This window comes from Candidatus Nitrosopelagicus brevis, assembly GCF_000812185.1.
In the GTDB taxonomy this organism is placed as follows: Archaea; Thermoproteota; Nitrososphaeria; order Nitrososphaerales; family Nitrosopumilaceae; genus Nitrosopelagicus; species Nitrosopelagicus brevis.
This window is the reverse complement of the sequence record NZ_CP007026.1, coordinates 976,119-1,091,461: the sequence shown is the minus strand read 5'-3', so window position 1 is coordinate 1,091,461 and position 115,343 is coordinate 976,119. Positions and strand designations below refer to the sequence as shown.

The following is a 115,343-nucleotide window of genomic DNA, read 5'->3' as shown; positions in this document are numbered from 1 at the left end:
ATTCCACTTCAAACTCTCCTCCCCAAGTTTTGTTCATTCTTTTAATCGTATTTTCAATCTCAGGATCTACTTCATTCATGTAAATTTTTGATGCTCCAAATGCCCTTGCTACTAGTGCAACGTGTGTTGTTACTCTATCATCACGTATAACTCGCTGTCCAATTCTTAAAACTTCAATTTTCATTTTACTCAGTTTTTCCATAAAATCTTTTTTGCAATATCTGTTTTAGATCTGTTAAATTTTTTCCAGTTAGAGCTGATACATCTAAACAGTTTTCAACTTCGTCAATTTTCAAATTATTCATTACATGTAAAAATTTCTTATCATCTATTGATTCTGATTTATTAAATAGAAAAATCATATTTTTTCTTTCAACACCTAACTCAACTAGTGTTTTATAACAAGTAGAAAATTTCTTTTTCATTAACTCATCGTCGTCTAGTGAATCTATTACTAATAAGATAATATCTGTAAAAATTAATTCTTCTAGTGTTGATTTGAATGCCTCTATCATGTATGCTGGTAATTTACTGATAAAACCTACTGTATCTGTAATTAGTGAAATCTCTCTTCCAAGCTTTAATCTTCTTGTTGTAGTTGTTAGTGTTGTAAATAATTCTGCACTCTTCTCTTTTGTCTCACCTGTTAAATTATTGAATAGAGTAGTTTTTCCTGCTGATGTATATCCTGCTAATGAAATTGTCTTGAATCCTAATCTGTCTCTTCCTTGTCTGTGTAACGCTCTTTGTTTTCCAGCTTTTTCTAATTTCTTTTTAATCACGGTACCTCTATTTTTAATATCATCATAGTATGCGTCAATGTCATACTTTCCAATTCCCATGAAACCAGGTTGTTCTCCACCTTTTGCTAATCTAACTCGTTCTTTGGCTCTTGCTCTTTCATATCTTAATTGTGCTAACTTTACCTGCAGTTTAGATTCTGCACTGCTTGCTCTATTTTCAAAAATTTCTAAAATTAAGGACTCTCTATCGACAATTTCTATCTTTAATTTTGCAGCAAGGCTGTAATTTTGATTTGGCTTCAAAAGTTCATCAAATACTATAACATCTGGCTTTAATTTCTCAAGTTTTTCTTCTAATTCTTCAACCTTTGATTCGGTAATTCCATATTTTCTTTTTTGTAAATCGTCGACTTTTATCGTGTAAAGTACATTGTATTGGGCTGCCTCACATAGTGATTTTGCCTCTAAACTGATATTTTCATTCACATTTGTGATTAAAATGCACGATTTCAAAATTATCTCTAGTTCTTTTTGGTAACTTTCTCAATATTCATGTTTACAACAATTTCGCCAATATCGCTTGCATATTCAGCAATTCTTCGTATATTTTCGGCAATTCTTCTAACTCTGAAAATCTCTGCAGAATTCTTTGATTGCTCTAAGGCTTTTAGAACATCATCTTCATATTTTTTGATATTGTTAGATTCTTTGATTGCATTTTCGGCCTCTAGATAGTCATTTTTGAACAATGCCAAACATGTATTGTCTATGGCTGTTAGTGCAAAATCATTCATTTTTTCAATGTTGGTCATTATCTTACCTTTGATTGGTTTTTTGATATCAATGGCATCTTGGGCTAGGGTAACTGCGTGATCTCCAATTCTTTCTATATTTTTTACAATGACTCGATATCCTAAACAATCTCTGGAATTTTTAAATCCCATCTCTTCAAGCATGTGTTGATTTTCAATGGCTATTGTTAATTGTCTAATAATGTAAAAACCAAATCTATCTACATCATCATCTGAATTGATTACTTCTTGTGCCAGTTCATCATTACCTTCTTTTAATGATAATAGAGCGTCTGTCTGCATGGATTTTGCCATGGATAGCATTCTTTTGAAAGCGCCATCAACTGACAATTCCACTAAATTGATCAATACCTGGACAGTAATTCCATCTGTAGAATCTGCTGTAATCTCAGTTCCCATCAGAACTTTTTTGACAGCATTTCTAATTGCAATTCTATGAGTTGGAGAAATTCGTGTACCTGTTTTTGGTTTTACATTGATTGTTTTTGAGTTCAAAAAGTATAGTGCTATTAGTTTTCTAACTATTGTAGATTTTTCATCCTCTGGAGAAATTATTAGATTTGAAGATTCGTCTACTGAAGTTTTTCCAAAACTAACAGGTTTGACTTCTAATATGGTACTTCCATTTCTTCCAACTGTAACCTGGTCTCCTTGTTTTAGACCTTGATCTTTAATCCAATCTTTTGGCAATGATACGATGTAAGATGATTTTCCTGTAAACTGGATTTTTCTAATTTGGTCTCTATCTGCCATAATCCGGCTTACTATATAGAATTAATAAATATATGGTTTTTTAGGCGATCTATGTGTTTTCCCAAAAATCTAATCTTTTGAGCATCAGAGAAAATAGTATCATTTTGAGTCATTTTTTGTGCCTAACTTCATACTTTTTGTATCATTTTTCACTCAGACTAATATTTACGAAATAATTTTCAAGAGCCATGGACCCATTTGAAAAAATTTCACATTCAGTTGATACATTATTTGGAACCGGAGTATCAAAGAATATTCCAAAGGATATTGATTTCAAAATGTCAAAAAAGACCGGCAGAATTAGAGCCGTTTACCATAACGGTTTGTTGTTATTTACTCCAAGGACAGATGGTGGAATTGCAATGTCGATTTATTGTGCAGAACTGTTTTCAAAAAATAAGAAATTCATCAATGACTATTGCATAGAAGTTGATGCTGATTCAAAGCCATTTGTAGAACAGGGAAAGTCAGTTTTCTGTCAACATGTGAAACGGTGTGGCTCTAAGATAGAAATTGGCTCAGACGTGCCTATATTTTTCAAAAAACAGATAATTGCTGTGGGAAAATCAATCCTTTCTTCAAATATGATTAAGACCCAATCTAGAGGTATGGCGATAAGAGTTCGAGATAGTTTAAAATCTCAGACTGATGGAGATCAATCATAATGATGGGTGGTGGCGGACGTGGCGGAAATCGTCAAATGCGAAGAATGATGGATAAGATGGGCATGGACATGGAAGAGGTCAATAATGTCCAAGAAGTCATAATTAAGACTGACAAAAAAGAGATCATAATTAGTAAACCAGCAGTTACTGAAATGAAGACAAAAGATTCAAGTATTTTTCAGGTAGTGGCTGATTCTTATGAAGAAAAGGAATTAGAGGTTCAAATTTTCAGCGACGAGGATATTTCACTGATATGTCAACAGGCTAATGTGGATGAGGAAGCGGCCAAAAACGCCCTCCAAGAATGTGATGGCGATCTAGCCAGAGCGATCTTACTGCTTACCACAAATTGAAGATTTTAATAATGGAGTGAGAGGTTTAAATCAAAATGAGTCAAAAAGTCGATGGAATAATCAATTCATTATCTGAACTAGAATCTGAAATTGATTCTGTAAATCTTAGTTTGGCTGATATGAAAAAATCACTAAATTCCATTGCCAATAAAGAGATTGAATCTCTTCTAGAACAGACACGAAAAATGGCTACTTCTGAGGCAGAATCCATGATTTCAGAGTCTAAATCTAAAGCAGAATCCGAATCTCAAAAAATCACTCAAGATGGTGAATCAAAAGTTGCCGAAATTCAGCAAAAAATTGATTCCACATTTGATTCTGCAGTAGATAATGCAGTTTCTACAATCCTAAAATCCTAAATTTCCAGTTTACTTAATCAAAGAGTTATCTGTTTTACAGTCATTTTTGACAATTTATGTAGCAATTTTACGCCCAAAAGTACTAAATTTGAAGAAACAGTACACAAGGTATCACTCGTATAGAAAATGCAAAAATTGGAATCGCCACCGAGTATGGAAAACCCTATTTCAAATTATCCAAAATTTTCAAGGAATTAGCAATTCCATTTGATTCCATATTGCCTAGTGAAATTGATGATTTTGACGGCGATCTAGTTGTTACTACTGAAAAAGAGGCTCCAAAACAAATCTCGATGCCAATGTTGTTTGACGAAATTATTAGCAAAGATCCAATTGTTGTAAAAGGGATTATAACAAAAATGCTCAATTCTACAACCAACTCCAGTAAGTTGGTATTAGGAATAGATCCTGGTCAAAGAATTGGTGTTTCTGTAACATATCTGGAAAATGAAATTGCAAGAGCATTTTTCGTTTCTCTTGACAAATTAATTCCTTATTTGATTTCTATTTTAGCAGAATTACCTGCTGCTAGAAAAATTGTAAAAATTGGAAATGGTGATATGAAAACAGCTAACAAAATTCTTCAAATGTTAAATTTACAATTTTGTTCAAAATTTGAAATTGAGTTTGTTGATGAATCAAGTACCACATTAAAAATTAAAAATCATAATCAACGTGGAAAAAGAGACATGTTATCTGCACAATTTATTTCACAAAGAACTGGAAACTCAAAATCTATTTTGCCACTTTCCATTACCGGTTAGTACAAAGTCCGAAAACACAAAGATATTTATATTTAATTTGGTTTTTTTTGAAATTGATCAGTTTTTAAATATAAATCAATAAAAATTTTACATAAAAAACACATTTTTTTGTAAAAAATCACTAGATCCGTTTTATATAGTTGTAATTTCTATAATATATGCAAACAAAATGACATGTAAAGGAATCTGTTCTAGATACAAAGCACAAAAACCAGTCGGAACTGGACGTTATGCATCTGGTCAAAGACGATGTCAGATCTGTGAAATCTTCATTAATTGGGAAGGACTTTGGTGCCCATGTTGCGGTTACCGTTTAAGAACTAAACCACGTAACTTGAAGTACAAGGCTAAACTCAGAGCAAGAGTAGAGGCCGACGCAGCATCTCTAAAAGCCCAAACTGTTGAAGCACCACTAGTTGCAGCAGGAACTGGGGCAGAAGCAGGAGTATCATCTGATTTTGTAAAAACAACATTAGAAACTGCTGTCTCTGAAGGATGGACAAAAACAAAGACCGTTGAAGAACTCAGAAAATCTGAAGAACGTATAACCATCAAAAAAGCAAGAGATCTAGTCAAAGAAGCATTTGAGGCAAAGTCTGAACCGATAGCAATAAAGGCATAATTGAAAAAGTCTTGTTGTGGAACCCGGTTGTAATACGAAGACAATTGCTTACGAGAATCGTACTTTCCTAGTGAACATGCTAAATTTTGAAAATGGTATGATAATTTCTATTTCTGAGAATTCTCTAAAAATTGGCCCAATGCTAATTTCTATTAGCTCTGGGCCTGTACCTTCTACATCTGTTATAATTCCTGCAAAATCCGAAGAACTTTTTCTCAAATTATTATCTGAAAAAATATCCTCTTTTTTAAAAGGAATATGCATTGTTACAGGAAATTTTGAAAAACCATTAGATAATGAAACCACAAAACAATTAATGCATGAAATAGTTGGAGAAATTAAACAATGACTGCAGACCTACGTGAATACATATCAAAATTAAAAAAATCTAAAGAAATTAAGATTATCAAAAAAAAGGTTTCAACAAAATTTGAGATTGCTGGAATTACAGCAAAAGCAGATGGCACCTCTGCTTTACTCTTTGAAAATATCAAACAAAATAATTTCAATCTAGTTAGTAATCTAGTTGGTACACGAAAGCGATTTGCATTAGCAGTAAACTCTAAAGAAAATAAAATTCATGAATCCATTTATTCCTCAATCAAAAAAGCAAAAAAACCAAAAATAACGCCCAAAGGTAAATTCTTTGAAAATACCTCAAAAAATCTATCTGAGCTTCCTATTGTAACACATTTTGAAAAAGAATCTGGACCATTCATTACGTCTGCCATAGTTTATTCACAAAACCATGAATTCAAAACACAGAATTCTGCATTTCACAGATTGATGCCTGTTGATAAAACACATTTCTCGATTAGAATGGTTGAAGGACGCCATTCCCATCGAAATTTCATGAATGCAAAAGAACATGGTGAAGATCTTAAGGTTGCAATTACTGTTGGGGTTCATCCTGCCATATCAATTGCAGGTGCTTATCAAGCTGATTGGGGAAAAGACGAATTACATATCGCCAATTCCTTATTGGGAAACAAATTGACATTAACGAAATGTCCATACACTGGAATGCATGTTCCTTCTGGAACAGAAATTGTTATGGAAGGTAAAATTCTCCAAGATAAGACTGACAAAGAATGGATGGTTGAAATGTTGCGTACATATGATCATCCTAGAGACCAACCACTCTTTGAATTAGAAAAAATGTATTATAGGAATAATCCAATTTTTCATGATATACTTTCTGGATATGGCGAACATCACTTGTTAATGGGAATGCCAATAGAGTCAAAACTTAATGGAATAATAAAGAAAAAATATCCTTCAACTAACCAAGTGGTACTATCTAATGGAGGTTCGCACTGGCTTCATGCTGTAGCACAAATTTCAAAAAAACCTTCAACTAATGTTAAAAAAATAATTAATGAAATTTTTGCATCTCACCGCTCTTTGAAAATGGTTACTATAGTGGATGATGATATTGAACCTTCAAACTCTGAACAGGTTGAATACGCAATGGCAACACGATTTCAGGCTGACAAAGATATGGTATTAATAAAAAATGTGCGTGGTTCTAGTTTGGATCCTTCCAGTAATCAGAAAAAACTCAAAACTGCTAAACTTGGAATTGATGCAACAAGACCCCTTGACAAGAGAAAAGAAGGATTTGAAATCGCAAAAATTCCAAAACTTGATAAAATCTCTCTAGACAATTACTAATAAAATGAAAGCTTTAGTTTATGAAAAATATGCAGAAAATAATGATTTTGAATCAATCTTACAACTAAAAGAAGTTCCTGACCCTGTTCCAAAATCAAATGAAGTATTATTTCGTGTGAAAGCTGCTGCATTAAACTATGATGACATATGGGGAATGCGAGGCAAACCTCTTGCAGTTCCTTTACCACATATCTCTGGCACTGATGCAGCTGGTGAAGTAATTGCAGTTGGTGAAGATGTAAAAAGTATCAAAGTTGGAGATAGAGTTGTTTCACATGGAAACATGTCTTGTCGTGTTTGTTCCAGATGTACTTCTGGAAGAGAATTTGATTGTAAAAAAAGAATAATTTGGGGATTTCAAACAGGACCTCTTTGGGGTGGATACTGTGAAATTGCACATCTACCTGAAATCAATGTCTTAAAAATTCCAGATTCAATTTCTTATGAAGAAGCAGCTGCTACTTCCATGACGCTTTTGACGTCATGGCATATGTTGGTTGGAAGAGCTAAGATCAAACCAGGACAAATTGTTCTTGTAATGGGAGGTAGTTCTGGTGTTGGTATTTTTGGTATTCAAATTGCAAAATTGTATGGTTGCACTGTAATTGCAACTGCAAGTCCAGAAAAACTAGACCAATTAAAGGAACTTGGTGCTGATTATGCAGTAGATCATAGAAAAGAAGACTGGCACAAAGAAGTTTTCAAAATATCAAAAGAACTCGCAAAGGAAAAAGGTGAAGCACCTGGAATTGATGTAATTTTCGAGCATATCGGTGGCTCACATTTTAACAAAGAATTGACACTTTTGAAATATGGCGCAACGATGGTAACGACTGGTGCTACGACTGGTTATGATGTTCCTGCTGATTTACGACAAATATTTTTCAAAGGAATCAACATTTTAGGTTCAACGCAAGGAACTCGTGCTGAATTAGAAGAGGGATTTTATTGGATGGGTCAAGGAAAAATCAAGGTCATAATTGACTCTATTTTCACATTTGAGAATGCTGTTGATGCTCACAATAAAATGCTTAATGGAAAAGGACTAGTTGGAAAGATAATTCTCAAACCTGAATAATCTTATTTTTTATTATATTTATTTTGGAAAATTTGTTTTAGTGATTCATCTGAATACCACAAACCATGCTCTTCATCTACATGTTTTCCAAATTCTCTCATGACATATTCACTATCCTCGCCTCTTGCAACAAAATCACAATCATACCCATAATCTCTGCAGGCTAGCTCAAAAGTCATAGTTTTTTCATAGATGTGGGCTAAAAAAGTGATTCGGTAATCCTTACAGTGCAGAATCAACCATTAATGCAATGAACAATACTGCAAGATATGGACTTGAAAATTTGAACAAAACCCATGATGCTTTTTCAGTTGGTTTTGATACAACCCATGCGCTAAGTGCTACCATCAAAACACCTGATGCTATTGCTGTGTATAGGTAGACTTCACTCATTACCGGTTCACCAGTATCTGTTGTCAAAAAGAATGGAACAATACTGAATACTACCATCATTACTGTAGTTGCAGCAATCACTCTTGCAGATGTTTTTTCAGATAATACTGCAGTCAACATTGGAACTTTTACTTTTTGATAATCATCTCTAAAGTGTAATGTTAATGCCCAAATATGCATTGGAATCCAAATGAATACTAGTCCTGCCATAATTAATCCAAAGTCCCATAATCCAGTTAGTGTTACTGCAGCATAACCAATCATTGCAGGTGCACCTCCCGAAAAACCTCCTAGTATGATGTTAAGCTGACTTTTTCTTTTCAATGCATGACTGTAAATCAAAATATTATCTGCTAAACCAAATACCATGAATATGCCACACCACATTCCATTCCAAAATGAAGTAGTAAATGCAATTCCAAATGCACACGCAATTGAAATTCCTGCCAAAACTAATCCAAAGTCTCTTGCTTTTTCAGCTGGAAAAATTCTTTTACTTGGAATTGGTCTTCCTTTTGTTCTTTCCATCACTTCGTCAATATCTCTATCATGATAATTTGTCAAGGTGTTTGCTGATGCAGAACCTGCTGCTACTCCAAAAAGCATCAAGGCCCAAGTTGCAATTGAGATCTCAATATTGTAGATATTTGATGCTGTGATAGCGGTACCAAATGCGGTAAAAACTAACAAATACCAAATTTTTGGTTTGGTTAGTTCATAGTATGTTTTTATTTTGATTTTGGTAGTAGTTTCTTGCATCTAATCACTCACATTCTCAGAAAAATAAATATCACTCGTTTACTCTGGCATGTAAGGCATTGGTTTTGTCCTTCTTTTCATCTCTATGAAGCTCTCAGAACCCAAAATTCCCTCTATTTTGCCAATTTTCTCTGAAACCACTTTATGCATATCGTTTAATGATTTTGCGTACATTGTAACCATAATATCAAATCTTCCAGTTACCTCTGAAATTTCTCTTACCCCATCAATCTCGAATAAATTATCAATTATGGCATCTCGTCTTTTAGAATCCATATTAATTCCGGTAACTGATTTGACTGAATAACCTAATTCTTTGTCATTAACATCTATTGTATATCTCTGAATTAATTTTTGTTTCAAAAGTCGTTTAATTCTACTATACACTACTGATGAATTGATGTTAATTTTTTCAGATAATTTTGGAACTGATATTGATGCATCATTACTCAATTCTGATAAAATTTTTAAATCAAGTTCATCTATTTTCGCCATTTAATTCACCGGCTCTATAGAAATTACTACCTTTAATAAAGATATTAATGGAAAATTTATAAAATTTTTAACTAAATCTTCTCTTTCTTGTGTAGCATTTCTGCTAATAAGACTGCACCTTTTGCAGAACCCATTTTTTTATTATGTGAGAATAGCATGTACTTTAATCCATTATCAAAAAGTTCTTCTTTTTCAACTCTCCCAATTGAAGTTGTCATACCATCTCCTACTTCTCTTTCCATTCTAGGTTGTGGTCTTGTTGGATCATCGTGGAATGCATAGTATTTTTCTGGTGCAGAAGGTAATCCTGTTACTGAAATATCTTTATTGTAATCGTTGAATGTATCTTTAGCTAGACTAGGATCAATTTCTTTTTCAGTCTCAACAAATACTGATTCTGTATGACCATCAATTACCGGAACTCTTGTACATGTACAACTAACTTTAATGTCTGCATCTTCAATTTTACCATCTTTTAGTTTTCCAAGAATTTTTTTTGTTTCAATTCTTACTTTACCTTCTTCTTTAGGAATATATGGTAAAATATTGTCAGTAATGCCCATTGCTGAAACTCCTGACTTTCCACCACCTGAAATTGCTTGCATTGAAGTCATCATAACTTTCTTAGCACCATATTTCTCAACTAATGGTTTTAATGTAATTACTAAACCTGTGGTTGTGCAGTTTGGTAGTGGTGCAACCCATCCTTTCCAATCTCTATTTTTCTTTTGAACTTCTAATAATTCTGCTTGTTCATCATTGATTCCTGGAATTAAAATTGGTACATCTTCTTCATATCTATAAGCTGAAGATGTAGAAATTACTGGTAAATCTTTTGCAAATTTTGTTTCTATATCTCTTGCAGCTTCAGATTCAACTGCTGAGAAAATCAAATCTAATTCTTGCACGTTAATTTCTTCTACCTTTAGAACTTTCATATTTTTGATATACTCTGGAATTTGTCCGCCAACATCCCATGCAATAATACCGCTGGCATCTCTGATTGCATCAAGATACATTTTTCCTGCTGAACGTTCTGATGCGGCAATTTGGGTTACTTCGAACCATGGATGGTTATCAAGTGATTGTACAAATTCTTGACCTACAGAACCTGTCACACCTATTATGGCAACTCTCTTTTTCATCGATCAAATTTGGTAATTTTCAGTTAATATTCCTTTAGACAAAACCAAAAGAATACTATACTGAATTACTTTATTTCAAATGTTGAAAATAACCCCGAATCCTAATACGGTCAAACATGTACCTGCCGCTCATGGAGGTATATTTTCGATTAAAAATCCAGATGAAAAAATTATTGATTTTAGTTCTAATGTTAATCCATTAGGTTGTCATCCCGGTGTAAAAAAATACCTAAAAAAACAACTAAATCAAATCCATGTTTATCCTGATTCTGAATCAACACGTTTACGTTCAAATCTAAAATGGTTTACCGGATTAAATACATCACAAATTCTTATTGGAAATGGAGCGACTGAATTAATTTATAATTTTTGTAGTGCATTTGTTAATAAAAAAACTAAAGTTTTGATTCCATGTCCAACATTTTCTGAATATGAAAAAGCAGTAGAATTTTCTGGTGGTAAGGTAATTTCATTCAAAACACTAAATCTCAATGTAGATTTTTCAAAGTTTTTAACAAAAATACCTACAAAAGGAGTTGTTTTCATCTGCAACCCAAATAATCCTACTGGTGAAATTTTATCAAAGAAAAATATGGAAAAAATTGTAAAAACTGCTGAAAAAAAATCTAGTCTAGTATTTGTTGATGAAACATTCATTGAACTTGTCCCAGATTCTAATCCATCATTAGTAAAGACTCTGAAATCATATGAAAATTTATTCATTTTACGTTCTTTTACAAAATCTTTTGGATTAGCTGGATTAAGAATTGGGTATGGACTTGGAAGTAAAAAAATAATTGAAGTTTTACAAAGAGTAAAAATTCCTTGGAATGTTAATTATATTGCACAAATGGCAGCAAGTGCTGCATTATGTTACTCTGATTTTCTAGAAAAATCTCAACAAAACATCAAAAAAGAATATTCATTTTTAATCAACGCTTTATCAAAAATTGATTGGTTATCATATTATCCTTCTTCTACAAATTTCATTTTAATTAAAACAAAAATTAATTCAAAAAAACTCCAAAAAAAATTACTTAAGAAAAATATTCTTGTTAGAGATTGTAGTACATTTTGTGGTCTTGATGAAAATTATATTCGAATCGCCGTAAAAAATAGAATTCAAAATAAATTACTACTAGAAGCACTTGGAGAAATAAAATGGCCAAATCATTAATGATACAGGGCACATCTTCTGGTGCTGGTAAAACAATTCTTGTTACTGCTCTTTGTAGAATTTTTTCAGATTTAGGATATACTGTATCCCCATTCAAGTCACAAAACATGTCTAATTTCTCATATATTGAGAAAAATTTTGAAATTTCTAGAGCACAGGCAATACAGGCAGTTGCTGCACGTACCGATATTACTCCTGATCAAAACCCAATATTGCTAAAACCGTTAGGAAATTATCGTAGTTCCATATTTGTGAATGGAAAATTCTTTAAAAAAATGCATGCTAGTGATTATTACGAAAATTTTGCTCTTAAGACAGGCCTAAAAACCTCAATGAATTCTTTTAACAAACTTTCAGAATCACATGAAATTGTTTTCCTTGAAGGCGCAGGTTCCCCTGCTGAAATTAATTTGCAGAAATTTGATATTACTAATATGAAAATTGCTCAAAAAACAAAATCACCTGTATTGTTAGTTACTGACATTGAAAGAGGTGGAGCATTTGCAAGTATCGTAGGAACAATGGAATTAATCGAAAAAAAATATCAAAAACTAGTTGAAGGATTTATCATAAACAAATTTCGAGGTGACATTGAAATTTTAAAACCTGGATATAGAAAATTAAAACAAAAAACGGGATTACCTGTTTTAGGTACAATACCTATGACTGATTTTACAATACCTGATGAAGATTCTATTGGAAATTCGCCCAAAAAATTGAACTGGAATTCTTCAAATTTGAAAAAATTAGACTCTGAAATTAATAAAATTTCCAAAGTTGTAAAGTCAAGTCTTAATATCCGTCAAGTGGAGAAACTTTTGAAATGATTCTCGAATCTATTCTTGTAATTGGATTTGCAATTTTACTAGACCTTCTTTTTGGTGATCCAAAAAATCGTTTTCACCCTACTGCTTGGATTGGTATTTTGATAGGAAATATTACAACTCGAATGAAAAATGAAAATCATAATCTAGAAAAACTTGGGGGAATTTTTATTGTTTTAATCCCTGTCTGCATATCTATTGTTGTTCTATCGGGTTTGGACTATAGTATTGATCTAATTAGTGTTGAATCTTTGTCTATTTTGATTTCTATCATCACTGGAATAGTGTTATTCAAAATGACCATCGCAATAAAAGGAATGGAAAGACATGCTTTAGCTGTATTAGATTCCATTCAAAAAAATGATCTAACTCAAGCAAGAACAAATCTTTCAATGATTGTGAAGAGAAATACAAAAAATTTAGATAAAAATCACATACTATCAGGAACATTAGAGAGTCTAAGTGAAAATATTGTTGATGGAATAACTGGTCCGATGTTTTACTTTGCAATATTTGGTCTACCTGGAGCATTTGTATACAGAATTGTAAATACCGTCGATTCTATGGTTGGTTACAAAACTCAAATGTTTAAGAATCTAGGTTGGTTTGGTGCAAACTGTGATAATGTCTTAAACTACATACCTTCAAGATTAACTGGTTTAACAATTGTACTTGGCTCTATGTTATTGGGTCATGATTGGAAAAATTGTTATGAAATTTTCAAACGTGATGGCAAAAAAACTGATAGTCCTAATGCGGGATACCCTATGGCTGCTTTTGCAGGTGCGCTAGGTACAAAATTTGAAAAACTTGAACACTATTCATTGGGAACTGGTGAATATGAAATCACTTCAAAAAAAGTCAAGGATGCAATTTCTTTAATGAAGGTTACATCACTGCTCTTCTTTGGAATTGTATCTATTCCTATTATCCTGTTAATTTCATTTGTGGAGTTGATTTTATTTGCTTAAACAAATCGGTTCTGTTTTTTCATTTTTGACAATCATACCAACGTCTAATTCTGATCTTAATTCAATTGCAAAAAACATGTATCTTTTTCCAATTGTTGGAATTGTAATTGGACTTGTCATTGGAAGTTTAGGTTATGGATTATCATTATACTTAGAACCACTTGTCGTATCTTTGGTTGTTGTTGCATCCCTTGCAGTAATTACTGGAATCCATCATACTGATGGTCTTGCTGATTTTGCAGACGGTTTAATGACTAAAGGAACAAAAGAAAAAAAACGCAAAGCAATGAAGGACCTTTCGGTAGGATCTGCTGGAATATTCTCAATAGTGTTGTATGCGATAGGCGTAATCATTGCATTATCACTTAGTAGCGGAATGGAGCTATTCAAAATCATATTACTTAGTGAAATAATGGCAAAATTTTCAATGGTTTTGATGGCCGGATTGGGAAATTCTGCATCAATAGGTTCAAACTCTCCATTCATGGATTCTATGAAAGACAAAAAACGGTTATTGGTAGCCGGTATTATCACGATTATCCCTTTCATCATACTTGGCGAAATGAATGGCTTCATAGTTTTTGCATCAGGAATTGTTCTTACAATGTTTCTAGTTGGATTATCTACGAAAAGTTTTGGTGGAATTACTGGTGATGTGATGGGTGCAAGTAATGAATTAACAAGACTATCATCATTACTAATTTTTGTTTCATTATGATTGGTCTTGTCATGGCTGGTGGAAAAGGAACCAGAATGCAAAGCGATAAAGAAAAATTATTACTAGAATACAAAAAACCACTTGTTTTACATGTTGTTGATGCATTGAAAAATTCAAATTGTTTTGAAAAAATTATTGCTGTTACTAGTCCAAATTCTCCTCAAACACAAAAAATTCTCATAGAGAATGATGTAAAAATTATTGAAACTTTGGGAGATAACTTTGTAACAGATCTCAATTCTATCTTGAAAAAATTAGATGATTATGTATTTGTCACATCTGGTGATTTGCCTCTTTTAGATGAAAATATAGTGAAACAGATAGTTTCTGCTTCAAATCCAAAGAAAATATGGACTAGTGTTGTTACCACAAAATCATTTCAATCATCTCTAAATCTGGAACCCGAATGTCTTATCTCACTAAATGAAGAAGAACATGTGCACACTGGTATTTCTGTTGTAAATGCAACTCAAATTAAAAATTTTGATTCTGTAGAAGAAGATTATCTAATAATTAATGATAAACGTGTATGTTTGAATATAAATACAAAAACTGATTTTGAATTACTCGGCAGCCTCTAAAACTTTACCATTTATCTGAGCAATTGAGCCTGTTGCTTTTGATAAGACATTTCCACATGAATTACAAATTACTTGCGTAGAACTATGTGAATAAACAATTTGTTCTGATTCACATTCATGACATTTTACTTTGTTAAATTTACTACTTGGTTCTGGAACCAAAACGTGATCTTTCTTCATGCTGCTATCAACTCGAACTTTCTAATTCTAATTCCTTTATTCATCATTTTCTTTTTACATGTTGTACATGTTTCAATTAGTGTAACTTTTTTAGTAGTTTTTGCAGGTTTTGCAAGTTTTGGGAATTTCTGTCCGCCATAACCTTTCTTTCTTAAAGCATGTCTTCTTTCACCTGCTGCTGAACCTCTTCTTTTTCCAGCTTTGTAAATAGAGACCTTCATTGTTTGATGACTTTTACATTTTGGACAATAGGATCTAGTCTCTTTTGGTAAATTCATAGTATTGTGCCTCGGTGACCGTAATTTAAACATCGCTTCAACGTATAATAATATCTGAGGCTAGCATTGAGATATGCACACAAAACTTTCTTCAACATTATCTGAAATTAATTCTGTGTCTGTGGGTGATGATTATGCAGATCTAATTTTGCAAAATTGCTCACTAATCAATGTCTATACAAATGAAATTCAGGAAAAAATTCAGATATCTATCAAAAACGATAGAATTGCATTTGTTGGTGAAGATGCATCTCACACACTTGGTCCAAAGACCAAAGTTCTAGATGTAAAAAATAAACATGTTTGTCCAAGTTTTGTAGATCCTCACATACACATTGATCATTTTGTAACTCCTGCAGAATTTGTAAAAAAATCATTACTACATGGCGTAACTTCACTTTTCCCAGATTCTATTGACATTGTGAGCGTCTGTGGATATCGTGGTTTTAAGGAATTTTTACGACAAACAGAAAATCTACCAATGAGATTTTTTCATACTATTCCTGGTGGCTTACCTGTTGACAGAAAATTCAGTCATGGAAAAACTCTCAGTATTAAAGAAGAAAAACAAGCAATTGATTTGCGGTCTGTTGTTGGATTAGGAGAAGTGTTTTCTTGGACAAAAGTTACAAAGCGAGATCCTAAAACAATCAAGTCATTAAAACAAATGCATGAAAATAATTGCATAATTAATGGTCATACCGCTGGTGCAAGTGGGAAAAAATTAAATTCGTACATTGCATCAGGAATTTTTTCGTGTCATGAACCAATAAACTATGATCAAGTGTTAGAACGACTACGTCTTGGAATGTGGGTAATGATTAGAGAAGGTTCAATTCGTAGAGACTTGAAAGAAATTGTTCCACTTGTATTATCTAAAAAAATATACAACAATAGATTGATGTTTTGTTCTGACGGTGTAGATCCTTTTGATATATCTAACATAGGTCATATTGATCATTGTGTTAGAGAATCTATAAAACTTGGAATGAATCCAATTGATGCTATTTCTATAGCATCAAGAAACTGTTTTGATTATTATAAAATGGGAAGTGATTTTGGTGGAATCGGTCCTGGAAAAGTTGCAGACATTTTAATTTTAGATGATTACAAAAAAATAAAAATTAACAAAGTAATTCTAGGTGGAAAAATTGTTGTTTCTAATGGAAAAATTGTTGCAAAAATTCATACACCTAAAGTACCAACTTGGATGAAAAAAACAGTCAAGATTCCAAAACTACAACCAAAAAGTTTCAATGTTACTTCGAAAAACAATGTTGAAACTGTGAATATAATTTTAATGAGAACTGAAATTGTTACAAAAAAAAGTTCAGCCGACTTGGATGTTACAAACTCGAATGTTACTGCTTCATATGACAAAGATATTTGGAAGGTTGCTGCATTGGATAGAACATTTGGAAGCAAAACTAAGACTGTTGGATTTTTAGAAAATTTTGGTGCTGATATTGGTGCATTTGCATCTACATGGAGTTTTCATGAAAATGATATGATAGTTATTGGTTCAAATGAAAGTGACATGGCTGATGCATGTAACAAGCTTACTAAATCACAAGGAGGTTTAATCGTTGTAAAAGATGGAAAAACATTAGCATCTCTGCCATTTCAATTAGGAGGAATACTCTCAACTGATCCGATTGATAAGGTGACAAAAAACTTTACAAAAATTAATGATGTTTTAGTTGATTCTGGTTGTAAATTCAAGAAACCTCACCTAATGCCATTATTCCTACCTTTCTTGGCATTACCAGATATCCGAATTCTGTACAGTGGCATAGTAGATGTAAAATCCAGACAATTCATCCCCACGATCCAAACTAAACTATAAAAAGGGAATTCAAGGAAAAATATCCGTGGCCTCAATACAACAAACACCAAATGGACCTGTTTTAGTCCTAAAAGAAAGCGCTTTACAGGAAAAAGGTAAAGACGCTCAGAAAAACAATATCATGGCTGCAAAAATGGTTGCAGATATTGTTAAATCAAGTTTAGGTCCTCGTGGACTTGACAAAATGCTTGTTGATTCTCTAGGTGACGTTACAATTACAAATGATGGTGCAACAATTCTAAAAGAAATTGATGCACAACATCCAGCTGCTAAAATGATGATTGAAATTTCAAAAACTATTGATACTGAAGTTGGTGATGGAACAACATCATCTGTTATTTTTGCTGGAACATTATTGGCAAAAGCAGAAGAATTACTAAAAAAAGATGTGCACTCTTCAGTTATCATTGAAGGATTTCAAGCTGCATCTGAAAAAGCATTAGAAGTTTTAGCAGAAATTTCTAAAAAAGTTACCGCAGATGATAGAGAGACATTATTAAAAATTGCAAGTACAAGTATGGAATCAAAATTAATTTCTGAAGATAGTGAACCTCTATCAAAAATTGTTGTTGATTCAATCATGAGCATAACTGAAACAAGAGATAACAAAGCATCTATTGATCTTGATAATCTTAAAGTTGAGAAAAAGGCTGGTGGTTCAATTCAAGATACTGCATTGATTAAAGGAATTGTTTTGGATAAAGAAGTTGTACACTCTGGCATGCCAACAAAAATTCAACAAGCAAAAATTGCTTTACTTAACACTGCAATGGAAGTTGAAAAAACAGAGATGAGTGCAGAAATTAGAATTAATGATCCAACACAAATGCAAATGTTTCTTGAAGAAGAAAATAGAATGATCAAAACAATGGTCGATAAAATTCATTCAATTGGTGCAAACGTTGTCATCTGCCAAAAAGGAATTGATGACATGGCACAACATTTCTTATCAAAACATGGAATCTTAGCTGTTAGACGTGTAAAAGAAAGTGACATGACAAAACTTGCAAAGGCAACAGGTGGACGTATTACTTCTAACATTGAAGATATTTCTGAAAAAGATTTAGGTGGTGCAAACTTGGTACAACAAAAGAAAGTTGAATCTGATAAATGGGTTTTCATTGAAGGATGTAAAAACCCACAGTCTGTAACATTACTAATTCGCGGTGGTTCTCAACGTGTAGTTGATGAAGTAGACCGCTCAATACATGACTCATTAATGGTTGTTAAAGATGTAATTGAAAAACCAGAAATTGTTGCAGGTGGTGGAGCACCAGAAGCATTACTTGCATCATTTTTGAAAGACTGGTCAGAACGATTTGAAGGAAGACAGCAGTTAGCAATTAACAAGTTTGCAGAAGCATTAGAAATTATTCCATTAACAATTGCAGAAAATGCAGGTATGGATCCAATTGATACTATGGTTAAGTTACGTGCAAGACAAAGTGAAGGGAAGAAATGGAGCGGAATTAATGCAAAAGAAGGAAGAGTAGCTGATATGCTAACTCAAAATATTGTTGAACCAGTTGTAGTTAAAGAACAAATTATCAAATCTGCGACAGAGGCTGCATCAATGATTCTCAGAATCGATGATGTAATTGCTATTTCAGGCGGCTCAGGCGGCGGTATGCCTCCTGGAATGCCTCCAATGGGATAGACTTTTGAAAAAGCGGTTCTAGCAATAAAAAATCCTACATACAAATGACATTTTCTTGTAAGGTTGGCTATGACGGCAAAAATTTTGTAGTTTGCTATTCGAACCGCTCTTCATGGTTAGTTTGAGTGATTTTTGGATATAAGATCCGCTGAGGACTTATCCATTGTCCATTTTTTCTTTGATTTTCTTGCATTTGATTTACCTGATAGTCACAAGAAACTATGTAGTTTTTAGTAAATTACATAGTTAAAAAATAAACTACATAATTTACATAGTTTTTTGTAATAATTAGTTCAATAAACTTAGAATATTCTATTTTTTTGAAGAAATAGATCAAAAATGTGTAATTCGTTCATTAAGGTTAAATACCAAAATTTTGACAAAATTGTAATAACATGAATAAAGAATTAGGACGAAAAATAACTAGTCTAACCTTAATGACTATTATGCTCACTTGGACAGCAGCCATGGGCTTCAGCATGACATTCATGCCAGAAGCTGAGGCAGCTAACCAATACTTGTGGGTATCAGTCGAAGACGCCGGTGGAAGTAAATTCTACGGCGGTCAGGTATTAGAAATCGTAGTTACTGATCCAGCTATTAACAGACTGGATGAGGCATACGGTATGCCTGACGTTACAATTGACGGTAAGAAAGTTATCATGGCACAAGGTGTTGACGGTTCTTGGTATGCATACATTGCTGATGGCAAGAAAGCAACCACAATCGACAAAAACTATGCAGAAGTAGAAGACGGAAGAGGCGCAGACTATGGTCGTGTTTGTAAGAACAATACTCCTCTAGAGTATGGTCCAAACAACAACGCTGTAGCATCATTGATTCCTTCAGAATCAAGAGGTGTTTTCCTTCCATTCCAATTAGGTAACGGTACATCAGCAGCAGCAAACACTGGTGAAGAATATGCAAATCATGCAGGTGTCTTCACAAATATTGGTGCTGCATCTCAAAGTAGTTACACCCAAGGAACTGGTATTACCACAGAATGTGGTAGTTCAATCAGTACAGGTGGTGTACCATTTGAGTATTTGAACGCAACCTCAAAGGTTCACGTTTCTGGTTTACCAACCATGAGTAATGCAACAGGATCTCAAGTACAAAGTGGTTCAGCAACAGGTGTAAACGCATCTGATCAAGCTATTAACAACGTTGTCAGAGAAGCCAGAGCATTATCAAACGGAACAACTACTGATTACTATGGTAACATTGCCTTAGGCCCAAATATGTGGCCTTTCATACAACTCTACGACTTTACTAGATATCAATCATATGACTTAGTTTACGAAAGAGGCGGAGCTCCGCCTCTTTCGTAAACTAAGTCATATGATTGATATCTAGTAAAGTCGTAGAGTTGTATGAAAGGCCACATATTTGGGCCTAAGGCAATGTTACCATAGTAATCAGTAGTTGTTCCGTTTGATAATGCTCTGGCTTCTCTGACAACGTTGTTAATAGCTTGATCAGATGCGTTTACACCTGTTGCTGAACCACTTTGTACTTGAGATCCTGTTGCATTACTCATGGTTGGTAAACCAGAAACGTGAACCTTTGAGGTTGCGTTCAAATACTCAAATGGTACACCGCCTGTACTGATTGAACTACCACATTCTGTGGTAATTCCTTCTCCTTGGGTGTAACTACTTTGAGATGCAGCACCAATATTTGTGAAGACACCTGCATGATTTGCATATTCTTCACCAGTGTTTGCTGCTGCTGATGTACCGTTACCTAATTGGAATGGAAGGAAAACACCTCTTGATTCTGAAGGAATCAATGTTGCTACAGCGTTGTTGTTTGGACCATACTCTAGAGGAGTATTGTTCTTACAAACACGACCATAGTCTGCGCCTTTTCCATCTTCAACTTCTGCATAGTTGCTGTCGATTGAGGTTGCAAAACTGCCATCAGCAATGTATGCATACCAAGAACCGTCAACACCTTGTGCCATGATAACTTTCTTACCGTCAATTGTAACGTCAGGCATACCGTATGCCTCATCCAGTCTGTTAATAGCTGGATCAGTAACTACGATTTCTAAGACCTGACCGCCGTAAAAGTTTCCTTGTCCGGCGTCTTCGACTGATACCCACAAGTATTGGTTAGCTGCCTCAGCTTCTGGCATAAATGAGCCAGAAAAGCCCATGGCTGCTGACCAAGTGAGCATAATAGTCATTAAGGTTAGACTAGTTATTTTTCGTCCTAATTCTTTATTCATGTTATTAGCATAATTTTTAAAATTAAGTATTTAACCTTAATGAACGAATTACACATTTTTGATCTATTTTCTCAAAAATATTCGTAAAAATAATAAATTTATTGTAATAATTAACTACATAGTCTATGTAATCTATGTAATATTGTAAAAAAAGTACAGAAAAATGTAATTATTACAAACGTTTAGAATGAAAATTTCTAATTTTGGTTATACACTAATAGATTTTGTGCCTAGAAGGCTCTTGAAAAGAGTGATTGCTTCTTCTTCATTATCAGGACCAACAACTACTGCAGAACCTTTCTTCATAAAATTGACAGAAAGATCATTTGTTCGCATAGATAATCCTAAGTCTCCCTGATTTTCAACTTTGAATCCCTTTTCTTGAGCCAATGCAGTGACATCGGCTACATCAAGATTGACTTCGTATGTTGGTGTAATTGAGAATGTTCTCTTTCCCATGTTACGTCCACATAATTCTTCTAAAATTAATTCCTGTTTTGGTGTTTCAATTTTTTTACCTGAACCACAAACAGAACATGCATCTTGTTTGAAGGTTCTTACAGATGAAAATTCTAAATTTTCTAAATCAATTGATATGAATTTTTCAGAAGACTTTGGTTTCTTACCAATTAAAACGTCAACAGCTTCATACACTTCTATTCCACCAACAATAGAAAGTATTGGAGGATGTACACCTTGAATACTACAAGTTGGCATTGCATCTTCATCCAATGTAGGAAACATACAATGATAACATGCAGTTTCTTTTGGTAAAACTGTAAAGACTTGTCCTGTAACACCAACTGCAGCACCAGTTACAAATGGAATATTTTTTTCTACACATGCTTTGTTTAATGCATAACGTGCATTAACGCTATCAAGAGCATCAATTACAACATCACATCCATCAATAACATCAGATGCATTATAATCATTAATAGAAATTGGTAAAGCTTCTATTTCTACTTCAGGATTTAATTTTTTTAGTTTCTTTTGTGCAACTTCTACTTTTACTTGACCGACATCATCTTCATCAAACATTGTTTGTCTATGTAAGTTTGATAATTCTATAACATCTCTATCAACAATTCGTAATTTACCAACTCCCATTGTTGCAAGTCTAGTTGTAATTGGATTTCCTAAACCACCAACACCAACAACACAAACTTTAGAATTTTTTAATTTTAATTGACCATCATACCCAATTTGTTCTAACATTACTTGACGTGAGAATCTATCCAATTCTTTTTCTGACAGATCAGAACCGCCTGCTACTGCAGGTAAAATGTATACTTCATCATTTTCATTCAACGGAGTATCAAGACCATTATCAAATGCAGCATTTTTTCCATTGATGTAAATGTTAATTAGAGAACGTGGTGAACCGTCTGCTTCTAGAACTTTTCTCTTAAAGTCATCACCCATAATTTCAGAGATTTTTTCAAATGATTCCTTAAGGGTTGAGGCTTCAAGTTCAGTTTTCTTTTCACCACCACCTGCATTCAAGACTGAAGGAATTGTAAAAGTAACTTTAGTCATTATATGATTCACCCTATCACTGCTGAGATTTTTGCAACATCAGCTTGCATTACTTGTGGTTTTTTGAGTACAGTCATAATTGATTCGGTAGCTTTCAAACCATTACCAGTTACATAACATACAGTAGGTTCATCTTTGTCAATTTTTCCTTCTTCAACCATTTTTTTCAAAACAGAAACAGAAACACCACCTGCAGGTTCAGTAAAGATTCCCTCTGTTTTTGCTAAGAGTAAGATTGCATCTAAAATTTCTTTATCATTTGTTTGTTTTGCAACTCCATTGTATTGTTTTAATCTTTTTAGAACATAACGACCGTCACCAGGATCACCAATTGCTAAACTTTTTGCAACAGTATTTGGTTGTTCAACAGCAGTTACTTTATCAACATTCTTATCAAATGCATCAACTATTGGAGCACATCCCTGTGGTTGTGCACAATGCATGTGCATTGATGATAGATCATCAAGTAAAGAGACAGATTGTAATTCTTCAAATCCTTTACATATTGCATTTAACATAGCACCACTTCCTGTAGGAACTATAAGATGATTTGGAACATTCCAGTCTAGTTGTTCTGCAACTTCATAAGCTAAAGTTTTGGATCCTTCAACATAGTAAGAACGCATATTGATATTTACCACACCAACTCCTTTTCTATCACCAATTTGTGCTGCAATTCTGTTTGCCTCATCATATGTACCGTCAACAGAGATGTATTCTGCACCATATGATAATGCTTGAGCAATTTTTGCAGTTTCAATATTACTTGGTGCAAAGATATAACATGGCATGTTTGCTTTTGCTGCATGTGCAGCAGTTGCAGATGCTAAATTACCAGTTGATGCACATCCAACAGATTCTAAACCAAATTCCTTAGCTTTAGAAATTGCAACACCTGCAGGTCTATCTTTGAATGAAAATGTTGGATTAACTGAATCATTTTTGATGTAAAGATTGTTTAGTCCTAATTCTTTACCAAGTTTTTCTGCCTTAACTAATGGAGTCATTCCTGCCTCTATGCTTACAATATTTTTTTTATCTATAATTGGTAATAATTCAAAATAACGCCAGTATGTCTTTTCTCTATCTCTAAAGGTATCTTTATTCACAGATGGAAAATCATACTTGACATCTAATGGACCAAAACATTCATCACAAATATACTTGAAAGTAGGTTCATACTCTTTTTTACATTCTCTACATTGAAGGTGATTTTTACCCATATTCAGATCAGATTCTAATTAGTTCATAAAATATCCTAATATTAGATTAAGTATTACTTAATTTTATTGTCTAAAATTAGAATGATATCTGATTATAAATTTCCAATTTTATTAAAAAAGAAGAAAAAAATTCATTTTTAGAGAGAGGATAAGATAATTTCTATAAAAAAATAAAAAAATCAGTAAAGATTTTTGATAAGAAAGTTTTATAGAATTAAAAAATTGGAGAGATTTATGAATCGAAATGTAGGTATTGCTACAGGAATAGGAATTGCAGTAATTCTTGGAGTAATAGTTTTTCAAGTAAACGAAACAATGTGGCAACAAGTTTCTGTTGAAGAGTATTATGAAAAAGGAGGAAAAGTGGCAAGTGTTGTTTATCCAGATAACCCACAAATTTTAGGTCCGTTACAAATTAACAAAGACAAATATCTTTTAGGCGAACATGTGTACGTGGTTATAAAAGATCTTAGACCACAAGACAAAGGACATGTTGATTTTTACACTCCAGAAGGAAAGTTATACGATACAATTGCATTTAATGGTGACGTTAGAGATTTTCATAAAAAATATTTTAAACCACAATTATTACTATCAAAAAATTTATGTGAAAAAGAACAACTAGTTGGAGAATGGACAGTTATGTTTAGAGGATATGAAATGTCTAAAATCTATTTTGAAATGCTTCCGGATATTTTACCTAACCATGAAAGCTATTTTGTAGAATGTTCAGTAGCATATGAACTTGATCCTACATTACCTGGTGAAATGCCAGCAAGTCAAAAGTTTCCAGGATCAACTCCAGGAACCGACCCTGATCCATAATTCAGTATCTAACATCAATTCCATTTTCTTTAATCATTTCTTTTACACGATTAACAGAATGTGTTTCATAGTGAAAAATTGATGCAGCTAATGCAGCATTAACTTCAGTATTTTTAAAAATGTCAATCATATCTTCAGGTTTCCCACATCCACCAGATGCAATAACAGGAATTCCAACTGCATGAACAATTTCATTTGTTAATAAAGTATCATATCCATCTTTTGTACCATCTCTATCAATACTTGTAAGTAGTATTTCACCTGCACCTAATTCTTCTATTTTTTTAGACCAATCAATAACATCTAATCCAGTACCCTTTTTTCCGCCATAAATGAATACTTCAAACCAAAATTGTTTTCCATTTTCTGAAAAAATATTTTTTCCTTTCTCTAAATTATAATTTCTTCTAGAATCTATTGCAACTACAACACATTGTTTGCCAAATAATTCCATTAGTTCAGTAATGACTTCAGGATTTTTTACAGCTCCAGTGTTAATTGCAACTTTATCAGCACCATTAAGCAAAATATCTCTTGCATGTTGTAATGATTTAACTCCACCGCCAACCGTAAATGGAATGTCAATTACTTCTGCAATTTTTTTAACTAGTGATTTTATGGTTTCACGTTGTTCAGATGAGGCAGTAATATCTAGAAAAACTAGTTCATCTGCGCCTTCATTAGAATATTTTTCAGCTAATTGTACAGGATCACCTGCATCTTTTATTGATTCAAAATTTAATCCTTTTACAACTCGTCCATTTGCAACATCCAAACACGGAATTATACGCTTAGTTAGAACCAATTTTCTTTGCCTCCTCTATTGAAACTAGCCCTTCATAAAGTGCCTTTCCTAGAATTACTCCAAATGGATCAATTTCATTAACATCTTGAATATCTTGCATTTTAGATATTCCACCACTGGCAATTGCATTACACTTTTTTATTTGGCATATTTTTTTTAGTGATTCAATATCAGGTCCTTCCAAGGTCCCATCCTTTGAAACATTTGTGGTTAAAAATTCGGTAAACCCATAGTTGACAAACTCATTTGTTGCATCATATAGATCAATACCAGTGTTATTTTGCCATCCATGAGTAACAATTTTTCCATCCACATGATCAATGGAAATTACAATTCGTTCAGAACCAAATGTTTGGATAAAATCACTTAGAATATTATCTTGCTCACTTTCTTTAAGTTGCATTGCAATTGTTCCAATTACGGCACGGGAAGCAAAATCTAGAACTTCAGAAATTTTTTCTTCAGTTCGTAGGCCACCTGCAACCTGCAACGGAATTGATGTGTTTTCAGAAATTTCTTTAATAATTTTAGAATTCTCACCACTGCCTAAGGTTGCATCTAAATCAACAATATGTAAGATATCACCTCCAAGTGATTCCCATTTTTTTGCAATTTCTACAGGATTGTTACTGTAAATTATTTTGTTTTTAGGATCACCTTTATACAAGCGGACAACTTTACCGTCCATCAAATCAATTGCAGGGATTATTTTCATTTACTGCACACTCTAAGAAAGTTTTGAATCATTAATGATCCAATTTTACCTGATTTTTCAGGATGAAATTGAGTTCCGAAAAATAAATTATCTTCTACAACAGCAGGAACTTTTATTCCATAATCTGCATTAGCCACAATAATATCTGAATTATCAGGCTTGGCCCTATAGGAATGAACGAAGTAAACCCATGAATTATTCTCTACTCCTTCAAGAATTTTACTATCTTTTGTAATTTCTAAACTATTCCAACCCATATGTGGAATTTTCATATCATTTGGAAGTAATACAACTTCGCCATTCATTACATCTAGACCTTTTTCCTTTCCTTCTTGACTTTGCTTGAAAAACATCTCCATTCCTAGACATATTCCAAGAACTGGAATTTTTTCTTTTACAAAATCATGGAATCCCAATGCAGAATAATCTCTAATGCTTCTAATTGCAGGATCAAAATTTCCTACACCAGGCAACAATAAACCATCATATTTTTTTGATTGATCAAAACTGGTAATAATATCAACACTGGCACCATTTTTTTCAAGTGAAGTCTTTAGACTAAAGATATTTCCTGCTCCATAATCAAATATTGCTACACTTACCATTACATTGCGCCTTTAGTACTTGGTATACCTTTTTGTTTAGGATCATTTGATGCTGCATTACGTATTGCTACTGCCATTGATTTTATGGCAGCTTCAACTTTGTGGTGATCATTATCTCCATACTTTACAGTAACATGAATACAACAATTCAGATTTTGCGCAAGAGAGAAGAAAAAGTGTTCTAGATCTTCTTTGGATATACCCTCAATCTTTGTTCTTTTGGTTGAGAGAGTTATTTTGTGATATTGTCTTTTTACTAAATCAAGTGATGTTTCAGCTAGAGCTTCATCCATAGGTACAGATGAGAAACTGAATCTTGTAATTCCACTTCTATTTCCTAACGCCTTATCAATTGCACTTCCAATAGTTATGCCTGTATCTTCAATCAAGTGGTGTTCAATTCCATCTCTTGATTTTGCCTTAACAACCAAATCCATCATCGAGTGCTTACCAAAAGAACCAATCAAGTGATCTAGGAATTTTATACCTGTATTGATTGTGGTTTTGCCAGTTCCATCCAGATTAATGGTTATTGAAACACTGGTTTCTTTGGTTTCTCGTTTGATGCTTGTTTTTCTAGGTTTCATAATACTTGTTTAGTTTCCATCATACCAGATTTAATGCCTTCGGAAGTTCTTGTATTGATTCAAGAATAAATGGTGCGTCATTCTTTTGAAATAATTCATATTTTAATTTCGGTTCATCACTAGAACCATAAATACCACAAAATGATACATCATAACCTTGTTCCTGACATTTTTGAACCATCAAAAGATCCTCCATTGAATCGCCAATGTATAGAGAACATTTCGAATTAATTTTAGAAATTGATTCTATTAGAGATTCGGGATTTGGTTTTGCCAGGTTCAATGGACGATCTTCTAGAAATACTGAGTTTTCCATATCAAAATTATCTAAAAATTTTTTCATTGAATATGAAAACGCAAATTTTCCTCTTCCAGTTACAGTAGAGATTTTAGTACCAAATCTATTTTTTAATTTAAGCATAAGATTGTCATCTAAGACTATATCATCTAGATCAATTAAGGGTTCATCATAGAATTGAGATTTTTCATTAGAAATTTCTTCATATAATTTTGGTCCATAAAACAATTGATTGAAAATTTTGTGTATATAACTCACTTTACGAGAATTTTCATAATCTAATTTTGATTTAATTTCTATAAGATCTATATTTCGGTCTTTGAAATAATCATCAATAGAATTAATGCCAGATTCATTAGCGTTACTAATTACATCAACAATTAATTTTTCAAATTCAATTTCAGACTTTTTGGAAGCAGCCAATGTCATGACTATAGCATACACTACTGCAACTTCATCATTAAATCCTCCAACAGATTTTAAACCAAAGTGAATTTTTGATGTTACGACATCACCTATTTCATCATTAAACAATTCTTTCATTATTGCAGAAATTGTTTTATTGATTGCATGATCATATGAATTTCTAATATCAACTAAGACTCCATCACAATCAAATATTATTGAATCAAATTTCTGGATTTTCTGAGATATATCATTAGAAATGAAAATTTCTTTGGTCATTCTATAAGATCACGTATTGCAAGTAAAAATTTAGAGTTCATATCAGGAGTACCAATTGTTACACGCAAACATCCTTTGTGTGAAGCCAATTTTCCAAGTTTTCTAATAGAAATTCCTTGTTCAATTAATGCATTGTATACTCGTGTATCAGCACCTTTTGCATCAAATAATACAAAATTTGCATTAGAATCAAAAACATCAAAAGCATCATATTTTTTTAAATTTTTTATTATTCTCGCTCTCTGTTTTTTGATGATTTCAAAAATAGATATAATTTGTTTTGATTTTTCTATAGCCAAAATTCCACATTCAATAGCGAGTGTATTTAGTGGATATGGATATTGAATAACATTTGAGAAAACTTCAGTAAATTTTTTGTCGGCAATCATATACCCTATACGTAATCCAGCCAATCCGAATGCTTTAGACAAAGTTTTTACTAAAATCACGTTGGGGTATTTTTTAACTAGACTAAGAACAGAAGAATTTGAGAATTCGCCATATGCTTCATCAATTATTATAGGTCCAGAGAAAGATTTGATTAATTTTTCCAAGTCTTTATTAGAAAATTGGAATCCAGTTGGATTGTTTGGAGAATCAAGATAAATCATATCTACAGATTTTGCTTTTTTAATAAAATCTTCAATGCGTAAATCCATATTTTTTGAAAATGGAATTGTAACTTGTTTTATAGAGTAAAGTTTGCATCTTTCTTCAAAGAATCCAAATGTAGGATCAGATGTTAGGATTTTTGTTAATTTTGTACAAAAATTTGCTAGAATTAAATCAAGTATTTGATCAGAACCATTTCCAACTGAAATCATATTTTTTGGTACTTTCAAATATTTTGCAAGAGAACTGATTAAATTTTCAACTCCGCCAAGGGGATATGTTCTAATGTCTGAACGTTTTTGAGCTTCACGAATTAATTCAGTTTGGAATTCTTTTTTAATTGCAAGATTTTCGTTTGAGTCTAGTTTTAGTACATCATCAACTTTAGTTGGTTTTTGATATCCAGAAAGATTTCCTAATTCATTTAATCTTTTTTGGAATTTCTTATTCATTTTAATCTCTTCTCCACAGCTTTGTAGTGATTTGGTAATCCTTCTGCATCAGTAAGTATTTTTAATTTATCAGAAATTTTACTAAGTTCTGACTTCTTTGTTTCCAGTGTAGTTTGTAATTTTAAGAAATCCAATACAGATAATCCTCCTCTAGTTCTACCAAATCCATTAGTTGGAAGTATGTGATTAGTACCTAAAAGATAATCACTTGCAGAAGATGGAGTATTTTTTCCAATTAAGACTAAACCAGGACCAGTGATTTTTTTGGATAGTACTTTAGCACCTTTCACCATTAATTCCATGTGTTCTGGTGCAATTTTATTTGCTAATTCAATTACATCTTTTTGATTTTTACAAACTGCAATGAATCCATTCTTTGAGATACTCTGTTTTACGATAGAACTTCTCTCTATATTTGGAATTATTTTTTTGAGTGATTTTTGAATTTGAGTTGCCTTTGATTTTGATGTCGTAATAACAAAACACATTGTATCATTGCTGTGCTCTGCTTGAGAAATAAGATCATATGCAACCAATTCAGGATCGGCAGTTGAATCAACTATAATTCCAAGTTCAGTGGGTCCTGCAATCATATCAATTGAGGTTTCTTCACTTACAATTGATTTAGCAATACTAACGAACTTTCCTCCAGGCCCAACAATTTTATCGACTTTTGGTATAGATTTTGTTCCATATGCAAGTGCAGCTATTGCTTGTGCACCACCTACTTTGTAGATTTCTGCACCACAATTTTGAGCAACAGTAATTGTCATAGGATCTATTTTTCCATCAGAATTTGGAGGAGAAACAACTACAATTTTCTTTACCCCAGCCTCAGCAGCAGTAATTACAGACATAATTGCTGAACTTGGATATCGGGCTTGACCTCCAGGTATGTAACAACCAACACTTGGAACAGGAACAAATGAAATATCAGAGATTTTCTTGACAGATTGAATCAAACTTTTGTTTAGAATTCTTTGTGATTTAGATAGTCGTATTGCGGATAACTGTAATGCAGTAAATTCTGCATCAGTAATCTTTGCATTTTTTGCTTCTTGTTTACTTACACGTAATTGAGTTGTTTTTCTTCCATTGAATTTTTGTTCGTATTTTTTGACAGCAGAATCACCATTCTTTCTTACATCATCTAAGATTGATTGTACAATTTTTCTATCTTTTTGTGAGGTTTTTTGACGTCTGGCTTCTACAAAACTGTCAACATTACTAACCTGTAATATCTTGATCAATTTTCTTCGTCACGCTTTATCTCCTCTAACTGAAGAATTTGTCGTGGTTCATGTACAACTATTCCTTGAGCAATCTTTCGAAGTTTAGGTATTAGTTTGTGGAAATCAGTTTTTAAGATTACAGTGTTTACACCTACCCAACCTTTTTCACTTAATGGGCTAACAGTTGGTTTCTTTAATGAAGGAAGTTCTTTGAGAAGCTTTTTCAAATTATTTTCTTTGATGTTAAGATACAAGTGTAAGTATTTTTTTCCTTGAACTGCACCACTCATTAAAGTTACAATATCAAATATTTTTTCACGTTTGTTCTTATCTTTTAGAGATTGTTTATTTGCAATTAGATGTGCACTGGATTTCATTACAGTATCTATAATTTTCAGTCCATTTTGTTTTAAAGTTGTTCCAGTTTCTGTAACATCCATTATTGCATCAACATCTTCTGGAGGCTTTGCTTCAGTTGCACCAAATGATAAGTGAATTTGAACATTCTTGTTTGTTCCAACTCTCATCCAAGGAGTAATAATCATTGGATCCTTATTTCCAAATGCTTTTTTGTATGATTTACAACTTTTGATAAACTTTGAAGCATTTGTGAGATATTCTGAAGATAGGCGGAGAATCTTTTTCTTTTTAGCATATTCTGCAATCATTTGATCAAAATTTTTGAATTTTAATGTGTCAGGAATTGCAATTACTAATTTTATTTTTCCATATTCTAAATCAAGTAAAGGATCAACATCAGATTTGGTTTCATTAATCCAATCTTTTCCTGTAATTCCAACATCATACAATCCATCTGAAACCAGATTAGGAATTTCCTGAGGTCTTAACATTTTTACCATAATTTCAGGATCATCTAAAAAAACACGATACGTTCTACTTTTTCTACTAACTCTAGTCCATGAGCTTTCAAGAAGCTTGAATGTAGCCTCTTCTAGACTGCCTTTTGGGATTGCAAATTTTACTTTGGACATTTCTATACGAACAACTATACGTAATATAATGGATGGTTAAAACAAGTAGAAAATTTTCTTTAGGTATTTTGTTAGGAATTACTTGCCTCTTTTCGAGCGTGTAATTTCATGTGACCTTTCTGAATTCCTTCTGTTGCTAAGGCACGCATAGCAGCAAAATTTTGTGCCAATCCGGTTGAAGCAATAATACATGATAATTCTTGGACATTTTTTAGATTAAGTATTTTAGTACAAAGTTTTGCAATTGGGTGATTATTAGTAACTCCTCCAACAATTCCAACTGAAAGAGGAATTTCAAATTTTCCAACAAGATGTCCGTCATTATCTTTTGACCATTGCGTTAACGAGCGATATCGTCCAGTGTGAGATGCATATGCATGTGCAGCTGCTTCAATTGCACGACTGTCTTGTCCTGTAGCATTTGCAACAGAAATTGCACCGTTCATGACACCTTTGTTATGAGTAACTGCACGATAAACATCATTATCAGCAAAATCAAATGCAGAGATCATGTCATTAACGACTTGTTCTCCACCAACTGCATCTTTATCAAATGTTGCAGTTGCTGTTACCATTCGTTTGGTAGAATAATTTGAAAGTATTCTCAATAATGTTTTTCCACCTGTTAATTTTTCAATTAATGGTGCAACAGTTTCACACATAGTATTAGTTACATTTGCACCCATAGCATCACCTACATCAATCATCAATTCTACAATTAACATAGATGATGAGGGAGTTTTGATTTCTTTACATTTTACTTCTTTTGCACCCTTACCTAATTTTGGTAATGTTTTACTTGAAGAATTTGCTAGTTCAATTATCTGATCAGAATTTGAATTTATAGTAGAAATTGATTCTTGAATATCTACATCTAAAACTTGGATTTGTCCAATACTGATATTTCCATCAACTTTTGCAGTAAAACCACCATGAAGTTTAGCAATTTTTGCAGCCTTTGATGCAGCAGCAATTACTGATGGTTCTTCAATTACCATAGGAACAAGATAATCCACATTGTTAATTTTAAAATTAGTAGCAATCCCAAGAGGAAGCGAAAATGTACCAATTGCATTTTCAATCATTTTGTTTGCATATTCAAAATCCAATCCACCAGTTGCATTTTTGAGATGATTTAATTCATCATCATTAAGATCTGAGAAATTACAAATAATATCCAATTTCTCCTCATGAGTTTTCTCAAAAAATTTTGGAATCGATGAATCAGCCATTTTATTTCAATATCCTCAATAATTTGTCATCATCTGGTGCTGGAAATGCTTTTCCATCGGTATTTGTGGTAATGATGTAGACATATCCATCAGGACCCTGTGCTACATCTCTAATTCTACCTAAACCACTCAATATACGTTCAAGATTTACATCATTTTCGCTAATTTGAACTTTGAATAGATTTGTTGCTTTTTGTGAAGCTAGAATCATTTCATCATTAATGTCAAGTTTATCTCCAGAATAGAATATTATTCCACCAGGTTCCAATCCAGGATCAAAACATTCCAAAGGGTTTACAAAATTATCATTGTTTGAGAAACATTGAACTTCTGGCCAACCATAGTTAGAACCTGCAGTTATCAAATTGATTTCATCATTTTTTGTTGGACCAGATTCAGTTGCAAACATTGTTCCTAGATTATTCCATGCAAAACCTGTTGGATTCCTATGTCCAAGTGTAAATACATAAGATTCTTCATATGGATTATCAGATGGTATGGTTCCATCATCGTTTAATCTAAGAATTTTTCCTGCTAGAGAATTGAGGTTTTGTGATTCATTTAAAAAATCACTAACAGAACCAGTTCCTACGTATAATTTTCCATCAGGACCAAATTTTATAACTCCACCATTACTAAATGCAGAACCAGGTATTTTATCTAGAATAGTAATAATTTCAGTAGATTTGTTATCTTTTTCTGTAATTCTAATTACTTTATTCCATAACTTTTCATTTTCTTCATATGTATGATATGCATAAAGAAAATGATTATTTGTAAAATCTGGATGTGTTGTTATTCCAAGTAATCCACCACCAAAAATTTCAGGAGTACGTAATGTAATTAGAGGCGAATCAAGTACGCCAGAAGATGTTACTATTTGGATTTTCCCAGATTTTTCTGAAACAAATATCCTATCATCATCAAACGCAATTGACCATGGTTTATCAAAATTTGTTGCCACAATTTCTACAGATTCAGTTGAAACATTTTGAATTATAGGTTCAGGAAGTGGTGGTGAATTTGAAGGTAATGTATCAGTCAAAACTACAGCAGAGAATAGTAGAGCTCCTGCGATACCAACGATTTGGAATTTTCTATACCTTGGAAGCATAATAAAAAATTAATTAGAATCCTTTTATTCATTTCCGAATTTGAAACGCGTATATACCTCATAAGGGATTTTTGTTCAGCGGGGTGGGGAAGTCAGGTCATCCCGTCGGGCTCATAACCCGAAAATCAGTAGTTCAAATCTACTCCCCGCTATTATGATTTTAAAAATTATTGATCCATAATGAATTTGGATCGAATTTTTCATGTTTAGATATTTGTTTCATGCGTTGAACAGGTTTTGTGAGATGACGATGGGCCGAAGTATCTGGCACATAGATTTGTTCTTTAATAGAACGTGTAAAAAATTGGCGAATCTTATGAGGAGATGACTTTTTACATTTGACACATTGAAATCCTTGATTTTTCCCCTTTGATTTCATACTTTTTTTGCATTTTTTACAAAATGGATTTGTTAATTTTGATTTCTTTTCAAGTTTTAGAACCTGAATAAATTCAATATTTAAAATTCTAGGATGTGTTTTTGATGCTTTTCTAATTCCACCCCCCACTTTAATCATATCTCCAATGATCAATTCTTTTGCAATATTAGTAATTCGTGTTGGTTTATAGACTGCGCAATGAATTTTCACATTGTTTACAATCATTGAAAAAAATACATGCCCACCTTTGGTTACAATAGGTTTTGTAGATACAATACCATGTAAAGTTCCAGATGTATAGGGTAAAAAATTATTTACATCGATTTCATTTTTTAAATGATCACCAGTTCCTTGATTTGATTTAAAAATAAGATAACCAGCAAGTTTCTCTTTTGGTTTAATCATTTTTGATGCAGAAATTAATGTTGACGAGTCTTCTCCACGAACTCCATAAAAAACAGGATCAGGACCATGAGGCATTAACAATACTTTATTTTTCTTGGAATCAAAACTATTAAACGTATTAGGATATGTTTTTTCTTGCATTTCTTTGACTTTGGATTTATCAATTGAACGTTTTTTTCCAAATTGAGATGATTTACGATAAGAAAGTAATTCGTATGTTTGATCTTTAAAATTATAGCCTATGACACTAGTGGCTCCAACTAATCCTTGACCATTACCAAGATAAAAAAAATCAAAATTGTATTTCGAAAGAATTTTTTTTGCTTCATTTCTATGAATTAATTTCCACATTGCATCTGAACTAATTTTCAAAAATTCATCTGGAATGTTTTCAACTTGACAAAAAACCAGACCAGGATTTGCTCCATTTTTAACATCGGAATATTGTTTAACAAATTTTTTTACTAAATTTTTGATTTTTTCAGGATTGGAAGTAGAAATTTTAATTCCAACAGCACCGTTACCTCTAGTTTTCCATGGAATATTAGGATTGAATCTGACTAAATTTGGAAAATCAAGAAAATCTACATTTTCTTTTTTCAATCTGTTAATAATTTTGTAAGCTAAAAATGTAGTACACATGCCTTTAGGAGAATCTGTATCATCAATACCAATATGGAGTATTTGTTTAGACATACATTTACTACAAAATATAGGAATTTTAGTGATTTGCCAAAGAGTTTGGTTTAAATTCAAAATGACACTTTTCAGAACAAATGATAGTAATTGATGAAAAGAGGATTTTTGAGATAATTTCTCAAAGGAAGCCAGTTACAGTTGCTTTAAATGCACCAGATGGAATGTTACCACAAGTTCAAGAAACAGCAGTAAATATTACAAAAAAATTTGATATCCCTGCATTTGTTTTAGCAGATACTACATGGGGTACATGTGATCTTAATTCAAATGGTGCCAAAGTTTTAGGTGCAGAAATTTTATTCAATATTGGTCACACAAATAAATTAGAAACATTTCCAGGAGAACAAGATAATGTCATCATGATTGATGCTTTTGATAACGTACCTTTTGATGCGGTAATACCAAAAGCATTAGAAATTTTGAATGGAAAAACAATTTCATTAATTACAGATAGTCAACATCTTCATCAAGTTGAATCAGTTAAAAAACAACTAGAAGACGGAGGTGTTTTTGTAAAAATCGGTAAAGGAAAAGGTCAATTAAACGATGGGCAAGTTTTTGGATGTGAATTTTATCCTGCAATGGAAACAAAAGAAGAAGTAGATGCAAATTTATTTTTAGGACAAAGTAATTTTCATGCTGCAGGAGTTGCAATATCAACTAAAGTGAAAACCTACATTTTAGATCCTTATTTCAATGAAGTAAGAGATGTGACGAACTTTGCAGAAAAATTAGAAAAAAAGGCTACGCTGAAGATTTACAAAGCAATGGAAGCAAAAGTTTTTGGAGTAATTGTAGGTCTAAAAGAAGGTCAATTTGCAAAAGTTACAGCATTAAAATTCAAAAAAGAGCTTGAAGAGCGTGGAAAAGAAGTTCAATTGTTAGCATTAACAGACATTACTAGTGATAGACTGAAAAATTTCACAGGAATTGATGCATTTATTCAAGTTGCGTGCCCAAGAATTTCAACTGATAATGAATTTGACAAACCTATGCTATCAACACCACAAGCAAATGCATTATTAAAAATGCTCAATAATGAGAAATTAGATAATTATTTAGAGATACCACACTGGTTATAATATATGAAAAAAACAATACTTCTAATAATAATTGGATTATCATTTGTTTCAATTTTTTCAGTAAATATTGCTGCAGAGCCGTTAACATGGAATACGGATGAATTAATTAAAATCAAAGATTCAGAATACAAAGTTCAGGCATATAATATTCTAAGAAATTTGGATGGTGAATTAATTAGTGTCACAAAAACTGTTGCAACAAGTTATTTAGAAAAAGATGTTACGCATAATTTTGTGGATACGCTACCAATTGTGAAAACAGGAATTGTGAATGGAAAAAATGTTGAAATGCGTGAAATAACTGTCGAGTATAACTATGAGAAATGTTTGACACAAGTTTTTGAAGTTCCAGGGTATGATGAAGAATGTGCTTGGTATCATAGGGCATTTATTACTAGTTTGGGGGTACGTGATAATCTTGGAGAGAGATATGAAATTTTTAGAGGTTTACACCATTCGTATATAGTAAAACCATCAGATTCTGTTATAACTTATTGGACAATAATTCGTAGCGACTAATCTTCTTTTGAAAGAAAAACTCCAATTCCAATTGCCATTGCTACAATAAATGGAATGTATCGATAAGGCAATATGAAATAGAAATCGGTAACAAAAGAGATCAATGGTGCAGCAAGAATTGTGCCCATAATCAAAATTAAGACAGAATCAGCTTGTTTAACTCCCTTCAGAGATTTTATGAATAATCCAACTGTTAAAGGAACTACACACAAAATTGCAAGAGGATCAAGTTGCATATTATTTCCCCATCCAGTAAATCCATCATAAAATGCATTTACATCTAATTTAACAATATCATCATAGATTATACTTTTTCCACTTTCAAAAATCCAATATACTATTCCAATAACTGCACCGTAAGTTAAAAATAAGAAATATTTTGTTTTTCTAGGAATTTCTGCACGATAAATGAAAAATATATTCATCCAAAAATATGTTATGATAAATGCTTTTGTGAAAATAGCTAAAACAAAAGATACTGGTGAAGCAGACCACCATCTTTTTTGAATTGAATACAATGAAATGAGATAAAATAATACCCAAAAATTCTCATAAACAGCAATAGTATCGAAATCAGTAAAGGTGATACTTTGTAATAGAATAATCATTGACACCAAGCCAGCAAATCTTTTTTTTGCTATTTGTGTAGTTATTAATGCAGTGAATACTACAACAAGAATACTTCCAACAAAAGGTAATAATTTTATATTTTGAAGAAATTCCTGTGAAAAATCCAGAAGAATAATTCTAACATATCTAGTATTTTGTTCTGAAACGTAGATACTCCAATGATCAGTAGATGGCCAGATATCTAATGCCTGTTGTAATACTTTATAATCTGGCCACTGACGCATCTCATCGATAAATAATTCTTCAGAAGAGAATCCAATGTAGATAACTAAAATTATAATTGCAGTTATTATTGAAACTCGTTTTGAGGTTTCAAAATTTAAAATAAAATGTATTCCAGATTGAAAAAAAGATGGAAGTTTCTTTTTTTGATAAAGAAAGCCTATAATCAAAAAAGATGAAATAGATATGATAATTGATGGTAACCAAGAATTACTTTCAAATGGATCTAAATCGTTAGAAAATTCATATGTATTTGAAATGATCAAGGCTGGAAACATCACAGATAGGATACTTACTCCAATAACTCCGAGCGTGACTAGAAATACTGCATAAGATATCAATTTGCTAGATATTTGCTCACTCATATCACTGGTAAATTATAACTGGTTAATCAATTATGTGAGTCTAAAAACAAATAATAGTTAAAATTCTTGAGTATATCTATGAATGAAAATCAAAAAATTCCAGGCGAAAAAATTGCACAAATTGAAGAATATTTGCCAGGAGAAAATACATTTGAGGATAACGATTCTATTAGAGCAACAACAATTGGAGAAATTAATCTAGATTCTTCTGAAAGATTAGCATCAATAAATCGACAAAAACAGATTACAGTACCAAACGTAGGGGATGTAATCATAGGAGTTGTGGAGGCAAATTTACCATCAATGATTGCGATAATGATAAAATTTGTTAATGGAAAAAAAATGAATTCAGATTTGGAATGTATTTGTGTTACGAGACATATTAGGAAAAAAAATATCGCTTTAGCACAAGATGTTGTAAAAGCAAAGATAATCAGTCACATAAATGGAACAATACATGCAACTATAGATTCACCAGAATTAGGAGTATTATTCACAAAATGTAGAAAATGTTTTGGTACTGTTGTAAAAATGAGAGATGCAGTAAAGTGTAAGGATTGTGGATGGATTGATGATAGAAAATTATCTACCGAGTTTGGTAAAAGTGAATTTTTAATTTAAAATTAAGATGAAGAAAGTATCATATCAAGGCGTACAAGGAGCATATAGTCAAAGTGCAGCAAAAAAATTTTTTGGAGAAGAAATTGATACAATTGGAACAAGTTCATTTGAAGATGCATTAAAATCTGCTCAAAACGATAAAACATCATCTGATGTAAGTTATTCCATTTTACCTGTTGAGAATTCTATTGAAGGTACAGTTGGACAGAGCATTGATGAAATTGTTAAAACAAATCTACATGCAATAGGTGAAGTGTATCTTAAAGTGGAACATTGTTTAATTGGTAGAGGTGAATTGGACGATATAACAAAAGTGTATTCACACCCACAAGCATTAGGACAATGTAGTGATTTTATTGAAAATCATGGTTTGAAAACTGTTCCAACATATGACACAGCAGGAAGTGTTGAAATCATTAAAGACCTTGAAAATAATTGTGCAGCAATAGCAAGTAGTCTTGCTAGTAATTTGTATGATGTTCCTATAATCAAAGAAGGAATTGCAAATAATTCAAATAATTTCACGCGCTTTTTGATATTTTCAAAAGAGAAGACGAATGAAAGTAAAAATGATAAGACTTCAATTATTTTTTCAGTAAAACATGAACCAGGTGCATTATATCAAATATTGAAAGAATTTAATGATAATGATATTAATCTAACAAAAATTGAATCTAGACCAAATAAGAATACAAATTGGGAATACAATTTCTTTGTGGATTTTCTAGGTCATTCTTCAAATTCTAAAATAAAATCTGTACTAGACAATATTAGAAAAAATACAATATTTCTTAAAATAATTGGTTCATATCCAATTGCAGAATTAGATTAGAATCCTTTTGGTTTTCGGGCACTAAATCCTGCACTAAATCCAATTATTACAACTCCAGCAATAATTACTAAAATTGAATAAGTGAAGAATAACGGATCACGTTCTAGTTCAAATTTATAACTTTCAGTAAACTCTGAATCTCCAGTATTTTGGATTGTTATTATTGTTTGACCTGCAGTGATCGAAGTCCAAGAAAGGTTCGCTTTATTTTTAAAACTTGCATTAACATCATTACTTGAATCAGGAGTTGTAATTTTTACATCAAATGAATCTCCGGTTATAATCAATGATTGTGATGAGTTTGCAGGAGCATTGAAGTTAATTTTATCAAAATCGCCAATTCCAAATGTTGCAGTATCCTCTTGAATTTCATTTGGTGAATTTAATGAAGTGACCATTGAAGAAGCGCCTAAAATAGAAATTGCACTTCCAATTATAATTCCAATAATTGTGAATTTATTCAACATGAAAAAACTGGATTTTAAATCAATAAAAGATTAGCTATAGTACGTCAACATCATGAGGTTGGCTTTCTGCAAATCCAGCACGTGACATTTTTATAAATTCAGCATTAGTTTGCATTTGTTTAATATCATGACCACCACAATAACTCAAGCCAGAACGTATTCCACCAGTAATTTGAACGAGAATATCAATAACAGTTCCTTTGTATGGAACCATCGCCTCTACTCCTTCAGCAACATAGTCATTTAGATCATCCTCAGTATCGGCTTGCGTAACTTCCTTTGATTTTCTTCTTCGTGCTGCTCCTAGAGATGCCATTCCACTGTAAAACTTGTATCTTTTTCCATTCTTTGTGATTGTTGAACCAGGACTTTCATCAGTTCCGCCTAACATACTTCCTAACATAACAGATGATGCGCCAGCAGCTAATGCTTTAGTTGCATCACCTGATGTTCTTGTTCCACCGTCAGAAATAATTGGTATATCATATTTTTTACCAATTTCAGCACAATCCATTACAGCTGTTAATTGAGGCACACCAGAGCCGGTAATAACTCGTGTAATACAGATAGAACCAGAACCAACACCAACTTTAACTGCATCAACCCCAGCTTTAATCAAATCTTCAGTACCTTGAGCAGTTGCTACATTTCCAGCAATGAGTTCACAGTCAGGAAATGCTTTTTTAATATTTTTTACTGTACTGATTGCATTTTCACTGTGACCATGTGCAATATCAACTACAATTGCATCTGCACCAGCACCAAGTAACGCTTCAGTTCTATCTAAAAAGTCACCTTTTACTCCAACTGCAGCTCCAACAAGTGGTCGTCCTTTCTTATCCTTTGATGCATTTGGAAAATTTTCGATATTTAGAATATCCTGAGTAGTGTAAAGACCAACAATGTGATTTTTATCATTTACAAGAGGTAGTTTTTCAATTCTATGACTTTTTAGAATATCTTTTGCTTCATCTAAGGTTGTATTTTCATTTGAAGAGATTACATCTTTAGTCATTAATTCAGATACAGATTTTTTTGAATTGATTGATTCAAAAAGTACATCACGTTCAGTTAAGACACCAACAAGTTTAGAATCAGGATCGACTACTAGTAATCCAGATACTTCTTTTTCATTCATTAAATCAATAGCTTCTTCAATAGATTTTTCAGAAGATATTTGATACGGATTATCAATCATTACACTTCCAGAACGTTTGACTTTGAGAACTTGTTCAGCTTCTTCTTCTATTGTTAAAAATCTATGAATTATTCCAATTCCTCCTTGTCTAGCCATTGTTGTTGCCATAGTAGACTCTGTGACGGTATCCATGTTTGCACTAACTAAAGGAATATTGAGTTTAATATTTCGAGAAAGGTTTGTTGATAAATTGGTTTGTGAACGACTAGTTATATCTGAAAATTTGGGTACAAGGAGAACATCATCAAAAGTGAATCCTTCTCTTATTACCAAATGAACCTTTTACCAGAGAGAAAAAATCTGTTATAAGCCTTTCCTGGATTTTTGTGCGAAAGATTTTGTCATTTTGATAACATCTGAGGTGATTTTTGGATTATGAGTTCTAATTATAGATGCACCATTAATTATTGATAACATTTCAGCAATTGCGGTCCCAGTATTTCGTTCAGATGGATCTTCTTTTCCAAGTAATTTACCTAAAAAGGATTTATTGGAAATAGAAAGCAAAATAGGAAAAGTACTTTTTAGAAGTTTTAATTTTTTAATAATTTCAATATCTCTTTGAGCCCAATCAGATGTGATTTTTGTGTATGGAAGATTATTTTTAACATCTGAAGAACGTCTAAAAAATCCAATAGCTGGATCAACGACAATTTTATCTTTAGATATTTGAGCTTTTTTGGCAATCTTTATGCTTTGATTCAAAAGTTGTTTTGTTACAGATATTGGATTTCCTTTTACAAGTTTTTTACTGTATGAACATAAAATTAAAGATGGATTATATTTTTCTACAATTTTTGGCATATTCTTATCATACTTTAAACCAGAGATATCGTTAATCACATCAATACCCAATTCAAGTGCATCTTTTGCAACTGATGCCCTACAAGTATCAACAGAAATTGGAATGTTAGATAAATTTTGAATAATTTTGATTGTTTTTGTTATTCTTTCAGATTCGATTTTTTCAGATACAATTGTTTTTAGATATGGAGCGGTAGACATCCCTCCAATGTCAATAATATTAGCTCCATTTTCTTCCATATCACACAAATACTTTGATATTTCTGATTTTGTAGATTTTATAGATTTTTTATAAAATGATTCAGGACTAATGTTTAAGATTCCCATAATAGTAATTTGATTTTTTTTACCAACTACAATACTGCCTAATTTTGTCATATCATTTATGATAAGGTAATCTATTTGAGTCATATGACAATACGTGGATGGAAAACTCAATTCAAGGAAATTAGAAAGGAATTTGGGTATTTGGAAAAAGATGATTTGATTTCTGTGAAGAAATTAAATTCACTGTTAAAAGGAAAAAATTCAAAGAATCAATTTCAAAATATGATCCAAGGTAAAACAGTATTCATTATAGGTGCAGGGCCATCATTGACTAGATCATTAAAGTATATCAAAAAATCGAAAGATGTTACAAAGATTGTAGCTGATGGCGCAGTTAGAGCACTATTAGAAAAAAACATCAAACCAGATATTTTAGTGACTGATCTTGATGGTGACTTGAAAAGTATTGAAAAAATTGGTAAAACAAGAATTCCAATCATAGTTCATGCACACGGAGATAATTATGAAAAATTAGAAATTGTGAAAAAATTGAAAAATGTGATAGGAAGTACACAAACAAGTAAAATAGGGAAAAGTGAAAATTTTGGAGGATTTACAGATGGAGACAGATGTGTGTTTTTAGCAGAATATTTCAATGCAAGTAAAATTGTTTTAATTGGGATGGATTTTGGTCAGAAAATTGGAAAATATTCGAAACATAGAATTGTTGATCGTAGAATAAAGATAAAGAAATTAAAATTTGGCAAAAAGATTGTAGAGTGGATAGGAACTAAATCAAAAGCAGATTTGTTTTCAACAAACAGAATAAAAGGTTACAAAACAATTAGAATGGTTGACCTAGAGTGTATTGAAAACTTTTAGAATGCGTTTTAATACTGAATGAGTTTTCTAATAGTTATGCAATATACTGATGAGCAGATCCAAAAAATGTTGGAATTAAAAGAATCAATCATAGATAAAATGGCAAAACACCAAGATGAGCTAGATTTTCTGCAGAAGAATTTGGATGTATTAGATGTAGTTTTAAAAGGTTCCAGTTTTACTAAAGCCTCATCATTACCAAGATCAACTGAATCAATTACAAAAGAACCAGAAGAAGATAAAATTGAGGTTAAAGAAGAAAAATTAGAATCTATTCAAATTAAAAAAAATAAGGATGGAGAAGTTATTGCCAATGCATTTGTAACTCCTGAAAAAATTTCTATAATATTGAATGAAGGAATTGGTCTTACCGATGAAATACCACCATTAAGATCATTTTTCATTGAAAGAATAATTGGTGAGATGAAAAAAATTGATAGTACTGATGTCAAAAATGGAAAGATAGATGAGAATTCAGTTATTGATTGTATAATTAACAAAAATGGACCAGCAATCAGAGAAATAATTATTAAAAATTACAGACAAAAAGAAAGATTAGATGAGATAATCAATACCGCAACATGGTCACTCACAAGAATGTTAGAAAATTCAGTGAAATAGAAAATGGAAAAGATAGTTGTTTTAGATTTTGGCTCTCAGTATAGTCATTTAATTTGTAGAAGGATTAGAGAATTCTCAGTTTATGCCGAATTAGTACCATATGACATATCACCTGAAGAATTACAGAAAATGAACCCAAAAGGAATAATTTTTTCTGGTGGACCATCAAGTGTCTATAATGAAGATGCACCAAAACCAGATGAAGAATTATTTAATTTCGACCTACCGTTGTTAGGAATTTGTTATGGACATCAATTAATTGTAAATAAATTTGGAGGTAAAGTAAAACGTGCAAACAAAGAATATGGTTCATCTCTTCTTTCGATGGATAAAAATTCAGGATTACTAGACGGAATAGGGGAGTCAATTCGTGCATGGATGAGTCATGGAGACGAAGCAGAAGAAATTCCATCTAATTTTGAAGTTATAGGTCATACTGAAAATTCACATGCAGCTGCAATAGCAAATATAGATAGAACCGTATTTGGAATACAATTTCATCCAGAAGTAGTTCATACTGAACGCGGAACCGATATTTTGAAAAATTTTGTTTTGAATGTTTGTAAGGCAAAACAAGAATGGACAATGGAAGGTTTTGTGGAAAAAACGGTAAAAGAAATTTCAGAAATTGAAGGAAATGTGTTATGCGGAGTTAGTGGAGGTATAGATTCAACAGTGGCAGCATTACTAATACACAAAGCAATAGGAGATAGGCAAACAGGAGTTTTTGTAGATAATGGATTATTGAGATTGGATGAATCCAAAGAAATTGAAGATATGTTCAAAAATAATTTTTCATTAAATTTCCACAGAGTAGATTCAAGTGAGCAATTTCTTTCAAAATTAAAAGGAATAACGGACCCGGAACAGAAAAGAAAAATTGTTGGGGAAGAATTTATTCGAGTATTTACGGAATTTGCAAAACAGAAAGGACCATTCAAATGGTTAGCGCAAGGTACACTTTATCCAGATGTAATTGAAAGTGGCGTATCAAAAGGTCCTGCAGCTGTAATAAAATCTCATCACAATGTAGGAGGATTACCAGAATGGTTGAACCTCAAAATCTTAGAACCGTTAAGAGAATTGTATAAAGATGAAGTAAGAGATGTTGCTAGAATTTTGGGTGTTCCAGAAAAATTACTGAAGAGACACCCATTTCCGGGACCAGGATTATCTGTACGAATTATGGGAGAGATTACTCCTTCAAAGTTAGCAATCTGCAGAAAAGCAAGTAAAATTGTTGAAGAGGAACTATGGGATGCAGGAGTTTATGATAAGGTATGGCAAGCATATGCAGCTGTAGGAGATGATAAGGCAGTTGGAGTTGTCGGAGATGAACGTAAGTATGGTAGAATTGTTACAGTTAGGGTTGTAGATTCGATTGATGCAATGACTGCTGACTGGACTAGACTTCCAAATGGAGTTTTAGAAAAAATCAGTAACAGGATTACTAATGAAATTGATGAAGTTACATGGGTTTCTTATGTAATTTCAAGCAAACCGCCTGCTACCATTGAACCTCAATAAATTATAGCATACAAGCACCAAATACACCTGCTGAATCACCAAGCTCATTTTTTGTAATAGGTGTATCGACAATGTCGCTGAATACTTTTTCGTGAGTAGAATTTTTTCCTTCACTATAGAGAAAATCAATATTTGATACACCGCCGCCAAGAACTATCACATCTGGATCCAAAATATCAATAACATTTGCCAAGGATGAACCAAAGTCATCAAGAAATGATTTCTTCCAGTTAGGAAAGTTTGGATTATCTGAACTTTTGATGATTTCGGGTAAAGGTTGATTTTGACTAGTAAGCTCAGACCATTTTTTTTCTAGTGCAGGACCACTGATGTATGTCTCAACACATCCTTTGTTCCCACAATAACAGGTATTTCCTTCAGGATGAAGACAGTGATGCCCCCATTCTCCAGCAATGTTTGTTCGTCCATGATGAATTTTCCCATCTATTATGATACCACCACCAACTCCAGTTCCCATTATTATGCCAAACACAAGATTAGAGTTCCTACCTGCTCCTAATTTTGCTTCTGCCAACGCAAAACAATTGGCATCATTTTCTATAGACACATTGTAATGTAAGATATTTTTCAGGTCATTTTGAAGATCTTTACCAATTAGACATTGTGTATTACTATTTTTTATCAAACCTGAGCTAAGTGATAATGCACCAGGAGTGCAAACTCCTATGGAAACTTTGTTGTTGGATTCCTTAACAAGTTCTTGAATTAGATTTTTGATTGATTCTAAGATAGAGTTGTAACCCTCATCTTGATTTGTTGGAATACGTTTTCTTGTAATTGTTTTATAATTTTCATCAGTAAGTATTCCTTCAATTTTTGTTCCACCCAAGTCAACACCAATTCTATTCATGATAAATGAGGGATTTGGTATGTTTTGAGTTTGTCTATAACTTTCGTTAAGAGGTGTTCAAAAAAAAGAAAAAAAGGAAAGTTTGATGTCTAATTACCTTATACGACTCGGATGCTTACTGATACTGTATCAGATAGAGCAGTTGGATTATCTACGCTCTCCCATACAAAGACAGTTGCTTCGTATGAACCAGAGGCAGTTGGAATCCATGACAATGCTGGGCTAAATGATTGTCCAGCAGCCAGTTGACCAGTAATCCATGCTAGTGAGACAGTTACTCCATTGCCATCCTGAACCTGTACTAAGTATGCGAATGATTGATCTCTATCCTGACCGTTTACCAAGTCTGCTTCAATCTGTACTTGTTGATCTACTGATACCTCACTTAGTGAGTTACCGAATGAATCAACTACTCTTGCGTTTGCTGCTGGAGCACGCTCAAGAGGAGGTACAATTGTGCCGACAATGGCTGTGCCAGTGATATCGAGGTCATCGCTTCTAGTATATGGATCTGGAAGTGTATTATCCTCATATTCTGCGGTGATTGTGTCACCTTCTGCGACTCTGAGTCTGTGACCAGATGATTCGTCGTCTGCTGTAAATGATACAGTTCCTTCGAATATTCCAGTTGCCTCATTTGTCTCAGTGATCATTAAGGAAATACCGCCTGCGTCAGAATCTGACCAGACGTCAATTTCAAAGTTGTCCACGTTTTCTGGATCCCAGTTCATATCTGGGTCGACTACTCTTACTACACCATTACCGCCTGCAGGATAGCTTGATTCAAGCCATTGAACTTCACCTACGTTCCATCTGATTAATGCAGAGCCTACTACGACCTCATCCTCGTTGTACTCGTATGAGATTGTAACTCCGTCATCATCTTCGGCTTTAATTACACCATCGGTTGGTCCTGATCCACTTGCAGATGATACACCTGTAACATCATAACCGCTTGTACCAGTTGATGGGTCACCATCAGCGTCGTGTGAGAATCCTTTGAGGATAACTTCACCACTGAAGATGCCTGTATCAGTTCCAGTCTCTGCTAACTGATAGCTAGTGAGTTTCTGTGATCTGGTTTGTACGATTAATGGGTCGTCATCAGTATCACCAATCATGTCAACGAGTCCGCTGTCAAAGTTGTGATCTGGTGCGACGATAGTTACATAGATTTTATCAGTCCATGTGTATACTTTTTGGTCCATTTCGATAGTTGCACCGAAGTTAGATGTGTAAATGCTTAATCCAATGTCTGTGTATTCATCACCAACATAATTGGCGCCAGCTGGGGCCCAATCTGTGTATTCAAGATCGATGAGTTCATGAACTCATCGATCTTGAATACACAGATTGGGCCCCAGCTGGCGCCAATTATGTTGGTGATGAATACACAGACATTGGATTAAGCATTTACACATCTAACTTCGGTGCAACTATCGAAATGGACCAAAAAGTATACACATGGACTGATAAAATCTATGTAACTATCGTCGCACCAGATCACAACTTTGACAGCGGACTCGTTGACATGATTGGTGATACTGATGACGACCCATTAATCGTACAAACCAGATCACAGAAACTCACTAGCTATCAGTTAGCAGAGACTGGAACTGATACAGGCATCTTCAGTGGTGAAGTTATCCTCAAAGGATTCTCACACGACGCTGATGGTGACCCATCAACTGGTACAAGCGGTTATGATGTTACAGGTGTATCATCTGCAAGTGGATCAGGACCAACCGATGGTGTAATTAAAGCCGAAGATGATGACGGAGTTACAATCTCATACGAGTACAACGAGGATGAGGTCGTAGTAGGCTCTGCATTAATCAGATGGAACGTAGGTGAAGTTCAATGGCTTGAATCAAGCTATCCTGCAGGCGGTAATGGTGTAGTAAGAGTAGTCGACCCAGATATGAACTGGGATCCAGAAAACGTGGACAACTTTGAAATTGACGTCTGGTCAGATTCTGACGCAGGCGGTATTTCCTTAATGATCACTGAGACAAATGAGGCAACTGGAATATTCGAAGGAACTGTATCATTTACAGCAGACGACGAATCATCTGGTCACAGACTCAGAGTCGCAGAAGGTGACACAATCACCGCAGAATATGAGGATAATACACTTCCAGATCCATATACTAGAAGCGATGACCTCGATATCACTGGCACAGCCATTGTCGGCACAATTGTACCTCCTCTTGAGCGTGCTCCAGCAGCAAACGCAAGAGTAGTTGATTCATTCGGTAACTCACTAAGTGAGGTATCAGTAGATCAACAAGTACAGATTGAAGCAGACTTGGTAAACGGTCAGGATAGAGATCAATCATTCGCATACTTAGTACAGGTTCAGGATGGCAATGGAGTAACTGTCTCACTAGCATGGATTACTGGTCAACTGGCTGCTGGACAATCATTTAGCCCAGCATTGTCATGGATTCCAACTGCCTCTGGTTCATACGAAGCAACTGTCTTTGTATGGGAGAGCGTAGATAATCCAACTGCTCTATCTGATACAGTATCAGTAAGCATCCGAGTCGTATAAGGTAATTAGACATCAAACTTTCCTTTTTTTCTTTTTTTTGAACACCTCTTAACGAAAGTTATAGACAAAATTCTCAAACAAAATTTTCACAAGTAATATCTATTAGATTTTAGAAATTTAATTATTGAAATACAACGTAATATTCTTCTCAATTCTCTTGATTTCATTTACTCCTATGACACTTGCAAATGCTGAGGTATTCCAAGAAAGATTAGAAGGCACTCTGGATGTTTATACCAATCAATTGGTATTTGCTCCTGGTGAACCAATATTTGTACATGGCCAGGCTATGCCAAAAGAACCTATTATAATTCGATTATTTACTCCTGATGATACAATTGCAGAATTTGAACAATTAATGACTAGTGAAGATGGATCATTTCATCATTTTTTAATGGAATGGGATAAACCAACAACAAACCTTCCATATGGAACATACATTCTAGAAGTTATCTCTAACCAGCAAGGTGGAATATCAAAAATGATTGAAGTAAAATTTTCATCAACATCTGAATTTGTTCAAGTTCCAATTGAAAGAAATGTTAGTACCATTGTTTTTGCCCCTGAAACTGCCGCTGTTAGCAGAGACTTTCGTGTATTTGTACAAACATCTAGTGATGGTCTATTAATCGGTGATGATCCAAATCAAATACTCGGTACTTCTCACGTACATCTTCCTAACGGCCAAGTAGAAAATTTAGAAGATGATCTAAAAATATTACATCAAGGATTGTATTATGTAGATTATTTACCTGCACTAGAAGGAATCTATGTATTTCATATGGTGACTTTTGATGAAGGAAATATTTCGCATGGTTCTGGTGCTACAAATGTTTTAACTCAGGATATTAGTGGTATTTCTGCTCAAATTTTAGAATTAAATCAAATCTTAGATGAAACAAAAACTGAATTAGCAAATCTAAAAGAAGAAACTTCTACTTTTGGTTCATCATTATCTGATGCAAGTTCAAATCTAGATGATAGTGTGGTGTTGATATCTGACTCTGTTGGTAATATTGAAGAAGGTTCATCTCAACTTAATGCATTGCTATTTCCGATTGTTGCATCAATCGCAATTATACTTGCTTTACAAATTGTAATTATTGCTAGACGAAGATAAGCTATAATTATTCATGATACATATTTTTTGATCATGATGAAATTAGTATTGTTTTTAGTTCTGTTAATCATAACACTCCCATTAATCTCTGAATCATTTTCATATTTTGATGCAGATATGATTAATCAAAATCTTGAAAATAAAAATTACAATTTTAAAGAATCAAACTCAGGAATCATTCAATTCAATGAACCCTCTAATGAACAACAAGTAAAACGTTATCTAATCTTTGGAAAAGGCTCTATATCTGAAATTGGTAATTTTGTACAGACGCCATATTCTATATCTGCATCAAATGGGTTTTTTTCAATAGTAACAGTTCCTGAAAGTACTTTGTCTATTTTTCAATCAAAAGGATTTCATATAATTGAAGATTTCCAATTAGATTTTCATTCAAAATATATCTCAAAAAATAATGTTAGTCAAATATCTACAATTGGAAATATTGCAAATTCTGAACGTGTACATAATCTTTACAATGTTACTGGTAATGATATCACGATTGCTATAATTGATACTGGTGTTGATTTTTCCAATCCAGACATGCAACATGCACTAGCACGTGATAGTGAAAATTTTCCTATTATGCTAGATCCTGATGGTCAAGGTCTGATATTGACAAATGCTACTTTTGCAGCAAATATTGATCAGTATGGAACAATCAAAAATTTTACAAAATCTTCTCTCTATAACACGACTTCTGATGTTTATGTGAAACCTAGAGGAGGTGGTGTCTTTTTGAATATAGAACAAAATGGAGATGGAACTAGTTTGTTGGTGTATAATTCCATGTTTCCTATGTTTGGTTCTTCTCCACTTCTAAATGGAACATTAAATGATGATATGCGAATTGGAACTGATAAACATGATTACATTGAATCCAAAAGTGGAATTTATCATTTAGGTGTAATGTATCAGGGTTCTCCTAGTCAACCACAAGTTGTACCTGTTTTAGTTGTTGATTCGAAAGAATCTGGATACTATGATACAATTATTCCTGACATGTCAACTTCTTGGCAAGACTTTACAAAAAACTCTACAGATAAAAAAATAGAATTTGATTTTGATTTCACTGATGATGTTCATCATGTAATAGGTGATGGAAATGAATTTTTAATTTATGATTATGATAATGATGGTGAATTTGATTATAGTGTAGGAACACTTGGTGCTCAAGTTTTAGACATCTATGGTGTTATTGAAAATGAATCTGAAATTGATGATACCTTTGGTGCAATAAATGGAACATTACTTCCGCCAATAAATCGAAATGGTGAATTTTTTGGTGTGATGACTGATGTTCAAGGTCATGGAACTGGAAGTGCAGGCACAATAATCTCAAAAGGCCTTGTAGAATATGATATCTATAATGATACAAAAAAATTCAACATTAGAGGGGTTGCACCTGATGCAAAAATAATCCCTGTAAAGGCACTATGGTTTGGAGATATTTTATACGCATGGCTTTGGTCTGCAGGATTTGATAATGATGATATAGAATGGAATTTTTCTGGAAATACACGTGCTGACATAATATCTAACAGTTGGGGTGTGTCAACATTTCCAAATTTTGAATATGCACCTGGATTTGATTTACTGTCTTTAGTAATGACTACTCTTAGCTTACCTAACTCATTTTCTGAAGACTATCCTGGTGTGTTGATGGTGTCTAGTGCAGGAAATTCCGGTCATGGTTATGGTACAATTGGATTACCTAATGCATCTCCTACTGGAATTAGCGTTGGTGCTACAACAAATAATGTATTTGTTGGTTATGGACCTTTCAAAGATGAACCGCGATTTGGAAATTCTACAAAATATTCTGATCATGTAGTTGATTTTTCAAGTCGAGGTCCAACATTGATTGGTGACCCAAAACCTGATTTAATGAGTATTGGTGCTTATAGCTTTACTCCCGCATCTGTTACAAAACCATCACAAGATTATGATCAAGATCCATTTGGTATGTTTGGAGGAACCAGTATGTCTGCACCTATTGTATCTGGAACTGCCGCATTGGTAATGCAGGAATTAAAAGATAATTCAAAATCATTTTCACCTGCTGATGTAAAAAATATTCTAATGTCTACTGCTAATGACATGCATAATGATGTATTTACACAAGGTTCAGGAATGGTTGATTCGCTTGATGCAATTCGTTTAATCAATGGCGAAGGTGGTGTTTTTAAGGTTCATACTACTGATTCTTCAAAAAATCTTAACCAAATTCTTGAATTACCATTGAAAAATCTAAACTACACTTCGATTGGCATGTCATCGCCTGAAATCTCATTAGAAAATACACCTCAAACAAGCTGGTTTGGTGGAAGATTAAATCCTGGTGCTACTACATCTGCTTCATTCAAAATCGAAAATCCAACAAATAGTACTTTGACTATCAAAATACTCCCTGAAAATCTAAAATTAATTGAAAAATTCATTTATGATGGAACAACCGAACCCCATTTACAAGACTCTTATCACAATAAATCAAAAGTTTATCGTCCAAATTATATTCCTTTAACTAACCTCACTAACTCTGAAAATTTGCAAACAGATTTTCCTAAAATTATACCTGAAGATTCTTCATTGTTAGTACTAAATGCTAATTTCTCTTTTGATAACTTCATGAACCAGACAAATCCAATTTATGCAGATGATCTGAAAATATCATCCCTGTATTTGTATGACTGGAAAGATAAAAATGATGATTCTGAAATAGCTAGCGATGAATTAACACTAGTAAACAGAGGTGGTTCTTGGGGCACTATGCAGGAATTACGTGTTTCAAAACCAACAGAATATTTTGAAAATGAACCCATAGTTGGAGTATATCCTGTTCCTGAAAGATACTCTTTCTGGGGCGGCTCAATAAAAGAAAACGCAACATCATTTGATTATTCATTATCTGCAAGTTATTTCAAAAAAGATTCTTGGGCCGATATTATTTTAGATAAAGAAATAATTTCAATTCCACCAAAACAATCTATGGATGTTAGCGTAAAAATTGAAACTCAAAAAGATCAAACAACCGGCATCTATGATGGCTTCATAAAGTTTGAAGGTGAACATCATTCAGTAAATGTACCAGTTTCGTACGTTATCGTAGAAAAAGTTGAGAAGGATATTCCGTTTACCTTGATTGGACAAAATAATGATGTTAATTTTGGTAATGAATATGTAAAGGGTGCTTTTGATATGACAAATCGTTACATGGCTGGTGATTGGAGACAGTATTATCTTGACGTACAAGATAATACAATTAACAATGCATCTATAGAACTTTCATGGAAAAATGAAAATACAAATTTCTCTGCATTTGTACTAGATCCTCAAGGTAAAATAATTTCTACAAACATGCCAACTGGTGTATTTGGTCATTTCATGAATTGGGCATCTCTAGATTGGCTTGGAAGTTCTCCATTTAGTCAAGGTGGAGGATTCTTCCCTGTAAAAAACAAAGATAACACTTCAACTTTGATCTTTGCCCCAATTAATCAAACTGGTACACATTCATTACTAATACATTCAACTCTATTTGAAGGAAAAGACATTACAGAACCTGTTACACTTGTTGCAAAATTTTCCACGTTAACTTCAGATAATATTCCTCCACAAATAATTCTTGAATTAGATGATTTTGTAAAATCTGATCATATAATTATTCCAGAAATTATTGAAGATAATCTTGCTAGTATAACTTATACATTAGATGGAAATCTAATACAAGTAAATACTACTGGTTTTAATTCTAATAATTTAGATGATGGTAAACATTCTCTTACAATTAATGCAATCGATAAATTTGGTTTAGCGACATCAGAAACATTTGACTTCACTTTGGATTCAGAATTACCAAATCTTGAATTACAATCACAAAATAATACTGTAGTCTCAAAACGTTTGGATATCCAGGTATCAATTTCTGATCAGAATCTTCCAAAATCAAATTATCTCTCATTTCTTTTACCTACTGGTGAACGTATAGTTGATCAAAAATCATATTCATTTGACGTCAGTGATCTTGATGAAGGAGAATATTTCATCGAGGTATCCGCTCAAGATATGGCTAAAAATAGTGTATTATCAAAAATAATCTTTGAAATTGATCATTCTGTTGTGGATCCTCCAAAAACTTCAATTTCCACTATTTCACCTGAAATGGTAGGAAGTGATCAAAATTATCTATTGGCAATTATTATTGCGGTAATTGCTATTGTGATCGTTTCTGTTTTAGTTATTTTAAAACAAAAATCAAAAGTTACTCCAAAAAATTGAAATAAGGTTTATAACCAATTCGTCAAGATTTGAACTTAAGTTGTCGGCAACATCGGATAAAAAAACTCTGTCCAGACGTGATTTTCTTAAATTAATGGGTGCTGCAGGTACTGGTCTTGCTTTTGCACCATTTGTTCCTTGGGGAACTTTTTTACCAAATCCATCCTCTGCAGCTGCTGAAAAAGTACCAGTTATTTTGCCAGACGGTTCTACAGCCAATGTTTTCACTTTTCCAATTAATCATGCAGAAGTTATCACTTATCCAAAAACTGGTGATTCAGTACTTGATGAAGAAGCATTTAGAAAATGGCAATTCATCAGACTCCCAGAAAAATTTGGTGGTGATAAAAACGAAGTTTCATCATTTAGAGCTTATAGTATGATTTGTCTTCATCTTTGGTGTGTATGGAAATACTGGCCACAAGAAGGACGTATGAGAGGTGAATGTCCATGTCATGGAAGCATGTATGATCCTGTTACTGGAACTGCATTTGCAGGACCTGCATCATTACAAGCACCACCTTCTGATACATTACCTGAATTAAACTTTGAAGCTGATGCTGATGGAAATTTATTTGTAACACCACCCCAATGGGGACCAAACAAAAATGGAGTTGTAGGATATGGCCGTTTCCCTAAATAGACCCAACGGCACTCTTGCCTTCATCTATTGGATATGGGATGGTCTTGACAGAACAATCTTTACTGCAATAAAATTCTCGTTCCCTGCAAGATTTGTAAGTCCATTTGGATTTTTGGGAATGCTTACGTTCATCACATTCATTATTCTCGGTGTCTCTGGCGCGTTACTCATGTTCTATTATGAACCGATTCTTGATAGAGCGTGGGATAGTGTAGAGTTTATCAATAACGAAGTTCCATTTGGATTCCATATTCGTAACATACACTATCACGGTTCAAACGCAATGGTAATGCTTGCATTACTTCACATGTATTACCAATACTTTAGTGGACGTTACAAAATTAGAAATGAAATTTTATGGGTTACTGGTGTTATTTTAGGAACTGTAACAATTCTTGAAGCATTTACCGGTTACGATATTATATTCAGTGAACGTGCAGAACTTGCAATCAGTATTGCGGCGTCACTTACAAATGCTATACCGATAGCAGGGCCGACGATTCGAGACGCGGCGTTTGGAAGTGGATTCTCTGACTTTGTACTGAGATTCTATACACAACACGTGTTTGTCTTACCAATAGTCATGCTAGGATTAATGGCAGTTCATTTCCCACGATTCTTAGTATTTGATGTTCCAATGGTTATGGCAGTTGCAGGTGCAATTCTAATTACTGGTGGTGTATTCCCAGTTGATTTAGGATTCAAGTTCCAACCTACTGTACCGCCCGGTATTACTGTTCCAGAATGGTATCTTACAGGATTGTACGCATTCCTGCGGACGCAATATGATAAATTCGTGACAGGTGTATTATGGCCCGGAATCTTCATAGCGGCGATTATGCTGGTTCCGTTCCTTGATAGATATAAAAAATTCTCATGGAAGGATAGACCTTGGGTTACAGCATTTGGTATAGTCGGACTAGCTCAAATATTGGTTACAACCTATTGGGGATTCTATATCCCAATTGACTCTACCCTCCCATTAGTAGAGAGACTCGTAATTGATCCAATCAATCTCTACGTGGTAATGATACTGCTAATTCCATTAGGAATTGGATTTAGCTATATGATGATCTACTTGGCTAAAGAGGCTGAAAGAAAAGCAAAGTTAGCAAAAGACAAGGGACCAAAGAAGGTAGCTCAAATTGAATTTTCTGAAAAATGGATTAACTGGATTATAATTGCATTAATAGCATTCCAGGTGTTCTTGAACTTGGCAGCATACAATGCCGCACTTAGTGGTATGAATAACATGTCTCTATTCTTTGCGGGACTAATTTTGATAGTCTTTGCAGGACTGTTCCATGTTTACAGATACGCTATGGGTCAGGCAAAAACCACTCCACCTCCACCAGGTGCAAAGCTAAGAGTAACTAAATCCATGGTTGGAACTCGCAAGGAGCTATCTGATGATGGCGACACCTCAACTGGCGCTGGAGCTGCAAATGTTGAGGCACAGGAAGAGCTACTAGGAAAAATTGAAGAAAAGATCAAAACTACAGAAAATCCCGATGGCACTCTTGCACCTGAAACTCCTGAAATAAAAGCAAATAATGCTGACTTGGATTTGAAAAAAGACACAGATATTGGTATGTCAGATCTCAAGAAACCATAAAAACTAACTAAGCTTTATAAGACTTCTAGAAATCAAGCTAGCTATTGAGTGCAACACAAACTAAATCTAGTCATGCATACGGAGTTGGAATTCTAGTAGTCATTGTTGCATTAGGTGTAACAATTACCTGGTATACTAGTTATTGGCTTCCTGAAGAAAATCAAAAAGTGTTTGTCGATGAACACATTCTGAATCCTGATGGTGAAACAGTTGTGAATATAATTATGGGTTCAGCAACTCCTGAGCAAAAAGACAACTACATGCCAAAAAAAATTCAAGTTCAACTGACAATTGATAACAAAGTGAGGTGGGTAAATCAAGATGAAATTCCTCATACTGTAACTCCTGATAGTTACGACCTTGATGAGATTACTGATCCATATAGTGGAGAGTTTGGCTCAATTGGTGTTTTAATGCCTGGTGATGAATACGAATTCTTATTCACCAAAGCTCCTCCAAACGGTGCAAAAGTAATCACATACCATTGTCACCCACATCCTTGGATGACAGGTACTATTGAAGTCACAAAATCCAGATTCTAGGCTGAATAATTAGCAAAGAGTTGAGCATTTTCTACTTCTTTATGCTGTTGAATTATTGATGCACGAAATTTAACATCATGTTCTTCAGTTGGTTCAAACTCAATTGTAGCAACAAAATCAACTTTGTTATCTGGAATTACATTTTTGTTTACAAACAATCTTGAAACATTTTGTGTAATTTTTTTACCATTATACTCTCTCCATACAACTAATTCATTTGAACCAAGAATCTGTGTGTTTATCACTACACCATCATAGAGTCCTGAATAATTTACTGTGATGTGTCCAATTATCTCTTGATGTGGTTTGATATCCATGTTTTCTAATTTTATCTCTATATCTTTCATTGATTGTTTGACAATTCATTGAAAATAAAAACTTTAGAGCGCGCGGGGAGGGCTTCGATCCCTCGACCATCGGATTAGAAGTCCGACACTCTATCCATGCTGAGCTACCCGCACAAAAACTTGCCGGTAGATTGCAATATTAATCGTTATCCTAACCATTTTTTATCAAAACTCTCTCTTTCATTTTTGAACAAAAATTGCTGTCCATATCCTGCATATTTTCCAAAATGTTCCACTATTTTGTCATGCAGTTCATCATACGTTTTTTCTGTAATTGTCTTGGTTGAAATCTGAAACTCTTTTGAATAATATTTTTGTAGTATGCGTAACACCCATCTGTCTAACGGAACTGCTTCTAATTTATCAAGTGAAAATAACAATATACAATCTGCAACTTTTTTACCTATTCCAAACACCTGGCATAAACTATCTCTCGCTTCTTGATAATCTTGTTTTTTGAGAGATGAAAAATCGATCGTTCCTTCGCTAACTGCGATTGCTGCCTTTTTTACATACTTACTTCTATATCCTAATCCACATTTTGTAATATCTGTAATTGATGCATTAGCTAACTTTTCAGGTTTAGGAAATAAAAAAAGTTCCTTGTCATCTATTGTTCTTTTCTCACCGAATTTGCGAGATAATTTTTGAAGTCGGGTTTGAATGTTTGGAATATTTGAATTTGATGAAACGATAAATGAAATATAGCATTGAAATGGGTCTTGTCTTAAAATTCGCATTCCAGGAAAATTCTTAATGGCTTTTTTCATTATATCATCTTTTGACAACTGTTTCTTGATTTTTTGAAAATCATCATCAAACCTAAAAAAATTATGAATGTTTTTAGATTTTATATCTAATTTGTCTTCCAAAATTAGTATCTCTTTTCCGTTAATTCCATACCATTTTGAATCAAATTTTTTCCATAAGAAAACTTGACCGCTATTTATTGTATCATCGATATTTACTTCAAAATTATCTTTCAATTTAGAGAGTTATTTTTTCATCTAATTTAGCAGCGTGTGCTTCAAATCCAAATCTTTCATGAATTTCTTCAGCAAATCTTGTACATGATTCATCATCTCCATGAACGGTCATAATTTTTGGATTTCCTTTGAGATTTTTAATCATTTCAAATAAACTATCTCTATCTGCATGACCTGAAAATTGGAATTGTTTTACTTCAGCTTTTACATTAAGATCTTTACCGCGAGTTTGAACCTTACCTGTATCTAATAATTTCTTTCCAGGAGTTCCTTCTCCTTGATATGATACTAATGCAATTCCATTTTTGTCATTAAATGACAATTCTTGTAAATAATAAACTGCATTTCCTCCAACTAGCATTCCAGCAGGTGAAATAACTACGCAAGGTTCTGATAATGCTCTCTTTCTTTCATTATGGTCTCTCACCGATACGACCTTCTCTATGACATCTTTGAAAATTTCTGGATTTCTAAGATATTCTGGATATTTTAAAAGTACCTCGTTTACCTTCAAAGCCATTCCGTCCATGATTATCTTATGGTTAAATCCTGAATTGATTAGTACGCTAGCCACTTCTTGTGAGCGTTCAACAGAAAATGATGGAATGAATAGTGTACCTTTCCTATCTATTACCTCATTTGCAAAATCAATTAATCCTTTTTCAGATTCCTTTCTAGGCATTTGATTTTCCTGAGAATAAGTACTCTCTGTAATCACCATATCCATCTCACCAATATCCAAATCTGCAGGTGGCAATAATCTTGAACCTCTCAAATTGATATCTCCTGTATAGAATAATTTTTTATTTTTTGACTCTACTAAAACCGTACTTCCTCCTATCACATGTCCTGATGAACGAAGTTCAAACGACGCATTTCCTCTAGTAATCTTTTCTTTAAATCCAATTATCTTTGATTTTGCCATCATGTTATCAATCTCTGGAACTCCAAAAGAATGTGAATTTTTTTCAATTTTTATCATATCTTGAATTAATAATTTACTCAGATCAAATGTTGGGGCTGTACCATAGACATTACAATTTCCGCTGACAAATAATGATGGAACACATCCTGAATGGTCCAAATGTGCATGAGTTATGATTACTGAATCAATATCTCGTGGTTTAACATGAAGGGGGTATGTGGGTGGGGCACCTCTTGGTTTTCCAAACATTACTCCATAATCTAGCAAAAAATTTGTTCCATCACAGTTGACTTGAAAAGCTGATCGCCCTACTTCACCAGCCGCGCCTAAAACTTTGATCTCCACGCAAGACAAATTTCAACTCTGTCTTATATCTTAGACTCTTCAAATTGTACTAGGTCGACAATTTACAATAGCTTTAATTAGTGGAAGCTGACTTTTGATCAATTATGGGAAGAACCTATGCAGAATGGGAAGCCACACAAGATCAAGCTCTAGTTGCTAAAGTTCGCGCAGGCGACGAAGCAAACAAAGTCCTATTAAATCAAATTAACTGGATTTGGGTAGCCAATCTTATGGGCGGAAAACCAGAAATGAATCCATCATCCGCAGAACTATTGGATTGGGTAACATCTGGCCAAATCGATGCAATGAGAAAGTAATTTCTTGTTTATCGTTTTTTCTTTTGTTTTATTTATCGATCCATTTCATAACGCTGTTAACGATCTAGTTCATGGTTTAAATAGTAAATATGGTCAAAGAGTGTTAGAATGCCAATCGCAATCATTCCAGACATTGACGAACAGAGATGTATCGGCTGTGCACTATGTGTAGAGATCTGTACTTCTCTTGGTCCGGATGTACTCCGTGTAAAACCTGTAGAAGGTTGGAAACGTGGTAAAGCATTTGTCTTCTATCCTGAAAGATGCATCACAGACGGTGCATGTATTGGAGTTTGTCCAACAAAATCCATTTTCTGGATGAGACCAATGAATTACACAGCTGGTCAACCAGTTCCACTTCACAAAAACGGTGTATTCATCAACGGATGGGCTGAAGACGCTGCATTATAGGCACGTTTTCAGAAAACCTCTTTTTCTTATTTTATTTTCATTTAATTATATGAGCTCTAAAATTATTTCATGTCGAAAATTTCCAGCTTAATTGGTATTGCAACCATCTTTTTTATTTCATTAACTATTATCTCAATAATTTTTCCATCATTATTTTCATCTGTATTTGGAAAATTTTCAGATAACCTAATTCCATATGAAGTTGGAACATTGGGCGTTCCTGTAATCTTATCAAATCTTGGATTATTATTTTTTGGAATTATCTATTATAAGAAAAAATTGCCTTCTTCAATTTCTAATTCCATAGACAAAATACGAATTTTTGAAATTCCAAAAAAACCTACTTTGATCATTTTATTAATAATTTTTTCATTATACATTGGTATTTCTTCTCCAGAATTATTACTTGATGAATCTAAACAGTGGGGTGATTATGAAATTCTGGAAGATGCATTAAAGATATGGCCAGACGGAAAATCTGAAAATATCTACATCGAAGAACAAAATGACCGTTATGTACGCATGCTCCTCTTAGATGCATCTCAGACAATTTTCCAAAATATCAAAATTTTACCTTTTGTTGCTTCAATCCTGGTAATACTATTCACATATCTTTTAACAGTTCAAATTACTGAAAAAAGATTTGCCGGAATTATTGCAATTCTTGTATTGATTCAGAGTCATACATTTCTTAGATTTGATACAGTTGCAGTATACGAAAATTTCTGGGTACTATTCTATCTATTATCAATTTACGTCATAAAAAAACAGTGGATTTTATCTCCAATTTTCTATATTCTATCCTTTTTCACCAAAGCATTTGTTGCACCTTATTTTGTCATGACGCTATTCTTTGTTGGAAGAACCTCGATTTCGAGCAAAAAGAAAATTCTACTTTTAATTTCATATGTAGGAATCATAGGAATTTCAGCCATAGTCATTTTCTCTGGAGACACCATATATCCAAATGTAATACAAATTGATGCGTCAAAATTCTTCATTGGACTTGCAACGTTTGGACCTTTACTGAGATATGATTTCCTTTTACTAATGACAATTTTACCTGTTGTTGTTGGATTAACACTACTTGCAAAAAATTGGATTAAAGAAACAGATTCAATCTTGTTTTTAATTTTAGGTACCTTGTTGGCAGGTCCAATTCTTATAGTATTCACAAATTTTTATGAAATTCTTCCGTATAGGTATATTCCACTAATTGTATTCTTTTCAATAGGAATTGGAATGTTTTTCTCTAAAAAGCCTAATTCTTGATAATCGTCCATTGAACTTTTGCAGTATCTGTCTCTTCCATCTGAATCAATGGAATAAACGCTTCAAAAATATTCACGTTATACCCGCTCATTTCACGTTCTAATGTTAACATTCCTAAATGATCGTCATTTGATAACATTGTATTTTCTTTTTGAAATATTTCATAACCATTCTCATATTTCAAATAATTTTTTTCTGATAAGTCATTCCACCACTTTTCAGTAAATTTTGATGGTAAATACCGTGCATTATTTGATTCAGTGACTGCAATGAGATTTTCATCTTTGTCTCTAACTACAACTAAGACATGAACATCATACATAGAATCATTTGTTGAAATTGTAGGTGATTCACTTAGTAAGCTAGCTCTTGCTTGTTTTATTTTTTCATTATCTGGATCAATTATCAATATTTTTGTAAAGACTTCAAAAGATTTTTCATACTCATTTAGCATTTTTAGTGCAATTGCTTTGTTAGTTAATGCTGAAAGTCTATCTGGATCCATTTCTAAAACTTTATTTGATAAACTAAGACTTTTTGAAAAATTTCCTAGTTGTGCAAGAAGTCCTGCTTTGTTAGTTAATGCTTTCAAGTTATCTGGTTCTTGTTCCAAAATTTTATCAAGATAGATTATTGCTTCACTAAATCTTTTTTCTGCAACTAATGCTGCGCTGATAGATTCCCATTCCTTGATATTTTTCCCCTCTGGAAGAGGTAATTCCTCTTCTGCAACTGCTGCTTGGACTGAAAACAAAACTCCTAAACAAATTATTGCTATTAATACCGATTTAATCATACATTCATCAATAATTTGAGATAGATAAATTATTCAATAATCTGTTTTTTTGTTATTCCTTTTGGAATGAACTTCTTATAGTACTGCAAAAATGAATCATTTTTTGGAAGATATACTGAATCAAACTTGTTTTTACTGAAAAATACATTCCAAACTTCCAAAAATGTAGGGAATTTTTCAGGCTCAAATTCTTTCCTAGACATTACATAGTGTGATGCTGGAAAAACATCTGAAATTTCAATTGGTATTATGCCTAAAAATGGATTATAATTACAAAATTGTACTAAATCTGCATCTTTGAATTTTCTTCGCAATTTTTTATAATCATATGATGTGAATACTGGTTTTATCATTGGATCTTTTGTAATAACTACAATTTTCTTTTTTGTTCTAAATTTTTTTACATATTCGTGATATCTTCTAATCTCTGGTCTGTATTGATCCTCTGGCCCAAATAGGAAAATTGCTTTCTCTTTAAACTTTGGAGTTCCATCTTGCAAAAATTTTGTATTATTTAGTATTACATCAATTGTCTCAAATAATTTTGGATGTGCTCTTGCCTTTTTCATTGTATATTCCCATAATCTACCTTCTCGAATAGCTTGTTTTACTCTATCAACTTCAGCTTTTATTGAGTATAAATTGAAAAGTGCAATTTGATCTGTTCTTTCTTCTTTCTTCATGGCAAGTAATTCTTTTGGTTTGTATCTTGAAGAAACCTCACAATCAAATGGGAAATACTCCAACTCTTGTAATCTTCTAGTACCATCTTCTGTTATCACTCTATCATGTTTTGCATAAAGCATGTATGATGCAGAATCAAATGTATCACAACCTAGTGCAACCGCTAATGGAATTGTTAATGGATGTCCTGCCCCAAACAAATGTAATGGAATTGAAGTTGGTATGTTTTTCTTCGCAGCAATAATCATCTCTGCTAATAATTTGTATTCATATGATTCCATAAATTCAACTGGGCTTCCTAATGCAAGCATTTGATAACCCATATTGATTAATTCGTTAGTTGATCTTTTGACTAATTCTGGATGTTCACTTCCTTGTATGGGACCAATCCAGATCTGTCCATTATTTTTTTTATTTCTTATTGTTGTTTTACAAACTTTTAGTGTATGATCAACGTATTCTTTTGCTTGTTTCTTTGATAATCCAAATCCAGTAGGTTTGTCTAATGGGATTGCAAAGTCTGTCATTATATCCATTTCAAATTTTGCCATCGCAGGTGGTTTGACATCAACCTCTCCGTATTCTAAAACCTGATATCCTCCAGAGTCTGTCATTATAGAACTATCATATTTTATTATTTTATGAATACCATTTTTTCTTGCTTTCTCTTCCAATCTTTTCATTGTGATGTATGCATTTGTAATTACAACATCAAAACCAATTTCTTTAATTTTTTTGGCTGGAATAGTTTGTTTTACTGGATGTATGACCGGAACAAAGGATGGTGTTTCGATTTTACCATGATTTGTATGAAGAACACCTATTCTACCTGCTAAATCACTATATTTTATCTCAAACAATTCTTTGTATAATTATTGAGGATTATATTAAATTAGTAATCAAAAAACTTGTTCATTTCATTTTTTTCTTCAATTAATTTTAGCCAATCAACAATATCGCCACTCTCTTGGTTGTTCATAATATCCTGAATTCTCTTCAAAATAACTTCTGGCGTCTTATCTGTTGCATCAACTTCAAAAGATTTTTCCTTTCCAAATGATGTAATTGAATCATTTGCAATAACACCCAATACTTCACTACCCGCGTTTTCTTTTATTTTTTGATTTTGATATTTTCTTTTTTCATAAATTTTTATTAATTCATAGGGATTTTTTCTCAATATTATAACATATTCAATATTTGATTCATCCAGTACATACGGTGCTAAATGACCTACAATTAGTAACTTTTCTAAATTCAACTTTTGAATCTCATTTTTCAATTTTTTAGTATCTACTTCAATTCCGTCATCTGTCTGTTCACCAAGTCCTTTTTCAATTGCAAATTTATTTATGTCAAATATCTGATATGATGAATTTTGTTTTGTGAACAAATCTGCAATTGTATGTTTTCCAACACCTGGATTACCTGTAATTACTAAATTCACATAATTCATTTCTATATCCATGATTAATGAATTTCTGTAATACTAATATGATCAGATGAAAACTATCTCCTTATGCAAATTGGATTACTTGGGAAAGCAAATGTTGGAAAATCGACTTTTTTCTCTGCTGCAACAGAAACGCTAGTTCAAAGTGGAAATTTTCCATTCACTACAATCGAACCAAATGTTGGAGTTTGTTATCTGAAAATTAATTGTGAGTGTACAAATTTGGAAAACAGATGTGAAAATGATCTGTGTCATGATGGTATTAGATTTGTTCCTGTAAAATTAATTGATGTTGCAGGACTAGTTCCAGGTGCACATGAAGGTAAGGGGTTGGGAAATCAATTTCTAACTGACGCTATGAAAGCTGATGCATTGATTCATGTGGTTGATGTTTCTGGTTCAACTGATATCCAAGGACAACCGGTTAATGTTGGAACTCATGATCCATTAGAAGACATAAAATTTGTTGAAGAAGAATTTGATTTATGGTTTAAACAAATACTTGACAGAGAATGGCCAAAACTTGTAAAAGAAATAGATCAAAAACGTGCAAAAATTACTGATGGAATCGCCCGTCGTTTTACAGGATTAGGAATACTAGAATCCCAAGTTGATCAAGTTCTAATATCAATGTCATTAAAAACAAAAAAAGCTCAGGATTGGTCAGACGATGATATCATGGGCTTTCTAAAATCTCTTAGAAAAATTGCAAAACCTTTGCTTATTGCAGCTAACAAAGCAGATCTTTGTGATGATTTAAAAATTATAGAAAAAATATCGACAAACTTCAAAGTTATTCCCTCTAGCGCTGAAACTGAACTTTTATTGAGAAAGGCTACAAAAGCTGAACTAATCAATTATGTTCCTGGAGATGAAAGTTTTTCAGGAAAAGATAATGTTCAGTTGTCTGAACAACAAAATAATGCATTACATCTTGCAAAAAATGTTATGACAAAAATTCAAACAACTGGTGTTCAACAAATTCTTAATTCAATAATCTTTGATGTTTTAGACATGATTGTTGTTTATCCTGTTGAAGATGAAACCAAATTAATGAATAAACAAGGACAAGTTTTACCTGATGCAAGATTATTAAAAAAAGGTTCTACTGCAAAAGAATTGGCATTTACAATTCATCAAGATATTGGAAATGGATTTTTACATGCTATTGATGCAAAAACAAAACAACGTATTGGTGCTGATCATGAACTCAAAAACAATGATATAATAAAAATAGTATCAACATTAAGTAGAGGATAGTATGTATTGCCTAGGAATTGAAAGTACAGCACACACATTTTCTTGTGCAGTAATTGAAAAAAAACAAAAAAATGGAAAAATTTTATCTGACGTTAGGAAAATCTACAAACCCCCAGAAGGTGAAGGAATCCATCCTAGAGAAGCATCACGTCATCATATAGAAAATAGTTCATCTGTTCTAAAACAATGTCTTGATGAAGCAAAAATCAAAATCAATGATCTTGACATGATTGCATATGCAGGTGGTCCAGGTTTAGGACCATGTCTTAGAGTTGGTGCAGTTGTTGCACGTTCTCTCTCATCATATTATGATATTCCAATTTATCCTGTCAACCATGCTATTGGTCATATTGAATTGGGTAAACTTTTGACCGGTGCAAAAAACCCCCTAGTACTTCTTGTTTCAGGAGGACATACAATGATTCTTGCATTTTCATCTGGTAGATGGAGAGTTTTTGGTGAAACATTAGATATCACTTTAGGTCAACTTTTAGATCAATTTGGACGTTCATTGGGATTTGCTTCTCCATGTGGAAGAAAAATTGAAGAATTGGCAAATAAATCCACAAACTATGTTGATTTACCATATGTGGTAAAAGGAAATGACGTATCATTCTCAGGCTTACTTTCGGCTGCAAAGCAAAGTACGTCAAAAGGAGTTCAAGATGCATGTTATTCGTTACAAGAAACTGCATTTGCTATGATTGCAGAAGCTACTGAACGTGCATTAGCATTTACAAGAAAAAATGAAATCATGATAGTTGGAGGTGTAGCTGCAAACAAAAGACTATCTTCTATGTTAGAAGATGTATGTAAAAGACAAAAAGCAAAATTCTTTGTAGTTCCACTAAACTATGCAGGTGATTGTGGTTCACAAATTGCAATAACTGGTATAAGAGAATCTAGTGTATATCCTGGTGCAAAAATGAAAGATACTTTTGTTAAACAATCTTGGAGATTAGATAGCGTTGATGTTCTTTATTGATTCTTAAAATCTTCTATGGCATCTTGAATTTCTTCTAACCATCCACTTGTTCCCATAACACCAAATTTGTATGATTTTTCATCTTCATCTGTTTTTATTTTAAAACAAATTTTTTTGATAAATCTACCTTCTTTCCAAACGTCTACTTTATCCAAAGGAACATCAATCACGGTATCTCCCATCTTTGTTGAAAAATCAGCTATTCTACTTGTTCTTTTATCAAATGCGATACGTTTGTTAGTTAATGTTAGAACCCCTGTTCCCAACTCATCCTCATTACAATCCTCTTGTTTTAACCGTTTTTCATCTGAATCCATATTGTTATTAAAAAATAATATAATTAATGGCTTTACCTCGAAACGCTAAAAATGACATATTTTACCAAAAAATATGAAACAAAAGTATCAAGAATATCTGAAATTAAATAAAAACGTCTTCTTAGGTTTCTTAGCCTCAGTTATCATTTCTGCAGTTGCTGCAGATTACTTTGGAGATCAAGCCGATTATCTCAATTCATCATTCACTTTGATTATTGATTATGCTGTTTTCTTTTCAGTTTTTGGTGGTTTATACTATTTTGATAATAGAAAAAAGTATGTTTTAGATAACGGTCAAAGAGATAACACACTTTTAAAATCAGATTTAATTAAAATAATTTCTTCACTTGGAATTGGTGAGGTTGTTTATACAATCGTTAGATGGACTTTACAGTACTATTTCTTACAAATTAACTATGAACCATACATGGCATCAATCGTCTCACAATCAATTTCATTAGTTATTTACATGATTACATTAAATTTGTCTGTAAAACTAACAAAATTGTATAAAGATGGAAGTTAGTATTTACGTTGATGGTGCAGGCGGTGAAAAATCTGGATATGGATTTTTTGTTAAAGAGACAGGTGAATCCTTCTATGAAAATAAATCAGGACTGACAAATAATCAAGCTGAATATCATGCCATAATTGCAGTATTAAAAAAATTTCAAGGATCATTAGATAAAATTACAATTTTTAGTGATTCAAAAAACACTGTCAATCAACTAAATCATGAATTTGCAATAAATAATGAACAATTACGTATTTTAGCACAAGAATCTTGGTCGTTAATACCAAAAATCCCTGAATTGAAAATACTTTGGATTCCAAGAAAGGAAAATTTGGCAGGAAAGATGCTTGGAAGTTAATTTGGAATAGCTTTAATTATACAAAAATTTTTTATCTAAAAACATACAATGACAAATTCTGTTTTCCTTTCTCCGAAATCTATTGCAATTATTGGTGCTTCTGATAAAGAAGGTAGTGTAGGTCGTGCAATTACTAATAACATTATGAAAGGTTACAAAGGAACAATTTATCCAATTAGCCCAACACGTGAAACTGTTTTCGACAAAAAAGCATACAAATCAGTTTTAGATGTTCCCGGAAAAGTTGACTTGGCAGTTGTTGTCACAAAAAATACTATTGTTCCAGCAGTGTTAGAAGAATGTGGAAAAAAGAAACTAAGAGGTGCAATTGTAATTACTGCAGGATTCAAAGAAGTAGATGAAGAAGGTGCAAAATTAGAACAAAAATTAAAAGATATTGCAAAAAAATACAAATTACAAATTATTGGTCCAAACTGTCTTGGTGTGATGAATCTTGAACCACAAACCATGATGAATTCTACATTTCTCAAAATTACTCCCAAATCTGGAGAAATTGCTCTTGTTTCACAAAGTGGTGCAATATGCGCTGCATTAGTTGAAGATGCAAGTGCACAAGGAATTGGATTTTCCGCAGTAATTAGTATGGGAAATAAAGCCGACATGAGTGAAATTGATATTTTAAAGATGCTTGCTGAACATAAACAAACCAAGGTTATTGTTATCTATCTTGAAGATATGGGCAACGGTCAAGAATTTCTTAAAGTGTGTAAAGACATTACAAGAAAAAAGAAAAAACCTGTTTTGGTATTGAAATCAGGACGAAGTCCAGAAGGAGCAAAAGCTGCAATGTCACATACCGGAGCTTTAATGGGTTCTGATGAAATTTACGATGCATTACTAAAACAATCAGGTGCAATACGTGTTGATACAATGGAAGAATTATTTGATTATGCAACTGCATTTTCAAAACAACCACTTCCAATGAACGGCGATTTAGTAATCGTTTCAAACGCCGGTGGTCCTGCTATAATTTCAACTGATGCATGTTCAAAACTTGGAATTAAAATGGCAAAAATTGAAGAAATTAGAAAAAAAATTGATGCTGTAATTCCTCCATGGGGAAGTTCACGTAATCCAGTAGACATTGTAGGAGATGCAGATTTCAAAAGATTTGAAAATGTTTTGAATGAAGTGTTAAAACACAAAAATGTTGGATCTGTAATTTCTATGTGTACACCATCTGCTACTTTGAATTACGATAAGCTTGCAGAAGTCATAGTTTCTATGTCAAAAAAATATAAGAAAACAATGTTAGCCAGTTTGATGGGACTAGATGAAGGAATAACTAATCGTGAAATTTTGGCAAAAGGTGATGTTCCATACTACACTTATGCAGAAGGTTCAATTCGTGCACTAAAAGCCATGCTTACATTCACAGACTGGGTAAAAAATTCTCCTGGAAAAATTACGAAATTTAATGTGAAAAAAAATACCGTAAAAAAGATTTTAGATAATGCAAAAAAACAAAAACGAAGTGCTCTTTTAGAAGAAGAAGGCCAAGAAATTCTCAGAGCGTATGGTTTTCCATTACCTGCAAGTAAATTAGCAAAATCAAAAAAAGAAGCAGTCGCTGCTTCTAAAAAAATCGGTTATCCAGTTGTATTAAAAATTGCATCACCTCAAATCATCCATAAATCTGATGCTGGTGGAGTGAAAGTTAATTTGCAAAATGCAAAAGATGTTGAAAATGCATTTGATACTATAATAAAAAATGCAAAAAAATACAACAAGAAAGCCGATATCAAAGGTGTTTTGGTTGTTGAGATGGTAAAAGGTGGAAAAGAAATGATTATTGGTTCAAAATTAGAGCCAGGGTTTGGACCTGTTGTAATGCTCGGAATGGGAGGAATCTATGTTGAAGTCTTAAAAGATGTTACTTTCAGACTTGCACCGATGACAAACATTGAAGCAGATGATATGATTTCATCAATTAAAACTAAAAAAATTCTAGAAGGTGTTAGAGGTGAAAAACCATCTGATATCAAAAAACTCTCTGAATGCATTCAGAGACTATCTCAGCTAGTATCTGATTTCAATGAAATTAAAGAATTAGATATGAATCCTGTTCTGGTTATGGAAAAAAATAAGGGTTGTAAAGTTCTAGATGTGCGTATTGGTTTATAGTTAGGCACAGCTTTAATTGGAAACTTTTTAATTATTTGAATCACTAAGTGTAGTGTCGACATGCAAAAAACAGTCAAACCAATCAGAACTGGAGAAGAGTATATTGAGAGTCTCAAAGGTAGAGATCTAAAAGTTTACCTGTTTGGTGAACTAGTAAAAGAACCAGTTAGTCACCCTATGATCAGACCTTCAATTAATGCAGTAGCAAAAACATACGATCTTGCAGTTGAAGAAGAAGAACTAGCATTTCCTAAATCTTCAATTTCTGGCGAAAGAGTAAACCGTTTTCTGCATATTGCCGAAAGTGCAGAAGATTTAGTTTTACAAAATAAAATGCAAAGAAAATTAGGACAACTTACTGGTACATGTTTCCAAAGATGTGTCGGTATGGACGCAATGAACTCACTTCATTCCACAACATTTGAAATTGATGAAAAACATGGTACAAAATATCATCAGAGACTATTAGAATTTATTAAAATGGTTCAACATGAAAACTTGGTAATTGGTGGAGCTATGACTGATGTTAAAGGTGACAGAAGTCTTGCACCTAGTGAGCAAGAAGATCCTGATTTATTTTTACATATTGTTGATAGAGATGACAAAGGTGTTTACGTTACAGGCGCTAAAGCACATCAAACTGGTACAATTAACTCACATTGGATGATTGTAATGCCTACTATGAGATTATTAGAAAATGACAAAGATTATGCAATTGTTGGTGCACTTCCCGTAGATGCACCTGGAATTACTTACATCTATGGAAGACAATCTTGTGATACTCGTAGTATGGAGCCAGGTGACATTGATGTTGGAAACTCTGAATTTGGTGGGCAAGAAACTATGGTAATCTTTGACCGCGTTTTCATACCAAACGAAATGATCTTTATGGATGGTGAATACGAATTTGCATCTATGCTAGTTGAGCGATTCACTTGTTATCATAGACGAAGTTATGTTTGTAAAACTGGTTTAGGTGATGTTCTAATTGGTGCAGCCGCAGCAATTGCTGAATATAATGGAGTTCCAAAAGTTTCACACATTAAGGATAAAATAATTGAAATGACACATCTTAACGAATCAATCTATGCTGCAGGAATTGCTGCATCATATCAAGGTCACAAGATGAAATCTGGTGTATTTCTTAATGATGATATGCTTGCAAATGTATGTAAACACAATGTTACTAGATTGCCATACGAATTAGCAAGACTTGCTCAAGATGTTGCAGGTGGAATACTAGTTACATTGCCATCTGAAGCAGAATTTAGAAGTGCAGAAACTGGACCACTCTTGGAAAAATATCTTAAAGGTAAATCTGGAATTGAAGTTGAAAATAGAATGAGAATCTTAAGATTAATTGAAAATATGACAATGGGACGAAATGCAGTTGGTTATCTTACTGAATCAATGCATGGTGCAGGATCACCACAGGCCCAAAGAATTCAAATTGCTCGTCAAATGCAATTGGGTTACAAGAAACAACTTGCAAAAAATTTGGCTAAAGTAAAAGAAGATCCTGAAGAAATGAAAGAAAATTCTGAATACTTTAAACGTGTATTCAAAATACCTGAAAAGTAATTTTATTAAATTTCTTTTTTATCGTCATCTATTGACTCTGAAGATTTAGTATATTCTGAATCACTATTATTTTCAAAACTTTTGTCTGAATCATCAGCTATTTCTTTGTGAAGCGTATTATCAGTTGACTCATCTTTATTTTCCTCTGAATTGTTATCTGGCTCATTAACTTCTGAACTATCTTTTGTATACTGAAATTCAATTTTTTTCTTTTCTTTTCCTGCAAAATGTTTCACAACCATGACCCCAATTATGACTGCAATTATTATGTAATTGATTGGTGGTTGTAAAATTTGTGTTATGTAACCCACTTGTGGTACCACATACTCTACTTGACCTAGATATTCCTTTTCTGTTATAGGATAATCTGTACCTGCAATTGAAGATGGATTAGCATCTCCCTTTGTTCTTACTATCTTTTGAGCATCTGTTGACATGTCCAAACTAACTCTATGAACAATCACTCTCTCTTTTCCTTGCTCGTATAATTTTGGTGAATAAAATACAATTATGTCTCCTTTTTCGATATCTTCAAACGGTGTGTTTCCTTCAACAACTATAACATCATAAACCTCTAACGCTGGAATCATACTTCCACTTGAAACCACGTAAAATGGATTTGAAGTTCCAAAAACTGCTTGTAATCCTAACCAAATTACAGCAATTGCTACAACAATAATCACTACATCTTTGATTAGACTCTTTGTTGAACTTCCCAAATCATGTATGCTCGAAAATTTACTAAGATAAATCTTATCGATTATCTATACCAACTTATCGCCACAACTCTCACAAAATTTAGAGTCTGGTTTGTTATCGAAATTACAACTTGGACATCTTAAACCGTTTCCTACTTCGACAGTTTGTTCTATTTTCACATCTGCTTTTTCAGATTTTCCTAAAAAGATGACCTCGCCTACAGTTCCAATTCTACTCCAACTAATGGTTATATCGTTTCCTTCATCATCTGAAATAACTAATACCAATTCTTGATTTGCATCAACACCTACTTGTTTTGCCTTTCCAATTTTTTTTGCACTTTCATCAAAAACATCCATACCAAAAATTGATCTAAATTCTCCTCCAGTAGGAATAGGCTCTTGTACAATTTCAGATGACATAGTTTCTTCTTGAACTGGTGTATCAAAGCTTGAAAGACCTGTATCTTGTTGTTGGTCTATTGGATTTGCTAATCCTACATTCATTGTCTCATCTGGTTTTCTAAATTCCCTATATTCTGCAATTGTTGCATCACATCCATTGCATAGATATTTCCCTCTCTCGGCTAAAACTAAATTCTCTGCAACCTCCTCATTTGGATTCTCAAATTCAATTTTTGGACTACCTTCAAACTCTTTTTCACATGTATTACATGTATATTTAGAAATTAATTCTGATTCTAATCTTCCAATTGGAGCTAAAAATAGATCTGGTCCTCCAAGATTTCCCTTACTTTGTTGTTCATCAGTTACTCTTGCCATAACAAATCCCCCTGAACCTCTAAGTTTTTTCAATCGAAGTTCTGCACTCATGTTCTCATACACCCAGTACGTCATTTAAGTATATTTTGAAAATTCTTTAAAATATTTGGCAACACGGTGTTATAATCACAAATACATTTTTAGATGTGAACTTTTGATAAAATTTGTTAATCATGGCAATAACAGAAATAGCTGATCCAAAATCATGGGAAACTGATGTCCTCAATTCTGAAAAACCGGTATTTGTGGACTTTTGGGCACAATGGTGTGGACCATGTAGAATGGTTGGACCTGTTGTAGAAGAACTTGCTGGAGATTATGATGGTAAAGTCAACTTTGTAAAAGTTAATGTTGATAATGCACAAGAAATTGCACAAAAATACAATGTGTTTAGTATTCCAACATTGTTACTCTTGAACAAAGGTGAAATCATAGCTCAACAAGTAGGCGCAGGCTCTAAAGAAGTATACCAAAACATGATAGATAGAGCACTCGATAAAATTTAGGCTCTACTAATTTTTCTCTTTTTATTCTAAACTATTAATATTAGATTCTCCTCATTCAATTATGTCACTAGGAGAAATTGATACATACAATCTTACTTTTGATAAGTTACAAGCATTATTTACTGATACACAAGGATATTACGAATCTTTTCTAGATGCAAACAATTTGTATAAATCTGGACAAATGTCTGATAAAGAATTTTTTCAAAAATTAGGTGATTACACCGCTTCTTATTCTGCTTTATTATTTTTAGGTGTTAATTCATTAATGGAATTAAAAAAAGCATTAGATCAAGTTTCAAGAGGTGGCGGTGGTACCGGTGCAACACATTCTCCTGGATTAATGCCAGGAATGGGTCAACCAGGAATGGGTCAACCAGGAGTGATGCCAAGTGCTCCTCCTCGTGGAAGTGCACAAAACCCTGTTGGCGGTCCTCCTTCTGTTATGGGTGCACCTCCTTCAGCTTCTTCATTTAATGAACCAGGAACTTTACCTACACCAGATCCTAGATTACTTCCACCAAAACAAAGTGGTGGAAATTGTACATCATGCGGTGCAGAATTAAGACCGGGTGCTAAATTTTGCACGAAATGTGGCTCAAAACAATAATTCTTTAACTAAGATTGGCTCCGCATTCTCTACAAAATTTTGCTTGAGGTGAATTTTTTGAACCACATTCAGAACAAAATTGTTCTTCTTCAGAAGAACCATCATTTGCACTTCCATACAAATTTGATTTAAAAAGCGCACCTGTTGCTTCAAATTTATCATCATCGATTATTTGAACTGGTGCATAATCTTCTTCATCTACGTATGTGTAAAGTCTTGGTATACTCTCTTCTTTTCCTTCTGGGTCTTTCACCATGTCTCCTAACCAAAATGAATATCTCATTAAGGTAAGCTCTGGTGTTGAAAATGCTAATGTATGTGCAGACATGTAATCATTTGCTGCCTTTTTTCCATTGAATACTTTCATAACAAAATTATATCTTTTCTCTGTATAATGTTTTCGTGAAATGGACCGAGAGGGAATCGAACCCTCGACTTCCACGTTGCGAACGTGGCGCTCTACCCCTAAACTATCGGCCCTAATAATTGCATTTTTCTACAATGTATATTCATTTTTACTATAGTACAGTCTAGAAAATTTAGAAAAATAATGACTTACGATTTACTCATTACTGACTCACATGTTATAACCCCAAAAGGTATGATTGAAAAAAATATTGTTGTTGAAAATGGAAAAATAGAGTTAATCACTAACGATGCCCCTGATTGTGATAAAAAAATTAATGGTTCTGGTTTAGTGAGTATTCCTGGATTAGTTGATCCTCATGTTCACTATGGTGTTTATTCGCCAATTGATCAAGCTGCGATTAGTGAATCACACGCAGCTGCAATAGGTGGTGTCACTACAATGATTAGGATGTTTAGATTAAAAGGCTCGTACAAAGAATCTCTTAACAAACATCTTCTCGCAAGTCAAAATTCTCATTATATTGATTATACTCTACATGCCTCAATTTTTGATGATTCTCAAATTGCTGAAATGCAGTATTGTGCAGAAAATAAAATTATTTCATTTAAAATATACATGAATCTTGGCGGTGATGTTGGCCATGTATACATGGAAATGAATCCTGGAGAAGAAAAATTAATTGCTGCTGAAGTAAATGTTACAAATGAATTAGTTGAAAAAATAGTTAAAAATGCAGCATCTCTAAAGTGCCCTGTTTTAGTTCATGCTGAAGATTATCAAGAATGTTCATGTGGAATGAAAACAGAAAAAGAAAAAAATCATGATGGCTTAAACGCATGGTCTGAAAGTCGTTCTCCAAATTTTGAAGCAAAATCAATTCAGATAATCTGTGAATATGGAAGAAAATATGATTGTCAAATCTATTTTGTACATATTGGTTCAAAGTTGGCATTAGATAAAATAAAAGAAGAGAAGAAAAAAGGAACTAAAATTTTTGTTGAAACATGTCCTCATTATCTAACATTATCTCATGAAACTCAAACTGGTTATCTTGCAAAAGTCATGCCTCCAATCAGAACAAACAATGATGTACAATCTGTATGGAATGCTTTACAAAATAATGAAATTGATACAATAGGAACTGATCATGTTGCCAATCAATTAAAACTAAAACTTGGTGGCGATGATGTTTGGGGGGCTTTGGCAGGATTTCCTGGAATTGGAACCTCATTGCCAATATTACTTAGCGAAGGTATTAACAAAAATAGAATTAATCTCAATCAATTAGTTAATTTAACAAGTACAAATTCAGCGAAAATTTTTGGTTTATCTGGTAAAGGAAGTTTGGAAAAAGGATATGACGCTGATATTACGATGATTGATTTAAAGAAAGAGGAAAAAGTATCTCCTGAACTTTTTGGTGGATTTTCGGATTATCTTGTTTATGATGGATGGAATCTCAAAGGTTGGCCTGTAAAAACAATTGTTAGAGGTACAGTTGTTGCTGAAGATTTTGAAGTGATTGGAAAGCCTGGTTATGGAAATTTTGTACCACGAAAATTAAGTTAAAATTTCAAATTTACCGTTTGCTTTTGCTTTGTAGATTATATCTGGTTTTCTTGTAAAAATTCCGACTTCAATTACTCCTGGAATGTTGAGTAATTTTTGTTGTAGTATTTTTGGATTTTTGATTACTCCAAAACCACAATCAAGTATAATGTTTGAATTTTCTGTAAAAAATGGATACCCTCTATCTAGTGTTCTCAATTCTGGCTTACCGCTTAATCTTTCAATTTTTTTCCAAACAATCTGTCTTGCTGAGGGTTGAACTTCAATTGGAATTGTTCTGTTAAAATCTTTGACAAATTTTGAACTATCTGCCATGATGATTACTTTTTTTGCAGCACTGATCAGTATGTTTTCTTTTAGTAATGCTCCACCACCACCTTTTATCAAAAATTTATTTTTATCAATTTGATCTGCACCATCAAATACTAAATCTATTTTATCAATTTGATCTGCATCAATTAATTCTAAACCTCCTTTCTCTGCGATTAATTTGATCTGCATTGAGGTTGGTACACATTTTACTGCAATTTTTTTTGTTTTGATATATTTTGATAATGATTTAACTAATGCAGTTGCTGCACGTCCACTTCCTAAACCTATGACATGTCCATCTTTTACATTTTTCAAAGCATCTAAAGATAATGCCTTGATGGCATCATCAAATGACATTAATCGACCTCTGCTTGTTCAATGTTTGACAATGTTTTTGTAATTCTTGCTTTAATTGCAGCAAGATCGTCGTCATCATCATCATCATCAATTTCTGCTTCTTCTGGTAATTCTACAATTGGTTTTGCCATATTGTTGAAAAGTGGTTTTGTTACCGACTCAACTGGTTCCACAACAGGTTCTGGTTTATTTTCGACTACTGGAACTAGACTTGTTTGTTTAATCTCAGGTGTTTCAATTTTCTGTTCTTCAGAAACTTTTGGTTTCATTGGTGGTGGTGTTATGACATCACTACTTAGCTGAGACAACATTTCATCGTATTTTGTTTGTTTCACAGGGTCTAATTTTGGCAATGATGTAAGAGTTGTAATCTCGAATTTCTCTGAACTCTTGTTAGCATATTCTTCAATAGGTTTTTCAAAAATTGGTTTTGATTTTTCTTCTATTTGTTCTGATTTCTTACTTTTTTTCTTGCTCTGAACATCACTTTCTACTTGTGCAACCTGAATCTTTGATGTTAATTCGTATAGTCTTTGATCAAGTTGTGATAATTTCTGATCCATTAATGTAATTAATCCATCACCTAGTGGTCCTAGATCTGGGTGTTTACTTGCTTTCTCTATCTTCTCAATTCTAGTAATGACTACGCCTAACTGATGTTGATATCTTAGTAGTAGTCTATCTTTCTGAATTTTAGTCAAATCTGTTTCATTTTGATACAGTCTGGCAATTGTTTTTGTTAGAATATCTTTTTCAATTTCTAATGAGTGTAATTGACTTACAATTTGTGAATTTGAACCAATAGATGGAGTTTGGAATTTACTTTTTGTTTTAGAAAATAGCTTCAAAATTAATTATAACGCAGGAACGCTCCGTTTTATCCAATTATATTTCCGCCATTTTGCATCAGGCCATCCACAACTTGCACATCTATGTAGACGTCTGTGCAAAGAATTTTTTCCACATTTTCTACATCTGATATGTGTGTGAGCCTTGTTGTGCTTACCCATTGATGGTGTGCCTCTAGTCATTAGAGAACACCTATTCTGCTGGAGGAGATATCATAACAACATTATCTCCACGAACTACAATGGATCCTAGGCTTTTTGAATCACCTTCAGAAGGGATCTCTTCTGATTGGTCGAGTAGCAGGTTCATGTGTTGATCAAAGCCTTGTAGCATACCTGTAATGGTTTTGCCACCTTTGAGCTTTATCAGTACCTTTTTGTTGATACTTTCATCGAGTACTTTTACTGCCATATCTACGGACATTTATTTCACTTATTGATTCCATTAATGAGGAGTATATTAAACGTTCACTGGTGAATTTTTCGTTTTGTTTCAGTAAGTCAAGTTTGACTCTTTTACAAGATTATTTACTACTTCGTTGATGATTTTTCTTCCTAATTTTGCTGATGATTTGGTAGGATCCCCCCAAACTCCATTTCCTGTAACTTTTGGAAATGATTTTTGTGCCAGTTTGTTGATTTTTGAAATTTCTTGTTTTGACATGCCATCTGTTTGAAAACCTTTTTTTGCATTATTCATTTTCACGTTTTTTGAAATCGCCAGCATAATTGATGTCTCGACATTTCCTGCATGATCAAACTCTCTATCCATATACTTCCAATAGGAAAGAACCTTGATCTTTCGACTTTTCTTCTTTTTTCTTTCAAAATCTTTCAAAGAATCTAAATTTCCATAATGACCGTTAATTATCAAAATTCTGGAAATTCCATTTTTAATTAATGACCCACAAATATCATCTAGCATTTTTGATAATGTAGATTTTTTCACGCTTAGATTAAAAAATGGAAAATGTTCATCTGAAATTCCATAATTGATTGTAGGAAGAAGAATACCATCAATCTTCTTTGAAAATCTCAATGAAATTTCTGTAACAATATCTGAATCTGTTGAAATTGGTAGATGTGGACCATGTTGTTCAATTGAGCCTACAGGAATTATTGCAATCTGTTTTTTTTGTTTAATCCTCTTTCTTAAATCAGGATCAAATTGATCTCGAATAATCATCAGATCACTTTGTATGTACTTTTCTCCATCTAACTTCTAACTTATCGGCTAGATGCATTCTTACTGCTTTTAACAAAACTTCTGCTTCAAGTTTCTGTCCTGCTCTTTTTATTGATTCTAATGTATGTTCAGGTTTTACGCTAAATGAATCTTGAAAAATTATTGGACCTTGATCAAGATTCTCTGTAACGTAATGTGATGTTACGCCAATAATTTTTGTTCCTCTCTCAAAAGCTTGTGCATAAGCCATAGCTCCTGGAAATGCAGGAAGTAATGATGGATGGATGTTGATTATTCTATTTGGATATCTCCAAACAAAATTTGGCGTTAATATTCTCATGTATCTTGCTAATGCAATTAAGTCAACATCATATTTTTTGCACACTTGAATGATTTTAGCTTCAGCTTTATCTTGATTTTTTTCATTAATTAATACGAAAGGTAATTTTGCTTTTTTTGCCATTCCTGAAAGAGTATTTTCTGTACCAATTACCACTGCAATTTTTCCTTTTAGCTCTTTTCTTGTTTGTGCGCGAATTAATGTCTGTAGACAGTGTGGTTCTTTTGTTACAAACACTGCTATGTTCTTTTGTGAATTTGATTCGTGATGTGTATTCACTTCCATATGCAATTGTTTACCCAATTTTTCTAAATCAGAATCAAATCTCTTTATGTCGATCTTTTTTGTAAATGATGCTTCCAAATACATGCCAAAAAGACCTTTAATGACATTTTGATTTACTCTTTCTAAGTTACCTTTTCGCTCAAAAACAAAATTTGTAAAATTAGCTACAATTCCTTCCTTGTCTTTTCCTACTACTGTAATTCCGATTAATGTTTTTTTCAATGCCGACGTTTCTGTTTAATCTCATATATGCTTAAGGTATTTTGTAAAAAAAATCAAATAATGCGGGTGGTGGGATTCGAACCCACGAACTCCTAAGAGACAGGGTCCTAAACCCTGCGCCTTTGACCAGGCTGGGCGACACCCGCAAGGATTGTGCAACAACAGACAAATTTATCGGTATTGAATTGAAAATATGAAAAAATTATTTGGCACAAACGGTGTTCGTGGTGTTTTTTCTGAGGACTTTACACTAGAATTCGTTAATGATCTTGTCATGTCACTAGCAGCCCATTTCAAACAAGGAAAAATTCTGGTTGGATATGATGGCAGACATTCTAGTCCAATTGTTGCAAAAGTTGTTTCTTCAGCGTTAAATTATTCAGGTTTGGATTGCTATATGGCTGGACTTGTGCCTACTCCTTGTTTAGAATATGCGACAAAAAAATTAGGTTATGATGGTGGATTAATGATTACTGCATCACACAATCCTCCACAATACAATGGAATCAAACCTGTAGCATCAGATGGTGTAGAAATCTCTCGTGAAGATGAACGAAAAATTGAGCAAATTTTTGATGAAAAAAATTGGATTAAAGCTAGTACTTTTGGTAAATCATTTGAAGAAACAAATGTTATTTCAACATACATTGATGGAATAATTTCCTTAATTGATATTGATTCTATAAAGGCAAAAAAATTCAAAGTGTGCTTGGATCTTGGAAACGGTGCACAAGCTGTTACGGCAAAAAAATTATGTGAAAATTTAGGTTGTGATGTCCATACTATCAACGAGGAAATCAATGGTGATTTTCCAGGTCGTGGTTCAGAACCAACCCCTCAAAACCTTGATGAATTATCTAAATTAGTTGTTGATACAAATTCAAATTTTGGAATTGCATTTGATGGTGATGGTGACAGAAGTATTTTTTGTGATGAAACTGGAAAAATCTTAACAGGTGATAGTTCTGCCTTACTTCTTTGTGATTACCTTCTTCAACAATATCCTAATTCACAGGTAGTGACCTGTCTCAATTCTGGTAATATCATTGAAAATATTGTTGAAAAAACCAATTCCCATGTAGTACGAACTAAAGTGGGTAGTGTAGAAGTCTCTAGAAGAATGGTAAATGATGATGCATTAGTGGGTTATGAAGAAAATGGAGGTTTTATGTTTGGAAATCATAATCATGTTAGAGATGGTGCTATGACTTTAGCGCTAATGTTAGATCTACTCTCAAAGTCTCAATTGGATCTTAGCCAAAATATCAAAAACTTACCTCCAAGTTTTACCACAAAAACAAAGATAGAATGTTCTTTAGAAAAATCAAAAATCGTAATTTCCGAGCTTTTGAAAGAATTTCCTGATTCAAACACATCTGATGGAATAAAAATTCAAGTGGATAAAGACAACTGGGTCATGATTCGACCAAGTGGAACTGAACCTATAATTCGAATTTATGGAGAATCAAACTCTCAACAAAATCTAGATTCATTAATCTCTAATTTTGTTGAAAAAACCAAATCAATTCTCGCCTGATAACATATTTAAGACCATTTTGGGGCATGCTCATAATGGCTAAAGCATATTACGTAAAATTTGAAACACCGGAAGAACTTGTTAGTCCGATCCTTGAAGCCCTAAGAGTATCTGCAACATCTGGTAAAGTTGTTAGAGGTACAAATGAGGCAACAAAAGCCATTGAACGTGGAATTAGTAAATTAATCATTATTGCAGAAGATGTAGAACCTCCAGAGGTTGTAGCACATCTTCCACTAATCTGTGAAGAACAAAAAGCAGCTTATGCATTTGTTCCAAGTAAACAAGAACTAGGAAAAGCTCTTGGAATTGATGTCACATCAGCTGCCGCTGCTATATTAGAATCCGGAGATGCATCACATATTGTCGATGAAGTTGTTGCATCCCTAGCTAAACTAAAAGGTGGCTCGACTGAACAATGAGTCAGCAAAAAGAATCTGAAGTTGACGTATTAACTCCTGCAGATATTATTCAAATCGTTGGAAGAACTGGAATTGCAGGAGAAGTTATCCAAGTTAGAGTTAAAGTTCGTGAAGGTAAAGACAAAGGTCGTGTTCTAACTAGAAATGTTAAAGGCTCACCTAGAGTTGGCGAAGTACTAATTTTACGTGAAACTGAACGTGAGGCAAAGAAATTACATTAGTGATTATCATGAGTCTGTTAGTAAAACCTTGTAGTTTTTGTGACCGTCCTGTAGCAAAGGGTACTGGAACAATGTTCGTTAAAAATGATGGAACTGTTCTTTGGTTCTGCTCTGCAAAATGTAAAAAAAATTACATGACTCTCAAAAGAGATCCTAGAAAATTCAAATGGACAAACAAATACGTTAAAGGCGGAATTAAACAGAAGAAGTAAATTGTCTGAACAAACATTATTCATTGTAAAACCTGATGGTGTACAAAGAAAATTAATTGGAGAAATAATTTCAAGATTTGAAAAAAAAGGTTTTACAATTTTAAAACTAAAGATGTTTACATTTACTAAAGAACTAGCAACTGAATTTTATTCAGTTCATAAAGATAAACCATTTTTTGGTGAATTACTAGAATACATGACATCTGGTCCAGTTGTTGTCACAGTTGTTGAAGGTAACAATGCTGTTGCTACAACAAGACAGATGGTTGGCGCAACAAAATCTTTTGAAGCTGAACCTGGTTCAATTCGCGGTGATTTTGGTTTAGGTTTCACTGAAAACATAATACATGCATCTGATTCAACAGAAAGCTTTGATAAGGAAGTAAGTGTGGTATTCAAGTGATTCACATTGCGTATAAGACAACCCATTGTGGCTGTATTAGGTCACGTTGATTCAGGGAAAACATCCCTTTTAGATAAAATTCGAGGAACCGGAGTACAAGGTAGAGAAGCTGGTGGTATAACTCAACATATTGGAGCGAGTTTCTTACCTGATGACATCATTCAAAAATTATGTGGTTCACTTTATGAAAAATTAGGTAACGCAGAAAATAAAGTACCTGGAATTTTAGTAATTGATACACCCGGACATGAGGTGTTCACAAATCTTCGAGCAAGAGGTGGTTCTGCTGCTGATATTGCAATATTAGTTGTTGATATCAATCGTGGTTTTCAGCCTCAAACGAATGAAAGTCTAAAAATTCTTGAAAGTCGTAAAGTACCATTCGTAGTTGCACTAAACAAAGTGGATATGATATCTGGTTGGCAGCAAACCGATGATGCATACATTTCTCAAGCAATAAAGAAACAGTCTCCTTCTATACAGACAAACATTGATGAGCAAATTTACAATGTTGTGGGGGCATTATCAATACTGGGTTATCAATCTGAAGCATTCTATAGAGTTCAAGATTTCAAAAAAGAAATATCCATTGTACCTGTAAGTGCTAGATCTGGTGTTGGAATACCTGAATTATTGGCCGTACTAGTTGGTTTGACACAACAATTCTTAAGTAAAAAATTGGAACAAGAAGAAAAACAAACACGTGGAATTGTTTTGGAAGTAAATGATGAGGTTGGATTAGGCCCAACAGCAAACATGATTCTAATTGATGGTCATCTTCAAAAAGATGACAATATTGTTCTAGCAAAGAGAGATTCTGTAATTATTACAAAACCTAAGGCTCTCTTGTTACCTAAACCTCTAGATGAAATGCGTGATCCGAGAGATAAATTCAAACCAATAGATGAGGTACAAGCCGCAGCAGGAATAAAAATTGCATCACCTGACCTTGACGGTGTTCTTCCAGGAACAACCGTTTATGCTTCTCCAAAACAAGAAATTGCAGAAGAGTTCAAAAAAACACTTGAATCTGAAATGGAATCTGTTTTTATTGATACAGAAACCACTGGTTTAATTTTAAAATGTGATACAATTGGTTCACTAGAAGCTATTACTGAAATGCTTAGAAGACAACAAATACCTATAGCAAAAGCTGACATCGGTCCTGTAACACGTAGAGATGTAATGCAAGCAAAAGCAATTAAAGATAAGGACCGTCATCTTGGAGTCATTTTGGCATTTAATGTCAAAGTATTTGATGATGCAAAAACCGAATGTGATGAAAGTCACATAAGAGTATTTGAGGATAAAGTAATCTATAGTTTAATTGATACTTATTCTCAGTGGGTAGATGATGACAAATCAGATCTTGAAAATTCTATTTTCAAAGAATTCACTCCGATATCAAAATTCACTTTTCTAAAAGGATATACTTTCCGTAACAATAACCCTGCTGTCTTTGGAATACGTGTTGATATCGGAACACTTAGACAAAAAATTGCATTTACAAATAAAAATGGAAAGAAAATTGGTAACATTCACTCACTAGAGGCAGACGGTAAAACTGTTCAAGAAGTTAAAACCGGTGAAGAAGTTGCATGTTCTGTACAAAATGTTACAATTGGAAGACAAATTAATGAAGAAGATGTATTTTACACCTTACCTACTCCATCAGAAGCAAAACAACTTTTGAAAAAATATGCTCATAAACTTTCTTCTGAAGAATTACAAACACTAAATGAAATTGTTAGTATTCAACGAGAAACTAATCCTGTCTATGGCTACTGATTTTCTGTAAACTTCTTACAAATCATGTGTATTCCAGGCTCTCCTACGGCTCCAACCATTTGATTTGCAATTTCACCATTTTTGAACATGATAAATGTTGGAATTGATTGAACGCCGTATTTCATTGCAATATCTTGAGCATTATCTACATTCACTCTTGCAAATCTAACTTGTTTGTATTTTTTTGCCATTCTTGTAAATATTGGGTGCATTGATTTACAAGGTCCACACCACTCAGCCCAAAAGTCTACTAGAAGTAAATCATTATTGCTAATTTCTTGGTTAAAATTTTGCGATGTCAATTCCATTACAGGTGTTTCATTTAGAATATTATTGATATTTTGTTGTTTTAGTAAATCTTCTAGTTGTTTTTTCTTAATATTTTCTAATTCTTCATCTTCCATAATTCATTATTTTATTTACAATATTTATTGTATTACAAATCAAGTAAATACTTCATCACGATTTTATCATCTTCTTTAATTTCCATTTCATGGAATGTAGGTGATTTTATTTCAACTTTGAATTCATGTTTTTTCAAATTTATTGCTTCACCAAAAACTTCTGCATGTATTTCGTAATTTTCATTTCTTAGAATATCTATTTCAATTCTTTTTCCAGCAAATCCATCTGTGATGGTTAAAATTATGATCTCTTCAAGCCAATTATATAACAAGTATTTGAGATCTTTTCCTTTAACTACTAACTTTCTACTATCTATCTCGTCGACTTTTGTGCTATCTAGAATTGTCTCTATTACAGAAATCCCTGCTATCTGAAATGCTTCTTTCAAATTATCTGCAGTAACCTCGATTATTGCGTCTGTTGCGTGCTCTAATGTTCTGTAACTCACTTCATATCCATGATATTCTATTATTAATTAGTTACAACTACAACAGCAAAGTCTAAATTCGTTGTTTCAATTTTTTTTGTAAATGGATCTACCAAGAGGAATGAAAGATTTTGAAAATATGGAAATTCAAAAAATTGAATATATCCGACAACATTTTATTGAAACTGCCAATACTTTTGGATTTGATTTAATGGAACCATCTCCAATTGAATTGATGTCAGTTATAGAAGCAAAAAGTGGACCTACAATTCGTGATGATGTTTATTTTTTCAATGATAAAGGAGACCGAGAAGTTTCATTAAGATTTGATTTTACAATTGGTCTAACACGATATATTGCTGGACAAAAATCAATGAAACTTCCAGCAAAAATCTCTGCGTTTGGAGGAGTGTGGCGATATGATGAACCACAGAAAGGAAGATATCGATTTTTCCATCAATGGGATATTGAAATATTTGGAAAACAAAATACTGAAACTGATGCAGAAATTATTGAGTTTACCTCAAAATTTTTCTCAAATCTTGGTCTTGAAAACATAGTTCTTAGTATCTCGCACAGAAAAATCACTCAATCATACATCTCATCAATTTTTGAATCTGAAAATTCCGAGGTTATTTCAGATATTCTTCGTGCTATAGATAAAATTCAGAAAAAATCTGAACAGGAAATCATATCTGAATATGAAAAAAAGGGATATTCTAAAGAAAAATTAGAAAAAATAATAGAATTTTCAAAATTGAAAGGATCTCCAGATGAAATATCTAAAAAATTCGATGTAACACAATTTGAAAACTGGACTGAACTTACATCTCTTTTTGAATCGTTAAAAAATCGCAATGTAAATAATATTCAAATTGATTTTGGAATTGTTCGTGGTCTTGATTATTATTCAGGAATAGTTTTTGAGGCTTTTGATAAAAACTTCGATATTGGTGCATTAGTCGGTGGTGGAAGATATGATAATTTGCCATCTGTTTTTGGTAGAGATGATCTTGGCGCTACAGGTGTTGCAGGTGGTGTTGAAAGGATAATACTTGCTTTGGAAAATCAAAATTCATCATTCTTACAAAAAACTAATCGTATTTCTGTTTTGTATGTAAATGAAGATGTGAAATCAAATGCCATGACGATTGCATCTATCTTAAGAGAGAATTCTATCCCCACTGATATTGATCTATCTGGTCGAGCATTAAAAAAACAAATGGAACAATCAACAAACTCAAAATTTGTTATAATTGTAGGTCCAGATGAACTTTCAAAAAATATGGTTGTTGTAAGAAATATGTCAGATAGAACTGAAAATAAAATTTTAATTTCTGAGTTATTAGAACATGTAAAAAAACTATTAATGTAAAAATGCTCTAGTGAGCATCATAATTTCTGGACCATTAGTTAGTGAACCAACTACAACTGAATTGTTATTTGCTAATATTCCGGATGATACAAATGGTATTCCTCCATTAATTGTAGCAGCTTCAATATTCCCGCCTAGTAAATTACTAATGGTCTTCATATCTTCCTCATCTGTTTCTGGATGAACCACAGTTCCTTTTTCTGATGTAGCCATGACTGCTCCAACCTGTTGAAATCCTGCAATTTTGGATTGTAATACTTCTATATCTAAAACATCCTGTATTTTTTGCAAATCCTCTTTTGGAATTAATGGTGACACAATTCCACCTTTGTTATTCACACTCATCATATTTCCAAGTGCATTATTCTTTACATCTAAGATTTCTACATTAAGATCTGTATTTTCCTTAAAGTGATTAAATTCTCCCTCTGAGCATGTGCTAGGCAAAAGCATGCCATGATTATTTACTACCATCAAAACCCCCAATACTCTGGCATTTGCAACTGAAACCTCTAATGGTTTGACTTCTAGGTATTCTGATAATTTTTCAGATTTCCCATCTGCAAATCCTCTTGGCAGAAAAATAAACTCATCATTTACTGTACTATAGATTCCAATATTTGGACCACTGTAAATGTCATATTTGATAATGTCCATGATGTCAGTTAACGTGAAAAGATATGAACGTAGATATTTTCAAAATATTTGTAAATCATGTTTAGTTCCCACTAATTTTATTTAGATTTAAATAATAACTCTACGATCTTAGAATAATGCCAATTAATGAAGACTTTTGCCACGGTGATAAGAAACCAATTGGTAAAATCATTGATGGTCCTTCTGGTAATTTCCATTGGGTTTGGCCATCACAAGCAGGTGAAGGACAAAATGAATGGGATGCATCCAAGAATGAACAAGTTTTAGCCGATTATGAAAAACGCGGCGAAAAAATGGAGAAACTTGGTATTACTGGAACAATGGTTGCAAATGATTGGGATGTTTGTGTTGCAGATGGTGCTTGTATTGAAGCATGCCCCGTGCAAGTTTTTCAATGGTATAGAACTGATAAGGATGTATCAGGAATTGACGCAGTAAAAGATACCACTGAATGGAAAGGTGTAGGTGAAACTGAAAAAGAAGAACGTCGCGATTTTACCGACAAAGCAGATGCTATAAGAGAACATGACTGTATCTATTGTATGGCATGTGTCTCAGTTTGTCCACCACAAGCTGTTCTTGTTGATCAATCTAACTTAGAAGCTCACGAGAAAGCAGCTGGAACTTTTGTGAAAATGGAATCTGGTTCAGAAAATCCTCACGCACACGATTAGATTTACTCTAAATTTTCACTTTCTCGTTTGATACTTACAAATTTTAAGCAGTATTTACCACCAATTTTTGCCGAGGTCGCCTAGCCTGGTAGGGCGCGGGCCTTGAGAGCCTGTGTTCGCAAGAACGCGGGGGTTCAAATCCCTCTCTCGGCGTTTTAATTTTGAAATTTATACTTGTATTATCTCATATTTTTCATGGGAGATGGAATTGGAGGACCAGTTGTAAGATGTATCTCTGGAAATGCATTTGAATTAGATGTGACTCATTATAGAAAAGATAATCAGGAACAGTATGGCAGAATTGAAAAAATCATAATATCTAAAATTGATAATCCTGAAAATCCTGAATACAAGGAAACAACTCTTGAAGATTTAGAGCGTGCATTAAAGGGAAAATTTGTCTCTTGTAATGTTCAATATAGAGATGAAAAAACTGATGCTCTTGTATGCAATGTATTTGTGCAAAAACCACCTGAGGGTTTTTAATTATTTAGAAAATTTACCTAATTCTGCTAGCATTGCTGATAATTGAATTTCTGGATTTGAACCAACTAAAATTCGATAATCATATTTTGCTATAATCTGTGATAACTCTTCCAGATTATCATATTTTGCAGAAAATAATGCTTGATTGATATATTTGAGAAAGTCTGATTCTGACATTCCATACACTTTGACCAGCTCAATCATTTTGTTTCTAGAATCTTGAATTTTTCCAGAAACTGCTAATTTTAAAACATCTTCTACATCATTTGTTTTTGTTAATCCTGCAGCTGCTTTCACGCTATCTTGAGTGATATCTCCTGTACTTGCAGCGGTTTGTAATAGATTGATTGCATGTCTAAGATCTCCTCCTGCATATCCTGCGATTTCTTTTAGACCTTTTTCATCAGCCTTACCTTTTTCTTTTTTTAATACAGCTTTTAGATGTGTGGTGATCTCTTTTTCATCAATTTGTGAAAATTTGAAAACTGCACATCTACTTTGAATTGGATTGATAATTTTTGAAATGTTATTTGCAATCAAAATAAATCTACAAAATTTTGCTGTGTCTTCTATAATTCTTCTCAATGCTGTTTGAGCATCTGACGTCATCTCATCTGCCTCATCTAAAATAATTATTTTAAATGGAATCTCTGTATCTAGTCCTGCAAATCGTGAGAATTTTTTCACTCTTTCTCTTACCATGTTGATTCCTCTTTCATCTGATGCATTCAGCTCTAGTGTGTAGTCTTTCCATTTGTCTCCCAAAATCTCTTGAGAAATACACAATGCCATCGTAGTCTTTCCAACTCCTGCAGAACCTGAAAAAAGTAAATGTGGCATCTCTTCTTGATTTTTGAGTAGTGCTGAAAGGCTACCTTTGATATCTTTCTGATTGACTATTTCTGAGATTTTCTTTGGTCTATACTTCTCTACCCACATAATATCTGAAATTGTCATAGTTGCAAACCCATTTTGTTATTAATAAATGCCTAGAAGGATCAAATGATCAAAGCTAATTGTTGAGAAAATTGATCGATCGCTGTCCATAAATCCCTGAAAGGTGTGTGATCAATATTGGAATTAGAAGATGTAATCAAAGTTCATTCGATAGGATATGGTCTAGAAGATGTTAAAGTCGAATTCAAACATGACCTAAAGATGGATGTATCTGGTGTACAGATAGACGGAAAAGAAAATGAAATGATGAATATTCCTAGATGGGTTGCTGATATTTTAGAATCAGAAAAACATGTAATTTTACATGAGCAAGATATGATTAAAGAATTAAAACAAGCAAAAGTTAAAGAAGATATTGCAGATGAAGATACACTTGCGACATTAGACAAACATTTTTACATTAAACTTCATGCATACATGAAAAAACTTGAAACTGTTGACTTTGATAAAGCTGAGAGTATGTTAAATCAATTAGTTAGAATACGTCAGGGTAAAATTGTCAGATTGGCAGATTCATCCAAACTTACATCTGACCTCTCGTCAAAACTTAGTGTAGAAGAAGAAGTATATTATAATCAGATACATAATGCTAGTCTTGCATTTAAAGAACAAATATTGGGTAAAAAGAAATGACACTTGAAACACAAACTGAATCTGCATTATCTGACTATGTAAAAAAATTCTTACTAGAGTTTAAGGATGAAAAAGGAAATTTCCGATATGTTGATGATATTGATAATATGATGCCATCAAAATCTAAATTTATCAATATTGATTATAACGATCTTGTATTACATCCTGACATTGAATCTGTTTTTGGTGAAAATCCTGATTCAATTCTTGAAGCATTCTCAAGAGCAATAAAGGAAATTTTACAAGAACGTTTTCCAAAATATGCAAAAAAAATTGAACATGAAATAAGAGCAAGAATTGCAAATTATCCTGTTCAGCGAAGTTTGCGTCAAATTAACGCTGAAGTTATTGGAAAAATTACTAGTGTTTCTGGAATGGTGTTAAGAGCATCTGAAGTAAAACCTCTTGCAAAAGAATTAGTTTTTGTCTGTCCAGAAGGACATAGAACTGATGTTCTACTTGGACATGGTTTATCTTTAACATCTCCTGTACAGTGTTCAAATCCAAAATGTACTCACAGAGAACTCGGTGTAGAGCCTGAATCAAGCCGTTTTATTGATGTACAATTTGTACGTTTACAAGAATTGCCTGAAGATCTTCCACCTGGACAGTTACCTCATTATCTTGATGTTACTGTAAAACAAGATTTGGTAGATAACGCACGACCTGGTGATAGAGTAGTTCTTACGGGAATAGTTAGAATCGAACAAGAGAAAATGAGTGGTGTATCAAAGAACAGTAGTCCTTTGTACCGATTAAGATTGGATGGAAATAATGTTGAATTTTTAGGTAGTAAAAAAGATAAAAAATCAAGAAGAATTCAAAGAGAGGAAATTTCACCTGAAGAAGAAAAAATGATTAAATCATTATCCAAAAGTCCTGATTTGTATCAACAATTGATTGACTCGTATGCTCCTCATATTACAGGGCATGAAATTATCAAAGAGTCAATTTTGTTACTAATGGCTGGTTCTACACAAAGGGAATTAGAAGATGGTAGTAAAATTAGAGGTGACATCAACGTTTTCCTAGTTGGTGATCCAGGTACTGCAAAAAGTGAGATGTTAAAATTCTGTGTTAGAGTAGCTCCTCGTGGTTTGTATACTTCTGGACGTGGTTCTACTGCAGCTGGTTTAACTGCAGCAGTTGTTAGAGACACAAATGGAATTTTCATGTTGGAAGCTGGCGCAACAGTGCTTGGTGATCAAGGTTTAGTTTGTATTGACGAATTTGATAAAATGAAAGCTGAAGATAGAAGTGCATTACACGAAGTTATGGAACAACAAACAGCAAGTATTTCTAAAGGAGGAATTGTTGCAACATTAAATGCTCGAACTTCAATTCTTGCAGCAGCAAATCCAATGTTTGGAAAATATGATCCTTTCAAAAATATTACAGAAAATGTTAATCTTCCAGTTCCATTACTAACAAGATTTGATTTAATTTTTGTAGTTCGTGACAAACCATCAAAAGAAAGAGATACACAAATTGCTAAACACATAATTAATTTACACACTCCAAGTGGAATTGATAAAAAATCACAAATTGATTCTGAAACATTAACCAAATATTTATCATATGTAAAAAGAATAAATCCAATCTTAACTAAGGAGGCTGAAGAAAAAATTCTTGATTATTATATGAAGATGAGAAATGTTGAGGCTGAAGAAATGATTACAGTCACGCCTAGACAATTAGAGGGTTTGATTAGATTGGCTACTGCAAGAGCACGTTTACTAATGAAAACTCAAGTTGAGGGTGATGATGCGCAACGTGCAATTGATCTATTACAAAGTATGTTTGAAGATGCAGGAATTGATGTTAATACTGGAAAAGTGGATCTTGGAGTATTACAAGGAAGACCTAGAAGTGAGGTATCAAAGATGCAGTTATTCATGGATGTAATGAAATCACTTGAAGGTGAACATAAAACCCCTGTAGAAGAAAAACAATTGGTAGAAGAATTAGCAAAGACTGAAAAGTTTACTGAAGAAGAAGCTAAAAACTTTATTCGAAAAATGGCTAGAGACTCATCTATTTATGAGTCAAAACCTGGTCATTATAACATAGTATGAAAATAAGTAAATTAGATCTAAAACCTGAAGTAATTGATTTTCTAACTTCTCAAGGGTATGAAAAACTATTTGAGCCACAAGAAGAAGCAGTAAAAGCTGGATTATTTGACGACAAGAAAAACATCTTAGTAACAATACCTACTGCAAGTGGAAAAACACTAATTGCAATGTTAGCAACTCTTTCTCATCTTTCAAAACATAAGACAAAAGTTGTTTATCTAACTCCTTTACGTGCCCTAACCAGTGAAAAATTTGAAGAATTTAAAAAATTAGAGAAATTTAATCTAGGTAGAAAAATAAAAGTTGCATTATCCACTGGAGATTCAAAAGAAAAAAAAGAGAAACTTGAAGATGCAGATGTAATATTTCTCACAAATGAAAGTATGGATGCAAATATGGCATTTCAACAAGATTGGATCTATGATATAGGTTTGGTAGTCTCTGATGAAATTCATTTGATTGGTGATGATACTAGAGGTCCAACATTAGAAATTGTTCTAACTAGACTTAGATCTGGATTTATTGGAAAAAATCCACCTAGAATAATTGGACTCAGTGCAACCATATCGAATAGTGATGAATTAGCGGATTGGTTAGATTGCGATTTAGTTGAGAGTACATTTAGACGAGTTCCATTATCTGAAGCCGTATACAGTAGACATATCATAACGAACCAAGACCGAGAAGAAACTGAAGGAAATCTCTCAAACGATCGTCAGGAATCTAGACATCAGAAAGATTGGATTGGTTTAGGATTGGATACTGTTGATGATGGAGATCAATGTTTGATATTTGCAATGACACGAAAAAATGCTGTAGCGTGGGCAAAGGAGGCTGGAAGAGATGTTGTAAAAATGCTTAATGAAAACCAAAAAAAAGAATTAGAAAAAATTTCAAAGAAAATTCTTCCAAAGGATAGTTATGATAATACAAAATTAACTACTGAATTGGCACAAATGGTGAAAAATGGTACTGCATTTCATCATGCAGGACTTGATCAAAGATGTCGTACAATAATTGAAACTGAATATAAAAATAGACATATAAAATTTTTAACTGCAACTCCTACTTTAGCTGCTGGTGTAAATCTGCCTGCGCGAAGAGTTGTAATTCCAAGTGTTATGAGATATACAAACAATGGTTTAGAAAAAATTAGTATTTTAGAATATAAACAAATGTGTGGAAGAGCTGGTAGACCCCAATATGATGATATGGGAGAATCAATAATCATTTCAAAAGGATATCCTGATGAAATATTAGAACATTATGTTGATGGTGAACCTGAACCATTAGAATCAAAAACTTTGGATGAAGATAGTTCATTAAGAATTAATTTACTTGGATTTATTTTTACAGCATCTAAATTTAAGCCAACATCTTATGAAAAAATAATTAAATTCTTTTCACAAACTTTTGCTGCATACCAACTATCAAATGATTCTGTGTTAGAAAAAAAGATAACAAAACAACTTGAAAAATTAAAAGAATATGGAATGATTACTGATGACAATGGTTTTGAACCTACAAAATTTGGTATTAGAGTTTTTTATTTAAGAATTGATCCAAAAACTGCCTTTGATATGACTGGTTATGTTGAAGATTATGTAAGAGGAACAAAACATACATTTGGAATATTGCATATGATTACAAATCTCCCAGAATTTTATTCACAGTTTCCAGTACCTGATAAATATCAAGAAGATATGGATGATTTAATTAATAAAAATGAAAAATTATACACACAACAAAAATTTTCAGACGAGGACTGCTTCAAAAGTTTGTTAATTCTTTACAAGTGGATTGATGCCATGACTTACCAAGATATGTCAGAACACTTTGATGCTGAACCTGGTGATATATTCTATATTAAAGAAAATGCAAAAGATTTGGTCTATACTTTTACTGAGATTGTTAAATTTTGGAGAGATCACGCTAAAGAAAATGAACAAAAAAAGATTGTATCTGAATACCAAAATCTCATTGACGAATCAGATCTACTCAGACTACAAGTAGTTCATGGTGTTCCAGAAAAATATCTTGAATTGGTAAAAATTAAACAAATTGGACGAGTTCGTGCTCAAATTTTATACAAAAATGGCTACAAAAACAAAACCACACTCAAAAAAGCGCCTCTTGAGAAATTAGCAGCAATAGATAAAATTGGTATGATTCTTGCAAAAAGTATCAAGTCTCAAGTAGAAAAAAAGGTCAAATAATTGGAACAACTAATAATCCCAGCAATAATTGCAATAGTCGTTGCATTTTTCTCTGTATATGGTTTGACACCTTTTGTAATTCGTGCTCTAGAAAAACGTAACATAACAGTAGTTGATGCAAACAAAAAAGAAAAAACAATGATTGCAAGACCTGGAGGCCTATCAATAATTGTTGGAATAGAATTATCATTGATAATTTTGTATGTATTTTTCCCTATCTCTGAAATACTAGCTGTTATTCTAACAACTTTCTTTGCGTTTATTGTTGGTCTTATTGATGACAAAAAAACTATGGGTGGTTGGTTTAAACCTCTTGCACTTGCATTCTGTGCAGCTCCAATACTCTTACTTGGTGCATATGATTCAAACTTGGACTTTCCATTATTTGGTTCGGTATCAATTCCATTACTTTACATGGCATTAGTTGTATTTATGATTCCAATCATGGGAAATACAATAAACTCAATTGATGTACTAAATGGTGTCGCAAGTGGATTTATAACAATTGCAAGTTTTGCATTATCAATATCCTTATTCATATTACAAAATTATGAAGTTGCAATTATTTCTCTTTGTTTAGCATTTTCATCATTAGCATTTTACAAATATCATAAATTTCCAAGTAAAATATTTCCTGGTGATTCAGGTGCAATAACATTTGGTGCTGCTTATGGTGCAATTGCTATAATTGGTAGTGTAGAAGTTATAGCTGCAATAGCAATACTTCCTGCAATCATTAATTCATTTTTGTTTCTTTCTAGTGTTAAGAAAGTTGTTGAACACCGTGAAATTAAAAATCCAACTTCTCATACTGATGATTGGAAATTAAAATCAACTTCTGAAAACCATGCTCCAATTACTTTAGTTAGATTATTAATTGCAAAAAAGCCACTATCTGAAAAACAAATAGGTACTGAAATCTTTAAACTTGCAATATTTTCTGGAATACTTGCAATAATTACTGCATTTATGATGGGAGTTAATGTCTAATGTCTCTTGCAATATTCTCATTCATTTTTGTAATGTGGATTTTAATTATTATTGGCGGTGGTTTGATGGTGCTTTTTGTAGGTCCCCTTTCATTTTCTGGTGATGGTAATTTGGATCCCCTCATAAATTCTGGTTTCAAAGTGCTAATTGCAATGATTCTGATTTTTATCTGGGTGTTTGCTTTGCTGAAAATCAAAAATTGGATATTTAGAAAAATCGTAAAACCATGAATTATTTCTGGTTCATTAGGTAATCTACTACTAATCTGACACCAAATCCTGTTGCACCGTGTGAATTGTAAGATTTACTTTTTGTAGATGGCTGTATCCATGCAGTTCCTGCAATATCGAAATGAACCCATGGTACGTTTCCTACCGCATTTGCTAAAAATGCTGCAGCTGTAATAGTTCCTGCAGCTCTTCCCATTCCAAGATTTCTAATATCTGCAACCTTTGATTTTACCATGTCCATATAATCATCATTTATTGGAAGTTCCCAAACTTCTTCTGATGTTTTTGCAGATGATGATTTCACCTTTGATGCAAGTTTTGCATTATTACTTACAATTCCTGCCACATTAGTTCCTAATGCTACAATGCAAGCTCCAGTTAGTGTTGCAAAATCCATTACTGAAGATGGTTGGAAATGTTTTATTCCATAAGCAAGTCCGTCTGCTAGAATCAATCTTCCTTCTGCATCTGTATTTAGAATCTCTGCAGTCTTTCCATTAAATAATTTGACAATATCTCCTGGTCTAAATGCATCTCCACTTGGCATATTTTCAACAGAAGGAACAATTGCTATCACATTGATTGGAAGTTTTAATTCTGAAATTGCTTTCATTACACCTAATACTGTACATCCTCCACATTTGTCAAACTTCATCTCATCCATCTTCTCTCCTGGCTTCAAAGAAATTCCACCTGTATCAAAAGTTACAGCCTTACCTACAAGTAAAATTGGTTTTTGCTCTTTCTTCCCATTTCTATATTCTAAAATTATGAATCTAGGTTCATTTTTACTTCCCTGTCCAACTGCTGTTACACCGCCCAGTCTTTTAGATTTTATTTCATTTTTTGAAAATACAGTACATTTCATTTTATTTTGATTTGCTATTTGTTTTGCAATTTCGCCTAATTTTGCTGGAGGACATTCATTTGGCGGAAGATTTGCAACATCTCTTGTAAACTTAACTGCATCAGATATTGTTATTGAATTCTTAATTATTTTTTGTGCATTTTTATCAGATGTCAATAGTGTTAAATCCGGTTCTTTTTTATTTGATTTTTCTTTTTTGTATAAATCAAAGTCATATAATGAAAGGTTTGCACCTTCTACAATTGCTGATACAACTTGATCATTTTTAATTGAAATCTTTTCTGGTGTGATAATTGTAAATTCCTTAATTCCTAATTCATGAATCTTTTTTGTAATATTTCCTGTAACATCTCTAATTACATCTGATGTTAATTTATTCTTCTTACCTAATCCTGCAATCAAGATTCTCTCTGATGAGATTTCTTTATGTGAATGAATAATTGCGATCTTACCTTTTTTTCCTTTTATCTCTTGTAATGATTGTGAAATTGTCTGATCTATTTTTTTATTGAATTTTCCTAATCCTATTGCAACGTTTGTATCTTCAATAGAAAATGCACATAAAATTGAGGTTTTCTTTTTTATTGAAAGGCCTGTTTCTGCTCTAACTCTCATATGTTTTTCTAAAATATACTTTTTTTATAGATTGCTTATTCTGATCTTTCTACTATGCGTAATTAAACTGGCTGAGCGGAAAAATACTGCAAGTGAGTCTTTACATCCAATATCACATGATTCTTGAATGCTTACTTTGTTGAATTTTCTTCCATGAACTCTCAAAATAGCTGATAACAGGGGAATTATCGCGGCTCTTCCTCCATATGCTGTTTCTTTATCAATAAACCAGAACATTTCTAATGCATCATCTTCTAGAATTTCTTTTCTAATTTTCCCTCCAAATTCGGTATAATGACCGATCATACGTAACTTCCCTTTTGCTAAGAAATTCATTAACTTGGCAAATTTTATACAAACATAGCATTTGTCATCATAAATCATGAGCGGTAGTGAATCGTGAAATTCCATACTTTTGATACGATCTTTGAAGATTAAAATTTTCGGAAATAGCTATTTATGTAATTCTGGCTATTTTTTGATGAGGACGATCATGTGTAAAATTAAAAGTATCAAATTGGTCAATAAATCAAAATGGGCCTAAATTACTATCAAATTAAAAAAAATGTTCTTCAAGCTAGAAAATTAGTTATTCGTGGAACCTCAATTGCTGGTTCAGGTCATCCTGGTGGTTCATTTTCCATGGCTGAAATCATGGGCTGCATTTTCTATAATCATTTAAAATTTGACCCAAAAAATCCTGAATGGGAAGATCGAGATAAGTTAATTTTATCAAAAGGTCATGCTTCTCCTGGTTTATTTTCAAACATGGCAGTAGCTGGATATTTTGAGGAATCACAATTAGATACATTGCGACAATTTGGAAGTAAATTACAAGGTCATCCTGATCTAAAATGTCCTGGTGTTGAATTTTGTGGTGGATCTTTAGGTATTGGATTGTCTTATTCAATTGGAAATGCATTGGCAGCAAAACTTGATCAAAAAGATACACACATTTTCACAGTAATGGGTGATGGTGAAAGTGACGAAGGTCAAGTTTGGGAAGCTGCAATGACTGCTGCAAAATACAATGTTGACAATCTAACACTAATTCTTGATAGAAATTTCATACAACAAGATTCTTACACTGAAAAAATCATGCCGCTTGATGAATCACTAGATGGTGATGAACTTTCTGAAATGTGGAAAGATGCTAGTAGATGGAAGACTGGTGATAAATGGCGTTCCTTTGGTTGGAATGTAATAGAAGTTGATGGTCATAGAATTGAACAAATTTCTGATGCACTTAACAGAGCAAAATCTGTTAAAGGCATGCCATCAATCATTATAGCTCGAACAATTAAAGGAAAAGCAGTTGAACACATGGAGGACAATCCACAATGGCATGGAAAGGCTCCACACCCTACACTTGTTCCTGTGATTAATGAGGAATTAGATTCACAATTTATGATTGCACCATCTATAATTGCAGGTGATATGACTAATCTGAAAAATGAAGTAAAACGATGTGATGATGGACGGGCTGATTACATCCATCTGGATGTAATGGATGGTCAATTTGTTCCAAATTCTACTTTTGATCATACAAAAATTAAAGAGCTAAGACCTCTAACTGTAATTCCATTTGATACACATCTTATGATTAATGAACCTGTTAGACAAATTCAAAATTATATTGATGCAGGAAGTGATATTGTAACTGTTCATGCTGAAGTTTGTGACGAATCAAGCTTTGGAGAAATACATGATTTGTTAAAATCAAACAAAGTTGGAGTTGGCTTGGCAATAAACCCTGATACATCCATGCCTGATTGGAGTAAAAAATTCATTTCTTCACTTGATCAAATCATAGTAATGTCTGTTGTTCCTGGAAAATCAGGGCAAAAATATATTGAAAACACACATGAAAAAACAAAAAACCTCATGATAAATTTGAAAGAAAACGGTTTTGCTGGGTACATAGAAGCTGATGGTGGAGTAACTCTAGATAATATTGGTCAATGCTTTGCAGATGGTGCACGTGTATTTGTTGGTGGTAGTGCTATAATTGGTCAAACTGATGTTCGATTAGTAATTAGAGAATTTAGAAATCAAGTATTAAGAACGAGACGAAAATTGTTAATTCAAAAAGCAAATGAACTCGGAGGTACTGAATTGGTTAACAAATGGATTGACTTGCATGTTATAGGCAAGAAAAAAGATGAATTACAACAAATAGCAACGGAGCTTGGATTTCAATGACTGATGAATTTGGTGATATGCGAACTGCATATGGAAAAGCATTAAATGAATTAGGTGAACAAGACAGAAATATTGTTGTTTTAGGTGCAGATACAACTGATTCATTAAAAACATCTGGATTTGGAAAAAATTTTCCTGATAGATTTTTTAACGTAGGAATAGCTGAAGCAAATTTAGTATCTGTTGCTGCAGGATTAGCTTATTCTGGAAAAACATCATTTGCAAGTACGTATGCAATATTTTTACCAGGACGATGTGTTGATCAAATAAGAAATTCAATTGCATATCCCTCAAGAGGAGAAAAAAAAGGCTTGAATGTAAAACTTGTAACTTCTCACGGTGGATTATCTGTTGGACCTGATGGTGGTTCTCATCAAACAATTGAAGATATTGCAATCATGCGCGTGATTCCAAACATGAAAGTTCTAATTCCTGCTGATGCTGTTGCTGTATCAAAACTAACAAAAAATATCGCACAAATTTATGGTCCATTTTACATGAGAATGGCAAGATCTAAAGTCCCAACTGTCTATTCTGATTCTCAAGAATTTGAAATTGGAAAAGGTATAACGCTAAGAGATGGAAATGATTGCACAATAGCTGCTACTGGAATTACAGTAAAGATGGCTTTAGATGCAGCTGATAAACTTCAACAAGCTGGTATTTCATGTAGAGTGATTGATTGTTTCACAATAAAACCAATTGACAAAGATATCTTAGAAAAAGCTGCACGAGAAACCGGTGGAATCGTTACCTGTGAAGAACATAATGTAATGGGCGGATTTGGTTCTGCTGTGACTGAAGTTGTTTCTGAGTCATATCCTGTTCCTATACGTAGAATTGGTGCACAGGACAAATTTGGTGAATCTGCTCGTGATAATGAAATTCCACAATTATTGGAAAAACATGGCATCACATCAATTAATATAGAAAAAACTGTCAAGGATATCCGTAGTAAACAATGAAAATTTTCCTCGATACAGCAAACATTGATGATATTAGAAAATACAACGATATGGGTTTGTTAGATGGAATTACCACAAACCCTTCTTTGCTTGCAAAGGAAGGTGGTGATCCACATGCTGCAATGGAAGAAATAACTAGAATAATCAAAGGTGATGTTAGTTTAGAAGTTGTAAGCACTGATTATGATGGAATGATGGAGGAAGGAAAAAAACTCCGAGAATATGGTGAACATGTTGTAGTAAAATGTCCAATGACCGGCGATGGACTAAAAGCTTGTAAGAGTTTTTCAGAACAGGGAATACCTGTTAATGTCACACTTGTATTTTCAGCAAACCAAGCTCTTCTTGCAGCAAAAGCAGGAGCCAAATATGTCAGTCCTTTCATTGGAAGACTAGATGATATTGGCCATACTGGTATGGACCTAATTAGAGAAATCAAACAAGTTTTCTCAAATTATGATTTTAAAACCGAAATTCTTGTTGCTAGCGTACGACATCCACAGCATGTTGTAGATGCTGCAAAAATTGGCGCTGATGTTGTAACTTTGCCTGCTGCGGTATTAGCTAAAATGCTCGGTCATTCATTAACTGATAAGGGTCTCAAAGCATTTCTTGCCGACTGGAATAAACTCCAGTCTGAGCTATCAAATAAAGCATAATTTTGATTAACACTTGACTGGTCTATTTAATAATCCACGACGTCGTCTTCGAACACTTGTTAAGAAAAAGAAATACGATGAGGCACTAGAATACGGACATGGAATTGAAAAAGGACTTGAACACGACCCTGATATTGCATTTATCATTGGAACAATCTATTACATCAAAGGTAATCCTGAAAAGACATTAGAGTATATGGATAAAACTCTAGAAATTGGAATGTTTGATCTTGATGCTTTAGCAATCAAAGCTAGTGTATATCTTAATCTAAAAAACAAAGAAAAAGTAATTGAGTGTTGCAATAAAATAAAAGAATTAGATCCAAAAAACAAATCTCTAATTGAGATTGAGGATGAGTTAAAGAAAATTTAAAAATAATAAATAGAATTGGAGAATCTACGCGTCGTAGATCATTAATTCTTTTTCTTCTAATGTGGAATGTAGGTTATGTACGGATCTATACACATCTGCTTCTTTTTTAGCCCCTGTGCATACAAGTTTGCCTGATGCAAACAATAGAATTACTGTTTTTGGATCAAGCATTCTGTGAATCAAACCTGGGAATTGTTCGGGTTCGTACATACTTCTTGGCAATTTTCTTGCTGCTTGTTCTAAGTGAATTTTGCCACCTAGATTAATTGCTGCAACAATATTTTGAACTGTAATGACTGCATCTTTCTTAATTTTGATACCTCCTTTACGTAATTGTTTTACAACTGTTTGAACAGCTTTTACTGCCATCTCTTCAGATTTTGCTCCGGTACATACCATTTTACCAGTTCTAAAAATTAGTGTAGCAGTTCTTGGACTTTCCAATCTGAATACTAATCCTGGAAATTGATCTGGGTGGTACTCGGTATCAGGAAATTTTTTAGTAATATCATTAAGATCTACTTTTTGATCAACTGACGCTGAAGCGACCACGTTTTCTACACTTACAATTGGTTTTGTCTGTGGCATTTCTACTCTTTTAAATACTCCCTTTATATATACATGGGTTTGATTTCAGTCTGATATTACAATTAATGACGGTTTATCCACATATACCGATGTTCTTCTTCAAAAAGATCTAATTTGACATCATTATTTTTTATCTCATCTGGATGAAATTCAAAGAAATTTAATTTTCCAAGATATTCTATAGGAACTCGTAATTTTTTTGGTTTTTCTAAAATAAATCCATACTTATTTTTTGTATTATCTGAAATTGAATAATGTTTTTTCTTGTCTGCTTTGAGTTCTTTATCTGAATCATATTTTTTAACATCTACTAAATTCACTTTACCAATTATGGCACCTGTAGTTACTGCTTTTGGTGAAATCTTCATTCGTTTACAATCATCTTCAAGTATATTTTTGGCAGCATGAACTAAAAACTCCCCTCGAAATTTTGTATTCCATTTTCGTAACTCAATTGTTTTTTTACCTTGAATAATTAATTCTGCAAATGGTTGACAAATTGAAAGACACTTCATAAATCTCTATTATTTAGATTATGTATAAAAATATCAGAATTGTGAGGCTTGTTCTATTATCTCTGACAAATCTTTGGTCTGACTCTCAGGAAGTCCTGTAATGCCTCCAGTTAGACTGTCAGTCTGAATTCCTTTGTCGGCTAGAACGTTTGCGGCCATTAGCGATGTTCTGCCTGCCATACAAACCATGAGTGATTTTCCTTGTGATTCTTGTAATGCTTGGTCAATTTCTTCAGGAACCTGCTGTCCAGATAGCAATTCTTGTGCTGTTCTGGCATTTGGAACTATAATCTTACTCTTATCGATTCCAAGAGATTTTGCCAATAATTCAATTCCTTCTTCTTTTGGGGTATATTGAGTATGAATCCATATCACTTTATCATAGTCATTTGCACTTGATGAAACATCTTGTTGTGATACTTGATTTGGTGTAATACTATTTCCAATCTTTTCAAAATTCTTTCTATATTTTCCAATTCCATCACAAATCATAACAACATAGTTTCCTCCATTATTGTATATCATTTGTAATGCTGCATAAAGTTCAAGAGCACTACTTTCTCCCATATCATGACCTTTGTCAACAAAGAATTTCAATAATGGTTTTGCTTGCTCAAAGTCAATTTGATGTTTACCTGCATATTTTTCTGGATCATAATATTTCAGACCATCTGCATTACCTACTGTTCTTATACCTGCAACATCTTGTTGGTCAGGAGGAAATATTACATGAACACCTTTCTTACCATACTTTTCATCAAAGTATCTACTTAGACCGCCAGATGTTCCACCTGTTCCAAATGTACAAACAATATTGAAATTTTCTAATGATTCTCCATTTTCATGTAATTGTTGATCAATTTCAACACCTGTTACAGTTCTATGTGCATCAACGTTAAGATCATTATCATACTGTTCTGGACAAAATAAATTGTAAATTTTTGCAAGGAATTTTGCTAAATTGATTATGTCTTTTTTAGCTAAAAGTGTTTCAATGTCTGCAATGTTATTATCAAAGGTTTCAGGTTCAAATCCAAGCTCAATCATTTGAGAACGAACATTTGCTGCAGTAGCTTTTGCAACCAACTCATCTTGTTTACTTTCCATTCCAGGTGCAGGACAAATGTCCATATCTAAATCCATAATTCGAATATTCCCATTTCTTAATTCTTTGAAAACTCCTTCCTGAAGTTTTCTTGATACAAGTGCAATTGCAGTTACGCCAATTTTTGATAATAATCCTAATGCAATTCCAAAGTTTCCTGAAGTGGCTTCAATTACAGTTGTTCCTGATGTAATCTTGCCAGTAGTTATTGCATCGTGAATAATGTTAACGGCTGGTCTTACCTTGATTGAGCCTGTTAGTAATGTGCCATCAAATTTTCCATAAACCTTGAAATCTTTTCCACTAATGTCCACATCGTATACTGTTTTTGCACATTCTTTCAAATCCTCAGTAAGATCAGTTAATGGTGTGGCATTAACAATCTCCACTTTGCCATCTTTTTCTTCTCTATGAGGAACTTTGGACCAAACTTCTTGTTCAAATTTTTCCATTAGTGCACTATCGGACATATGATTGCATAATTGAGGTTCAATTTAGAACTTTTGCAATTAGCTTAGCGTAATTAGGTAAGGGTAATTTTCGAGAAGTATTTTAACTCTAGAGAATAATGTACTGTATGAAAATATCTGCACCTTTAGTCAAAGCACTAAACAAGCAAATTGAAATGGAAGCAAACGCTGCAAATGCATATCTTTCTGCAGCATCATGGTGTGATATCACTGGTTATGATGGAGCTGCAAAATTTTTCCATGCTCAAGCACAAGAAGAGCATCAACATATGCTAAAATTTGTGAATTTTGTTAATGGCCAATGTATGAGCGCAATCATTCCTGGAGTAAAACAACCACCAAAAACTTACAAATCTTTAGAAGCAATATGTAAAATTGCACTATCAAATGAGCAGGGTGTCACAAAAGCGATAAACCACATGGTTGACTTGGCTACCAAAGATAAGGATCATAATACAATTACATTCTTGCAATTCTTTGTAAACGAACAGATTGAAGAAGAACAACAATTTGAAGACATACTTCAAAAATTCAATCTTATAGGCCGTGATAAACTTGCAATCTATGAAATCGATAAATTACTTGGTGGAATGACAACATCTCCAGCAAGTGATACTCAAAATTAGTTAGAATTTTTCCAATCTAATTGTTTTTTATCATATTCTTCTTTTGAATACATTTCTTTTGCTGGAACTCCGCCAACAACTGTATTTGCTGGTACATCTTTTGTTACTACTGCTCCCATTGCAACTACACTATTTTCTCCAATAGTTACTCCAGCTTTGATTACTGCTCGACTACCAATTATTGCATTATCTTTTATTGTAACTCCAATTAATTTTTCACTAGGTGGAAATGGATCATTTGTTAATGATGCTGATGGTCCAATGAAAACATTATTCCCAATTCTTGATAATGGTGGAATGTAAACTAGTCCCTCAATCATTGTGTTATTTCCAATCTTAACATCATAATCTACATGAGCAAGTGAGCCAATCTTCACACCATTTCCAATCTCTGTATCATCGCCCACATATGCAAAATGCCATATCTTTGTATTTTCTCCAATCTTTGCTTTTTCAGAAATAAAATTTTCAACCATTCTTATCACAAATGCCAAGGTTTTCCTTGTTTGATAATTTTTTCAGGAAGAGAATCTTTGTTTTTCTGAAGAAATTCATTTTCTTGTTTTTTATCTCTTAATTCATCTGGCAACATTACCGGAATCTCTTCAATGATGAGGAAATATCTTTCACATGTATCACAATAAATTGCTCCTTCTACTATCTCATCATTTTTTGTTTTAATTTCTATTAATTCCAAAGGATGCTTTTTACACATTGGACATGCCAAAATATCTAATAGTTTTCTCTTCATTTTATATCCAGATAAATTGGAATCCCTTTTTGACTAGATAAAAGAGCTGCTTCTGCAATCCTTGTTACATTTACTGCATGTTCGGACTTCACTCTTAACTCATTTTTACTCTCAATTGCATCAAGAAAGTTTCTAATTTCTAATGATAATGGTTCCTCTTTTTGTTTTGATGGAGTTTCTGTTCCTTTATCGGTCTCAATTCGTATTTCTTGTGTGATAAAATCTGAAAAAATCCGCCCATCAGTACATACTGCATTAAAGTTTCTCACTCTAGTTGGAGTAATCCAATTTGAAGAAATGGTGGCTATTCTACTATCTTTGAAACCAAGCATTATTGTTGCAAAATCTTCATGTTCATGATTAATTTGTCCTGACTTTGCAAACACAACTTGTGGTGTTTCATCAAAAAGCCACATTGCTGTATCAATGTCATGCACACTTGTATCATAAATTATTCCAACATCTTTGATATGTAATGGCATTCTATGTTCTCGATAAAATTCCAGTCTAATCAAATCACCAAATTTTTTTGTTTTAAGATATTCCTTAACATGAGCTACTGCTGGATTAAATCTTTCAATGTATCCGCATGTTAAAATGACCTTTTTCTTTTTAGCCTCTTCTACCAACCTTTCACCATCTTCTGAAAGATAGGTCATTGGTTTTTCAACAAAAACATGTTTCTTTTTTTCAATTAATTGTAATGCTAGTTCTGAATGAGTTGATGTAGGAGTACAAATGAATGCTGCATCAAATTCTTCATTTTCAAACAATTCTTCTAGAGTTTTATAGTAATTGACGTTATATTTTTCTCCAAATTCTTTTGCTCTTTCATAATTCATATCACAAATTGCTGATAATACTCCAAATTCCGATAAAACTCTACAATGATTCTTACCCCAACCACCTGTTCCAATTTGAATTACTTTCATTTTTAATACACGTTTGTTAACCATTTAGAAAATTTTTTGTTATTATTCATTACTATCTGGGTGTATGTATCCATAACTTGTTTTGTTACATCTCCGACTTTACCTTCTCCAATTTTTTTGGTTTCTATTTTAATTACAGGTGTTATTTCTGCTGCAGTTCCAGTTAGAAACACTTCATCTGCTTTTTTTAATTCATCTTTTGAGATTTCTCTAATTTTTGTTTTAATTTTTATTATTTTAGCAAATTCTAAAATTGATTTTCTTGTTATTCCGTCTAATGCTGATGATGAAAGTGGTGGTGTAATCAAAGTATTATTTTTTACAATAAAGATATTTTCTCCAGGCGCTTCACTCACTTTGTTATTTTTATCTAATAGAATTGCTTCATCAAATTTTCTTTTTTTTGCATCTTGCGTTGCCAGAATTGAATTTAGATAGTTACCTCCCATCTTTGCTTGTGTTGGGGTTGAACTATCGTTGAATTTCTTCCATTTTGAAATACATGCTGTAATCCCATTTTTATTAAATAAATCTCCAAATGGAAAACAAAAAATGACTGCATGTGTTGGTGCTTTTTTTGTTACGTGTAAATTAATTCCATATTGTCCTACAAAATAAAATGGTCTGATATAACATGAGGTTTTAATTTTATTTTTTTTACATAAATTAATTACCGCATCTTTGATCTCTTTATTTGAAAATCTTAATGTAATGTCATAAAATTTTCCTGAATTTCTGAATCTTCTAATATGTTCATCTAATCTGAAAATGTTTAATTCTTCTCCATTCCAATATGCTCTAATTCCTTCAAAAATTGATGTGCCATAATGAATTGCATGAGTTGTTACTGGTATCTTTGCATTACTGTGTTTAACGTATTTTCCGTCAAACCAAATTAATTCAGATATTGAACTCACAAAAAATTCTAGAATTTTGTATATTTATTTTATAACTAGGTATATCCTTCTCTTGGAAATTTCATACCTAGCACTCTCATGGTATTATCTTCTGATGAAGCGAATTTTTCAACAATATTCCAATTTTTATTAATAATCTCTGCAACTGATTTTGGAACCTGTTTTTCCCAATCATTTTTGTTTCCCGAAACTGAATCATACATATCATTTTTCACTGATGTAGCTGAGAGTTTTTTTCTCTGACCAACTTTAGGCTTCAATCTGTATATTTTTAGCATCAATCCTTCTGCTTTATCGCCTGTGTAAGTGTAATAATCTCCTTCAATTTCACTGAGAATTTCTTTTCTTAATTCCCATGAACCTCTTGAAACAAGTGGTGGAAAATATTTCTTGAATGGTGCATGAAATGTATAATTTGATGAAACTGTTATTGAATCTCCAAAAACTGATTCTAACATTTGTTTTCTAAGTTCAAATGTAAATGGAAAGCTTTTACTGTTTACCTCATTACCGTCAATCAAAAATCTAACTGGCATAACTACGACTTGATCACTTTTTGTTAAATCCTTGATGATTTCTGAATGAGCATTTGTTACTGGATTCAAATGAGCCAAGTAAATTGCAATTGTCATATTATTCTGATATATGTCTTGTATTTCAATAATTGAGTTTTTTTATGAAAAACCAGTTTAACCATATGATTCAAATTTAACTTCGTAACTTCCATCTGGACGTTTTTTTCGCTCTGTTACGAAATCCTTGTTTTGTAAGTAATCCATCGTTCCATCAATTGTTCCTTGCCATCCACAAATGTAAAACATTGTGTTATCTTTGGTAATTGGTTCTCCGACCAATTCTTCTAATGGGGATTTTTCTCCAGCTTTTGATCTTAGGAATTGTTCTACTCTTCCTGTTTGACCTGTCCATGCACGATTAAACCATTCTTGTGGTCTACTTATTGCTGCTCTATATTTGAAATTCCACTTGTCTGTTCCTTTATCAATACTCTCATTTTCTAAATCGGTAAGAAGTTGTTTGTAACTTAATTCATCTACATAACTTGCACCATGCAAAACTATAATCTCTCTTTTGTCTCCTATGTCATGAAGATGTTGTGCATAACTAACAAATGGAGCGAGTCCTGTTCCTCCGCCAATACATACAATTCTTCTTGTATCTGGTTCTCCATCTGGTAATTCATTATTGATTGTTAAATGACCTGTTGGTTTAATCCAACTAACTTCTGAACCTTCTTTTGCATTGAATAATTCTGTTGTCAATCTACCTGGAAATGGTTTTCTAACCCATCTAATTACAAACTCAAAGAATTTTTTATTTTCTGGATGTGATGCAATTGAATATGCACGTCTAACAATTTTATTATCTTCACCTGGTACTGGCATCCCAATTGTTAAAAATTGGCCAGGTTTGTAATCTGGAATCACTCCATCTTCTGGAACAAGGCGAAATATGCCAAGATCCTCTTTTAGTAATTGTGTATAAGTTAATGTTGCTTTATTGTCTTGAACCATTTCTTAAAAATATGAATTTATGTTTAAATATCTTCTGTTAGATTAGCCTAACTCAAATTAAGTTAAATGTTGGTAATTTTTTAAGAAATCGAATCGTTTAGGTTCAATACTGGGCCGGTAGTTCAGACTGGTAGAATACGCGCATGGCATGCGTGGGGTCAAGGGTTCAAATCCCTTTCGGTCCACCATTTAATTAAAAAATTTCAAGATTCTATCAAATTCTGGTTTATCTAATTTATGTAACTCTTCTAATTCTTTATCTGAAATTTTTTCTTTAATTCTTGTAAGTGAATATGCTGCACTTTTCACTGCTTCTAAATTTGAATCAAAAACACCTTTGTGCAGTTCTTTAGCTGATTGTTTTGCTTCCAAGTGTCCTAATGCACCATATGCACAAGTTCTAACTAAACCACTTGAATCATTTGTTAATTTTATAATTTCTTCAATTGCATTTTTTTCATTTCTATTTGCTAAAACTAACGTTGTGTATGCTCGTACATTTTTACTATCATGTCTCAATCCTAAAACCAAGTCTTTCAAAATATTGCCTCTATTGAGAAATAAACTACTGAATGCCTCGCCTCTAATTTCTATGTCTTCATCATCAAATAATTGGATAATTTCGTGTATGATTTCTGGATCGTTATTTTGAGTCAAAGTCTGTAGTATACTTTTTCTTAATTTCTCATTTTTTAGTGATTCTAAAATTTCCTCTCTGTTCATTCTGTCTTGATTTAAATTATCCTCGTAATATTTTACTCGCATGTCAACCGAACAACGAGACACTGTATTCATAGGTAAGAAACCAATTATGGCATACGTTACTTCAACGTTAATCCAATTGGCTAATTTGCCTTCTGTCAACATCAAAGCTCGAGGAATGAGTATCGGTAGAGCCGTAGATGTTGCACAAATAATTTCAAGAAAGACCGAAAACTCCGGATATATGATTGGAAATATATCCATAGGCTCTGAAAGTTTAGAGTCACAAGACGGTAAGACAAGAAATGTTTCCACAATAGAAATTGAAGTAAAGAGAAATACTCAATAAACTCTTTACTAGTTTTTTCTTTTTTTATTTTGAATATTTTCCTTCTAATTTTCTAAATTTTGATAATTCTACAATATCATTGAACTGATCGAAATTAACTAAATCTTTTTTGAGTCTTGTTGTAGTGCCTTTACTCTTTAATTCTTTGAGTATCTTCATTGTTGCAAATGTATTTGCATACAAAATTGATAATGGATACAGTACAAGTTGAAATCCCATTTTATGCAATGTTGCTGTTGAACTAATTGGAGTTGCTCCTCCTTCAATCATATTTGCGACTAGAGGGGCATTAATTGACTTGCCAATTTTTTTCATTTCTTCAATTGATTTTGGTGCTTCCACAAAAATCAAATCAGCACCAATTTTTTTATAATATTTACCTCTCTCAATCGCTTCGTCTAGTCCTTCTGTAGCTCTGGCATCTGTTCTAGCAACTATGATGAAATCTTTATCCTGTTTTGCATCTACTGCAGCAGCTAATTTTTCACCATATTCTTCTTTTTGAACAACTTCTTTTCCTTTCATATGTCCACATCTTTTAGGCCACTTTTGATCTTCAAGAAATATGCCTGATACTCCTGCAACTTGTAAATCTTGAAGTAATTTTTTTACAGTTAATGCATTTCCATAACCTGTATCCACATCTACAATTAGTGGTACTGATATTGCATTTGCTATACGTCTGGCATTATCTGTTGTTTCTGATAATCCGATAAATCCATAATCTGGCATTCCTAATAATGTAGCAGATGTCCCATAACCCGTTTGAAACATTGCTTCAAAACCTACTTTCTGAGCAATTTTTGCTCCTATAGCATCATACACTCCTGGAACTACAAGAGGTTTTGATTTATCATTAATCAGTTTTCGAAGTTTTTTCATAAAATCTGTCTAGTACTGTTTTATTTATGATTAGCCTATTTCTTAGAATCCATTTCTTTAATTTTCTCTAATTCATCTTGGAGGAATTTCTTATATTTCTCAATTTCATGATTTGTCATTTGACTTGCATTTGAACTCAATAAATTGCCCAGTATAGTTACTCTCTCTAACATATCCATTCCCATAAATTTTCCCATATTCATTAGCCGCATCATCGTGTCCATCTGTTTTTGTGCATCCATTTTCCAGTGCTCTAAATCAGTTAGTATTGTTTTACCATGATCTGTAATCTGATACTTTCCATTTTCACTTTCTTCAATCAAACCTTCATCTAGTAATCTGCCAAGTAGTGGGTAAATTAGTCCCGGTGATGGTTTCCAATTACCAGCACTTGCTTCAATTGCAGAATCAATAATTTCTTTCCCTGTATGTGGCTGTTCTTTTAATTGTTGTAAAATGTAGTATCTAGAAAATCCTCTTGGTACTGCGCTTCCTACTCGTTGTGTCCATTCCCTAAACATCACTAGTGATATCGCTAGCGATATATATTAATGATTCGGTAAGATTTTGGCTAACAGAATTCATAAGTAACCTCTTCTGATTTTATTCATTAATGACGGATTCTATTGAATTTGATCTAATAATTGCAGGTTCTGGTTTGGCAGGATTACGTGCTGCCATTGAGGCTGCAAAGAAGAATCAAAAAATCAAGATTGGAGTTATTGCAAAAACACAGGTCATGCGTTCTCATTCTGTATCTGCTGAAGGTGGGACTGCTGCTGTAATTCAAGAAGACAAGGGTGACACCATAGAATCGCATATTTATGATACTGTAAAGGGAAGTGACTTTTTAGCAGACCAAGATACTGCTGAAAAATTATGTCACATGATGCCAAATGAAATTTTCCAATTAGAACATTGGGGCATGCCTTGGTCAAGACAAGAAAATGGGAAAATTGATCAACGTAATTTTGGTGGATATAGTTTTCCACGTGCAACTTATGCAATTGATAAAGTTGGATTCTTTGAAATGCAAACTCTATACGATACTTGTCAAAAATTTGATAATATTGAATTTCTAAATGAATGGTACATAACATCAATCATCCACGACGGAAAACAATTTTGTGGAATAACTGCAATTGAAACATCATCTGGTTCATTTTATACAATCAAAGGTAAAGCCTTAATCATTGCAACTGGCGGCGCAGGAAGAATTTTCAGTTATTCGACATATGCGTTATCATCAACACCTGACGGTCTTGATATGGCTTATCGTGCAGGTATGGCTTTGAAAGATATGGAGTTTGTACAATTCCATCCTACTGGAATTTTACCATCTGGAATTTTGATTACAGAAGGTGCACGAGGTGAAGGTGGTTACCTGCTAAACAAAGATGGTGACCGATTCATGAAAAACTATGCAGCTGGAAAAATGGAATTAGCACCACGTGATATTGTTTCACGTTCTATTATGACTGAAATTAATGAAGGTCGTGGATTCAAACATGAAACTGGAGAGGATTGTATGAAATTAGATTTACGACATTTAGGTGATGAAAAAATTAAAGCCAAACTAGGTGGTATTAGAGAAATTTCAATTAAATTTTCAGGAATTGATCCTGCTGATGAACCAATTGACATTAGACCTGTTTGCCATTACATGATGGGTGGAATACACACAAACATTGACGGTGCAGCTGAACTTCAAGGTGTTTGGGCTGCAGGAGAAGCTGCATGTAACAGCGTTCACGGCGCAAATCGTCTAGGTGCAAACTCTACTTCTGAATGTATTGTTTGGGGAAAAATTACAGGCTCTTTAGCTGTTGATTATATTGAAAAAGAACACACTTCTGCACAATTTCCTACTCATTTAGTGGCTGCTGAAGAAACTAGAATCTTTGATGGAATATTCCGTGGACGTGGAGATGTTAATCCATATGAAGTAAAACAAGAAGTTGCAGAAATTCTCAATGCAAAAGCATACGTCTATAGAAATCATAATGATTTAGCCGAAGGCCTCAAAAAAGTACGAGAACTAAAGCAAAAAACCTGGAAACATGTTGACGATTCTGCTAAAGAGTATAACACTAATTTCCAAAATGTGATGGAGTTGGATTCAATGTTCCGTGTTGCTGAAATAGTGTTATTAGGTGCTATAAACAGAAAAGAATCTCGTGGGGCTCATTCTAGAACTGATTTCCCAACCCGTGATGACGCAAATTTCCTTCACCACACACTTGCATATTATGATCCAAGCGAACCAATTATGAAGAAGCATCCAGTTACTATAACTAAATACAAACCTGTGGAGAGAAAATACTGATGGAAAGAGAAACTGGTGCAAGAGAAGGACTGAAGGGATGGCTTAATCCTAGTAAAATTGGAAAATTTGGCATCGAAAGATTAGCATGGCTTTTGATGAGATTAACAGGTCTAGGTCTCTTGGCATATTTTATTGGACATATTTATGAAACAAGTCATATCTTAGATGGAAAAGCAGTCTGGGACAAGTCACTAGAAATGACTCAAACAACTGAAGGTCATCTATTCTTAGCGTTAGTAATTGGAATGTGTGTTTTTCATACCGGAAACGGAATTAGATTAATGGTTGCACAAATGGGTTATGGTATTGGAAAAGCAGAAAGACCTGATTATCCATACAAACCTCAATCAATTAACATGAAAGGTAAAGCATGTATCTATGCAACATTAGGTATGGCAGCCCTTGCAATGTGGTATGGAATGGCGGTGATGTTTGCATGATGGTATTAAGAGAAAGCATCATAATGAAAATACACTATGGCACTGCCATAGGTGCACTGTTCTTAACAGTCATACACATAATGATGAGAATGACTCAAGACTTTCACGAATCATTAGAATATGAAAACGTAATTGCAAATTATGAAAGTGTTGGTTATGCTATATTGCTTGAATTATTGTTAATCTTAATTTCTGTTCATGGATTTAATGGTTTGAGAGTAATTCTACTAGAAATGAATCAAGGTCCAACATATGAAAAACTTGTAACAATTGGATGTCTTGGTGGAATGGCAGCATTAATTGCATATGGTTCACGAACTATAATTATGACAAATATGGGGATGGTATAATGGCAACACTTCATCCTAAACTATCAGAAGAACTATCTCAAACAGTTGTTTCTTCTACAAAATCTGTAAAAGTGAAAATTAAACGAAGTAATCCAAATGTAAACGCTGATGAAAAGTTTGATGACTTTGTTGTTCCAATTGAAAAATGGACAACTGTTCTCGATGCTTTGTTAGATGTTAAATCTCATCTTGACCATTCTGTTGGAGTTCGTTATTCATGTAGACAAGCATCATGTGGTTCTTGTGGAATGAAAATTAACGGCAAACCTGCTTTGGCATGCTTCACAAAAATTTCTGAATTAAATTCTGATACTGTAACTGTAGAACCAATGGATAACTATCCTGTAGTTCGTGATTTGGCTGTCAACATGGATCGAATGATAAACAATCACAAAAAAGTAATGCCATACGTAATTAGAGAAGATTCTGAAATTGATGCTGAAAGTGGTATAAGAGAATTCTTACAAAGCCCTGAAAATGTTGAAAAGTATATTCAATTTTCAAGTTGTATCAAATGTGGCTTATGTAATTCTGCATGTCCAACTATGGCTATGGATAAAACATTTGTTGGTCCTCAAGCATTAGCGCAAGCCTACAGATACATTGCAGATGACCGTGACAAAGGAAAAAACAAACGACTAAAAGTTATAGATGAATCTCATGGAATTTGGAGATGTCATTTTGCTGGATCTTGTAGTCAGGTTTGTCCAAAAGGTGTTGATCCTGCAATGGGTATTCAACTCTTGAGAGGATATCTTTTAGGAATTAGAGATTAATCTTTCTTTTCTTCTGTTTTTGTGTCACTTGTCATATCGCCACTTGTATTATCCTCATTTGAAGCCTTTTTGTGAGGATTTGGGCTATTATTTACCTGGTTGTTAATCTGTTCAGACATAAAGTGGTTTGAGACATTGACCTTTACATCATCAATTCCTTGTATGCTCAATAAATTATCATGAATGTCTTGAGCAATTTTGAATCCAAAAACTGCTGGACAAAATGGACTTGTTAGATGTAAATCAACTTTAACATTAGCATCATTGATGTCTACCTCATCAATTAATTCTAATTCTGTAATTGTAGTATTAATTTCCGGATCCACAATTTGTGATAATTCATCGAAAATTTTTACTCGTAGCTGTTTAACATCTTGTGTCATTGAATTGAATCCGTAGTTGCTATATATAGCGATTTTGAATCCATGTTGATGTATCGTTCCCGATTAGGAAAAGATCTTGATGATATCACGTTAAGCTATGTTTCATCCATAAAAGATGATTCTGACATTGCATTTTATGATATCATAGGCAGTGAAGCACATGTAATCATGTTATATGAAAATAAACTCTTGTCAAAAATTGAAACAAAAAAGATCTTGACCGCGTTAGAAGAATTAAAGGGAGGAAACATCTCTCAGCCTGATTTTGAACCTGAAGATATACACGAATTGATAGAATCTCTTGTAATCAAAAAAACCGGAATTGAAAATGGCGGAAAAATGCATACTGCTCGTTCACGAAATGATCAAGTAGCACTTGATATTAGACT

The 115,343-nt window shown here is 33.1% G+C and carries 129 protein-coding genes, 6 tRNA genes and 2 pseudogenes (2 of these 137 cut by a window edge); 69 read left to right on the top strand and 68 right to left on the bottom strand.

From position 1 onward, the window contains the following. The 3 genes in view from T478_RS06500 to T478_RS06490 are tightly spaced (at most 8 nt apart) and all read right to left on the bottom strand, a layout consistent with a single transcriptional unit that may run on beyond the window. Positions 1-184, bottom strand: partial view of a tRNA (cytidine(56)-2'-O)-methyltransferase gene (locus tag T478_RS06500; protein ID WP_048107043.1) — the start only. 335 nt of this gene lie to the left of the window's left edge; 184 of the gene's 519 nt are visible here — the first part of the coding sequence; it begins with the start codon at positions 182-184; its stop codon lies off the left edge, out of view. A gap of 1 nt (position 185) precedes the next feature. After that, the gene (hflX, locus tag T478_RS06495) at positions 186-1,256 is read right to left on the bottom strand and encodes a GTPase HflX (protein WP_048106228.1); all 1,071 of its coding nucleotides are present in this window, start codon (positions 1,254-1,256) and stop codon (positions 186-188) included. Positions 1,257-1,264: 8 nt separating this feature from the next. Beyond that, positions 1,265-2,308 (bottom strand): phosphate uptake regulator PhoU, encoded by a 1,044-nt coding sequence (locus T478_RS06490; RefSeq protein WP_048106226.1) that lies wholly within the window; start codon positions 2,306-2,308, stop codon positions 1,265-1,267. Positions 2,309-2,496: 188 nt separating this feature from the next. On the opposite strand from T478_RS06490, the gene T478_RS06485 reads away from it, so the two are divergent. The 8 genes from T478_RS06485 (at position 2,497) to T478_RS06450 (ending at position 7,823) form a co-directional block, all read left to right on the top strand. Beyond that, on the top strand, positions 2,497-2,973 hold the full coding sequence (locus T478_RS06485; protein WP_048106224.1) for a PUA domain-containing protein: 477 nt from the start codon (positions 2,497-2,499) through the stop codon (positions 2,971-2,973). Continuing rightward, positions 2,973-3,326 carry a nascent polypeptide-associated complex protein gene (locus T478_RS06480; RefSeq protein ID WP_048106221.1) on the top strand — a complete coding sequence of 118 codons (354 nt, stop codon included), beginning with the start codon at positions 2,973-2,975 and terminating at the stop codon, positions 3,324-3,326. Before T478_RS06485 ends, T478_RS06480 begins: the two co-directional genes overlap by 1 nt. A gap of 35 nt (positions 3,327-3,361) precedes the next feature. Further along, positions 3,362-3,685 (top strand): hypothetical protein, encoded by a 324-nt coding sequence (locus tag T478_RS06475; protein WP_048106218.1) that lies wholly within the window; start codon positions 3,362-3,364, stop codon positions 3,683-3,685. A gap of 218 nt (positions 3,686-3,903) precedes the next feature. After that, positions 3,904-4,449, top strand: coding sequence for a RuvC family protein (locus T478_RS06470; RefSeq protein WP_238573578.1), 546 nt, complete (start codon positions 3,904-3,906; stop codon positions 4,447-4,449). A gap of 169 nt (positions 4,450-4,618) precedes the next feature. Next, entirely contained in the window at positions 4,619-5,071 is a 453-nt protein-coding gene (locus T478_RS06465) for a hypothetical protein (protein WP_048106213.1), read from the top strand. 76 nt (positions 5,072-5,147) lie between these two features. Continuing rightward, a complete protein-coding gene (locus T478_RS06460) occupies positions 5,148-5,420 on the top strand; it encodes a hypothetical protein (RefSeq protein WP_052433921.1) in 273 nt (90 codons plus the stop codon). Further along, entirely contained in the window at positions 5,417-6,745 is a 1,329-nt protein-coding gene (locus T478_RS06455) for a UbiD family decarboxylase (RefSeq protein WP_048106209.1), read from the top strand. The genes T478_RS06460 and T478_RS06455 overlap by 4 nt, the downstream gene beginning before the upstream one ends. Positions 6,746-6,749: 4 nt before the next feature. After that, on the top strand, positions 6,750-7,823 hold the full coding sequence (locus T478_RS06450) for a zinc-binding dehydrogenase (protein WP_048106207.1): 1,074 nt from the start codon (positions 6,750-6,752) through the stop codon (positions 7,821-7,823). 2 nt (positions 7,824-7,825) lie between these two features. Here T478_RS06450 and T478_RS07515 read toward each other — a convergent pair whose 3' ends face one another. The 4 genes from T478_RS07515 to asd form a co-directional block, all read right to left on the bottom strand. Beyond that, on the bottom strand, positions 7,826-8,002 hold the full coding sequence (locus T478_RS07515) for a DUF1059 domain-containing protein (protein WP_082008745.1): 177 nt from the start codon (positions 8,000-8,002) through the stop codon (positions 7,826-7,828). A gap of 43 nt (positions 8,003-8,045) precedes the next feature. Beyond that, positions 8,046-8,975, bottom strand: coding sequence for a heme o synthase (gene cyoE, locus T478_RS06445; protein WP_048106205.1), 930 nt, complete (start codon positions 8,973-8,975; stop codon positions 8,046-8,048). 39 nt (positions 8,976-9,014) lie between these two features. Beyond that, complete coding sequence (locus T478_RS06440) at positions 9,015-9,470, bottom strand: Lrp/AsnC family transcriptional regulator (RefSeq protein WP_048106202.1); 456 nt, start codon at positions 9,468-9,470, stop codon at positions 9,015-9,017. 71 nt (positions 9,471-9,541) lie between these two features. Then, positions 9,542-10,615 (bottom strand): aspartate-semialdehyde dehydrogenase, encoded by a 1,074-nt coding sequence (asd, locus tag T478_RS06435; protein WP_048106199.1) that lies wholly within the window; start codon positions 10,613-10,615, stop codon positions 9,542-9,544. Positions 10,616-10,694: 79 nt separating this feature from the next. Between asd and hisC (T478_RS06430) the strand changes: the two genes are divergently transcribed. Genes hisC (T478_RS06430) through T478_RS06410 form a run of 5 tightly spaced genes read left to right on the top strand, consistent with a single transcriptional unit; the run spans position 10,695 to position 14,886 of the window. Then, positions 10,695-11,792 carry a histidinol-phosphate transaminase gene (hisC, locus tag T478_RS06430; protein ID WP_107734671.1) on the top strand — a complete coding sequence of 366 codons (1,098 nt, stop codon included), beginning with the start codon at positions 10,695-10,697 and terminating at the stop codon, positions 11,790-11,792. Further along, on the top strand, positions 11,777-12,619 hold the full coding sequence (locus T478_RS06425; protein WP_238573576.1) for a cobyric acid synthase: 843 nt from the start codon (positions 11,777-11,779) through the stop codon (positions 12,617-12,619). Before hisC (T478_RS06430) ends, T478_RS06425 begins: the two co-directional genes overlap by 16 nt. Further along, entirely contained in the window at positions 12,616-13,587 is a 972-nt protein-coding gene (locus T478_RS06420; RefSeq protein ID WP_048106197.1) for a cobalamin biosynthesis protein, read from the top strand. The genes T478_RS06425 and T478_RS06420 overlap by 4 nt, the downstream gene beginning before the upstream one ends. Next, positions 13,580-14,305, top strand: coding sequence for an adenosylcobinamide-GDP ribazoletransferase (gene cobS, locus T478_RS06415; RefSeq protein ID WP_048106196.1), 726 nt, complete (start codon positions 13,580-13,582; stop codon positions 14,303-14,305). The genes T478_RS06420 and cobS overlap by 8 nt, the downstream gene beginning before the upstream one ends. Then, positions 14,302-14,886 carry an NTP transferase domain-containing protein gene (locus T478_RS06410; protein ID WP_048106195.1) on the top strand — a complete coding sequence of 195 codons (585 nt, stop codon included), beginning with the start codon at positions 14,302-14,304 and terminating at the stop codon, positions 14,884-14,886. The genes cobS and T478_RS06410 overlap by 4 nt, the downstream gene beginning before the upstream one ends. Here T478_RS06410 and T478_RS06405 read toward each other — a convergent pair. Both T478_RS06405 and T478_RS06400 read right to left on the bottom strand, forming a co-directional pair. Further along, positions 14,869-15,066, bottom strand: coding sequence for a 30S ribosomal protein S27e (locus tag T478_RS06405; RefSeq protein ID WP_048106193.1), 198 nt, complete (start codon positions 15,064-15,066; stop codon positions 14,869-14,871). The genes T478_RS06410 and T478_RS06405 overlap by 18 nt on opposite strands. Beyond that, positions 15,063-15,344 (bottom strand): 50S ribosomal protein L44e, encoded by a 282-nt coding sequence (locus T478_RS06400; RefSeq protein ID WP_048106181.1) that lies wholly within the window; start codon positions 15,342-15,344, stop codon positions 15,063-15,065. The genes T478_RS06405 and T478_RS06400 overlap by 4 nt, the downstream gene beginning before the upstream one ends. Before the next feature lie 73 nt (positions 15,345-15,417). On the opposite strand from T478_RS06400, the gene T478_RS06395 reads away from it, so the two are divergent. The 3 genes from T478_RS06395 (at position 15,418) to T478_RS06385 (ending at position 20,178) form a co-directional block, all read left to right on the top strand. Then, positions 15,418-17,190, top strand: a complete 1,773-nt coding sequence (locus tag T478_RS06395; protein WP_238573575.1) for an adenine deaminase — start codon at positions 15,418-15,420, stop codon at positions 17,188-17,190. A gap of 25 nt (positions 17,191-17,215) precedes the next feature. Beyond that, positions 17,216-18,847, top strand: coding sequence for a thermosome subunit beta (gene thsB, locus T478_RS06390; RefSeq protein ID WP_048106177.1), 1,632 nt, complete (start codon positions 17,216-17,218; stop codon positions 18,845-18,847). A 395-nt stretch (positions 18,848-19,242) separates the two neighbouring features. Beyond that, entirely contained in the window at positions 19,243-20,178 is a 936-nt protein-coding gene (locus T478_RS06385) for a hypothetical protein (protein ID WP_048106172.1), read from the top strand. Here T478_RS06385 and T478_RS06380 read toward each other — a convergent pair. The 3 genes from T478_RS06380 to T478_RS06370 all read right to left on the bottom strand — a co-directional run bounded on the left by T478_RS06380 (position 20,145) and on the right by T478_RS06370 (position 23,842). Continuing rightward, positions 20,145-21,080 carry a hypothetical protein gene (locus T478_RS06380; RefSeq protein ID WP_048106170.1) on the bottom strand — a complete coding sequence of 312 codons (936 nt, stop codon included), beginning with the start codon at positions 21,078-21,080 and terminating at the stop codon, positions 20,145-20,147. The two genes, T478_RS06385 and T478_RS06380, sit on opposite strands and share 34 nt — an antisense overlap. 207 nt (positions 21,081-21,287) lie before the next feature. After that, positions 21,288-22,619, bottom strand: a complete 1,332-nt coding sequence (locus T478_RS06375; RefSeq protein WP_048106168.1) for a ThiF family adenylyltransferase — start codon at positions 22,617-22,619, stop codon at positions 21,288-21,290. 8 nt (positions 22,620-22,627) lie between these two features. Continuing rightward, positions 22,628-23,842, bottom strand: a complete 1,215-nt coding sequence (locus T478_RS06370) for a threonine synthase (RefSeq protein ID WP_048106166.1) — start codon at positions 23,840-23,842, stop codon at positions 22,628-22,630. 234 nt (positions 23,843-24,076) lie between these two features. Between T478_RS06370 and T478_RS06365 the strand changes: the two genes are divergently transcribed. Next, on the top strand, positions 24,077-24,667 hold the full coding sequence (locus T478_RS06365) for a hypothetical protein (protein WP_048106164.1): 591 nt from the start codon (positions 24,077-24,079) through the stop codon (positions 24,665-24,667). A 1-nt stretch (position 24,668) separates the two neighbouring features. Here the strand turns inward: T478_RS06365 and hisF are convergent, their stop codons facing one another. The 10 genes from hisF to T478_RS06315 form a co-directional block, all read right to left on the bottom strand. Beyond that, the gene (gene hisF / locus T478_RS06360; protein WP_048106161.1) at positions 24,669-25,472 is read right to left on the bottom strand and encodes an imidazole glycerol phosphate synthase subunit HisF; all 804 of its coding nucleotides are present in this window, start codon (positions 25,470-25,472) and stop codon (positions 24,669-24,671) included. After that, complete coding sequence (locus tag T478_RS06355; protein WP_048106159.1) at positions 25,459-26,187, bottom strand: 1-(5-phosphoribosyl)-5-[(5-phosphoribosylamino)methylideneamino]imidazole-4-carboxamide isomerase; 729 nt, start codon at positions 26,185-26,187, stop codon at positions 25,459-25,461. The genes hisF and T478_RS06355 overlap by 14 nt, the downstream gene beginning before the upstream one ends. Continuing rightward, on the bottom strand, positions 26,184-26,792 hold the full coding sequence (hisH, locus tag T478_RS06350; RefSeq protein WP_048106157.1) for an imidazole glycerol phosphate synthase subunit HisH: 609 nt from the start codon (positions 26,790-26,792) through the stop codon (positions 26,184-26,186). Before hisH ends, T478_RS06355 begins: the two co-directional genes overlap by 4 nt. Then, on the bottom strand, positions 26,792-27,379 hold the full coding sequence (hisB, locus tag T478_RS06345) for an imidazoleglycerol-phosphate dehydratase HisB (protein WP_048106155.1): 588 nt from the start codon (positions 27,377-27,379) through the stop codon (positions 26,792-26,794). Before hisB ends, hisH begins: the two co-directional genes overlap by 1 nt. Before the next feature lie 19 nt (positions 27,380-27,398). Further along, positions 27,399-28,361: an HAD family hydrolase gene (locus T478_RS06340; RefSeq protein WP_048106153.1), complete on the bottom strand. Its 963-nt coding sequence runs from the start codon at positions 28,359-28,361 to the stop codon at positions 27,399-27,401. Continuing rightward, entirely contained in the window at positions 28,358-29,425 is a 1,068-nt protein-coding gene (gene hisC / locus T478_RS06335; RefSeq protein WP_048106151.1) for a histidinol-phosphate transaminase, read from the bottom strand. Before hisC (T478_RS06335) ends, T478_RS06340 begins: the two co-directional genes overlap by 4 nt. Then, on the bottom strand, positions 29,422-30,672 hold the full coding sequence (gene hisD / locus T478_RS06330; RefSeq protein ID WP_048107034.1) for a histidinol dehydrogenase: 1,251 nt from the start codon (positions 30,670-30,672) through the stop codon (positions 29,422-29,424). Before hisD ends, hisC (T478_RS06335) begins: the two co-directional genes overlap by 4 nt. Then, positions 30,672-31,649: an ATP phosphoribosyltransferase gene (hisG, locus tag T478_RS06325; RefSeq protein ID WP_048106150.1), complete on the bottom strand. Its 978-nt coding sequence runs from the start codon at positions 31,647-31,649 to the stop codon at positions 30,672-30,674. Before hisG ends, hisD begins: the two co-directional genes overlap by 1 nt. Before the next feature lie 71 nt (positions 31,650-31,720). Then, a complete protein-coding gene (locus tag T478_RS06320; protein ID WP_048106144.1) occupies positions 31,721-32,881 on the bottom strand; it encodes a hydroxymethylglutaryl-CoA reductase, degradative in 1,161 nt (386 codons plus the stop codon). A gap of 1 nt (position 32,882) precedes the next feature. After that, positions 32,883-33,995, bottom strand: coding sequence for a PQQ-dependent sugar dehydrogenase (locus T478_RS06315; RefSeq protein ID WP_048106138.1), 1,113 nt, complete (start codon positions 33,993-33,995; stop codon positions 32,883-32,885). A 77-nt stretch (positions 33,996-34,072) separates the two neighbouring features. Between T478_RS06315 and T478_RS06310 the strand changes: the two genes are divergently transcribed. After that, positions 34,073-34,147: transfer RNA gene (locus T478_RS06310), tRNA-Met, on the top strand. A gap of 8 nt (positions 34,148-34,155) precedes the next feature. On the opposite strand, the gene T478_RS06305 is transcribed toward T478_RS06310, so the two are convergent. Then, a complete protein-coding gene (locus tag T478_RS06305; RefSeq protein ID WP_048106135.1) occupies positions 34,156-35,475 on the bottom strand; it encodes a tRNA(Ile)(2)-agmatinylcytidine synthase in 1,320 nt (439 codons plus the stop codon). 80 nt (positions 35,476-35,555) lie between these two features. Between T478_RS06305 and dph2 the strand changes: the two genes are divergently transcribed. Together dph2 and T478_RS06295 are read left to right on the top strand one after the other, a co-directional pair. Continuing rightward, positions 35,556-36,560, top strand: a complete 1,005-nt coding sequence (dph2, locus tag T478_RS06300; protein WP_048106133.1) for a diphthamide biosynthesis enzyme Dph2 — start codon at positions 35,556-35,558, stop codon at positions 36,558-36,560. A 3-nt stretch (positions 36,561-36,563) separates the two neighbouring features. Further along, complete coding sequence (locus T478_RS06295; protein ID WP_048106132.1) at positions 36,564-37,079, top strand: hypothetical protein; 516 nt, start codon at positions 36,564-36,566, stop codon at positions 37,077-37,079. On the opposite strand, the gene T478_RS06290 is transcribed toward T478_RS06295, so the two are convergent. Beyond that, the gene (locus T478_RS06290) at positions 37,076-38,296 is read right to left on the bottom strand and encodes a hypothetical protein (RefSeq protein WP_048106130.1); all 1,221 of its coding nucleotides are present in this window, start codon (positions 38,294-38,296) and stop codon (positions 37,076-37,078) included. The genes T478_RS06295 and T478_RS06290 overlap by 4 nt on opposite strands. A gap of 78 nt (positions 38,297-38,374) precedes the next feature. On the opposite strand from T478_RS06290, the gene T478_RS06285 reads away from it, so the two are divergent. Next, the gene (locus tag T478_RS06285) at positions 38,375-38,917 is read left to right on the top strand and encodes an exosome complex RNA-binding protein Csl4 (protein ID WP_048106127.1); all 543 of its coding nucleotides are present in this window, start codon (positions 38,375-38,377) and stop codon (positions 38,915-38,917) included. Between the two features lie 7 nt (positions 38,918-38,924). Then, positions 38,925-39,749, top strand: coding sequence for a prephenate dehydratase (pheA, locus tag T478_RS06280; RefSeq protein ID WP_048106125.1), 825 nt, complete (start codon positions 38,925-38,927; stop codon positions 39,747-39,749). On the opposite strand, the gene T478_RS06275 is transcribed toward pheA, so the two are convergent. From T478_RS06275 to folP, 3 genes are read right to left on the bottom strand one after another with little or no spacing between them, the layout of a single operon-like run. Beyond that, positions 39,746-40,216 (bottom strand): hypothetical protein, encoded by a 471-nt coding sequence (locus tag T478_RS06275; RefSeq protein ID WP_048106122.1) that lies wholly within the window; start codon positions 40,214-40,216, stop codon positions 39,746-39,748. The genes pheA and T478_RS06275 overlap by 4 nt on opposite strands. Before the next feature lie 34 nt (positions 40,217-40,250). After that, positions 40,251-41,687 carry an IMP dehydrogenase gene (guaB, locus tag T478_RS06270; protein ID WP_048106119.1) on the bottom strand — a complete coding sequence of 479 codons (1,437 nt, stop codon included), beginning with the start codon at positions 41,685-41,687 and terminating at the stop codon, positions 40,251-40,253. Positions 41,688-41,717: 30 nt separating this feature from the next. Then, positions 41,718-42,596, bottom strand: a complete 879-nt coding sequence (gene folP, locus T478_RS06265; protein WP_048107031.1) for a dihydropteroate synthase — start codon at positions 42,594-42,596, stop codon at positions 41,718-41,720. Between the two features lie 33 nt (positions 42,597-42,629). On the opposite strand from folP, the gene T478_RS06260 reads away from it, so the two are divergent. The 3 genes from T478_RS06260 to guaA are packed head-to-tail and all read left to right on the top strand — an operon-like array spanning position 42,630 to position 45,515. Beyond that, complete coding sequence (locus T478_RS06260; protein ID WP_048106118.1) at positions 42,630-43,367, top strand: 6-hydroxymethylpterin diphosphokinase MptE-like protein; 738 nt, start codon at positions 42,630-42,632, stop codon at positions 43,365-43,367. Between the two features lie 36 nt (positions 43,368-43,403). Next, the gene (locus tag T478_RS06255; protein ID WP_048106116.1) at positions 43,404-43,988 is read left to right on the top strand and encodes a hypothetical protein; all 585 of its coding nucleotides are present in this window, start codon (positions 43,404-43,406) and stop codon (positions 43,986-43,988) included. Positions 43,989-43,991: 3 nt separating this feature from the next. Next, complete coding sequence (gene guaA, locus T478_RS06250; RefSeq protein ID WP_048106114.1) at positions 43,992-45,515, top strand: glutamine-hydrolyzing GMP synthase; 1,524 nt, start codon at positions 43,992-43,994, stop codon at positions 45,513-45,515. 1 nt (position 45,516) lies between these two features. On the opposite strand, the gene T478_RS06245 is transcribed toward guaA, so the two are convergent. Further along, entirely contained in the window at positions 45,517-46,386 is an 870-nt protein-coding gene (locus tag T478_RS06245) for an ROK family protein (protein ID WP_048106112.1), read from the bottom strand. A 98-nt stretch (positions 46,387-46,484) separates the two neighbouring features. Next, a pseudogene (locus tag T478_RS06240) lies at positions 46,485-47,711 on the bottom strand (hypothetical protein); the annotation flags it as partial. A 2-nt stretch (positions 47,712-47,713) separates the two neighbouring features. Here T478_RS06240 and T478_RS06235 point away from each other — a divergent pair. From T478_RS06235 to T478_RS06210, 6 genes and pseudogenes are all read left to right on the top strand, one after another. Continuing rightward, positions 47,714-48,940: pseudogene (locus T478_RS06235) on the top strand (hypothetical protein); the annotation flags it as partial. A 124-nt stretch (positions 48,941-49,064) separates the two neighbouring features. After that, entirely contained in the window at positions 49,065-50,060 is a 996-nt protein-coding gene (locus T478_RS06230; protein WP_082008744.1) for an envelope protein, read from the top strand. Between the two features lie 33 nt (positions 50,061-50,093). Next, on the top strand, positions 50,094-54,338 hold the full coding sequence (locus T478_RS06225) for a S8 family serine peptidase (protein WP_048106108.1): 4,245 nt from the start codon (positions 50,094-50,096) through the stop codon (positions 54,336-54,338). A gap of 40 nt (positions 54,339-54,378) precedes the next feature. Continuing rightward, positions 54,379-54,981: a twin-arginine translocation signal domain-containing protein gene (locus tag T478_RS06220; RefSeq protein WP_082008743.1), complete on the top strand. Its 603-nt coding sequence runs from the start codon at positions 54,379-54,381 to the stop codon at positions 54,979-54,981. Continuing rightward, positions 54,962-56,596 carry a cytochrome b gene (locus T478_RS06215; RefSeq protein WP_048106104.1) on the top strand — a complete coding sequence of 545 codons (1,635 nt, stop codon included), beginning with the start codon at positions 54,962-54,964 and terminating at the stop codon, positions 56,594-56,596. The genes T478_RS06220 and T478_RS06215 overlap by 20 nt, the downstream gene beginning before the upstream one ends. A 44-nt stretch (positions 56,597-56,640) precedes the next feature. Next, the gene (locus T478_RS06210; RefSeq protein WP_048106101.1) at positions 56,641-57,138 is read left to right on the top strand and encodes a cupredoxin domain-containing protein; all 498 of its coding nucleotides are present in this window, start codon (positions 56,641-56,643) and stop codon (positions 57,136-57,138) included. Here T478_RS06210 and T478_RS06205 read toward each other — a convergent pair. The 4 genes from T478_RS06205 to T478_RS06190 form a co-directional block, all read right to left on the bottom strand. Continuing rightward, entirely contained in the window at positions 57,135-57,485 is a 351-nt protein-coding gene (locus T478_RS06205) for a hypothetical protein (RefSeq protein WP_048106099.1), read from the bottom strand. The two genes, T478_RS06210 and T478_RS06205, sit on opposite strands and share 4 nt — an antisense overlap. Before the next feature lie 39 nt (positions 57,486-57,524). Then, positions 57,525-57,599 (bottom strand) — tRNA-Arg (locus T478_RS06200). Between the two features lie 32 nt (positions 57,600-57,631). Then, positions 57,632-58,471: a DNA-3-methyladenine glycosylase family protein gene (locus T478_RS06195; protein ID WP_048106097.1), complete on the bottom strand. Its 840-nt coding sequence runs from the start codon at positions 58,469-58,471 to the stop codon at positions 57,632-57,634. Position 58,472: 1 nt separating this feature from the next. Further along, positions 58,473-59,741, bottom strand: a complete 1,269-nt coding sequence (locus T478_RS06190) for an MBL fold metallo-hydrolase (protein WP_048106095.1) — start codon at positions 59,739-59,741, stop codon at positions 58,473-58,475. A gap of 104 nt (positions 59,742-59,845) precedes the next feature. Between T478_RS06190 and T478_RS06185 the strand changes: the two genes are divergently transcribed. The 3 genes from T478_RS06185 to T478_RS06175 all read left to right on the top strand — a co-directional run bounded on the left by T478_RS06185 (position 59,846) and on the right by T478_RS06175 (position 61,741). After that, complete coding sequence (locus tag T478_RS06185) at positions 59,846-60,058, top strand: hypothetical protein (RefSeq protein WP_048106093.1); 213 nt, start codon at positions 59,846-59,848, stop codon at positions 60,056-60,058. A gap of 108 nt (positions 60,059-60,166) precedes the next feature. After that, positions 60,167-60,469 carry an ATP-binding protein gene (locus T478_RS06180; protein ID WP_048106091.1) on the top strand — a complete coding sequence of 101 codons (303 nt, stop codon included), beginning with the start codon at positions 60,167-60,169 and terminating at the stop codon, positions 60,467-60,469. Positions 60,470-60,538: 69 nt separating this feature from the next. Next, the gene (locus T478_RS06175) at positions 60,539-61,741 is read left to right on the top strand and encodes a hypothetical protein (RefSeq protein ID WP_048106089.1); all 1,203 of its coding nucleotides are present in this window, start codon (positions 60,539-60,541) and stop codon (positions 61,739-61,741) included. Here T478_RS06175 and T478_RS06170 read toward each other — a convergent pair. From T478_RS06170 to T478_RS06160, 3 genes are read right to left on the bottom strand one after another with little or no spacing between them, the layout of a single operon-like run. After that, on the bottom strand, positions 61,731-62,537 hold the full coding sequence (locus T478_RS06170; RefSeq protein WP_048106087.1) for a tetratricopeptide repeat protein: 807 nt from the start codon (positions 62,535-62,537) through the stop codon (positions 61,731-61,733). The genes T478_RS06175 and T478_RS06170 overlap by 11 nt on opposite strands. A 29-nt stretch (positions 62,538-62,566) precedes the next feature. Continuing rightward, positions 62,567-64,081 (bottom strand): tRNA guanosine(15) transglycosylase TgtA, encoded by a 1,515-nt coding sequence (gene tgtA / locus T478_RS06165; RefSeq protein WP_048106086.1) that lies wholly within the window; start codon positions 64,079-64,081, stop codon positions 62,567-62,569. Positions 64,082-64,113: 32 nt separating this feature from the next. Further along, positions 64,114-64,689: an adenylate kinase family protein gene (locus tag T478_RS06160; protein WP_052433915.1), complete on the bottom strand. Its 576-nt coding sequence runs from the start codon at positions 64,687-64,689 to the stop codon at positions 64,114-64,116. A 51-nt stretch (positions 64,690-64,740) separates the two neighbouring features. On the opposite strand from T478_RS06160, the gene T478_RS06155 reads away from it, so the two are divergent. Both T478_RS06155 and kae1 read left to right on the top strand, forming a co-directional pair. After that, positions 64,741-65,934 (top strand): redox-regulated ATPase YchF, encoded by a 1,194-nt coding sequence (locus T478_RS06155; RefSeq protein ID WP_048106085.1) that lies wholly within the window; start codon positions 64,741-64,743, stop codon positions 65,932-65,934. Between the two features lies 1 nt (position 65,935). Next, complete coding sequence (kae1, locus tag T478_RS06150) at positions 65,936-66,919, top strand: KEOPS complex N(6)-L-threonylcarbamoyladenine synthase Kae1 (protein ID WP_048106084.1); 984 nt, start codon at positions 65,936-65,938, stop codon at positions 66,917-66,919. On the opposite strand, the gene T478_RS06145 is transcribed toward kae1, so the two are convergent. After that, entirely contained in the window at positions 66,913-67,236 is a 324-nt protein-coding gene (locus T478_RS06145; protein ID WP_048106083.1) for a hypothetical protein, read from the bottom strand. The genes kae1 and T478_RS06145 overlap by 7 nt on opposite strands. Positions 67,237-67,309: 73 nt before the next feature. Between T478_RS06145 and T478_RS06140 the strand changes: the two genes are divergently transcribed. Genes T478_RS06140 through T478_RS06125 form a run of 4 tightly spaced genes read left to right on the top strand, consistent with a single transcriptional unit; the run spans position 67,310 to position 71,834 of the window. Continuing rightward, positions 67,310-67,762: a hypothetical protein gene (locus T478_RS06140; RefSeq protein ID WP_048106081.1), complete on the top strand. Its 453-nt coding sequence runs from the start codon at positions 67,310-67,312 to the stop codon at positions 67,760-67,762. Further along, the gene (locus T478_RS06135; protein WP_048106078.1) at positions 67,752-68,108 is read left to right on the top strand and encodes a reverse transcriptase-like protein; all 357 of its coding nucleotides are present in this window, start codon (positions 67,752-67,754) and stop codon (positions 68,106-68,108) included. Before T478_RS06140 ends, T478_RS06135 begins: the two co-directional genes overlap by 11 nt. Before the next feature lie 48 nt (positions 68,109-68,156). After that, complete coding sequence (locus T478_RS06130; RefSeq protein WP_048106075.1) at positions 68,157-70,253, top strand: 4-hydroxybutyrate--CoA ligase; 2,097 nt, start codon at positions 68,157-68,159, stop codon at positions 70,251-70,253. A 60-nt stretch (positions 70,254-70,313) separates the two neighbouring features. Then, positions 70,314-71,834: a 4-hydroxyphenylacetate 3-hydroxylase family protein gene (locus T478_RS06125; protein ID WP_048106073.1), complete on the top strand. Its 1,521-nt coding sequence runs from the start codon at positions 70,314-70,316 to the stop codon at positions 71,832-71,834. Positions 71,835-71,839: 5 nt separating this feature from the next. Here T478_RS06125 and T478_RS06120 read toward each other — a convergent pair whose 3' ends face one another. Both T478_RS06120 and T478_RS06115 read right to left on the bottom strand, forming a co-directional pair. After that, a complete protein-coding gene (locus T478_RS06120; RefSeq protein ID WP_048106071.1) occupies positions 71,840-72,553 on the bottom strand; it encodes a signal peptidase I in 714 nt (237 codons plus the stop codon). A 45-nt stretch (positions 72,554-72,598) separates the two neighbouring features. Continuing rightward, positions 72,599-73,366 (bottom strand): hypothetical protein, encoded by a 768-nt coding sequence (locus tag T478_RS06115; RefSeq protein ID WP_048106069.1) that lies wholly within the window; start codon positions 73,364-73,366, stop codon positions 72,599-72,601. Positions 73,367-73,488: 122 nt separating this feature from the next. Between T478_RS06115 and trxA (T478_RS06110) the strand changes: the two genes are divergently transcribed. Beyond that, positions 73,489-73,821, top strand: a complete 333-nt coding sequence (gene trxA / locus T478_RS06110) for a thioredoxin (protein WP_048106068.1) — start codon at positions 73,489-73,491, stop codon at positions 73,819-73,821. A gap of 61 nt (positions 73,822-73,882) precedes the next feature. Further along, positions 73,883-74,431 carry a zinc ribbon domain-containing protein gene (locus tag T478_RS06105; RefSeq protein ID WP_048106066.1) on the top strand — a complete coding sequence of 183 codons (549 nt, stop codon included), beginning with the start codon at positions 73,883-73,885 and terminating at the stop codon, positions 74,429-74,431. A 4-nt stretch (positions 74,432-74,435) separates the two neighbouring features. Here T478_RS06105 and T478_RS06100 read toward each other — a convergent pair whose 3' ends face one another. Next, the gene (locus T478_RS06100) at positions 74,436-74,798 is read right to left on the bottom strand and encodes a zinc ribbon domain-containing protein (RefSeq protein ID WP_048107025.1); all 363 of its coding nucleotides are present in this window, start codon (positions 74,796-74,798) and stop codon (positions 74,436-74,438) included. 41 nt (positions 74,799-74,839) lie between these two features. Continuing rightward, positions 74,840-74,911 (bottom strand) — tRNA-Ala (locus T478_RS06095). Between the two features lie 70 nt (positions 74,912-74,981). On the opposite strand from T478_RS06095, the gene T478_RS06090 reads away from it, so the two are divergent. Beyond that, a complete protein-coding gene (locus T478_RS06090; protein WP_048106064.1) occupies positions 74,982-76,370 on the top strand; it encodes a dihydroorotase in 1,389 nt (462 codons plus the stop codon). On the opposite strand, the gene rpiA is transcribed toward T478_RS06090, so the two are convergent. From rpiA to T478_RS06060, 7 genes are all read right to left on the bottom strand, one after another. Then, the gene (rpiA, locus tag T478_RS06085; RefSeq protein WP_048106061.1) at positions 76,362-77,039 is read right to left on the bottom strand and encodes a ribose-5-phosphate isomerase RpiA; all 678 of its coding nucleotides are present in this window, start codon (positions 77,037-77,039) and stop codon (positions 76,362-76,364) included. The two genes, T478_RS06090 and rpiA, sit on opposite strands and share 9 nt — an antisense overlap. Continuing rightward, positions 77,039-77,887 carry a hypothetical protein gene (locus T478_RS06080; protein ID WP_052433912.1) on the bottom strand — a complete coding sequence of 283 codons (849 nt, stop codon included), beginning with the start codon at positions 77,885-77,887 and terminating at the stop codon, positions 77,039-77,041. The genes rpiA and T478_RS06080 overlap by 1 nt, the downstream gene beginning before the upstream one ends. Before the next feature lie 6 nt (positions 77,888-77,893). After that, positions 77,894-78,070 carry a 50S ribosomal protein L37e gene (locus T478_RS07510; protein WP_082008742.1) on the bottom strand — a complete coding sequence of 59 codons (177 nt, stop codon included), beginning with the start codon at positions 78,068-78,070 and terminating at the stop codon, positions 77,894-77,896. A 10-nt stretch (positions 78,071-78,080) separates the two neighbouring features. Next, positions 78,081-78,311 carry an LSm family protein gene (locus T478_RS06075; RefSeq protein ID WP_048106057.1) on the bottom strand — a complete coding sequence of 77 codons (231 nt, stop codon included), beginning with the start codon at positions 78,309-78,311 and terminating at the stop codon, positions 78,081-78,083. A 69-nt stretch (positions 78,312-78,380) separates the two neighbouring features. Then, positions 78,381-79,073, bottom strand: a complete 693-nt coding sequence (locus tag T478_RS06070; protein ID WP_048106050.1) for a creatininase family protein — start codon at positions 79,071-79,073, stop codon at positions 78,381-78,383. A gap of 4 nt (positions 79,074-79,077) precedes the next feature. Further along, positions 79,078-79,920 (bottom strand): formyltetrahydrofolate deformylase, encoded by an 843-nt coding sequence (locus T478_RS06065; protein WP_048106048.1) that lies wholly within the window; start codon positions 79,918-79,920, stop codon positions 79,078-79,080. A 61-nt stretch (positions 79,921-79,981) separates the two neighbouring features. Beyond that, positions 79,982-80,066, bottom strand: a tRNA-Leu gene (locus T478_RS06060). A gap of 47 nt (positions 80,067-80,113) precedes the next feature. On the opposite strand from T478_RS06060, the gene glmM reads away from it, so the two are divergent. From glmM to infB, 6 genes are read left to right on the top strand one after another with little or no spacing between them, the layout of a single operon-like run. Next, the gene (gene glmM / locus T478_RS06055) at positions 80,114-81,457 is read left to right on the top strand and encodes a phosphoglucosamine mutase (RefSeq protein ID WP_048106046.1); all 1,344 of its coding nucleotides are present in this window, start codon (positions 80,114-80,116) and stop codon (positions 81,455-81,457) included. Between the two features lie 35 nt (positions 81,458-81,492). Continuing rightward, entirely contained in the window at positions 81,493-81,879 is a 387-nt protein-coding gene (gene rpl7ae / locus T478_RS06050; RefSeq protein WP_048106044.1) for a 50S ribosomal protein L7Ae, read from the top strand. Further along, the gene (locus tag T478_RS06045) at positions 81,876-82,100 is read left to right on the top strand and encodes a 30S ribosomal protein S28e (protein ID WP_048106042.1); all 225 of its coding nucleotides are present in this window, start codon (positions 81,876-81,878) and stop codon (positions 82,098-82,100) included. The genes rpl7ae and T478_RS06045 overlap by 4 nt, the downstream gene beginning before the upstream one ends. A gap of 8 nt (positions 82,101-82,108) precedes the next feature. Beyond that, positions 82,109-82,312 (top strand): 50S ribosomal protein L24e, encoded by a 204-nt coding sequence (locus tag T478_RS06040; protein WP_048106035.1) that lies wholly within the window; start codon positions 82,109-82,111, stop codon positions 82,310-82,312. A 1-nt stretch (position 82,313) separates the two neighbouring features. Continuing rightward, entirely contained in the window at positions 82,314-82,715 is a 402-nt protein-coding gene (gene ndk, locus T478_RS06035) for a nucleoside-diphosphate kinase (protein WP_048106033.1), read from the top strand. Between the two features lie 6 nt (positions 82,716-82,721). Next, positions 82,722-84,503: a translation initiation factor IF-2 gene (infB, locus tag T478_RS06030; RefSeq protein ID WP_082008741.1), complete on the top strand. Its 1,782-nt coding sequence runs from the start codon at positions 82,722-82,724 to the stop codon at positions 84,501-84,503. Here infB and trxA (T478_RS06025) read toward each other — a convergent pair. Both trxA (T478_RS06025) and T478_RS06020 read right to left on the bottom strand, forming a co-directional pair. After that, entirely contained in the window at positions 84,497-84,907 is a 411-nt protein-coding gene (gene trxA, locus T478_RS06025) for a thioredoxin (RefSeq protein WP_342352448.1), read from the bottom strand. The two genes, infB and trxA (T478_RS06025), sit on opposite strands and share 7 nt — an antisense overlap. Before the next feature lie 32 nt (positions 84,908-84,939). After that, positions 84,940-85,356, bottom strand: coding sequence for an archease (locus T478_RS06020; protein ID WP_048106027.1), 417 nt, complete (start codon positions 85,354-85,356; stop codon positions 84,940-84,942). Positions 85,357-85,438: 82 nt separating this feature from the next. Between T478_RS06020 and hisS the strand changes: the two genes are divergently transcribed. After that, complete coding sequence (gene hisS, locus T478_RS06015) at positions 85,439-86,710, top strand: histidine--tRNA ligase (RefSeq protein ID WP_048106019.1); 1,272 nt, start codon at positions 85,439-85,441, stop codon at positions 86,708-86,710. On the opposite strand, the gene T478_RS06010 is transcribed toward hisS, so the two are convergent. Further along, positions 86,702-87,367, bottom strand: coding sequence for a translation initiation factor IF-6 (locus tag T478_RS06010; RefSeq protein WP_048106017.1), 666 nt, complete (start codon positions 87,365-87,367; stop codon positions 86,702-86,704). The two genes, hisS and T478_RS06010, sit on opposite strands and share 9 nt — an antisense overlap. A 116-nt stretch (positions 87,368-87,483) precedes the next feature. On the opposite strand from T478_RS06010, the gene T478_RS06005 reads away from it, so the two are divergent. From T478_RS06005 to T478_RS05995, 3 genes are all read left to right on the top strand, one after another. Beyond that, positions 87,484-88,041 carry a 4Fe-4S dicluster domain-containing protein gene (locus T478_RS06005; RefSeq protein ID WP_048106015.1) on the top strand — a complete coding sequence of 186 codons (558 nt, stop codon included), beginning with the start codon at positions 87,484-87,486 and terminating at the stop codon, positions 88,039-88,041. Between the two features lie 69 nt (positions 88,042-88,110). Then, positions 88,111-88,194 (top strand) — tRNA-Ser (locus tag T478_RS06000). A gap of 42 nt (positions 88,195-88,236) precedes the next feature. Next, positions 88,237-88,527: a hypothetical protein gene (locus tag T478_RS05995; protein ID WP_048106013.1), complete on the top strand. Its 291-nt coding sequence runs from the start codon at positions 88,237-88,239 to the stop codon at positions 88,525-88,527. On the opposite strand, the gene T478_RS05990 is transcribed toward T478_RS05995, so the two are convergent. Continuing rightward, positions 88,528-89,484: a replication factor C small subunit gene (locus tag T478_RS05990; RefSeq protein WP_048106011.1), complete on the bottom strand. Its 957-nt coding sequence runs from the start codon at positions 89,482-89,484 to the stop codon at positions 88,528-88,530. Positions 89,485-89,601: 117 nt separating this feature from the next. Between T478_RS05990 and T478_RS05985 the strand changes: the two genes are divergently transcribed. From T478_RS05985 to T478_RS05970, 4 genes are read left to right on the top strand one after another with little or no spacing between them, the layout of a single operon-like run. Beyond that, a complete protein-coding gene (locus tag T478_RS05985; RefSeq protein WP_048106010.1) occupies positions 89,602-90,117 on the top strand; it encodes a DNA replication complex GINS family protein in 516 nt (171 codons plus the stop codon). Further along, the gene (locus T478_RS05980) at positions 90,114-92,192 is read left to right on the top strand and encodes a minichromosome maintenance protein MCM (protein WP_048106007.1); all 2,079 of its coding nucleotides are present in this window, start codon (positions 90,114-90,116) and stop codon (positions 92,190-92,192) included. Before T478_RS05985 ends, T478_RS05980 begins: the two co-directional genes overlap by 4 nt. After that, positions 92,189-94,408: a DEAD/DEAH box helicase gene (locus tag T478_RS05975; RefSeq protein WP_048106005.1), complete on the top strand. Its 2,220-nt coding sequence runs from the start codon at positions 92,189-92,191 to the stop codon at positions 94,406-94,408. The genes T478_RS05980 and T478_RS05975 overlap by 4 nt, the downstream gene beginning before the upstream one ends. After that, positions 94,409-95,398: an MraY family glycosyltransferase gene (locus T478_RS05970; protein WP_048106004.1), complete on the top strand. Its 990-nt coding sequence runs from the start codon at positions 94,409-94,411 to the stop codon at positions 95,396-95,398. Here the strand turns inward: T478_RS05970 and T478_RS07665 are convergent. The 3 genes from T478_RS07665 to T478_RS05955 form a co-directional block, all read right to left on the bottom strand. After that, positions 95,388-95,537: a hypothetical protein gene (locus T478_RS07665; protein ID WP_160271577.1), complete on the bottom strand. Its 150-nt coding sequence runs from the start codon at positions 95,535-95,537 to the stop codon at positions 95,388-95,390. The genes T478_RS05970 and T478_RS07665 overlap by 11 nt on opposite strands. Before the next feature lie 92 nt (positions 95,538-95,629). After that, on the bottom strand, positions 95,630-97,111 hold the full coding sequence (locus T478_RS05960; RefSeq protein WP_048106000.1) for a leucyl aminopeptidase: 1,482 nt from the start codon (positions 97,109-97,111) through the stop codon (positions 95,630-95,632). A 24-nt stretch (positions 97,112-97,135) separates the two neighbouring features. Continuing rightward, positions 97,136-97,522 carry a hypothetical protein gene (locus T478_RS05955; protein WP_048105998.1) on the bottom strand — a complete coding sequence of 129 codons (387 nt, stop codon included), beginning with the start codon at positions 97,520-97,522 and terminating at the stop codon, positions 97,136-97,138. Between the two features lie 123 nt (positions 97,523-97,645). Between T478_RS05955 and T478_RS05950 the strand changes: the two genes are divergently transcribed. From T478_RS05950 to T478_RS05935, 4 genes are read left to right on the top strand one after another with little or no spacing between them, the layout of a single operon-like run. After that, positions 97,646-99,313 carry a ribulose-phosphate 3-epimerase gene (locus tag T478_RS05950; RefSeq protein WP_048105993.1) on the top strand — a complete coding sequence of 556 codons (1,668 nt, stop codon included), beginning with the start codon at positions 97,646-97,648 and terminating at the stop codon, positions 99,311-99,313. Continuing rightward, positions 99,310-100,278: a transketolase family protein gene (locus T478_RS05945; protein ID WP_048105991.1), complete on the top strand. Its 969-nt coding sequence runs from the start codon at positions 99,310-99,312 to the stop codon at positions 100,276-100,278. Before T478_RS05950 ends, T478_RS05945 begins: the two co-directional genes overlap by 4 nt. Beyond that, positions 100,275-100,937 (top strand): fructose-6-phosphate aldolase, encoded by a 663-nt coding sequence (gene fsa / locus T478_RS05940; protein WP_048105989.1) that lies wholly within the window; start codon positions 100,275-100,277, stop codon positions 100,935-100,937. The genes T478_RS05945 and fsa overlap by 4 nt, the downstream gene beginning before the upstream one ends. 13 nt (positions 100,938-100,950) lie before the next feature. Next, positions 100,951-101,310, top strand: coding sequence for a tetratricopeptide repeat protein (locus T478_RS05935; protein WP_048105987.1), 360 nt, complete (start codon positions 100,951-100,953; stop codon positions 101,308-101,310). A gap of 24 nt (positions 101,311-101,334) precedes the next feature. Here the strand turns inward: T478_RS05935 and T478_RS05930 are convergent, their stop codons facing one another. The 3 genes from T478_RS05930 to T478_RS05920 all read right to left on the bottom strand — a co-directional run bounded on the left by T478_RS05930 (position 101,335) and on the right by T478_RS05920 (position 103,988). Continuing rightward, entirely contained in the window at positions 101,335-101,898 is a 564-nt protein-coding gene (locus tag T478_RS05930) for a TATA-box-binding protein (protein ID WP_048105986.1), read from the bottom strand. Positions 101,899-101,960: 62 nt separating this feature from the next. After that, complete coding sequence (locus T478_RS05925) at positions 101,961-102,413, bottom strand: ASCH domain-containing protein (RefSeq protein WP_048105982.1); 453 nt, start codon at positions 102,411-102,413, stop codon at positions 101,961-101,963. Between the two features lie 33 nt (positions 102,414-102,446). Then, on the bottom strand, positions 102,447-103,988 hold the full coding sequence (locus tag T478_RS05920; RefSeq protein WP_048105981.1) for a pyridoxal-phosphate dependent enzyme: 1,542 nt from the start codon (positions 103,986-103,988) through the stop codon (positions 102,447-102,449). A 107-nt stretch (positions 103,989-104,095) separates the two neighbouring features. On the opposite strand from T478_RS05920, the gene T478_RS05915 reads away from it, so the two are divergent. After that, a complete protein-coding gene (locus tag T478_RS05915; RefSeq protein WP_048105979.1) occupies positions 104,096-104,614 on the top strand; it encodes a ferritin in 519 nt (172 codons plus the stop codon). On the opposite strand, the gene T478_RS05910 is transcribed toward T478_RS05915, so the two are convergent. The 6 genes from T478_RS05910 to T478_RS05885 are packed head-to-tail and all read right to left on the bottom strand — an operon-like array spanning position 104,611 to position 108,746. Continuing rightward, on the bottom strand, positions 104,611-105,090 hold the full coding sequence (locus tag T478_RS05910; RefSeq protein ID WP_048107023.1) for an acyltransferase: 480 nt from the start codon (positions 105,088-105,090) through the stop codon (positions 104,611-104,613). The genes T478_RS05915 and T478_RS05910 overlap by 4 nt on opposite strands. A gap of 5 nt (positions 105,091-105,095) precedes the next feature. After that, the gene (locus T478_RS05905; protein WP_048105976.1) at positions 105,096-105,365 is read right to left on the bottom strand and encodes a Trm112 family protein; all 270 of its coding nucleotides are present in this window, start codon (positions 105,363-105,365) and stop codon (positions 105,096-105,098) included. Next, entirely contained in the window at positions 105,362-106,297 is a 936-nt protein-coding gene (locus tag T478_RS05900) for a Gfo/Idh/MocA family protein (protein WP_048107021.1), read from the bottom strand. The genes T478_RS05905 and T478_RS05900 overlap by 4 nt, the downstream gene beginning before the upstream one ends. Positions 106,298-106,299: 2 nt before the next feature. After that, positions 106,300-107,214, bottom strand: a complete 915-nt coding sequence (locus tag T478_RS05895) for a branched-chain amino acid transaminase (protein ID WP_048105972.1) — start codon at positions 107,212-107,214, stop codon at positions 106,300-106,302. Between the two features lie 35 nt (positions 107,215-107,249). Then, positions 107,250-107,846: a nucleotidyl transferase family protein gene (locus tag T478_RS05890; protein ID WP_048105970.1), complete on the bottom strand. Its 597-nt coding sequence runs from the start codon at positions 107,844-107,846 to the stop codon at positions 107,250-107,252. A 57-nt stretch (positions 107,847-107,903) separates the two neighbouring features. After that, a complete protein-coding gene (locus tag T478_RS05885) occupies positions 107,904-108,746 on the bottom strand; it encodes a ferredoxin--NADP reductase (RefSeq protein ID WP_048105968.1) in 843 nt (280 codons plus the stop codon). A 111-nt stretch (positions 108,747-108,857) separates the two neighbouring features. Here T478_RS05885 and T478_RS05880 point away from each other — a divergent pair. Then, positions 108,858-108,934, top strand: a tRNA-Ala gene (locus tag T478_RS05880). Between the two features lies 1 nt (position 108,935). Here the strand turns inward: T478_RS05880 and T478_RS05875 are convergent. Further along, the gene (locus T478_RS05875; protein ID WP_052433905.1) at positions 108,936-109,511 is read right to left on the bottom strand and encodes a HEAT repeat domain-containing protein; all 576 of its coding nucleotides are present in this window, start codon (positions 109,509-109,511) and stop codon (positions 108,936-108,938) included. On the opposite strand from T478_RS05875, the gene T478_RS05870 reads away from it, so the two are divergent. Further along, positions 109,510-109,797, top strand: a complete 288-nt coding sequence (locus tag T478_RS05870; protein WP_048105966.1) for an AlbA family DNA/RNA-binding protein — start codon at positions 109,510-109,512, stop codon at positions 109,795-109,797. The genes T478_RS05875 and T478_RS05870 overlap by 2 nt on opposite strands. A 24-nt stretch (positions 109,798-109,821) precedes the next feature. On the opposite strand, the gene T478_RS05865 is transcribed toward T478_RS05870, so the two are convergent. Both T478_RS05865 and T478_RS05860 read right to left on the bottom strand, forming a co-directional pair. Further along, positions 109,822-110,679, bottom strand: coding sequence for an isocitrate lyase/PEP mutase family protein (locus tag T478_RS05865; protein WP_048105964.1), 858 nt, complete (start codon positions 110,677-110,679; stop codon positions 109,822-109,824). Between the two features lie 35 nt (positions 110,680-110,714). Beyond that, positions 110,715-111,200 (bottom strand): PadR family transcriptional regulator, encoded by a 486-nt coding sequence (locus tag T478_RS05860; protein ID WP_048105961.1) that lies wholly within the window; start codon positions 111,198-111,200, stop codon positions 110,715-110,717. 92 nt (positions 111,201-111,292) lie between these two features. Between T478_RS05860 and T478_RS05855 the strand changes: the two genes are divergently transcribed. The 4 genes from T478_RS05855 to T478_RS05840 are packed head-to-tail and all read left to right on the top strand — an operon-like array spanning position 111,293 to position 114,571. Beyond that, positions 111,293-113,005 carry an FAD-binding protein gene (locus T478_RS05855; protein WP_048105959.1) on the top strand — a complete coding sequence of 571 codons (1,713 nt, stop codon included), beginning with the start codon at positions 111,293-111,295 and terminating at the stop codon, positions 113,003-113,005. After that, positions 113,005-113,445, top strand: a complete 441-nt coding sequence (locus T478_RS05850) for a succinate dehydrogenase/fumarate reductase transmembrane subunit (RefSeq protein WP_048105957.1) — start codon at positions 113,005-113,007, stop codon at positions 113,443-113,445. The genes T478_RS05855 and T478_RS05850 overlap by 1 nt, the downstream gene beginning before the upstream one ends. Continuing rightward, on the top strand, positions 113,442-113,795 hold the full coding sequence (locus T478_RS05845) for a succinate dehydrogenase/fumarate reductase transmembrane subunit (RefSeq protein WP_238573572.1): 354 nt from the start codon (positions 113,442-113,444) through the stop codon (positions 113,793-113,795). The genes T478_RS05850 and T478_RS05845 overlap by 4 nt, the downstream gene beginning before the upstream one ends. Further along, the gene (locus T478_RS05840) at positions 113,795-114,571 is read left to right on the top strand and encodes a succinate dehydrogenase/fumarate reductase iron-sulfur subunit (RefSeq protein WP_048105954.1); all 777 of its coding nucleotides are present in this window, start codon (positions 113,795-113,797) and stop codon (positions 114,569-114,571) included. Before T478_RS05845 ends, T478_RS05840 begins: the two co-directional genes overlap by 1 nt. Here the strand turns inward: T478_RS05840 and T478_RS05835 are convergent. Next, complete coding sequence (locus tag T478_RS05835; RefSeq protein ID WP_048105952.1) at positions 114,568-114,954, bottom strand: metal-sulfur cluster assembly factor; 387 nt, start codon at positions 114,952-114,954, stop codon at positions 114,568-114,570. The two genes, T478_RS05840 and T478_RS05835, sit on opposite strands and share 4 nt — an antisense overlap. 48 nt (positions 114,955-115,002) lie before the next feature. On the opposite strand from T478_RS05835, the gene argH reads away from it, so the two are divergent. After that, positions 115,003-115,343 carry the 5' end (the start) of an argininosuccinate lyase gene (gene argH, locus T478_RS05830; RefSeq protein WP_048107015.1) on the top strand. Its footprint extends 1,120 nt past the window's final position, so the window shows 341 of its 1,461 coding nt (coding positions 1-341); its start codon is at positions 115,003-115,005; the stop codon falls past the right edge of the window.

Bases quoted from the DNA above. Each gene is read 5' to 3' on its own strand.
- T478_RS06490 (WP_048106226.1), bottom strand. From the start codon at position 2,308: ATGGCAGATAGAGACCAAATTAGAAAAATCCAGTTTACAGGAAAATCA.
- T478_RS06485 (WP_048106224.1), top strand. From the start codon at position 2,497: ATGGACCCATTTGAAAAAATTTCACATTCAGTTGATACATTATTTGGA.
- T478_RS06480 (WP_048106221.1), top strand. From the start codon at position 2,973: ATGATGGGTGGTGGCGGACGTGGCGGAAATCGTCAAATGCGAAGAATG.
- T478_RS06475 (WP_048106218.1), top strand. From the start codon at position 3,362: ATGAGTCAAAAAGTCGATGGAATAATCAATTCATTATCTGAACTAGAA.
- T478_RS06465 (WP_048106213.1), top strand. From the start codon at position 4,619: ATGACATGTAAAGGAATCTGTTCTAGATACAAAGCACAAAAACCAGTC.
- T478_RS06460 (WP_052433921.1), top strand. From the start codon at position 5,148: ATGCTAAATTTTGAAAATGGTATGATAATTTCTATTTCTGAGAATTCT.
- T478_RS06455 (WP_048106209.1), top strand. From the start codon at position 5,417: ATGACTGCAGACCTACGTGAATACATATCAAAATTAAAAAAATCTAAA.
- T478_RS06450 (WP_048106207.1), top strand. From the start codon at position 6,750: ATGAAAGCTTTAGTTTATGAAAAATATGCAGAAAATAATGATTTTGAA.
- T478_RS07515 (WP_082008745.1), bottom strand. From the start codon at position 8,002: ATGACTTTTGAGCTAGCCTGCAGAGATTATGGGTATGATTGTGATTTT.
- cyoE (WP_048106205.1), bottom strand. From the start codon at position 8,975: ATGCAAGAAACTACTACCAAAATCAAAATAAAAACATACTATGAACTA.
- T478_RS06440 (WP_048106202.1), bottom strand. From the start codon at position 9,470: ATGGCGAAAATAGATGAACTTGATTTAAAAATTTTATCAGAATTGAGT.
- asd (WP_048106199.1), bottom strand. From the start codon at position 10,615: ATGAAAAAGAGAGTTGCCATAATAGGTGTGACAGGTTCTGTAGGTCAA.
- hisC (WP_107734671.1), top strand. From the start codon at position 10,695: ATGTTGAAAATAACCCCGAATCCTAATACGGTCAAACATGTACCTGCC.
- T478_RS06425 (WP_238573576.1), top strand. From the start codon at position 11,777: ATGGCCAAATCATTAATGATACAGGGCACATCTTCTGGTGCTGGTAAA.
- T478_RS06420 (WP_048106197.1), top strand. From the start codon at position 12,616: ATGATTCTCGAATCTATTCTTGTAATTGGATTTGCAATTTTACTAGAC.
- T478_RS06410 (WP_048106195.1), top strand. From the start codon at position 14,302: ATGATTGGTCTTGTCATGGCTGGTGGAAAAGGAACCAGAATGCAAAGC.
- T478_RS06405 (WP_048106193.1), bottom strand. From the start codon at position 15,066: ATGAAGAAAGATCACGTTTTGGTTCCAGAACCAAGTAGTAAATTTAAC.
- T478_RS06400 (WP_048106181.1), bottom strand. From the start codon at position 15,344: ATGAATTTACCAAAAGAGACTAGATCCTATTGTCCAAAATGTAAAAGT.
- T478_RS06395 (WP_238573575.1), top strand. From the start codon at position 15,418: ATGCACACAAAACTTTCTTCAACATTATCTGAAATTAATTCTGTGTCT.
- T478_RS06385 (WP_048106172.1), top strand. From the start codon at position 19,243: ATGAATAAAGAATTAGGACGAAAAATAACTAGTCTAACCTTAATGACT.
- T478_RS06380 (WP_048106170.1), bottom strand. From the start codon at position 21,080: ATGAATAAAGAATTAGGACGAAAAATAACTAGTCTAACCTTAATGACT.
- T478_RS06375 (WP_048106168.1), bottom strand. From the start codon at position 22,619: ATGACTAAAGTTACTTTTACAATTCCTTCAGTCTTGAATGCAGGTGGT.
- T478_RS06370 (WP_048106166.1), bottom strand. From the start codon at position 23,842: ATGGGTAAAAATCACCTTCAATGTAGAGAATGTAAAAAAGAGTATGAA.
- T478_RS06365 (WP_048106164.1), top strand. From the start codon at position 24,077: ATGAATCGAAATGTAGGTATTGCTACAGGAATAGGAATTGCAGTAATT.
- T478_RS06355 (WP_048106159.1), bottom strand. From the start codon at position 26,187: ATGAAAATAATCCCTGCAATTGATTTGATGGACGGTAAAGTTGTCCGC.
- hisH (WP_048106157.1), bottom strand. From the start codon at position 26,792: ATGGTAAGTGTAGCAATATTTGATTATGGAGCAGGAAATATCTTTAGT.
- hisB (WP_048106155.1), bottom strand. From the start codon at position 27,379: ATGAAACCTAGAAAAACAAGCATCAAACGAGAAACCAAAGAAACCAGT.
- T478_RS06340 (WP_048106153.1), bottom strand. From the start codon at position 28,361: ATGACCAAAGAAATTTTCATTTCTAATGATATATCTCAGAAAATCCAG.
- hisC (WP_048106151.1), bottom strand. From the start codon at position 29,425: ATGAATAAGAAATTCCAAAAAAGATTAAATGAATTAGGAAATCTTTCT.
- hisG (WP_048106150.1), bottom strand. From the start codon at position 31,649: ATGTCCAAAGTAAAATTTGCAATCCCAAAAGGCAGTCTAGAAGAGGCT.
- T478_RS06320 (WP_048106144.1), bottom strand. From the start codon at position 32,881: ATGGCTGATTCATCGATTCCAAAATTTTTTGAGAAAACTCATGAGGAG.
- T478_RS06315 (WP_048106138.1), bottom strand. From the start codon at position 33,995: ATGCTTCCAAGGTATAGAAAATTCCAAATCGTTGGTATCGCAGGAGCT.
- T478_RS06305 (WP_048106135.1), bottom strand. From the start codon at position 35,475: ATGTCTAAACAAATACTCCATATTGGTATTGATGATACAGATTCTCCT.
- dph2 (WP_048106133.1), top strand. From the start codon at position 35,556: ATGATAGTAATTGATGAAAAGAGGATTTTTGAGATAATTTCTCAAAGG.
- T478_RS06295 (WP_048106132.1), top strand. From the start codon at position 36,564: ATGAAAAAAACAATACTTCTAATAATAATTGGATTATCATTTGTTTCA.
- T478_RS06290 (WP_048106130.1), bottom strand. From the start codon at position 38,296: ATGAGTGAGCAAATATCTAGCAAATTGATATCTTATGCAGTATTTCTA.
- T478_RS06285 (WP_048106127.1), top strand. From the start codon at position 38,375: ATGAATGAAAATCAAAAAATTCCAGGCGAAAAAATTGCACAAATTGAA.
- pheA (WP_048106125.1), top strand. From the start codon at position 38,925: ATGAAGAAAGTATCATATCAAGGCGTACAAGGAGCATATAGTCAAAGT.
- T478_RS06275 (WP_048106122.1), bottom strand. From the start codon at position 40,216: ATGTTGAATAAATTCACAATTATTGGAATTATAATTGGAAGTGCAATT.
- folP (WP_048107031.1), bottom strand. From the start codon at position 42,596: ATGACAAAATTAGGCAGTATTGTAGTTGGTAAAAAAAATCAAATTACT.
- T478_RS06260 (WP_048106118.1), top strand. From the start codon at position 42,630: ATGACAATACGTGGATGGAAAACTCAATTCAAGGAAATTAGAAAGGAA.
- T478_RS06255 (WP_048106116.1), top strand. From the start codon at position 43,404: ATGCAATATACTGATGAGCAGATCCAAAAAATGTTGGAATTAAAAGAA.
- guaA (WP_048106114.1), top strand. From the start codon at position 43,992: ATGGAAAAGATAGTTGTTTTAGATTTTGGCTCTCAGTATAGTCATTTA.
- T478_RS06245 (WP_048106112.1), bottom strand. From the start codon at position 46,386: ATGAATAGAATTGGTGTTGACTTGGGTGGAACAAAAATTGAAGGAATA.
- T478_RS06225 (WP_048106108.1), top strand. From the start codon at position 50,094: ATGATGAAATTAGTATTGTTTTTAGTTCTGTTAATCATAACACTCCCA.
- T478_RS06215 (WP_048106104.1), top strand. From the start codon at position 54,962: ATGGCCGTTTCCCTAAATAGACCCAACGGCACTCTTGCCTTCATCTAT.
- T478_RS06205 (WP_048106099.1), bottom strand. From the start codon at position 57,485: ATGAAAGATATAGAGATAAAATTAGAAAACATGGATATCAAACCACAT.
- T478_RS06185 (WP_048106093.1), top strand. From the start codon at position 59,846: ATGGGAAGAACCTATGCAGAATGGGAAGCCACACAAGATCAAGCTCTA.
- T478_RS06180 (WP_048106091.1), top strand. From the start codon at position 60,167: ATGCCAATCGCAATCATTCCAGACATTGACGAACAGAGATGTATCGGC.
- T478_RS06175 (WP_048106089.1), top strand. From the start codon at position 60,539: ATGTCGAAAATTTCCAGCTTAATTGGTATTGCAACCATCTTTTTTATT.
- T478_RS06170 (WP_048106087.1), bottom strand. From the start codon at position 62,537: ATGATTAAATCGGTATTAATAGCAATAATTTGTTTAGGAGTTTTGTTT.
- T478_RS06160 (WP_052433915.1), bottom strand. From the start codon at position 64,689: ATGGATATAGAAATGAATTATGTGAATTTAGTAATTACAGGTAATCCA.
- T478_RS06155 (WP_048106085.1), top strand. From the start codon at position 64,741: ATGCAAATTGGATTACTTGGGAAAGCAAATGTTGGAAAATCGACTTTT.
- kae1 (WP_048106084.1), top strand. From the start codon at position 65,936: ATGTATTGCCTAGGAATTGAAAGTACAGCACACACATTTTCTTGTGCA.
- T478_RS06145 (WP_048106083.1), bottom strand. From the start codon at position 67,236: ATGGATTCAGATGAAAAACGGTTAAAACAAGAGGATTGTAATGAGGAT.
- T478_RS06140 (WP_048106081.1), top strand. From the start codon at position 67,310: ATGAAACAAAAGTATCAAGAATATCTGAAATTAAATAAAAACGTCTTC.
- T478_RS06135 (WP_048106078.1), top strand. From the start codon at position 67,752: ATGGAAGTTAGTATTTACGTTGATGGTGCAGGCGGTGAAAAATCTGGA.
- T478_RS06130 (WP_048106075.1), top strand. From the start codon at position 68,157: ATGACAAATTCTGTTTTCCTTTCTCCGAAATCTATTGCAATTATTGGT.
- T478_RS06125 (WP_048106073.1), top strand. From the start codon at position 70,314: ATGCAAAAAACAGTCAAACCAATCAGAACTGGAGAAGAGTATATTGAG.
- T478_RS06115 (WP_048106069.1), bottom strand. From the start codon at position 73,366: ATGAGTGCAGAACTTCGATTGAAAAAACTTAGAGGTTCAGGGGGATTT.
- trxA (WP_048106068.1), top strand. From the start codon at position 73,489: ATGGCAATAACAGAAATAGCTGATCCAAAATCATGGGAAACTGATGTC.
- T478_RS06105 (WP_048106066.1), top strand. From the start codon at position 73,883: ATGTCACTAGGAGAAATTGATACATACAATCTTACTTTTGATAAGTTA.
- T478_RS06100 (WP_048107025.1), bottom strand. From the start codon at position 74,798: ATGAAAGTATTCAATGGAAAAAAGGCAGCAAATGATTACATGTCTGCA.
- T478_RS06090 (WP_048106064.1), top strand. From the start codon at position 74,982: ATGACTTACGATTTACTCATTACTGACTCACATGTTATAACCCCAAAA.
- rpiA (WP_048106061.1), bottom strand. From the start codon at position 77,039: ATGTCATTTGATGATGCCATCAAGGCATTATCTTTAGATGCTTTGAAA.
- T478_RS07510 (WP_082008742.1), bottom strand. From the start codon at position 78,070: ATGACTAGAGGCACACCATCAATGGGTAAGCACAACAAGGCTCACACA.
- T478_RS06075 (WP_048106057.1), bottom strand. From the start codon at position 78,311: ATGTCCGTAGATATGGCAGTAAAAGTACTCGATGAAAGTATCAACAAA.
- T478_RS06070 (WP_048106050.1), bottom strand. From the start codon at position 79,073: ATGATTATTCGAGATCAATTTGATCCTGATTTAAGAAAGAGGATTAAA.
- glmM (WP_048106046.1), top strand. From the start codon at position 80,114: ATGAAAAAATTATTTGGCACAAACGGTGTTCGTGGTGTTTTTTCTGAG.
- rpl7ae (WP_048106044.1), top strand. From the start codon at position 81,493: ATGGCTAAAGCATATTACGTAAAATTTGAAACACCGGAAGAACTTGTT.
- T478_RS06045 (WP_048106042.1), top strand. From the start codon at position 81,876: ATGAGTCAGCAAAAAGAATCTGAAGTTGACGTATTAACTCCTGCAGAT.
- T478_RS06040 (WP_048106035.1), top strand. From the start codon at position 82,109: ATGAGTCTGTTAGTAAAACCTTGTAGTTTTTGTGACCGTCCTGTAGCA.
- trxA (WP_342352448.1), bottom strand. From the start codon at position 84,907: ATGGAAGATGAAGAATTAGAAAATATTAAGAAAAAACAACTAGAAGAT.
- hisS (WP_048106019.1), top strand. From the start codon at position 85,439: ATGGATCTACCAAGAGGAATGAAAGATTTTGAAAATATGGAAATTCAA.
- T478_RS06010 (WP_048106017.1), bottom strand. From the start codon at position 87,367: ATGGACATTATCAAATATGACATTTACAGTGGTCCAAATATTGGAATC.
- T478_RS06005 (WP_048106015.1), top strand. From the start codon at position 87,484: ATGCCAATTAATGAAGACTTTTGCCACGGTGATAAGAAACCAATTGGT.
- T478_RS05995 (WP_048106013.1), top strand. From the start codon at position 88,237: ATGGGAGATGGAATTGGAGGACCAGTTGTAAGATGTATCTCTGGAAAT.
- T478_RS05990 (WP_048106011.1), bottom strand. From the start codon at position 89,484: ATGACAATTTCAGATATTATGTGGGTAGAGAAGTATAGACCAAAGAAA.
- T478_RS05980 (WP_048106007.1), top strand. From the start codon at position 90,114: ATGACACTTGAAACACAAACTGAATCTGCATTATCTGACTATGTAAAA.
- T478_RS05975 (WP_048106005.1), top strand. From the start codon at position 92,189: ATGAAAATAAGTAAATTAGATCTAAAACCTGAAGTAATTGATTTTCTA.
- T478_RS05960 (WP_048106000.1), bottom strand. From the start codon at position 97,111: ATGAGAGTTAGAGCAGAAACAGGCCTTTCAATAAAAAAGAAAACCTCA.
- T478_RS05955 (WP_048105998.1), bottom strand. From the start codon at position 97,522: ATGGAATTTCACGATTCACTACCGCTCATGATTTATGATGACAAATGC.
- T478_RS05950 (WP_048105993.1), top strand. From the start codon at position 97,646: ATGGGCCTAAATTACTATCAAATTAAAAAAAATGTTCTTCAAGCTAGA.
- T478_RS05945 (WP_048105991.1), top strand. From the start codon at position 99,310: ATGACTGATGAATTTGGTGATATGCGAACTGCATATGGAAAAGCATTA.
- fsa (WP_048105989.1), top strand. From the start codon at position 100,275: ATGAAAATTTTCCTCGATACAGCAAACATTGATGATATTAGAAAATAC.
- T478_RS05930 (WP_048105986.1), bottom strand. From the start codon at position 101,898: ATGCCACAGACAAAACCAATTGTAAGTGTAGAAAACGTGGTCGCTTCA.
- T478_RS05925 (WP_048105982.1), bottom strand. From the start codon at position 102,413: ATGAAGTGTCTTTCAATTTGTCAACCATTTGCAGAATTAATTATTCAA.
- T478_RS05920 (WP_048105981.1), bottom strand. From the start codon at position 103,988: ATGTCCGATAGTGCACTAATGGAAAAATTTGAACAAGAAGTTTGGTCC.
- T478_RS05915 (WP_048105979.1), top strand. From the start codon at position 104,096: ATGAAAATATCTGCACCTTTAGTCAAAGCACTAAACAAGCAAATTGAA.
- T478_RS05910 (WP_048107023.1), bottom strand. From the start codon at position 105,090: ATGGTTGAAAATTTTATTTCTGAAAAAGCAAAGATTGGAGAAAATACA.
- T478_RS05905 (WP_048105976.1), bottom strand. From the start codon at position 105,365: ATGAAGAGAAAACTATTAGATATTTTGGCATGTCCAATGTGTAAAAAG.
- T478_RS05900 (WP_048107021.1), bottom strand. From the start codon at position 106,297: ATGAAAGTAATTCAAATTGGAACAGGTGGTTGGGGTAAGAATCATTGT.
- T478_RS05890 (WP_048105970.1), bottom strand. From the start codon at position 107,846: ATGACAATTGCAATTTACTTGGCTCATTTGAATCCAGTAACAAATGCT.
- T478_RS05885 (WP_048105968.1), bottom strand. From the start codon at position 108,746: ATGGTTCAAGACAATAAAGCAACATTAACTTATACACAATTACTAAAA.
- T478_RS05870 (WP_048105966.1), top strand. From the start codon at position 109,510: ATGTCAACCGAACAACGAGACACTGTATTCATAGGTAAGAAACCAATT.
- T478_RS05875 (WP_052433905.1), bottom strand. From the start codon at position 109,511: ATGCGAGTAAAATATTACGAGGATAATTTAAATCAAGACAGAATGAAC.
- T478_RS05865 (WP_048105964.1), bottom strand. From the start codon at position 110,679: ATGAAAAAACTTCGAAAACTGATTAATGATAAATCAAAACCTCTTGTA.
- T478_RS05860 (WP_048105961.1), bottom strand. From the start codon at position 111,200: ATGTTTAGGGAATGGACACAACGAGTAGGAAGCGCAGTACCAAGAGGA.
- T478_RS05855 (WP_048105959.1), top strand. From the start codon at position 111,293: ATGACGGATTCTATTGAATTTGATCTAATAATTGCAGGTTCTGGTTTG.
- T478_RS05850 (WP_048105957.1), top strand. From the start codon at position 113,005: ATGGAAAGAGAAACTGGTGCAAGAGAAGGACTGAAGGGATGGCTTAAT.
- T478_RS05845 (WP_238573572.1), top strand. From the start codon at position 113,442: ATGATGGTATTAAGAGAAAGCATCATAATGAAAATACACTATGGCACT.
- T478_RS05840 (WP_048105954.1), top strand. From the start codon at position 113,795: ATGGCAACACTTCATCCTAAACTATCAGAAGAACTATCTCAAACAGTT.
- T478_RS05835 (WP_048105952.1), bottom strand. From the start codon at position 114,954: ATGACACAAGATGTTAAACAGCTACGAGTAAAAATTTTCGATGAATTA.